103 protein-coding genes, 5 tRNA genes and 1 pseudogene (2 of these 109 running past the window's edge) are annotated in these 115,343 nt (G+C 30.8%); 61 read left to right on the top strand and 48 right to left on the bottom strand.

Going from position 1 to position 115,343, the window contains the following annotated elements; translation table 11 throughout:
- Together ACE193_RS20350 and ACE193_RS20345 are read right to left on the bottom strand one after the other, a co-directional pair.
- Window positions 1-487, bottom strand: partial view of a caspase domain-containing protein gene (locus tag ACE193_RS20350; protein ID WP_375560044.1) — the 5' end (the start) only. It extends 1,334 nt beyond the left edge of the window; the window shows 487 of its 1,821 coding nt (coding positions 1-487); it begins with the start codon at window positions 485-487; the stop codon falls past the left edge of the window.
- Window positions 488-567: 80 nt separating this feature from the next.
- A complete protein-coding gene (locus tag ACE193_RS20345) occupies window positions 568-939 on the bottom strand; it encodes a hypothetical protein (protein WP_375560043.1) in 372 nt (123 codons plus the stop codon).
- A gap of 253 nt (window positions 940-1,192) precedes the next feature.
- Here ACE193_RS20345 and ACE193_RS20340 point away from each other — a divergent pair, with 253 nt between their 5' ends.
- Complete coding sequence (locus ACE193_RS20340; RefSeq protein ID WP_375560042.1) at window positions 1,193-1,735, top strand: redoxin domain-containing protein; 543 nt, start codon at window positions 1,193-1,195, stop codon at window positions 1,733-1,735.
- 105 nt (window positions 1,736-1,840) lie between these two features.
- Window positions 1,841-2,401 (top strand): redoxin domain-containing protein, encoded by a 561-nt coding sequence (locus ACE193_RS20335; protein WP_375560041.1) that lies wholly within the window; start codon window positions 1,841-1,843, stop codon window positions 2,399-2,401.
- 87 nt (window positions 2,402-2,488) lie between these two features.
- Here ACE193_RS20335 and ACE193_RS20330 read toward each other — a convergent pair whose 3' ends face one another.
- Window positions 2,489-3,574: an aminotransferase class V-fold PLP-dependent enzyme gene (locus ACE193_RS20330; protein WP_375560040.1), complete on the bottom strand. Its 1,086-nt coding sequence runs from the start codon at window positions 3,572-3,574 to the stop codon at window positions 2,489-2,491.
- Window positions 3,575-3,924: 350 nt separating this feature from the next.
- On the opposite strand from ACE193_RS20330, the gene ychF reads away from it, so the two are divergent.
- Window positions 3,925-5,022, top strand: coding sequence for a redox-regulated ATPase YchF (gene ychF / locus ACE193_RS20325; protein ID WP_375560039.1), 1,098 nt, complete (start codon window positions 3,925-3,927; stop codon window positions 5,020-5,022).
- Window positions 5,023-5,270: 248 nt separating this feature from the next.
- Here the strand turns inward: ychF and ACE193_RS20320 are convergent, their stop codons facing one another.
- On the bottom strand, window positions 5,271-7,418 hold the full coding sequence (locus ACE193_RS20320) for a tetratricopeptide repeat protein (RefSeq protein WP_375560038.1): 2,148 nt from the start codon (window positions 7,416-7,418) through the stop codon (window positions 5,271-5,273).
- A gap of 661 nt (window positions 7,419-8,079) precedes the next feature.
- On the opposite strand from ACE193_RS20320, the gene ACE193_RS20315 reads away from it, so the two are divergent.
- From ACE193_RS20315 to ACE193_RS20300, 4 genes are all read left to right on the top strand, one after another.
- Window positions 8,080-10,488 carry a carboxypeptidase-like regulatory domain-containing protein gene (locus tag ACE193_RS20315; RefSeq protein WP_375560037.1) on the top strand — a complete coding sequence of 803 codons (2,409 nt, stop codon included), beginning with the start codon at window positions 8,080-8,082 and terminating at the stop codon, window positions 10,486-10,488.
- An 88-nt stretch (window positions 10,489-10,576) separates the two neighbouring features.
- Complete coding sequence (locus ACE193_RS20310) at window positions 10,577-11,416, top strand: DUF4249 domain-containing protein (protein ID WP_375560036.1); 840 nt, start codon at window positions 10,577-10,579, stop codon at window positions 11,414-11,416.
- Window positions 11,417-11,534: 118 nt separating this feature from the next.
- Window positions 11,535-12,188, top strand: coding sequence for a polysaccharide deacetylase family protein (locus ACE193_RS20305; protein WP_375560035.1), 654 nt, complete (start codon window positions 11,535-11,537; stop codon window positions 12,186-12,188).
- Between the two features lie 629 nt (window positions 12,189-12,817).
- A complete protein-coding gene (locus ACE193_RS20300) occupies window positions 12,818-13,831 on the top strand; it encodes an IS110 family transposase (protein ID WP_375560034.1) in 1,014 nt (337 codons plus the stop codon).
- Between the two features lie 72 nt (window positions 13,832-13,903).
- Here ACE193_RS20300 and ACE193_RS20295 read toward each other — a convergent pair whose 3' ends face one another.
- Window positions 13,904-14,452 carry a hypothetical protein gene (locus ACE193_RS20295; protein WP_375560033.1) on the bottom strand — a complete coding sequence of 183 codons (549 nt, stop codon included), beginning with the start codon at window positions 14,450-14,452 and terminating at the stop codon, window positions 13,904-13,906.
- A gap of 69 nt (window positions 14,453-14,521) precedes the next feature.
- Window positions 14,522-15,019 (bottom strand): hypothetical protein, encoded by a 498-nt coding sequence (locus ACE193_RS20290; protein WP_375560032.1) that lies wholly within the window; start codon window positions 15,017-15,019, stop codon window positions 14,522-14,524.
- Between the two features lie 97 nt (window positions 15,020-15,116).
- On the opposite strand from ACE193_RS20290, the gene ACE193_RS20285 reads away from it, so the two are divergent.
- A complete protein-coding gene (locus tag ACE193_RS20285; RefSeq protein ID WP_375558806.1) occupies window positions 15,117-15,917 on the top strand; it encodes an IS5 family transposase in 801 nt (266 codons plus the stop codon).
- 283 nt (window positions 15,918-16,200) lie between these two features.
- On the opposite strand, the gene ACE193_RS20280 is transcribed toward ACE193_RS20285, so the two are convergent.
- Together ACE193_RS20280 and ACE193_RS20275 are read right to left on the bottom strand one after the other, a co-directional pair.
- The gene (locus tag ACE193_RS20280) at window positions 16,201-17,184 is read right to left on the bottom strand and encodes an isopenicillin N synthase family dioxygenase (protein ID WP_375560031.1); all 984 of its coding nucleotides are present in this window, start codon (window positions 17,182-17,184) and stop codon (window positions 16,201-16,203) included.
- Between the two features lie 98 nt (window positions 17,185-17,282).
- Window positions 17,283-18,065: a hypothetical protein gene (locus tag ACE193_RS20275; protein WP_375560030.1), complete on the bottom strand. Its 783-nt coding sequence runs from the start codon at window positions 18,063-18,065 to the stop codon at window positions 17,283-17,285.
- Window positions 18,066-18,262: 197 nt separating this feature from the next.
- On the opposite strand from ACE193_RS20275, the gene ACE193_RS20270 reads away from it, so the two are divergent.
- Window positions 18,263-18,808: a DUF4199 domain-containing protein gene (locus ACE193_RS20270; protein ID WP_375560029.1), complete on the top strand. Its 546-nt coding sequence runs from the start codon at window positions 18,263-18,265 to the stop codon at window positions 18,806-18,808.
- 45 nt (window positions 18,809-18,853) lie between these two features.
- Here ACE193_RS20270 and ACE193_RS20265 read toward each other — a convergent pair whose 3' ends face one another.
- Window positions 18,854-19,543, bottom strand: a complete 690-nt coding sequence (locus tag ACE193_RS20265) for an ABC transporter ATP-binding protein (RefSeq protein WP_375560028.1) — start codon at window positions 19,541-19,543, stop codon at window positions 18,854-18,856.
- Between the two features lie 84 nt (window positions 19,544-19,627).
- Here ACE193_RS20265 and ACE193_RS20260 point away from each other — a divergent pair, with 84 nt between their 5' ends.
- Complete coding sequence (locus tag ACE193_RS20260) at window positions 19,628-20,695, top strand: hypothetical protein (protein WP_375560027.1); 1,068 nt, start codon at window positions 19,628-19,630, stop codon at window positions 20,693-20,695.
- Between the two features lie 39 nt (window positions 20,696-20,734).
- Window positions 20,735-21,331 carry a GNAT family N-acetyltransferase gene (locus ACE193_RS20255; protein ID WP_375560026.1) on the top strand — a complete coding sequence of 199 codons (597 nt, stop codon included), beginning with the start codon at window positions 20,735-20,737 and terminating at the stop codon, window positions 21,329-21,331.
- Window positions 21,332-21,345: 14 nt separating this feature from the next.
- Here ACE193_RS20255 and ACE193_RS20250 read toward each other — a convergent pair whose 3' ends face one another.
- The 3 genes from ACE193_RS20250 to ftcD form a co-directional block, all read right to left on the bottom strand.
- Window positions 21,346-21,804, bottom strand: coding sequence for a type II toxin-antitoxin system VapC family toxin (locus ACE193_RS20250; protein ID WP_375560025.1), 459 nt, complete (start codon window positions 21,802-21,804; stop codon window positions 21,346-21,348).
- A 5-nt stretch (window positions 21,805-21,809) separates the two neighbouring features.
- Window positions 21,810-22,397 carry a hypothetical protein gene (locus tag ACE193_RS20245; protein WP_375560024.1) on the bottom strand — a complete coding sequence of 196 codons (588 nt, stop codon included), beginning with the start codon at window positions 22,395-22,397 and terminating at the stop codon, window positions 21,810-21,812.
- A 125-nt stretch (window positions 22,398-22,522) separates the two neighbouring features.
- On the bottom strand, window positions 22,523-24,208 hold the full coding sequence (gene ftcD, locus ACE193_RS20240; protein WP_375560023.1) for a glutamate formimidoyltransferase: 1,686 nt from the start codon (window positions 24,206-24,208) through the stop codon (window positions 22,523-22,525).
- 147 nt (window positions 24,209-24,355) lie between these two features.
- On the opposite strand from ftcD, the gene ACE193_RS20235 reads away from it, so the two are divergent.
- The 3 genes from ACE193_RS20235 to ACE193_RS20225 are packed head-to-tail and all read left to right on the top strand — an operon-like array spanning window position 24,356 to window position 25,910.
- Window positions 24,356-24,883 carry a hypothetical protein gene (locus ACE193_RS20235; protein WP_375560022.1) on the top strand — a complete coding sequence of 176 codons (528 nt, stop codon included), beginning with the start codon at window positions 24,356-24,358 and terminating at the stop codon, window positions 24,881-24,883.
- The gene (locus ACE193_RS20230; RefSeq protein WP_375560021.1) at window positions 24,880-25,416 is read left to right on the top strand and encodes a hypothetical protein; all 537 of its coding nucleotides are present in this window, start codon (window positions 24,880-24,882) and stop codon (window positions 25,414-25,416) included. Before ACE193_RS20235 ends, ACE193_RS20230 begins: the two co-directional genes overlap by 4 nt.
- A complete protein-coding gene (locus ACE193_RS20225; protein ID WP_375560020.1) occupies window positions 25,413-25,910 on the top strand; it encodes a hypothetical protein in 498 nt (165 codons plus the stop codon). Before ACE193_RS20230 ends, ACE193_RS20225 begins: the two co-directional genes overlap by 4 nt.
- Window positions 25,911-25,985: 75 nt before the next feature.
- On the opposite strand, the gene ACE193_RS20220 is transcribed toward ACE193_RS20225, so the two are convergent.
- The 4 genes from ACE193_RS20220 to ACE193_RS20205 all read right to left on the bottom strand — a co-directional run bounded on the left by ACE193_RS20220 (window position 25,986) and on the right by ACE193_RS20205 (window position 29,053).
- Window positions 25,986-26,846 (bottom strand): SDR family oxidoreductase, encoded by an 861-nt coding sequence (locus tag ACE193_RS20220; protein ID WP_375560019.1) that lies wholly within the window; start codon window positions 26,844-26,846, stop codon window positions 25,986-25,988.
- A 7-nt stretch (window positions 26,847-26,853) separates the two neighbouring features.
- Window positions 26,854-27,219 carry a DoxX family protein gene (locus ACE193_RS20215; RefSeq protein ID WP_375560018.1) on the bottom strand — a complete coding sequence of 122 codons (366 nt, stop codon included), beginning with the start codon at window positions 27,217-27,219 and terminating at the stop codon, window positions 26,854-26,856.
- A 2-nt stretch (window positions 27,220-27,221) separates the two neighbouring features.
- Window positions 27,222-28,376, bottom strand: coding sequence for a serine hydrolase domain-containing protein (locus tag ACE193_RS20210; RefSeq protein ID WP_375560017.1), 1,155 nt, complete (start codon window positions 28,374-28,376; stop codon window positions 27,222-27,224).
- 104 nt (window positions 28,377-28,480) lie between these two features.
- A complete protein-coding gene (locus tag ACE193_RS20205; RefSeq protein ID WP_375560016.1) occupies window positions 28,481-29,053 on the bottom strand; it encodes a TetR/AcrR family transcriptional regulator in 573 nt (190 codons plus the stop codon).
- A gap of 251 nt (window positions 29,054-29,304) precedes the next feature.
- On the opposite strand from ACE193_RS20205, the gene ACE193_RS20200 reads away from it, so the two are divergent.
- Window positions 29,305-29,706, top strand: coding sequence for a hypothetical protein (locus tag ACE193_RS20200; protein WP_375560015.1), 402 nt, complete (start codon window positions 29,305-29,307; stop codon window positions 29,704-29,706).
- 160 nt (window positions 29,707-29,866) lie between these two features.
- On the opposite strand, the gene ACE193_RS20195 is transcribed toward ACE193_RS20200, so the two are convergent.
- The 3 genes from ACE193_RS20195 to gatB all read right to left on the bottom strand — a co-directional run bounded on the left by ACE193_RS20195 (window position 29,867) and on the right by gatB (window position 32,388).
- Window positions 29,867-30,379, bottom strand: coding sequence for an alpha-ketoglutarate-dependent dioxygenase AlkB (locus ACE193_RS20195; protein WP_375560014.1), 513 nt, complete (start codon window positions 30,377-30,379; stop codon window positions 29,867-29,869).
- A gap of 121 nt (window positions 30,380-30,500) precedes the next feature.
- On the bottom strand, window positions 30,501-30,839 hold the full coding sequence (locus tag ACE193_RS20190) for a hypothetical protein (protein ID WP_375560013.1): 339 nt from the start codon (window positions 30,837-30,839) through the stop codon (window positions 30,501-30,503).
- Between the two features lie 46 nt (window positions 30,840-30,885).
- Complete coding sequence (gatB, locus tag ACE193_RS20185) at window positions 30,886-32,388, bottom strand: Asp-tRNA(Asn)/Glu-tRNA(Gln) amidotransferase subunit GatB (protein WP_375560012.1); 1,503 nt, start codon at window positions 32,386-32,388, stop codon at window positions 30,886-30,888.
- A gap of 595 nt (window positions 32,389-32,983) precedes the next feature.
- On the opposite strand from gatB, the gene ACE193_RS20180 reads away from it, so the two are divergent.
- A tRNA-Ile gene (locus ACE193_RS20180) sits at window positions 32,984-33,057 on the top strand.
- A gap of 122 nt (window positions 33,058-33,179) precedes the next feature.
- On the opposite strand, the gene ACE193_RS20175 is transcribed toward ACE193_RS20180, so the two are convergent.
- Window positions 33,180-34,145, bottom strand: a complete 966-nt coding sequence (locus ACE193_RS20175) for a hypothetical protein (RefSeq protein ID WP_375560011.1) — start codon at window positions 34,143-34,145, stop codon at window positions 33,180-33,182.
- A 181-nt stretch (window positions 34,146-34,326) separates the two neighbouring features.
- On the opposite strand from ACE193_RS20175, the gene arsB reads away from it, so the two are divergent.
- The 8 genes from arsB to ACE193_RS20135 all read left to right on the top strand — a co-directional run bounded on the left by arsB (window position 34,327) and on the right by ACE193_RS20135 (window position 41,128).
- Window positions 34,327-35,337, top strand: coding sequence for an ACR3 family arsenite efflux transporter (arsB, locus tag ACE193_RS20170; protein ID WP_375560010.1), 1,011 nt, complete (start codon window positions 34,327-34,329; stop codon window positions 35,335-35,337).
- A gap of 97 nt (window positions 35,338-35,434) precedes the next feature.
- Window positions 35,435-35,773: an ArsR/SmtB family transcription factor gene (locus ACE193_RS20165; RefSeq protein WP_375560009.1), complete on the top strand. Its 339-nt coding sequence runs from the start codon at window positions 35,435-35,437 to the stop codon at window positions 35,771-35,773.
- A 63-nt stretch (window positions 35,774-35,836) separates the two neighbouring features.
- A complete protein-coding gene (locus ACE193_RS20160) occupies window positions 35,837-36,754 on the top strand; it encodes an arsenite methyltransferase (RefSeq protein ID WP_375560008.1) in 918 nt (305 codons plus the stop codon).
- A gap of 122 nt (window positions 36,755-36,876) precedes the next feature.
- Window positions 36,877-37,617: a protein-tyrosine-phosphatase gene (locus ACE193_RS20155; RefSeq protein ID WP_375560007.1), complete on the top strand. Its 741-nt coding sequence runs from the start codon at window positions 36,877-36,879 to the stop codon at window positions 37,615-37,617.
- Between the two features lie 147 nt (window positions 37,618-37,764).
- Window positions 37,765-38,733, top strand: a complete 969-nt coding sequence (locus ACE193_RS20150) for a hypothetical protein (RefSeq protein ID WP_375560006.1) — start codon at window positions 37,765-37,767, stop codon at window positions 38,731-38,733.
- Window positions 38,726-39,007 carry a helix-turn-helix domain-containing protein gene (locus ACE193_RS20145; RefSeq protein ID WP_375560005.1) on the top strand — a complete coding sequence of 94 codons (282 nt, stop codon included), beginning with the start codon at window positions 38,726-38,728 and terminating at the stop codon, window positions 39,005-39,007. Before ACE193_RS20150 ends, ACE193_RS20145 begins: the two co-directional genes overlap by 8 nt.
- Before the next feature lie 115 nt (window positions 39,008-39,122).
- Window positions 39,123-40,517, top strand: coding sequence for a hypothetical protein (locus ACE193_RS20140; protein ID WP_375560004.1), 1,395 nt, complete (start codon window positions 39,123-39,125; stop codon window positions 40,515-40,517).
- A 104-nt stretch (window positions 40,518-40,621) separates the two neighbouring features.
- Window positions 40,622-41,128: a GNAT family N-acetyltransferase gene (locus ACE193_RS20135; RefSeq protein ID WP_375560003.1), complete on the top strand. Its 507-nt coding sequence runs from the start codon at window positions 40,622-40,624 to the stop codon at window positions 41,126-41,128.
- Between the two features lie 13 nt (window positions 41,129-41,141).
- On the opposite strand, the gene ACE193_RS20130 is transcribed toward ACE193_RS20135, so the two are convergent.
- Together ACE193_RS20130 and aroA are read right to left on the bottom strand one after the other, a co-directional pair.
- Complete coding sequence (locus ACE193_RS20130) at window positions 41,142-41,762, bottom strand: hypothetical protein (RefSeq protein WP_375560002.1); 621 nt, start codon at window positions 41,760-41,762, stop codon at window positions 41,142-41,144.
- Between the two features lie 125 nt (window positions 41,763-41,887).
- Window positions 41,888-43,213: a 3-phosphoshikimate 1-carboxyvinyltransferase gene (gene aroA / locus ACE193_RS20125; RefSeq protein ID WP_375560001.1), complete on the bottom strand. Its 1,326-nt coding sequence runs from the start codon at window positions 43,211-43,213 to the stop codon at window positions 41,888-41,890.
- Between the two features lie 450 nt (window positions 43,214-43,663).
- Here aroA and ACE193_RS20120 point away from each other — a divergent pair, with 450 nt between their 5' ends.
- The 4 genes from ACE193_RS20120 to tyrS all read left to right on the top strand — a co-directional run bounded on the left by ACE193_RS20120 (window position 43,664) and on the right by tyrS (window position 47,493).
- Window positions 43,664-44,365, top strand: a complete 702-nt coding sequence (locus tag ACE193_RS20120; protein ID WP_375560000.1) for an OmpA family protein — start codon at window positions 43,664-43,666, stop codon at window positions 44,363-44,365.
- A 245-nt stretch (window positions 44,366-44,610) separates the two neighbouring features.
- Window positions 44,611-45,252 carry a hypothetical protein gene (locus ACE193_RS20115; protein ID WP_375559999.1) on the top strand — a complete coding sequence of 214 codons (642 nt, stop codon included), beginning with the start codon at window positions 44,611-44,613 and terminating at the stop codon, window positions 45,250-45,252.
- A gap of 150 nt (window positions 45,253-45,402) precedes the next feature.
- Window positions 45,403-46,011, top strand: coding sequence for a hypothetical protein (locus ACE193_RS20110; RefSeq protein WP_375559998.1), 609 nt, complete (start codon window positions 45,403-45,405; stop codon window positions 46,009-46,011).
- Window positions 46,012-46,155: 144 nt separating this feature from the next.
- Complete coding sequence (tyrS, locus tag ACE193_RS20105) at window positions 46,156-47,493, top strand: tyrosine--tRNA ligase (protein ID WP_375559997.1); 1,338 nt, start codon at window positions 46,156-46,158, stop codon at window positions 47,491-47,493.
- Between the two features lie 175 nt (window positions 47,494-47,668).
- Here the strand turns inward: tyrS and ACE193_RS20100 are convergent, their stop codons facing one another.
- Window positions 47,669-48,511 carry a hypothetical protein gene (locus tag ACE193_RS20100; RefSeq protein ID WP_375559996.1) on the bottom strand — a complete coding sequence of 281 codons (843 nt, stop codon included), beginning with the start codon at window positions 48,509-48,511 and terminating at the stop codon, window positions 47,669-47,671.
- A gap of 141 nt (window positions 48,512-48,652) precedes the next feature.
- Here ACE193_RS20100 and prfB point away from each other — a divergent pair.
- The 5 genes from prfB to ACE193_RS20075 all read left to right on the top strand — a co-directional run bounded on the left by prfB (window position 48,653) and on the right by ACE193_RS20075 (window position 51,792).
- A protein-coding gene (gene prfB, locus ACE193_RS20095) for a peptide chain release factor 2 (protein WP_375559995.1) occupies window positions 48,653-49,730 on the top strand; the annotation gives its coding sequence in 2 pieces (ribosomal slippage) (window positions 48,653-48,706 and window positions 48,708-49,730; 1,077 coding nt in all).
- Between the two features lie 173 nt (window positions 49,731-49,903).
- Window positions 49,904-50,194 (top strand): DUF2089 family protein, encoded by a 291-nt coding sequence (locus ACE193_RS20090; RefSeq protein WP_375559994.1) that lies wholly within the window; start codon window positions 49,904-49,906, stop codon window positions 50,192-50,194.
- A 45-nt stretch (window positions 50,195-50,239) separates the two neighbouring features.
- Entirely contained in the window at window positions 50,240-50,815 is a 576-nt protein-coding gene (locus tag ACE193_RS20085) for a hypothetical protein (RefSeq protein WP_375559993.1), read from the top strand.
- 11 nt (window positions 50,816-50,826) lie between these two features.
- The gene (locus ACE193_RS20080; RefSeq protein WP_375559992.1) at window positions 50,827-51,309 is read left to right on the top strand and encodes a hypothetical protein; all 483 of its coding nucleotides are present in this window, start codon (window positions 50,827-50,829) and stop codon (window positions 51,307-51,309) included.
- 6 nt (window positions 51,310-51,315) lie between these two features.
- Window positions 51,316-51,792: a DUF6141 family protein gene (locus ACE193_RS20075; RefSeq protein ID WP_375559991.1), complete on the top strand. Its 477-nt coding sequence runs from the start codon at window positions 51,316-51,318 to the stop codon at window positions 51,790-51,792.
- Between the two features lie 82 nt (window positions 51,793-51,874).
- Here ACE193_RS20075 and hemH read toward each other — a convergent pair whose 3' ends face one another.
- The 3 genes from hemH to ACE193_RS20060 form a co-directional block, all read right to left on the bottom strand.
- The gene (gene hemH / locus ACE193_RS20070) at window positions 51,875-52,927 is read right to left on the bottom strand and encodes a ferrochelatase (RefSeq protein WP_375559990.1); all 1,053 of its coding nucleotides are present in this window, start codon (window positions 52,925-52,927) and stop codon (window positions 51,875-51,877) included.
- Between the two features lie 241 nt (window positions 52,928-53,168).
- On the bottom strand, window positions 53,169-55,091 hold the full coding sequence (locus ACE193_RS20065; protein WP_375559989.1) for an ATP-dependent DNA helicase RecQ: 1,923 nt from the start codon (window positions 55,089-55,091) through the stop codon (window positions 53,169-53,171).
- Between the two features lie 398 nt (window positions 55,092-55,489).
- Entirely contained in the window at window positions 55,490-56,569 is a 1,080-nt protein-coding gene (locus ACE193_RS20060; protein ID WP_375559988.1) for a zinc metalloprotease, read from the bottom strand.
- Between the two features lie 596 nt (window positions 56,570-57,165).
- Between ACE193_RS20060 and ACE193_RS20055 the strand changes: the two genes are divergently transcribed.
- Both ACE193_RS20055 and ACE193_RS20050 read left to right on the top strand, forming a co-directional pair.
- Window positions 57,166-58,131, top strand: a complete 966-nt coding sequence (locus tag ACE193_RS20055; protein WP_375559987.1) for a hypothetical protein — start codon at window positions 57,166-57,168, stop codon at window positions 58,129-58,131.
- Window positions 58,132-58,232: 101 nt separating this feature from the next.
- Entirely contained in the window at window positions 58,233-58,871 is a 639-nt protein-coding gene (locus ACE193_RS20050; RefSeq protein ID WP_375559986.1) for a TetR family transcriptional regulator C-terminal domain-containing protein, read from the top strand.
- Window positions 58,872-59,039: 168 nt separating this feature from the next.
- On the opposite strand, the gene ACE193_RS20045 is transcribed toward ACE193_RS20050, so the two are convergent.
- The 5 genes from ACE193_RS20045 to ACE193_RS20025 form a co-directional block, all read right to left on the bottom strand.
- Window positions 59,040-59,876 carry a tetratricopeptide repeat protein gene (locus ACE193_RS20045; protein ID WP_375559985.1) on the bottom strand — a complete coding sequence of 279 codons (837 nt, stop codon included), beginning with the start codon at window positions 59,874-59,876 and terminating at the stop codon, window positions 59,040-59,042.
- Window positions 59,877-59,880: 4 nt separating this feature from the next.
- Entirely contained in the window at window positions 59,881-60,417 is a 537-nt protein-coding gene (locus ACE193_RS20040) for a DUF7000 family protein (protein WP_375559984.1), read from the bottom strand.
- Between the two features lie 232 nt (window positions 60,418-60,649).
- Window positions 60,650-61,180, bottom strand: a complete 531-nt coding sequence (locus ACE193_RS20035) for a hypothetical protein (protein ID WP_375559983.1) — start codon at window positions 61,178-61,180, stop codon at window positions 60,650-60,652.
- 333 nt (window positions 61,181-61,513) lie between these two features.
- Window positions 61,514-62,314: a hypothetical protein gene (locus tag ACE193_RS20030; protein ID WP_375559982.1), complete on the bottom strand. Its 801-nt coding sequence runs from the start codon at window positions 62,312-62,314 to the stop codon at window positions 61,514-61,516.
- A gap of 551 nt (window positions 62,315-62,865) precedes the next feature.
- Complete coding sequence (locus ACE193_RS20025) at window positions 62,866-63,804, bottom strand: hypothetical protein (RefSeq protein ID WP_375559981.1); 939 nt, start codon at window positions 63,802-63,804, stop codon at window positions 62,866-62,868.
- Window positions 63,805-64,147: 343 nt separating this feature from the next.
- On the opposite strand from ACE193_RS20025, the gene ACE193_RS20020 reads away from it, so the two are divergent.
- Window positions 64,148-64,948 (top strand): IS5 family transposase, encoded by an 801-nt coding sequence (locus ACE193_RS20020; protein WP_375559980.1) that lies wholly within the window; start codon window positions 64,148-64,150, stop codon window positions 64,946-64,948.
- Window positions 64,949-65,114: 166 nt separating this feature from the next.
- Here ACE193_RS20020 and ACE193_RS20015 read toward each other — a convergent pair whose 3' ends face one another.
- Both ACE193_RS20015 and ACE193_RS20010 read right to left on the bottom strand, forming a co-directional pair.
- Window positions 65,115-65,744 carry a hypothetical protein gene (locus ACE193_RS20015; RefSeq protein WP_375559979.1) on the bottom strand — a complete coding sequence of 210 codons (630 nt, stop codon included), beginning with the start codon at window positions 65,742-65,744 and terminating at the stop codon, window positions 65,115-65,117.
- A gap of 2 nt (window positions 65,745-65,746) precedes the next feature.
- Entirely contained in the window at window positions 65,747-66,742 is a 996-nt protein-coding gene (locus tag ACE193_RS20010) for a hypothetical protein (protein WP_375559978.1), read from the bottom strand.
- A gap of 435 nt (window positions 66,743-67,177) precedes the next feature.
- Between ACE193_RS20010 and ACE193_RS20005 the strand changes: the two genes are divergently transcribed.
- The 4 genes and pseudogenes from ACE193_RS20005 to ACE193_RS19990 all read left to right on the top strand — a co-directional run bounded on the left by ACE193_RS20005 (window position 67,178) and on the right by ACE193_RS19990 (window position 70,922).
- Window positions 67,178-68,113 (top strand): transposase family protein, encoded by a 936-nt coding sequence (locus tag ACE193_RS20005; RefSeq protein ID WP_375559977.1) that lies wholly within the window; start codon window positions 67,178-67,180, stop codon window positions 68,111-68,113.
- A 293-nt stretch (window positions 68,114-68,406) separates the two neighbouring features.
- A pseudogene (locus ACE193_RS20000) lies at window positions 68,407-69,393 on the top strand (ISAs1 family transposase).
- 398 nt (window positions 69,394-69,791) lie between these two features.
- Complete coding sequence (locus ACE193_RS19995) at window positions 69,792-70,208, top strand: response regulator (protein ID WP_375559976.1); 417 nt, start codon at window positions 69,792-69,794, stop codon at window positions 70,206-70,208.
- Between the two features lie 111 nt (window positions 70,209-70,319).
- Window positions 70,320-70,922, top strand: a complete 603-nt coding sequence (locus tag ACE193_RS19990; protein ID WP_375559975.1) for a GNAT family N-acetyltransferase — start codon at window positions 70,320-70,322, stop codon at window positions 70,920-70,922.
- Between the two features lie 127 nt (window positions 70,923-71,049).
- On the opposite strand, the gene ACE193_RS19985 is transcribed toward ACE193_RS19990, so the two are convergent.
- Window positions 71,050-72,420, bottom strand: coding sequence for a tetratricopeptide repeat protein (locus tag ACE193_RS19985; protein ID WP_375559974.1), 1,371 nt, complete (start codon window positions 72,418-72,420; stop codon window positions 71,050-71,052).
- Between the two features lie 717 nt (window positions 72,421-73,137).
- On the opposite strand from ACE193_RS19985, the gene ACE193_RS19980 reads away from it, so the two are divergent.
- Both ACE193_RS19980 and ACE193_RS19975 read left to right on the top strand, forming a co-directional pair.
- On the top strand, window positions 73,138-74,331 hold the full coding sequence (locus ACE193_RS19980) for a murein hydrolase activator EnvC family protein (protein WP_375559973.1): 1,194 nt from the start codon (window positions 73,138-73,140) through the stop codon (window positions 74,329-74,331).
- A 132-nt stretch (window positions 74,332-74,463) separates the two neighbouring features.
- Complete coding sequence (locus ACE193_RS19975; protein WP_375559972.1) at window positions 74,464-75,405, top strand: DUF368 domain-containing protein; 942 nt, start codon at window positions 74,464-74,466, stop codon at window positions 75,403-75,405.
- Between the two features lie 4 nt (window positions 75,406-75,409).
- Here ACE193_RS19975 and ACE193_RS19970 read toward each other — a convergent pair whose 3' ends face one another.
- Complete coding sequence (locus tag ACE193_RS19970) at window positions 75,410-76,174, bottom strand: HNH endonuclease (RefSeq protein WP_375559971.1); 765 nt, start codon at window positions 76,172-76,174, stop codon at window positions 75,410-75,412.
- Window positions 76,175-76,397: 223 nt separating this feature from the next.
- On the opposite strand from ACE193_RS19970, the gene uvrB reads away from it, so the two are divergent.
- Complete coding sequence (gene uvrB, locus ACE193_RS19965; protein WP_375559970.1) at window positions 76,398-78,428, top strand: excinuclease ABC subunit UvrB; 2,031 nt, start codon at window positions 76,398-76,400, stop codon at window positions 78,426-78,428.
- Here the strand turns inward: uvrB and ACE193_RS19960 are convergent, their stop codons facing one another.
- Window positions 78,429-79,082, bottom strand: coding sequence for a hypothetical protein (locus ACE193_RS19960; RefSeq protein ID WP_375559969.1), 654 nt, complete (start codon window positions 79,080-79,082; stop codon window positions 78,429-78,431).
- 1 nt (window position 79,083) lies between these two features.
- A complete protein-coding gene (locus ACE193_RS19955) occupies window positions 79,084-82,155 on the bottom strand; it encodes an Eco57I restriction-modification methylase domain-containing protein (protein ID WP_375559968.1) in 3,072 nt (1,023 codons plus the stop codon).
- Between the two features lie 394 nt (window positions 82,156-82,549).
- Between ACE193_RS19955 and ACE193_RS19950 the strand changes: the two genes are divergently transcribed.
- Window positions 82,550-84,916 (top strand): carboxypeptidase-like regulatory domain-containing protein, encoded by a 2,367-nt coding sequence (locus ACE193_RS19950; protein ID WP_375559967.1) that lies wholly within the window; start codon window positions 82,550-82,552, stop codon window positions 84,914-84,916.
- Between the two features lie 33 nt (window positions 84,917-84,949).
- Here the strand turns inward: ACE193_RS19950 and ACE193_RS19945 are convergent, their stop codons facing one another.
- The 8 genes from ACE193_RS19945 to ACE193_RS19910 all read right to left on the bottom strand — a co-directional run bounded on the left by ACE193_RS19945 (window position 84,950) and on the right by ACE193_RS19910 (window position 94,945).
- Entirely contained in the window at window positions 84,950-85,726 is a 777-nt protein-coding gene (locus tag ACE193_RS19945; protein WP_375559966.1) for a hypothetical protein, read from the bottom strand.
- Window positions 85,716-86,561, bottom strand: a complete 846-nt coding sequence (locus ACE193_RS19940; RefSeq protein ID WP_375559965.1) for a hypothetical protein — start codon at window positions 86,559-86,561, stop codon at window positions 85,716-85,718. Before ACE193_RS19940 ends, ACE193_RS19945 begins: the two co-directional genes overlap by 11 nt.
- 92 nt (window positions 86,562-86,653) lie before the next feature.
- A complete protein-coding gene (locus ACE193_RS19935; protein ID WP_375559964.1) occupies window positions 86,654-88,618 on the bottom strand; it encodes a PAS domain-containing protein in 1,965 nt (654 codons plus the stop codon).
- A 171-nt stretch (window positions 88,619-88,789) separates the two neighbouring features.
- Window positions 88,790-92,602 (bottom strand): SpoIIE family protein phosphatase, encoded by a 3,813-nt coding sequence (locus ACE193_RS19930; protein ID WP_375559963.1) that lies wholly within the window; start codon window positions 92,600-92,602, stop codon window positions 88,790-88,792.
- Between the two features lie 658 nt (window positions 92,603-93,260).
- Window positions 93,261-93,344: transfer RNA gene (locus tag ACE193_RS19925), tRNA-Leu, on the bottom strand.
- Window positions 93,345-93,468: 124 nt separating this feature from the next.
- Window positions 93,469-93,541 (bottom strand) — tRNA-Gly (locus ACE193_RS19920).
- Window positions 93,542-93,804: 263 nt separating this feature from the next.
- Window positions 93,805-94,374: a MerC domain-containing protein gene (locus ACE193_RS19915; protein WP_375559962.1), complete on the bottom strand. Its 570-nt coding sequence runs from the start codon at window positions 94,372-94,374 to the stop codon at window positions 93,805-93,807.
- Window positions 94,375-94,513: 139 nt separating this feature from the next.
- Window positions 94,514-94,945 (bottom strand): response regulator, encoded by a 432-nt coding sequence (locus ACE193_RS19910; RefSeq protein WP_375559961.1) that lies wholly within the window; start codon window positions 94,943-94,945, stop codon window positions 94,514-94,516.
- Window positions 94,946-95,361: 416 nt separating this feature from the next.
- Between ACE193_RS19910 and scpA the strand changes: the two genes are divergently transcribed.
- The 9 genes from scpA to ACE193_RS19865 all read left to right on the top strand — a co-directional run bounded on the left by scpA (window position 95,362) and on the right by ACE193_RS19865 (window position 105,672).
- Window positions 95,362-97,545, top strand: a complete 2,184-nt coding sequence (gene scpA / locus ACE193_RS19905; protein ID WP_375559960.1) for a methylmalonyl-CoA mutase — start codon at window positions 95,362-95,364, stop codon at window positions 97,543-97,545.
- Between the two features lie 29 nt (window positions 97,546-97,574).
- On the top strand, window positions 97,575-99,902 hold the full coding sequence (locus ACE193_RS19900) for an AAA family ATPase (protein ID WP_375559959.1): 2,328 nt from the start codon (window positions 97,575-97,577) through the stop codon (window positions 99,900-99,902).
- 5 nt (window positions 99,903-99,907) lie between these two features.
- Window positions 99,908-100,177 carry a hypothetical protein gene (locus tag ACE193_RS19895; protein WP_375559958.1) on the top strand — a complete coding sequence of 90 codons (270 nt, stop codon included), beginning with the start codon at window positions 99,908-99,910 and terminating at the stop codon, window positions 100,175-100,177.
- Window positions 100,177-100,629, top strand: a complete 453-nt coding sequence (locus ACE193_RS19890; RefSeq protein WP_375559957.1) for a PIN domain-containing protein — start codon at window positions 100,177-100,179, stop codon at window positions 100,627-100,629. Before ACE193_RS19895 ends, ACE193_RS19890 begins: the two co-directional genes overlap by 1 nt.
- A 15-nt stretch (window positions 100,630-100,644) precedes the next feature.
- Window positions 100,645-101,409, top strand: coding sequence for a DUF1835 domain-containing protein (locus tag ACE193_RS19885; protein WP_375559956.1), 765 nt, complete (start codon window positions 100,645-100,647; stop codon window positions 101,407-101,409).
- 22 nt (window positions 101,410-101,431) lie between these two features.
- On the top strand, window positions 101,432-102,763 hold the full coding sequence (locus ACE193_RS19880; protein ID WP_375559955.1) for a tetratricopeptide repeat protein: 1,332 nt from the start codon (window positions 101,432-101,434) through the stop codon (window positions 102,761-102,763).
- Window positions 102,764-102,825: 62 nt separating this feature from the next.
- A complete protein-coding gene (locus ACE193_RS19875; protein ID WP_375559954.1) occupies window positions 102,826-103,758 on the top strand; it encodes a tetratricopeptide repeat protein in 933 nt (310 codons plus the stop codon).
- 12 nt (window positions 103,759-103,770) lie between these two features.
- Window positions 103,771-104,649, top strand: a complete 879-nt coding sequence (locus ACE193_RS19870) for a hypothetical protein (protein WP_375559953.1) — start codon at window positions 103,771-103,773, stop codon at window positions 104,647-104,649.
- 243 nt (window positions 104,650-104,892) lie between these two features.
- Window positions 104,893-105,672 carry an arylamine N-acetyltransferase gene (locus ACE193_RS19865; protein ID WP_375559952.1) on the top strand — a complete coding sequence of 260 codons (780 nt, stop codon included), beginning with the start codon at window positions 104,893-104,895 and terminating at the stop codon, window positions 105,670-105,672.
- Window positions 105,673-105,758: 86 nt separating this feature from the next.
- Here the strand turns inward: ACE193_RS19865 and cutA are convergent, their stop codons facing one another.
- The gene (gene cutA / locus ACE193_RS19860) at window positions 105,759-106,067 is read right to left on the bottom strand and encodes a divalent-cation tolerance protein CutA (RefSeq protein ID WP_375559951.1); all 309 of its coding nucleotides are present in this window, start codon (window positions 106,065-106,067) and stop codon (window positions 105,759-105,761) included.
- A 241-nt stretch (window positions 106,068-106,308) separates the two neighbouring features.
- Here cutA and ACE193_RS19855 point away from each other — a divergent pair, with 241 nt between their 5' ends.
- The 3 genes from ACE193_RS19855 to bioA all read left to right on the top strand — a co-directional run bounded on the left by ACE193_RS19855 (window position 106,309) and on the right by bioA (window position 108,852).
- Window positions 106,309-106,812: a pentapeptide repeat-containing protein gene (locus ACE193_RS19855; RefSeq protein ID WP_375559950.1), complete on the top strand. Its 504-nt coding sequence runs from the start codon at window positions 106,309-106,311 to the stop codon at window positions 106,810-106,812.
- 137 nt (window positions 106,813-106,949) lie between these two features.
- Window positions 106,950-107,300: an immunity 51 family protein gene (locus ACE193_RS19850; RefSeq protein ID WP_375559949.1), complete on the top strand. Its 351-nt coding sequence runs from the start codon at window positions 106,950-106,952 to the stop codon at window positions 107,298-107,300.
- Between the two features lie 268 nt (window positions 107,301-107,568).
- Window positions 107,569-108,852, top strand: a complete 1,284-nt coding sequence (gene bioA / locus ACE193_RS19845) for an adenosylmethionine--8-amino-7-oxononanoate transaminase (protein WP_375559948.1) — start codon at window positions 107,569-107,571, stop codon at window positions 108,850-108,852.
- A gap of 242 nt (window positions 108,853-109,094) precedes the next feature.
- On the opposite strand, the gene ACE193_RS19840 is transcribed toward bioA, so the two are convergent.
- Both ACE193_RS19840 and ACE193_RS19835 read right to left on the bottom strand, forming a co-directional pair.
- Window positions 109,095-109,709 carry a hypothetical protein gene (locus tag ACE193_RS19840; protein ID WP_375559947.1) on the bottom strand — a complete coding sequence of 205 codons (615 nt, stop codon included), beginning with the start codon at window positions 109,707-109,709 and terminating at the stop codon, window positions 109,095-109,097.
- 354 nt (window positions 109,710-110,063) lie between these two features.
- Window positions 110,064-110,912 (bottom strand): hypothetical protein, encoded by an 849-nt coding sequence (locus ACE193_RS19835; protein ID WP_375559946.1) that lies wholly within the window; start codon window positions 110,910-110,912, stop codon window positions 110,064-110,066.
- 386 nt (window positions 110,913-111,298) lie between these two features.
- On the opposite strand from ACE193_RS19835, the gene nadC reads away from it, so the two are divergent.
- The 5 genes from nadC to ACE193_RS19810 all read left to right on the top strand — a co-directional run.
- Complete coding sequence (gene nadC, locus ACE193_RS19830; protein WP_375559945.1) at window positions 111,299-112,186, top strand: carboxylating nicotinate-nucleotide diphosphorylase; 888 nt, start codon at window positions 111,299-111,301, stop codon at window positions 112,184-112,186.
- A 360-nt stretch (window positions 112,187-112,546) separates the two neighbouring features.
- Window positions 112,547-112,620: transfer RNA gene (locus ACE193_RS19825), tRNA-Asp, on the top strand.
- An 87-nt stretch (window positions 112,621-112,707) separates the two neighbouring features.
- A tRNA-Asp gene (locus ACE193_RS19820) sits at window positions 112,708-112,784 on the top strand.
- A 304-nt stretch (window positions 112,785-113,088) separates the two neighbouring features.
- Window positions 113,089-113,697, top strand: coding sequence for a phosphoribosylglycinamide formyltransferase (gene purN / locus ACE193_RS19815; protein ID WP_375559944.1), 609 nt, complete (start codon window positions 113,089-113,091; stop codon window positions 113,695-113,697).
- A gap of 398 nt (window positions 113,698-114,095) precedes the next feature.
- A protein-coding gene (locus tag ACE193_RS19810) for a SpoIIE family protein phosphatase (protein ID WP_375559943.1) crosses the window boundary here: on the top strand, window positions 114,096-115,343 show its 5' portion. The gene runs 2,640 nt beyond the window's last position; 1,248 of the gene's 3,888 nt are visible here — the first part of the coding sequence; its start codon is at window positions 114,096-114,098; its stop codon lies beyond the right edge, outside the window.

Genomic DNA, 115,343 nt, shown 5'->3' with positions numbered 1-115,343 from the left:
ACGGTGTGTTTTTCTTAGAAGAAGCCAAAACATAAAAGTTTGTCTTTCGAAACTGCTCAAAGGCTTTTTCACTAAAACAAGCATCCAACACCAAAACAACTAATAATCTTTCTTTCTGAATTACTCTATTAATTGCATCTATCGAAACACCAGTAAAGAAAATATCTTCTACTTTGCTCTCACTTGTACTCAAATAAAGATTAAAATCATCATCCAAAATTCCGTGTCCAGAATAATAAATTACCAAACTTTTTTGTGCATTTTGGGCTGCTGTTTTGATTACTCGTAGTATTTCTTGTGGTTGAGCTGCATTATGAAGTGTCGTTATATTTTCTTTATTAATTCCAACTGTGGGAGAGGTCAATACCTTTTCAAGTTTGTCGACATTCGTTTTGGCAGCAACAAGGTCGTGCAGCGAATCATCAGCAGTATAACTGCTAATGCCTATCAAAACGGCTTGTGTTTTTGCTGCGTCGATTAACCTCATGTGATAAATTACGAATTAAAAATTACGGATTACGAATGGGAAAAAGTGGGGAAAAGGCACACCTTTTCCTAACATAAATATTATTTTAGAAGGGAAGAAAGTTCTCTAATAAGGTCTGCCGATTGGTCATTGAGTTGTTTTGCATTTACTTTTAGTTTTGTTCCATCTGGTTTTTCTAGTTCTACAGTTATTTCTTCTCCTCTTTTGGTTTGTCCTTTTTGTGTAAACCAAGTTTGAAGAGCTTTTACAAGCTGCACAACAGCAGGCGCACCCAAAACGACAGCTAAAGTGGCTTCCATTACTCCTCCTGCTTCGTCTTCTTTGAGTGCTGCACGTTCTTGATTTATTTTTTGATAATCTAAATCTTCGTCATTCTCTAACCAATTTTTTAGGTTTTTGGCTTCCTTGCTACTTTCTTCGTCTGCCAAAACATGTATTTTTAATGTGTTCATAAAAGTTTTTTTTAGATAAAACATAGGATAAAAGATAAAAAATGAGTTTTGTAAATCAATTTCTAATTTAGAAAAAGGATTTAAAACGCAATATATAAAAAAAATGAGTGTGGTGGTAAGCTATTTTTGATAAACTCATCTGCTTATAATTTGTTAGGATTAGAAAAAATATATTTAAACTTATACTTGTTGAGCAACCATTTTTTTCAAAATACGTTATTTTGCTGAATTATTTAATTAGAAAACCCTTATTATGCGTCTAAAAGCTGGTCAAACTGCTCCCTTATTTTCTCTAACTGATGTCTATGACAGAGAAATTGACTTATCTTCTTATAAAAATAAAAACAAAAAAATTCTCGTTTCTTTTTTCAGAAATGTCGCTTGTCCATTTTGTAATTTCAGAATTCATCAACTGACAAAGAAAAATGAAAAGTGGAAAGATAAATTAGAAATGATTTTTTTCTTAGAATCCAAAAAAGCAGTTGTTTTGCGTAGCACTTTTCATCAAGATGTTTCTCCCATTCCAATTATTAGTGACGAAGAAAAAATTATGTATCAAAAATATGGAATAGAAAAATCTACTCTTAAATTTTTTGGAACTATGCTTTCATCTAAACACCGAACTACCTACAATACAGCCAAAAAAATGGGATTGGATGTGGATTCAGGCGAAGGTTTAATCACTACTCTTCCTGCTGATTTTTTGTTAGATGAAAATCTAAATATTATCGAAGCCTATTATGGAAATAGTGCAGCCGATCATTTGCCTTTTGAAAAAATAGAAGCTGTTTTGTAGAAAAGTTAGACCAAAATTTATGATTCTTTTTAGATAAAACAATTCCCTTGATTGATTTGTATTTGTTTTTTAATTTACCCTTTTATTATTTAATAATTCCTCCTTATGTCCCAACGATTAGAAACTGGTCAGTCAGCTCCCCTATTTTCTCTGACTGATATTTATGATAGAGAAATTGATTTATCTGCTTATAAAAATAAAGGCAAAAAAATCTTGATTTCTTTTTTTAGAAATGTCGCTTGTCCCTTTTGTAATTTCCGTATTCATCAACTGACAACCAAAAATGACCAATGGAAAGATGATTTGGAAATGATTTTCTTTTTAGAAGCAAAAAAGGAAGTTGTTTTGAAGAGTTCTTTTCATCAAGGCGTTTCTCCAATTCCAATTATTGCAGATTTTGGAAGAACAACTTATCGAAAATATGGAACAGAAGTTTCTTCTGAAAAATTTAATGCTACCATCAATTCGGAAGCACAAATGGCTATTCACTCCAAATTAGTAGAAAAAGGTTATGAAATAGATTCTGGCGAAACTCAAATCCATTCTATTCCTGCCGATTTTTTATTAGATGAAAATCTCAATATCATAAAGGCACATTATGGAAAAGATATTCCAGACCATTTGCCATTTGACCAAATAGAAGAAGCTGTTTTTGGTAAAAAATAAGTTTTCTACATTTAAGAAAAAACAAAGCTATTGATTGAGTTTATCAAGTGAGTAATATGTATTTGGGATTCATGTATAAGTTACAAACTACATTAAAAATTCTTTCAAAACTTCAAACTCTTTGTAGGTATGTTGTGGAAAGTTAGCAATTCTGAATGTATTTTGTTTCCAATGTCCATAACCATTTCCCAAAACAATATTTGCTTGATTAGCTTTTTGTTTTAAAAAATTAAGTTTTGGTTCATTTAGTTCTACTGACAGAACAGTTTGTGAACGAACAGCTTTGTTGTGTATCAAAACTTCATACCCATTTTCTTCCAAAGAATCGTATAAATCAGTAGCTCTTTTTTCTATGATTTGTGAAGTAATAGAAATACTTGGAATAAATCCCATTACTTTGAAAAGCAAATATATCCCCAAAACATTGGGAGTGTAAGTAGTTTGAAAGTCTTTTGCTTTTTCTAGTAAAAATGATAATTCGTTATATTTTTTTGGTTTGTATTTATTATTGGTAGAGACAACTACAAGATTATTTTTATAATAATCAATCAAATTAGGAGATAGAGCCATAACTCCAAGCCCAGCAGGAAGCCCAAAACATTTTTGAACAGACACAAACCACGCATCAGCATCAGAAAAGCTTAGGTTTTGTCCTCCCCAAGAAGAAGTTGCATCTACGAAAATAAAATCATTTTGTCTATTCTGACGAATTTCTGAAAGTATCTTTTGAGAAATTTGAGTAGCATTTGAGGTTTCATTCTGACAAAGACAAATTACATTCGCTAAATAATCATTTTGTGGGATTTGTTGAAAAACCTCATCTTCTAACTCTTCATTTATTCCAAATTCAATCTCAAAACTTGTCTTTGGATAATTTGCTTTTCTGTATTCGAACCATTTTTTACCAAAAGCACCATTATAAAAATGATAACTATTTATTTCAGAAAAATTATCATTGAGAATGTGCCAACATTCTGTAGCCGAAGAAGTAAAAATGATTGTATAATCTTTCGGAATATTATGTTTCTCTTTCAGGTTTTTGACTATACTCTCATATAGTTGCATAAATTTTTGGCTACGATGCTGAATGCTCAAAATATCATCATCATAAGCCTCATTGAGCCAATCTTTTACTTGTGGATATACTTTTGAAGGTCCAGGGTAGAAATTCATTTTTTAATTTAGTTTTTTAAAATTCTGAAACAAATATAATTATTTCTATTCAGTTCTTTGATTAACGTGAATTTGGTATTATATCCTTGCTTTTATGCCTCTATCAGACACTTCAGAGTGTCAGTACAACTAACAGATAAATTATCTGACACCTTTGAGGTGTACTGATAATGAAGCTGTACATAAATTTATTTGTAAAGCAGCTAAAAACAAATAAAAGAGAGGTTTAAATACTGATTTCACGCTAAGATAGCAACTAAAAAACTTTTGTAGCATTCCAAACTTTCGTACCTTTGCGCTTTCAAATTCTAAAAAAAACAGGTATTTATAATAAACAAGAAAAATAGATTATGGGATTACGTTGTGGAATCGTTGGTTTGCCAAATGTAGGTAAATCTACTCTTTTTAATGCTCTATCTTCTAAAAAAGCAGAATCGGCTAATTATCCATTTTGTACGATTGAGCCAAATATAGGTATCGTAACTGTTCCAGATGAACGAATTGCATCTTTGGAAGATTTAGTAAATCCAGAACGAACTGTTCCAGCTATTATTGAGTTTGTCGATATTGCAGGTCTTGTACGTGGTGCAAGTAAAGGCGAAGGCTTAGGAAATCAGTTTTTGGCAAATATTAGAGAAGTAGATGCGATTGCTCACGTAATTCGTTGTTTTGAAGATGACAATATTATTCATGTGGATGGAAAAATAAATCCTGTTTCAGATAAAGAAACGATTGATATTGAATTACAACTTAAAGATTTGGAAACCGTAGAAAAACGTTTGGTTCGAATCGGAAAAGCTGCTCGCACAGGCGATAAAACGGCTAAAAAAGAATTTGAGGCTTTCGAAAAAGTAAGATTGCATTTAGAACAAGGAAAAAACCTTCGTTCTTTAGTTTTAGAAAAAGACGAAAAAGAAATTGTTGATGAAGCATTTTTGCTTACTCAAAAACCTGTTATTTATGTAGCCAATGTAGATGAAAAATCTATTCATACAGGAAATGCCCTTGTAGAAAAGCTCAAAGAATCTGTAAAAGATGAAAATGCAGAAGTAGTGATGGTGTGTGCTTCTATCGAATCTCAAATTGCAGAACTAGAAGACCAAGAAGAAAAAGAAATGTTTTTGGAAGAGTATGCTCTTAAAGAATCAGGACTCAACAAACTGATTCGTAGTGCATATTCTATCTTAAATCTAATTACTTATTTTACGGCTGGTGTAAAAGAAGTTAGAGCTTGGACAATCGAAAGAGGTTGGAAAGCTCCAAAAGCTGCAAGTGTTATCCATACTGATTTTGAACGTGGGTTTATTCGTGCAGAAGTAATTAAATTAGACGATTATACAAAATACAGAACAGAAGTAGCATTAAAAGAAGCAGGAAAATTAGCCGTAGAAGGAAAAGAATATGTAGTAGAAGATGGTGATGTGATGCACTTTAGATTTAATGTGTAGAAAAATCACGCTAAGTAACAGAGCAAAATAAAACATATCTAAAAAAGAATTAAAAAATGGAAATTTAAACTGTCAAGACACCTTTGAGGTGTCAGACAGATTTCATTAACCTATAAATAATTTTGCCCAGTTACTTATTTTATTCAAAATACAACGAACAGTTCGCTTAAAGTGAACTGTTCGTTTTTTTAATGGGGAGTATCTCACAAAGTGTGTCATCAAAAATAACTTACCATAATTTATTTCTTCTACAAAATCTGTATTCCCATAACGACAACATCATCTACTTGTTCGTAGTCATTTTTCCATTCTTCAAAATGAGTTTCTATGTTTTCTTTTTGCTGCTCAGTAGGCTTTGAAGCTATTTTTTGCAATAAATTCCTAAAATTCTTTACCATTAATTTTTTTCCTTTTTTTCCTCCAAACTGGTCTTGATACCCATCACTAGAAAGATAAAATTGAGTAGAAATCGTTGTATTATTTTCATCAAGAAGGGAAATAGTATGATTTTGAAAAACAGAAGAAAGAGTGTCTATATTTGTTTTTTTAGTATAAATTGTTCCTCCAATCGATTTTTTGGTTGCTTTAATGACTTTAAATTCATTGTTCTGTTGATAATACAAAGGATTCATTGCACCTGCATATTCTACTGAAACAAATCTATTTTTTTCTTTTTTGAAAGCCAGTACAATAGCATCCATTCCGTCTTGTTCGTGTGTGTCTTTTTGGTGTAATAAGCTATTTATTTGAGTATGCAAATTTTCCAAAATCAAAGCTGGTGAAACAATGTTTTGACTGGTTATTTTGTGTAAAGATTCTATTCCTAACATAGACATAAAAGCTCCAGAAACGCCATGTCCTGTACAATCAGCCACACAAACAATCGTTATATTTTCTATTTCTTTTACAAAATAAAAATCTCCACTTACAATGTCTTTAGGCTTGTACACCACAAAAAAATTGTTGCCCAAAATATTTTTCATTTCTTCCTGAGTAGGCAAAATAGCATCTTGAATACGTTTTGCATACTTAATGCTTGCCGTAATATTTTCATTTTGTTCATTTACAATATCTAATGTACTCTGAATCTCTTCATTTAATTTATTCGCATATTCTGTTTTTATTTCTATTTCTTCTTTTTGTTGTTCGATTTCTACATTTTTTTGTTTGAGCAAAATATTAGCTTTATTTTTTATTATTCGCTGGCGATTGAGTACAAAAGCCAAACCCAAAAGTAAAAAAAGAAAGAATACAGAAGCAATAATAAAATTTTTGTGCGTATTTAGAGATTGTTCCTGTAACTGATTTTGAGTAAGTAATAACTGATTTTCTTTATCTTTTTTATCTGTTTCATATTTTGTATTAAGTTCTGTAATCTGTTTTTCTGCCTGTTCTGTAAAAATACTATCATTGTATTGATATGATTTTTTCATTGCCTCAAAGGCATTTTTATAGTCTTTTTTAGCTTCATAAACTTGTGTAAGTGTAGAATAAATAGTTAAAAGTAAACGATTCGAATTTACTTCTTTTGCTATCTCTACTGCTTTTTTTACATAAAAAACAGCTAGAGTATGATTTTCTAACTTCGAATACATAAGCCCTATTTTACCATAATCATCAGCCAAAACATATTTATAATCTAATTTTTCATCAATTTCTGCAGCTTTTTTAAACTCCTCTAATGCTCTTTTATATTTCTCTTGAGATTCATAAACTTGTCCTAACCCATAATAAACTCCTGCTTCTCCTTCTTTATCTCCAATTTCTTTTTTTATAACTAATACTTCTTCAAACATCTCAATAGATTTATTAAGATTTCCTAGTTGTTGATGAATAAGTGCAATATTTCCTAAAGAATTTGAGATAGCACGCTTTTCTCCTATTTTTCTCTTAAAAACTAGAGATTGTTCATAATATTCTAATGCTTCTATTAACTTATTTCGTTCTACAAATATATTTCCTATACTATTCAGAATATTTCCTTGTAATTTTTTGTCGTTTAGTTTTTGAGCAAACTCTAACGCTTCTAAAAAATATTTAGTTGCTTTATCATATTGAGCTTTATGTCTATAAATTACGCCTATTTTTTCTAATATAATTGCTCTTTGTATTGTTTGGTTATTTGTTTTTTTAATCAGACGATATGCCTCTTTAAAATAGATAAAAGCAGAGTCATATTCTCCACGAATCTCATAAGAACTTCCCAAACTACTCAAAACAGGTATTTTAAATGAGATTTTTTTTTGTTTTTCTGCTAAAACAAGTGCCTTACGAGCATACTCTTCTGCTTTTTGGGGTTCAGAATAAAGATATTCATTTGATAAACCAGAAAGTAAGAGTATCGGAATTGTATCGTTTTGAACTCTTTCTTGAGAATAATTTTGTATTTCCTTCAACAAACTATCTATTTTATTCTGTGAAAAAACATATTGAATACCAAAACACAAGTAAAATAAAAGTGTAAGAAAAAAAACACAACAATTTTTACTTTTAGATATAAAATAGTAGTAAAAAATAATTTTCATAAAATATATTTAGTTCGCAGTAATAGGAAGAGGATATTTTTCATACAAAATACGATAAACGATATAAATTAGCAAACTATGTTGAATAGAAGTTAAAGCAAGTTAAAGATAATTTATTTCTGTAAACTAAATAGGGGAAAGTAAACTTATACCTCGTCAAGAAAACATAATGACGCAGAGTAGAAATTAATTTTTAACGTGAACTCAGTACTATATTCTTGCTTTTATGTCCCTGTCAGACACTTCAGAGTGTCAGACAGCTATGTTGGGCTAAATTGTCTGACACCTTGAAGGTGTACTGACAAGATAGTTCGCAAAGCAGCTAATAAAGAAGCATAGACTGATAAATACATAAATTATAATACCGAGTTCACGTTTTTTATTGACTTAAGTTAATAAATTAGATGGAAAAGCAACTTTTCCAAACAAAATAACGTCTTTGCACTTTGTAGAACAGCAACTTCCGAAACAAAAATAAATATACAAACTATTCGCTAAATCAATTACCTTTCTCAACTTACTATTTAATTTTATGAAACGAATGAATACGCATTTTTTATGCGTTTTGTCCACCCTACTTTTAACCTTTGTTTTTTCTGTTTTTTATCAAAATACAGTTTTTGCACAAGAAAATACCTATACACTTAGTGGAAAAATTAGAGATGCAGCCAATGGAGAAGAACTCATTGGAGCAACCGTTTTGGTAGAAAAAATGCCTGGAACTGGTGCAGTAGCTAATGAATATGGTTTTTACTCTCTTACACTTCCAGCAGCAAAATATAAAATTTTGGTTTCTTATATTGGCTTCGAAAATCAGATTTTTGAAGTAGATTTGACCAAAAATATAACACTCAATATCGAAATGAGTGAAGCTCAAAACCTAAAAGAAGTCGTCATTACTGGTGAGCGAGAAGCTGATGCCAACGTAACCGAAGTACAAATGAGTACACAGGTTTTGGAAGTCGAACAAGTCAAAAAACTACCTGCTCTTTTGGGAGAAGTAGATGTTTTGCGTACCCTTACACTTCTACCAGGGGTGCAAAGTGCAGGAGAAGGAACAGGAGGAATTTTTGTTCGTGGTGGTGCAAATGACCAAAATCTGATTCTTTTAGATGATGCACCAGTTTATAATGCATCTCATTTGCTTGGTTTCTTTTCTGTTTTCAATTCGGATGCTATCAAAAGTGTAAAACTTTACAAAGGAGGAATTCCTGCACAATATGGTGGACGTTTGTCGTCTATTATTGATATTCGAATGAAGAATGGTAATAATAAAAAATTTAATGCTTCTGGTGGAGTAGGAACAGTTTCTAGTCGCTTGACAGTTGAAGCTCCTATTAATGATAAAAGTTCGTTCATTTTGTCTGGGCGAAGAACGTATGCTGACCAATTTTTGAGATTTGCGAAAGATACAGCATTGAGAAAAAATAAGTTATATTTCTATGATTTTAATGCCAAAGCAAATTATGAAATTTCAGACAAAGACCGTATTTATTTATCGGGTTATTTTGGTAGAGATGTTTTTAAGTTTGGAGAAGGCTTTGGTTTGAACTGGGGAAACTCTACGGCTACTTTGCGTTGGAATCATATTTTTAATCAGAAATTATTTTTAAATACAACAGTGGTTTATAGTAATTTTAATTATGGATTTGAAATAAATGATGATGTACAAAACTTTAACTGGGATTCTGGAATTACAGATTATTCTGTCAAATTAGATTTTGACTATTTTATTAATCCTAAAAACACAATGACCTTCGGAACAGAAAATATTTATCATCATTTCAACCCTACTGAGATAGTTCCTCAAAACGATGAATCTATTTTTAATTCATTCAAGCTTAGTGATAAATTTGCATTCGAAAATGCTTTTTATGTAGCTAATGAACAAAAAATAAGTGATAAAATTATTCTTCAATATGGATTGCGTTTTTCTATGTTTCAAAATGTAGGCAAAACCGAAGAATATGAATACACAGAAGGAGAGCCAAAAACAGATGCAAATATTACCGATACATTGCGTTATGACAAACTTGAACCATATAGTTTTTATGCAGGTTTTGAACCTCGTTTGGCTATAAATTATAAAATCAATGATGCTTCAGCCATAAAAGCATCTTACAATCGTACTCGTCAGTATTTACAAACGGTTTCTACCAATACAGCAGCTCTTCCTTTTGATCGTTGGATTCCGACAAACAAACATATTGATCCACAGCTTTCTGACCAAGTAGCACTCGGGTATTTTCAAAACTTTGCAGACAACAAGTGGGAAGCCTCAATAGAAGGCTATTACAAATACATGCAAAACCAAATTGATGTCAGAGATGGCGAAGATTTATTATTGAATGATAATATCGAAGAAGCTCTAGCAGCAGGAAATGCATGGTCGTATGGTTTAGAGTTTTATATAAAGAAAAATTATGGCAAAACAACAGGTTGGATTAGCTATACACTTTCTACTACTCAACGTCAAATTGATGAAATAAACCTTGGAAATGCGTACAGTCCTCGTTACAATCGTCCTCATAATTTGGCTGTTGTTGTTGCTCATCAATTTTCTCCTAGAGTTACACTAGCAGGTAATTTTATTTTTACTTCTGGTGCTGCCGTTACTTTTCCTGTTGGAAGATATAGAGTAGGAAATCAAGTTGTAGATTATTATGAATCAGGAAAACGAAATAATAGCCGTCTGCCTGATTACCATAGAGCTGATATTTCACTTACTATTGATGGAAAACAGAAAAAGAATTGGAAAGGAAGTTGGAACTTTTCTATCTATAATTTCTATAATCGTAAAAATGCGTTTTCTATTTATTTTAGAGAAAAACAAGACGAAAACGAAGAAGGAACAGGTGAGTATGAAGCCGTCAAAACTACTCTTTTTGGAATCATTCCTTCTATTACTTACAATTTTAAATTTTCTTTTGATAAAAAATAGGTAATAGCTTCCAAGCTATCATTATAAAAAATACTTGTAATTTACGATAGCTTGGAAGCTATCTACTACATTAATATAAAATTATTCTATGAAAAATATATCATTTTTAAATAAAGCATTTATATTGCTTTTCATTCTAATTTCTTTTTCTTCTTGTGAAGAAGTAATTGATTTACCACTTACAGGGGCAGAGTCTCCTGCTCTAATTGTAGAAGCCGAAGTAGTGGATGTAAAAGGATACTCTTTTGTTAGATTGGGAGAAACATTAGATTATTACGAACCAACCGAAGAACCAAAAGCATCTGGAGCAATAATTTCAGTTACTGACCAAGATGGAAATAAAATGAATTTTTTGGAAAGTAGTGAAGAAGCTGGTTATTACCTACCACAAGACCCAGAATACAAAGGTATAGTAGGAAATACGTATAAATTATCTATTGAATATAAAGGAAATATATTTACTTCAGAGAGTAAAATATATCGTGTGGCTAATATAGATTCATTACAAATCCGTTTTGTTCCTGAAAGTAGTTTTCAAGATGAAGGGTATTATTTGTATTTTTATGCTAAAGAACCACAAGATACACAAGACTATTATTTTTGGAGAAATTATCAAAATGATACACTCAATTATGAAGATGCAGGCGACCTCACTTTTGCTAATGATCAAGGAATTGGAGAGGATATAGATGGATTACAATTTCCATTTATTTATAATGCTGGAGATACAGTTCGTTTAGAGCAATATTCTATGACTAAAGAGGCGTATGATTATTACAATGACCTTACAACAGTTGTATTTAATGATGGTGGTCTTTTTAGTCCTCCTCCTGTTAATCCAAGAACGAATATTAAAGGAACAAATGTATTAGGTGTTTTTATGACTTCTTCTATGGTTTCAGAAATAATTTATGTTCCTAACGAGTAAGGAATAGGAAATGAAAAAGACCTTAGTTTAGGGAAAAGGGGTGTCTTTTCCCTGCATAAAACTATAAACTGTAATTTAACTGGTTACTGATGACTGGTAACTGATAACTGATTAAAAGATGCGTTTCAAACCTTACCCTCATAAAAGTGGCAAAATTGTTCGGTGGCTTTTCCCACGTTTGTTGTGGTTTAAGCCATCTGAAAAGCCTACAATTTATTTGACTTTTGATGATGGTCCTATTCCAGAGATTACAGAAAATGTACTCACAATTTTAGAAAAATTTGATGCAAAGGCTACATTTTTTTGTATTGGAGATAATGTCGCCAAACATCCTCATATTTTTAAAAAAGTAGTAGAAGCTGGTCATTCGGTAGGCAATCACACTCAAAATCATTTGAACGGTTGGAAGAATGAGAATGAAGTTTATTTTGAAAATATCAACGAATGTAAAAAGACAATTTTGGAAGAATATTCTAAGTTAGAAATGTTCGAACAGGTTTCTTTATACCGTCCTCCGTATGGAAAACTTACCCCAGAGCAGTTTCATAGAATTTCTACGGAATATCAAGTTGTCATGTGGGACGTTCTGACAGGCGATTTTGATAAATTTCTTTCTCGTAAAACTTGCCTTCAAAAATCTATTGAGTGTACTGAATCGGGTTCGATTGTTACATTTCACGACAGCATAAAAGCTGCAAAAAACATGCTTTATACATTACCTCGTTTTTTAGAACATTTTTCAGAAAAAGGATTTGTTTTTGAAAGACTTTGATAAAAGGATATACAAACCCTGCCAACTCCTAAATTTTATAAATGGCTACACTCAAAAGGAAAATTAGGAGGACAACACAAAACACCACGCCTTTCGAATGATAGAGAATATGTCGATGCGATTTTGGAAGTGATGGAGAGGTAAAAAATAAAAACTTTGTCAGTAGTTGTTTTGGTAATCCAAAATAACTCTGACAATAGTTGTCTAAAAAACCTTATTTGGGTATATATTTTTATTGCTAATTTATTAGATTTGTGATTTTTGTTGTAGAACAGCGAAATACAAATACACGGCTGGAAGCCGAATACATATTGCTCACTCGGCAAAGCCAAGCGAGAGCCATTTTAATCTTGCGAGGAACAGCCTTTAGGTTTGTAGTAGATAAAATAGATGTAATTTCTTATCTTGTATTTAAGAATTCATCTAGTAGGAAGAGAACCTATGAAACGAGCCAGACTATAAAAATCTATCTCTCGAAACAGCCTCTTCCTACCTTTATTCAATCTCAAACTCAAATAGTTTTCGGAGTATTTTTATTGACCTAAAAATAAACTCATTAGATAAGGTTTTAAGTCCGATTGAATACGATGAATCATTTTTTAAATTAGGTAACCCTAAATTAACTTTTTATGCAGACTTACCAAAATTTTATAGGCATCGATGTGAGTAAAGAACATTTAGATATTGCTATTCTTCAAGAAGGAAAAGTAGTAAATCACGAACGAATTACAAATAATTTAAAGGCTATACAAGAGTATCTTTTTTCTTTTCAAGACCTTTATAAAATCGAAGAAAGCTTGTTTTGTATGGAACATACAGGTATGTATATCAACTGGCTTGTTATCGCTTTGATGGAATTTGATTGTACCATTTGGGTAGAAAATGCCATTCAAATTAAACGTTCTATGGGGGTCAAAAAGCTCAAAAACGACAAAGTTGATGCTGAAAATATCGCAACTTATGCCTTTCGTTTTCAAGACAAAGTGAACTTATATACTCCTCCTACTCAAGAGCTAGAAACCCTAAAAACCTTGCAGACACTACGAAAAAAGCTAGTTACTCATAGACAGGAGCTAGAAACTTATGTCAATGAACAGAGCCAATTTAGCAAAATATCTATTCAAAAACTTCTAGAGGAAAGCTCTAAAACAACCTTGGAACACTTGAGTCTTCGCATAGAAGAAATAGAAAAACAAATGCATCAAATTATCAAAGATGACCCTGAGCTTAAAGAACTCTATCGGCTCACCACTTCTGTAGTAGGTGTTGGAAAAGTGACAGCGATTCAGTTACTGGTAGCTACCGACGGGTTTACCAAATTTGATACTGCCAAACAACTAGCTTCTTATTGTGGCGTTGTGCCTTTTGAAAATTCATCTGGAAAATTTAAAGGAAGGGCAAGAGTATCAAAAATGGCGAAAAAAACCCTCAAAACAGCTTTGCACATGTGTGCTTTATCTGCTATGAAAGTAGAGGGGGAGATGAGAGATTACTACCTAAGAAAAGTAGCCGAAGGAAAGAACAAAATGAGTGTGATTAATGCCTTACGAAATAAAATTATACAACGCATTTTTGCCTGTGTAAAAAACAAAACTTTATACGATAGAAAGGGAATAAATTTTAACAATTTTTCTAAAGGTTAGACTTGGTTTTACCATAGTTTTCGAGGGCCTGTGGTTTTACTATAGTTTTCAGGTAGGAGCTGGTATTTAATATTAATTCTGTTCACAATCCAAAATTTTAGCTAGACCACAATGTCCTATATTAAATTTGAACTCTCTATAAAGAGGTAACACTCTCAGAAGTTTATTCCTTTTATCTTCAGAAATAACAGTTTTATTAATAAGCTCTTCTACATCTTTTAAACTATTTCCTCTATTTGAACAGCTGACAGCTTCAAAAAAAAATGTTTTTCCTCTTTGATCTACGTACATTAAATTACTTGTGCTGAATGCATACTCCCATGCGTAAATATGATATAAATGATTTGGTATTATTTTAAATTTTCCCCTATTATACTGTATATAGTTAGTAGTATCTAACATATCATGAATATTGAATCCATAGACCTCTTCTTCTCCACAGTTTACCAAAAAAGGTTTTAGAGCGTCCTTCTCATAATTTGGAATTGCTTTTTTAAGATGCAAAACAGTTTCTTGCAAAATATCACAAGTAGTTGCTTTATTAGAGCGTATTTTTGAGAAGTTTTTAGGGGTTGCTATAAAAAAAGATAAAAACAGCAAATATAAAAGTAGAGTTTTCATTGAATTACGAAATTTTGAGAGGAATAGTAAATTTTCTTAGTTAAACAAGGAGCAAAGTATATCTTTATATTAATACCCCCAATCAGAATCCCATTCTGCTTCTTCTATTATTATCTTTTCAATTTTCATTTTAGGGGCTTTCATATCTTTTAATATTTGTTCTGTAAGTGGATCCGTTTGTGTTTCAGTATCATAATTACTTTCTCTCCCATTTTGTAGGTCATAGGCACGTTGAATGCCTTCTTCATCCATATCATGAAATATTTCATGACCTAGCCAAGCAATATATGCTTGCTCTAGGGAAACAAGTGTTTCGTTTGCTTTGATCTCTCCAATAGCCTTAATTTGAGAATCTATTTTATCTTCATGGATAGTAATAGTAGCTCCTTTATATATCCTATTTTCATCTTCAATAAAAGCAATTTCTTCAAATGTTTTTGCTGGTTCTCCACTGCTATTGTGAGGGTGGTGTAATCCATATAGTCCAAGCTCTTCATTATTGATTTCTACACTCATTTCACTACTGACTTTCAAATGTAGTTCTGTTTTACTGGCAGTAGCATCCATAAGAGCCTGTTCGAGTTTAGTTTAAAAAAAAAGAACATCAGATTTTTTTATTAGTTAAGTAATTGATTTTCAGTTACTAATTAAAATATCAATTTCTATGTTTACTAATGAATATTTATCTGATGCTCTTTGGCAATATATGAAAAAATTTATACCTTCTTCGTATTTGAAAAGAAAACGCAAACACAGTTTGTATAATTTATTTTCTGGTCTATTCTATCTTACTCGTTCAGGTAGCAGTTGGCGTTTGCTTCCTAGTAGTTATGGTGTTCCTTGGAGTAGCTTGTATGATTATTTCAGTAAGTGGCAGCAGACAGGTTGGTATAAAAAGCTGTTAGATAAGCTTGTTAGAAGGGAACGTATAGCACAAGGTAGAAATCCAAGACCTTCTTTGGGTTGTATAGACTCTCAAAGTGTTCAGAGTGTTTATGGAGGAGAGGCGATAGGAGTGGACGGCTATAAGCTCAAAAAAGGACGGAAACGGCATATTTTAGTAGATACGCAAGGAAATTTACTAGAATTAGAGATTAGTCCAGCCAATCAAGCCGATGTAAATCAACTTGCTTATTTGTCGTATTTAGCTCAGTTTAGAGGCAGACCATTTTTCAAAATTCTTGCTGATGCAGGGTATAGAAGTGGGGCTTTGGCTACTGAAATATTTAGTCAAACAGGAGTGCAAGTGGAAATTGTCAATAGTCCAAGAAGAGAAAAAAAAGATGATAAAGCATTTGTTCCACAACCCAAAAGATGGGTTGTAGAAAGAACATTTGCGTGGCTCAATCAGAACCGAAGACTAAAAGTAGATTATGAAAAAACAAGAAAATCTGCAAAGGCATTTGTGTATTTAGCTATGATTTTGAATCTCATAAACAAAGGAGCTAAAAGAAATAAAAAATAAAAACTCGAACAGGCTCTTAGCAAAAGAAATAGTAAAAAAACAATATATAAAAACAAAGATAACATTATTTTTCATAGGCTTCGAATATTTTTTCTATAGAGTTTATTTGTGTTCAAAAGTCTGTGTCCAAACGTTAAGCTCATTTTTTCCTAAGATTACTGCCAACTGATTAATAAACGCAACTGCATTCAATTATTTTACAAATTTTCTTTTTTGACAGAGTTTATAATAAATGGCAAATGAAATTTTATGTATTTCATTTACCATTCACAATTCTAAAGAATTACGCTTTTTTCAAACCTAATTCTATCAAACGCTCATTCAAAAATTCTCCTGCTGTGATGTCTTCAAAACGTTTTGGATTTTCTGAACTAACACAATTATCCAAACACGTCAAATCCATTTCTGAACGTGGGTGCATAAAAAATGGAATCGAATAACGAGAAGTATTCATTTTGTCTTTTGGAGGATTAACCACTCTGTGAATAGTAGATTTGAGTTTGTTGTTTGTCAAACGAGAAAGCATATCGCCAACATTTACAACCACTTGCTCAGGAAGCGCAGTAATCGGAATCCATTTGTCATCACGACGCAAAACCTGCAAACCGTCAGCACTTGCACCCATCAAAAGGGTAATCAAATTGATGTCGCCATGTGCAGCAGCACGAACAGCATCAGGAGCTAATTCTTCTGGGTTAGGAATTGGGAAGTAATGGATAGCTCTCAAAATACTATTTCCATTATGAATTTTATTATCAAAATAATGTTCTTCTAAACCCAAATACAAAGCAGCAGCTTGTAAAAGTTCTTTACCCGAATTTTCTAAAGTTTGGTAAGCGTGAGTTGTATATTTTTCAAACTCAGGTGTTTCATTTGGAAAAATATTATCAGGATATTCGTTTAAAGCCGAATCAGTAGCTTTATCTTTTTCTTCAAAAATTTGTCCGACGTGATAAAATTCTTTCAAATCAGGAGTTTTGAAACCCTTTGCTGTTTCTCGTCCTTTACTGATATAACCACGCTGACCTGCAAGAGCCAAGTTTTCATATTTGCGTTTAGTATCTTCTTCTAACTGGAAAAAATCTTGTACCGAACTGTACAATTTATCTCTATTTTCATCTGCCAAACCGTGATTTTTGACGGCTACAAAACCGATATTTTCCCACGCTTTGCCCAGTTCTTGTACAAATTTTGCTTTGCGCTCGCCACCTGCTCTAAAGTCTGCCAAATCTACTGAAGGCACTTCATCATATAAAATATCGCTCATAGTATTTTCTAGTTTATTGATTTAAAAAGGAAATTTTTAGTAAAATAATGAAATCTTTGTGCATTTTCAAAGTGAGTTGAAAATATTGGTGCTAACTTCTATTTTTTTCTATAAAGATAAATATTTTTCTCTGTGAGATTAATTTTTACAATTCCACCTCTTATGCCTACAAAAATATTTTCCTCATCAAATACAGCTATTGAATTTGGGTATAAACTAGCCCAAAACATATCCTTAAATATAAGGGTTGATTTGAAGTTCTCAATAACATAAAAGTTTTGATAAGATGCTATAAATATTTTGTCATTGAAAATTGTAAATGCTTGAGGTGCATCTTCAAAATCGATTATTTTTTTATATGAAAATGTATTGTCTGTAATGTCAAGTTCGAATAACGCACCTTCATTTATTCCCATGTGAGCAAGTCCTTCAATAAAATAGACTTTACCATTAAACTCAAAAATGAATTTAATATTGCCGAATTTTATTTGAATATTTGTTTGAGTGGTGTCAGAAAAAATATCTAATAGTGGCATTTTTTCTTTTTGTTTTATTTCAACACCTGTTTTAGAGGTATCAGAAGGAACAAAGATGAGCTTTCCACCCCATTCTCCTCTATCTATTCCTACAAGTTTTCCATTTGATAATTCAAATTCCGTGTCTTCGTATCTTTTTATTTTATTGGCTTGAAGTATATTATTTTCAATTTTGACACTAAATTCTTCAATAGAATGATTCATTTTTTGCCATTTTTTACTTCCTGTTTTGGGAATTGGAACTTCTATAAAGTTTGAAGGCAAAATAATGTTTGTTTGACCACAAGCTGGAAAAGTAATTAATACAAATAGCATATATAAAAGATAACGAAGGTTGTTTTTCATTTTATGTTTTTTTATTTAAAGGTCGGAAATCAAACTCTTAGTAAAATAATGAAATCTTTGTGCATTTTCAAAATTGAAAAAGTATAAAAAACATTTCAATAAATAAGGAAACCAACTAAAGGATGCGTATTTTTGCAAATCTATTCTATTGTAGCTGATAGCTTCCAAGCTGTCAGAAATTATATTTTATATAAAAAATGAAAAATCCTTTTTGGAAATATGCTTTTATGACGGCTGCAACAATGGCTGTTGGTGTTCTTTTGCTCAATGTTACGTTTCATGCATTTGGAAAAAATCCATTTAGAGAATACGAATTTATGTTTATGCCAATTTATTTTGGACTTTTAGTGTGGGGACTTTTTAATTATAGAAGAAAAGTTTTGAAGGGCTATTTGGAAGGTTGGCGAGCGATTAGTTTTGGACTTGTGGCTAATTTTGCAGCCATTATTTTATACTGTGGATTGCTCTATGGTTTTTTGAGAACTGTTCCTGCTGCTTTAGAAAAACATCAAATTGAAGTGGATGCGTATAGTAAAGCCTTGAAAGAAGGGGCAGAAGCTCACATGGAAGAATCAGAAGAATTGAGTAGTGTTCTTTTGGAAGCGACAAAAAATAATGACAGAATAACACCTGCTGGAATGGCTGTCGATAAATTTTTTAAAATGGGAACGATTGGTTTTGTAATCGTAATGGTAGCAGGGCTTTTTATGATGAAGAGAAAACCTGAATCAATTACGGATTAAAGATTACGGATTACGACTTTTTTTTACAAAAAATGAAACAATAATTTATGAAGGAGAATTAATCACTAATTTCCCATCACCCAGTTCAATTACATTATCAATAATTGAGTGATTTTTGAGCCATTCATCGTGTGTGGTTAGGATTATGGTTTGTCCGTTTGCTTTTAGTTTTTCAAAAACCTCAAAAACTTCTATGGCATTTTTTCTGTCTAAATGTGAGGTCGGTTCATCAGCAAATAAAATGGCAGGTTTACGGATTAAAGCTCGTGCAATGGCTGTGCGTTGAAGTTCTCCACCAGAAAGAATATCTATTTTTTGATTTAATTTATGAGATATTTGAGCTAAAGTCGCAGCTTCTTTACTCATCATTTCCATTTTTTTGGAAGAATAATTTAAGGGAAGAAGAGGAAGAATAATATTTTGTTCAACAGTAAGTCCTTGAATAAGATTGAAATGTTGAAAAACAATGCCTATGTGTTCTCTTCTAAACTGTGTCAAAAATTTCTCCGACCAGTGTGAAACATTTTCTTCCAAACAAATATAACTCCCCGAAGTAGGTTTTGTAAGTCCAGCCAAAATACTAATCAGCGTTGTTTTTCCAGAACCTGATGAGCCTTTCAAAAGTGTACAACTTCCTTTTTTTATAGACAAAGAAATATCCGATAAAGCGACAAATTCATTGCTTTTTCCTTTATTGAATATTTTATTGAGATTTTGGGTTTGGAGAGTGAGCATTTTTGTTTTTATCTTGTAATGTTATAGTTCTAATTTGTATTTTTTAATTGTAAATTAGCTGCTCACAAAAATACTCTTTAATTCATGAACAAAATAATATGCTTCCTTTTTTTCTGTTTGATTTTTAGCTGTAAATCATCTTCGCCACCTCCTTTACCTCACGAAATAAAAATACCTTTATCAGTTTGGGAATTAGAAACAAAAAATCTAATTGATAATAAATTATCAGAATCTACTAGATTGATTGTACAAAAAATGACAGAATATAATATAATTACAACTTCTCATATTTCCTATGGTGCAATATCTTCTGAACAATGGAAAAACTTTGAAGAGTTGAAAAAACAAGCGAGTAATGAAGAATTAATTTTGCTTATGGATTATCCAAACTCGGCTGTTAAAGGTTATAGTTTTTTGTGTTTGTTGGAGAGAAAAGAACTTGATGTTTATCCTATCCTAAAAAAACATTATTATGATACTAATTTGGTTACTATGCAGGAGGGTTGCATAATTTATAGGGATAGAATAGGAAATTTTTTTGTGGAAAATTCTATTTCTAGTAAGCGAATTAAAGAAAATGAAGTAGATTCTCTAAAGAAAATTGCTTTATATGACAAAAAATACCAAATGAGCTATAAAAATGAATTGCTTACTCAAATAGAACCTAATGAAACAGATTATGAAAGAATAAGAGAAATTGCTGTAGTAGAAAGAAACCCTATTGCTGTTTTAGCTTTATCAAAATATAAAAAAGACCAAGATAAAGAACTTATAAAAAGTCTTATCAATAATGAACAAACAAAGTATTTTGGTATTCGTTGTGTAATACATTTTCCAGATGCTGAATTTTTTCCTCTTTTAGAATCTTATCATGATGAAGAAATAAAAAAAAGAACAGGTTTTAGTTATACTACATACAGAGTTTTATACAAAGCGATTGTTCAATATCAAAATCAAGAATCTATTTATTTATTGAAAAAAACGCTTACAAAAGCTACAAATAGTGCAAGTGAGTATCATAAAAAATACATTTGGATAGCATTAACTAAATATCCTAACTCAATTTACAATGAAATTTTCAATCAATTAGATGCTGAAATAAAACAAGATTCTTTATCTAAATTATATTTGCAAGAAATACAAATAGACTAATTTGTTCCTGTAAATCATCAATCATACAAAATTACTAAAATGAAAAAATGGCTTTCTCCTGTTACTTTAGAAGGAAATTTAGTAAAATTAATTCCTCTTTTACCTTCTCATAAAAACGAGCTTTTAGAAGCTGCATCAGATGGAGAGTTATGGAACTTGTGGTTTACTTCTGTTCCTTCTCAAGAAAAAATTGATACTTATTTAGACTTTGCTTTTTCAGAACAAGAAGCCAATAGAGCTTTGCCTTTTGCTATTATTGACAAAAAAACGGATAAAATTATCGGTTCTACTCGTTTTTGTAATGTTGTAGAATCAAATAAAAGGGTGGAAATTGGTTATACGTGGTATTCAAAAAGCTATCAACGAACAGGAATAAATACTGAATGCAAATATTTATTGTTGCAATATGCTTTTGAAAACTTAGAATGTATTGCTGTAGAATTTAGGACAAGTTGGTACAATCAAGCATCAAGAAAAGCTATTTTGAGGTTGGGAGCAAAACAAGATGGAATTTTGAGAAATCATCAAATTGATTCAAATGGAATACTTAGAGATACAGTTGTTTTTTCGATTATCAATATCGAATGGCAAGGCGTGAAAAAACTATTGGAATTTGAGATGAGTAGGAAGAGGTAGTTTTTTAGCAGTAACTAACGATAATTTTCAACATCAATTCTAATAACAGGAATAAAAACAGTATTTAAATGATCAAAATCTTTATCTGTTGTGATTAAAGTTGATGAAGTTACGGCTGCTGTTGCTGCAATCCAAAGGTCGTTCTTTCCCATATTTTTTGCTGAAAAATTTGGAGGATAAATTCTAGTTTTATCTTTTCCTTGACTGTATGCATCCATTTCTACGTATTTTTGAACTACTGATTCGTTGAGTGTCAATAAGGCAAAATTTTTCAATAACTCTTCTAGTTTTTGAATTTTATTGTTTCCCCAATCTCTTTTCTTTGCTATTGATAAAATTTCTGCTCTTGAAGTAATAGAAATTGACACTTGATGTTGAGAATTAAGAATTCCAAAATCTTGATTTATCTTAACTCCTAAATTACTATTTCTTACTAAACTAAGTAAGATATTTGTATCTAAAACGTATCGCATAATTTTTATTTAGTAAGCATTTGTAAAAGTTCTTCTAACGTTTCTTCTGTTTCTAATGACCCTATAACGCTTTTATCTTGTTCTCTTATAGGCATCTTTTCCAAATCAAACTCCTCTATTCTCATCAAATCATTAATTTCTTTATTAACTTGAATATCAAATATATCTAATTTTTCTTTTATCAAATCTGCATATTTCTCTACTTGAGAATAGATTTTATCAAAATCAGATAACATGCTTTTTACTGCCCAAGATAAATCATAGTTAGAAATTTTATCAATATGATTTTTATGATTTTCTACCATTTTACGCAAGGCTTTTTCTCTTTCTTTATAAAGATTATAATTCAGATTATTTATTTCAAAATCTTGACTTAAAGATTGATTCAAATTTTTAGAAATAGGTTTTATCGTCAAATAAGAAATTGATTTACCTGCGATATAAATTTTTATATCAGAAAGAAGAACAGGAAAAAAACTAGAAATACGTTTTTTATACGAATAAATCCACTCATTATAGGCATCTAAAAGTTGTATTGATTTTAGAAAAGAATCATTGAGCGCATCATTTTGGGAAATTAAATTATCATTCATTGCTATTTTATTTTTTTTGGTTTAAACTTATTCTTTTTTACTAAACGCAATACGAACAAAAAACGTTTTTTTTATAAATCGAACCGTTCCCCAAAAAAGGAAACGGTTCGATAAAATATATAATTTTACATTTCGCTAATAGACTTTTCAACAAGTTCTAAAACGACTTTCTCGCCTTTTTTTACTAGTTTATCATATTTCTCGGCTTTCTTTAATGTTTCTTCAATAAATGCTTTATCATCAAAAGAAGCGATATTAATTTTTACGTTTAAATAAGCACCACGCAATGCAGCACGTACACAAATTGCGCCTACACCTGTATCAGAAGCCGAATTTGGATTACCTGTTTTAGCTAATTTTTCCAACCAGTCAAACATAGAAGCACAGATTTCCATTACTCTCAACGGAACTTCAATTGCATTTTTTGTAGCATCAGAAATAGCTTGTTTTCTTGCAGTAATATCTGTTTCAGTTTCTTTTGGCAAACCAAAAGCATTCATAATGGCATTGAAAGCGTGCGTATCTTCATCAACTAAAGCCAAAAGTTGATTTTTATATTGTTGTCCTTCTTCTGCTAAATCTGAAAATTCCTTCCAACGACTGTCCCAACCTCTTTTGTGTGAAGAAAGATTGGCTACCATTGTTCCAAGTGCTGCCCCCAAACTTCCCACATAAGCCGAAATAGAACCTCCCCCTGGTGCTGGAGATTCAGAAGCTGTCTCTTCTGCAAATTCAGTTAAGTTTTTTTGGAGTAATGGCGTATTGTTAGTATCTGCAATCTTGTATTCAATAATTTTTTCTTGTGGATGAAATGGTTTCAAATCATCTAATCCCATTGATTTAATGGCAATTTTGATAAGTTCTGCATCTGAAACTCCTATCGAACGCTCTTGTTGTTCTAAGAAATATTTACCTGCCGAAGTCATCATTTTCAAAGGAAGTAAACCTACTATTTCTGTTCCTGTTACACGCATTCCACGAGATTCTGCACTTTTGCGTGTTTCTTCAAAAGCAATATGCAAAGGTGTTGCATTTACATCAGTTATGTTCATCGAAACTTGTGCAATTCCATATTCTTCGATAAACCAACCAATTCCTTTTGTTCCTTTACATTTTCCTTCTTGTCTTAATGGTTCGCCAGTTTTATCTTCTTTTATTTTTCCTGTAATCGGATTTCCTTCTCTCAAAACTCGTCCAGCTTCACGCACATCAAAGGCAACAGAGTTGGCACGTCTTGAAGAAGTCGTATTTAGATTGAAATTAACAGCGATTAAAAAATCTCTTGCACTTATAGCTGTTGCACCTGTTTTTGGACGAAATTCTGCTTTTCCGTAGTCTGGTTTTTCTGTTTTGATGCGTTCTTTTAATCCTTCATATTCTCCCATTCTTACAAAAGCTAAGTTTTTTCGCTCTTTTTTTGTAGCTGCACTTTCATACAAATAAACAGGATAATCTAATTCTGTTCCTACTCTTCTAGCTAATTTATGCGCTAGTTTTGCTGTTTCTTCCATCGAAATATTAGCAATCGGAATAAGTGGACAAACGTCTGTCGCACCAAAACGAGGATGTTCGCCTGTGTGTTTGCTCATGTCTATGAGTTCTTTTGCTTTTTTCATAGCCAAAAAAGCAGCTTCCAAAACAGGTTCTGGTTCGCCTACAAAAGTTACAACAGTTCTATTGGTTGCCTTTCCTGGATCGACATCTAAAAGTGAAACACCTTCAACACTTTCGATTTCTTTAGTAATTTGATTGATAATGTCCATATTGCGTCCTTCCGAAAAATTAGGAACGCATTCTATTAGTTGTTTCATGTGTTTGGTTTTCTGATATAAAATTGACAAATACGATTTTGATTTTAAAGGAATAAAGGTATAAAATAATGAGTAATTTTTGGTACTTATCAAAAAACGATTTATTTTTAGAAAAGAATTTTAACCAATCCTATAAATTACAAATATATGCTACTTTTGCCTTATGAAGAATTGACTTATAAAACTCATTTATCCAAAGACGAAATACTAAAAAGACTAAGTAATGAAACTGAATCAAAACAATTAATTCGTATAGGAAGTATTTTTGGAGGACACAAAGAATATGAAGGAACAATAAATGAAAATTCTTTTGAGATAAGTCGCATTATTAGCTACCGAAATTCTTTTTTACCAAGGATAAAAGGCGAAATTGAGGAGCGTAAAGAAGCAACATTTGTGCATATAAAAATGAGTTTGAGTACTTGGGTTATGATTTTCTTGCCTATTGTGGCAGTTATTCTTTTTACAATAAATTCTATTACTTCATTTCTGCGCTCCCCTTTTGCTCAAGTAGAAAGTGAATTCATTACTGGTTTGTCTTCTTATATGCCTTTTTTAATAGGAGTTCTTTTTTATGTAATTATAACCTTCTCTTTCAAACTTGAAAGTTTTGGCTCTAAAAGATTTTTTAAAGGACTCCTTGAAGCAGAAAAATTAAACGATAAAAAAATATGAAGTATCTACCCTATGAAAACCTGACTTATAAAACTCATTTATCTAAAGATGAGATAATAAAACGATTGAGTGAAGAAATACAACCTAGTCATTGGTTGCTAAAGAGGAGGTTTTCTTTCAATGGAAAATATAAATCGTATGAAGGTCTTATAAATGAAGATTCTTTCAAAATAAGCCGTGTTATTATTGATTACCAAAATTCATTTGCACCCCAAATAAAAGGAAAAATTGAAGAAGTAAATGATTCTCATAACTCTAAAAAGACACTTATTCATATCAAAATGAGGTTGTATCCTCTCATAGTTATTTTTTTTGGGGTATTTATGACATTAGGAGGGCTTATCTTTATGACAATTTTTGCACGAGAAATACAAAACCCATCTATATCAAATCTACCTTTTTTTGTATCTCCTTTGCTAATCATTATTTTTCTTGTTGCTGTTTGTAGAGCTTTTCATTCTGAAGCAAATAAGTCAAAGGAGTTTTTTGAGAAAATATTTGAAATAAAAAAAATAAACAATAAAAAAATATGAAGTATCTACCCTATGAAAAAATCAGTTATACCACACACCTTTCTAGTGAACAAATAAAAAAGCGATTAGAACAGATAACTGAACCAAAGAAAATATTCCGTTGGAAGGGAATTTTTGCGAGGAGTAATCATGCGCCTTATGAAGGGGAAATTAATTTAGATTCTTTTAAAATCAGTCGTATTTTACATCGTAAAATGGGTTTCTTGCCACTCATTGAAGGTAAAATTCAAAGTGAAAAATTTGAGGGCAAAGAAAAAACAACAGTTCACCTTACAATGCGACTAAGTAATTTTATTTTGGCTTATTTAGTTATATGGTTATTTTGGATGATAATTCTACTTCTTCCAAACTCTTTCATAAATGTAAACTTAGATAATAATTCTAGAATTTTTATTCTGATAGCAATAGTAATCTTTTATGTAATTTCGATAGTAAAATTTAATCAAGAAGTCAGTAATTCAAAAGAAGAATTAAAGAGAGTTTTGGATTTATAAATTAATCTATTTCCATGAAAAATACCATTACAGAGTTTTTAAACTTCATAATGGCATTTTAGATTTTAGAAGAGATTATAAAAAATTCTTTTTTACTTCATTTACCAATTTTAAGCCTGTTGGGTCAGCTTGCGTTTTGAGATGACAGAATTCATCTGCCCATTGAGAAGTTCTTATTCTTAATGGAGGGTTTTCATTCTTAGCAACTTCTACAATTACTTGAGCTACTTCTTTTCCTGTTTGATAGACAGGGATATTACTTTCGGAAGCTCTTTTTTGTGAACCTGCCATATATTTTTCAAAAATAGGTAAGTATTCTCCTTTTGCAAGCTCACCCTCAACTGTTGTTTTTTCAACAGCTGATTTCATAAATTCGGTTGCTATTCCTCCAGGTTCTACCAAAGAAAACTTTATATTAAAAGCATCTCCTACATAACTAGCCAAACTTTCTGTGAAACCTTCTACTGCAAATTTTGCAGCACAGTACAATTCATTAAATGGTTGTCCGACCAAACCACCTACTGAAGTTACATTGATGATATGACCAGATTTTTGTTTTCTCATAAATGGAATTACTGCTTTTGTGCAACGAACAACGCCTAAATAATTTACATCTGTTACCCAGTTGATTTCTTCTTCACTTGCTTCTTCAAGTGTTTTTGCAAAACCTGCTCCTGCATTGTTGAGCAAAATATCTATTTTACCCTCTTTTTCGATAACTGTATTAATAGCTTTATCAATCGAATCTTGATTAGCAACATCAAGTTCTAAGATTTCAATGTCCAAATTTTGTTCTAACATTTGCTTTCTCAATTCTTCTGCTTTTTTTAGATTACGCATAGTAGCATAAACTTTAAAACCATTTTGAGCAAATAGAATAGAACTTTCAAATCCTACTCCAGAAGAAGTACCTGTAATGACTATATTTTTTTTCATTTTGAAATTAATTTATAAAATTGATTTTGTGTAAATAAATATTAGAAACAATAAGTAAAATAACTAGAACTCCATTTATTAGAGTTATAATTATAGGATCTTTGTGAGCGATATGAGCAACAATAGCTGTCAAGAAAAATAATCCAATACCTGAATATGCCCATTCTTTTGCTTGCATCGGAATTTGTGGGATAAGAATTATCAAAACAGCAACTATCTTCAAAACAGCCAACTGTACTCTAAAGAAATCAGGGAAACCTAATTCTTTTACCCCTTCGATAGTAGCTTTGCTATACAGATAAGTATATGCACTCCATAGTAAGAAAAGAACTAATAGCGTAGTGCTTGTCCAATAAATCAGTTTTATTTGCATAATTATTTGATACTTTCGTAAATTGATTTAATAATACGAGGTGTTCTAGCATCTCCTACTGTGTCAGGACCCATTTGATTACAAACATACCCGACAGCAATATTATTTTCACGATCTGCATATCCAAAAGAGCCTCCCCAACCACTATGTCCAAATGCTTTTTTATTTGGTCCATAAAGATTTAAATCTAATGTATTTATAGTCATGCCATGAGCCCAATCTACAGGTGTACCTATCATGGCATCTAAACGAGAACTAACCACTGTTGTCATTTTATCAATAGTTTCTGAAGATAAATAATTTACTGTATTAGATTTACCATTTTCAGCTAGTGGGTGATAAAGTTTGGCAATACCTAAAGCAGAAGCATGACCATTTAAGGCAGGCATTTCTGCCATTTTCCATTCCTCCCTATTTGGACTTTCAGCATCTAAAATAGGGTTGCCAACAGCAGATGCCAAAAAATCTGGTAATGTAGATAGATTGGGTAATTGATGTTGTTGTTTGGGTTTGTATAATGTAGCAGCTGTATCAATCTTGTCTTTATTCATACCAATATACACATCTGCTTCTAAAGGAATTGCTATTTCATCTTGTAAAAATTGTCCTACTGTTTTTCCAGAAACACGTCTAATAATTTCTCCTGCTAGATAACCAACAGTCCAACCATGATAGGATGTAAATTCGCCAGGAGTCCAATATGGAGCTTGACGAGCAAGACGATCACAAATCAAATCCCAATTCATTAGCTCGTCTAATAATGTAAATTCACGTAAACCTGGATTACCTGATTGATGTGACATTATATGAGAAATAGTGGTATTTTCTTTTCCATTTTGTCCAAACTCAGACCAATGTTTCGAAACTAAATCAGAATAATTAATTAATCCTTTTTCTACCAAGACAGCCATACACAAACCTGTTATGCCTTTTGTAGCAGAGTACAAAGCTATAGTAGTGTCTTCCTCCCACAATTTTGTTTTTTCTTGGTTTTGATAGCCTGCCCATAAATTAACAACCTGCTCTCCTTGATGAAATACACACAAGGAAGATCCTAGTTCTTCATAAATATCTCCTCTATAAAAGTTTGATTCGTATGCCTCTTTTACCTTTTCAAAGCCCTTAACAACATGACCCGAGATTTTAATTTTGTTCATTTTTCTGTTTTTAAGTGAAAAAAAAGTCATCTTTGATTTTAAAAATTAGACTATTTATTAAAATAGCCTACTTTCTGTTTTTCTGTATTTTTTATATAATTGTCTTATTTTCTGATTCCATGCCAATAGATTTCAAAACTCTCTTCTATTAGTTTTGGAGTGTAATCCAGCTTTTTTTGAGTAATTTGAAAACCAATCTGATTAGCCATTCCTTGAAATACGCTAATCAATAATTCAATATCTAAATCTTTGATGTCTGATGAATCAATTCCCTTTTGAAAAAATGATTTTGTCTTTTTCATAAATGAATCTGAAATACTTTTATTCGAATCATCTAAGATATTAGAACTTGCACATTGACTCATAAAATGTATTTCTGTCTGATTATGAGCCAAATAATGTAAATAATTTTGCCAAACAAGCTGCATTCCTTCCTTAATAGAATACTCTTCAATATTCTCTGGAAGAAGTTCTGCACTTACCCTACTTTTGATTTTCTTGTAAAGTTGATTGATAAGTTCTTTTTTATTTTTGAAATAAATATAAAGTGTTCCGTGTGCTAAATCAGCTTCTTTTGCAATATCTGAAATACGCAAACCTGCCAATCCTACTTGTTGAGTAAGCTGCAAAACAACTTCATAAATACGCTCTTCTTTTTCTACCGATTTTATTTTCATAACTTGATTATATCACAAATATAAATGACTTTTTTGTCATTTTAAAGTTTACTCTGATCTTTTTTAGTTTTTAACCTTTAATAAGACAAATTTAGTCAAATCAACTTTCTAAAAGTTCAAATTATAATTTAGAGTAGAACAAATATTGGCTAAAATAACAATATTAAGACAAATTTGTTTCTTATCTAGTATTGGATCTAAGATCTAAATGTATTAATAATTTTCAACTCTTTTTTTTAATAACTAAAAATATGATAGTAAAACAAACCCCTTTTATAACACTCAGTTATTTTCCTGAAACAGAACTAGTAGAAGTAGAATGGTTGGCAGCAACTTCTGATATGACAGATAAAGAGTTTCAAGAGAATGTTGGTTTGCAAAATGAAGTAGTCTTAAAGCACAGACCAAAAAAGATTCTAGCTAAAACTCTTGAGATGGAATATACAATCTCACCTAAGGAGCAAGAAAAGCACAATGATGTGATGTTACCGACTTTTAAAGCTGTTGAACTTGAAAAACTAGCCATAGTAGTGAGTCATGATATATTTACTCAAGTATCAATTAGCCAATTATTAGATGATGATACTGCTGCTAGTTATCAATCAAATTATTTTGAAGATATTACTTCAGCTATGGAGTGGCTTAACAAATAATTCTTATGTAACTAAATTGATTATACTTTTTAAAAGGTTGTTTAATAAAAATTAAATAACCTTTTTCTATTCGTGTTGTGTGACTATAGAGTACAAAAAAACCGTGTTCTGTGTGTCACAGAATACGGTTTGTAGTTTTTATTCTCAATGCTTTTTTTGATTACTTTAATTTTCTAAAAGTCAAACTCATACGAGGATTTTCTGTGTTTGACTTTGGAATAGAATGCTGCCAATTATTTTGAGTTTCTTGATTCATATAAAGAAGACTTCCAGAAGGTAGTTCAAATTCCTTGAAAATAGTTTTGTCTTCTATGTTTCTAAACTTCAAAATTCTAGTTTCTCCTAAAGAAATAATTACGATTCCTGTACCTTCGGCTAAAATACCGATTTGGTCAGAATGATAACCCATTTTTGCTTTTCCATTTTCATAATAATTTATCAAACAATTATTTGGCTCAAAATTCAATTCTAGTTTTATATTCTGACAAATTTCTTCCAAAAAATCAGGAAATTTTTGAAAAGGATAGCTCATCTGAGAATAATTATAAGCCTTTCCAAAACTGGCTGTTTTGCGTGTTTTCATTCTATTGTCCCAATTTATAGAAGTATCAATCAATTCAAATAGACTTTGTGGGTTTTGTATGAAGTTTGGTTTTAGGAGAATGTCGTTCATTAGAATTTAATTTTCATAAAAAAATAATTCAGAACTGCAAGTCAGCGTAGCTAAATTACTTTGAAAATAAAGCAGTTTCTGAACTATTAAGTTCATTTTTTAAATGATAGAAAATTAGATTTTATAGGTTTGCATCTAAAATATCATCATCTTTTATGAAAGTTTTACGGTCGTCTATGTGTTTCCAAGTATTTTTTAGAATCATATAAAATCCCCAGCATGCCAAAATTCCAAAAGGAACAGCCATTAAAGTAATAGCAAAATCTGGATAATAGGTTAGTTCTATATCAAATAAAACGGCAAAAAGCCCTATGATAACTCCTCCAATGAACGTTCCTGCGTAATAAGAAACAACTCCTAAAACAGCAAAAAGCCACATTATTGATTTTGTTTTGTTAGCCTTTTGAGCAAGTTCATAGAAATACTTGCCGATAAAATACATGAATAAAAATCCTAACATATAGATTTTGAATTAAATTATGAATAACTATTAAAAAATCAGAACACTATTTCATCTTTTCTAATTCTTGTTCTATCAAAGCACTTGCAACTTTAGGGTCGGCTTTTCCTTTCGATTTTTTCATAACCTGTCCCATAAACATTCCTAAAAGACCAACTTTCCCACCGTTATATTCGGCTACTTTATCAGGAAATTGAGCCAAAACTTCTTTCACGATTGGCAAAATAGAATCTTCATCACTACTCTGAATCATATCCAATTCTTTCGCTTTTTCTTCTGGCGATTTGGTAGTGTCTTCTATTAGTGCAGGAAAAAGTTTTTGAGCAGCTAAGGCAAAACTTACTTTATTCGAATCGACAAGTTCGATAAGCTGTGCCATTTTATCTGTGTTTATTTTTGAAGCAAAATCAGAAAAAGAGATTTTATTTTCATTCAAATACGATTTTACAATATTAGTAATCCAGTTGGAAGCAGCTTTGTAATTTTTTGTTTTTTGACATAATTCATCAAAATATAAAGCAGTTTCTTTATCATCAATCAAAATATTTGTGTCATATTCTGAAAGCTCATAGTCTTTCATAAAACGTGCTTTTAGCTCACGAGGAAGCGCAGGAAGTGAGGCTTTCACTGTCTTTAAATATTCCTCTGTAACTACCAAAGGCTGCAAATCTGGCTCTGGAAAATAACGATAATCATTCAACGTTTCCTTTGCACGAAGGCTGTATGTATTGCCTGTATTTGCATCAAACATACGTGTTTCTCCATAAATTTCGCCTGTTGTAGCTGGGTCTTCATAGAAATCTACTTGACGAATTACTTCAAAATCAATCGCTCGTTGTACATTTCTAAACGAGTTCATATTTTTTACTTCTACACGAGTACGATAGGCTTTTTCGCCTTTAAGTCGTACTGAAATATTGGCATCACAACGCATCGAACCTTCTTCCATGTTTCCATCACAAATTTCTAAGTAACGCAAAAGACGACGCACTTCTTGCAAATAATAATAGGCTTCTTCACTAGAACGCAAACAAGGCTCAGAAACAATCTCAATCAAAGGAACACCTGCACGATTCAAATCAACAAGTGTATCAACTTCGGCAGCCAAGTGCATTGATTTTCCTGCATCTTCTTCCATGTGAATGCGTGTCAGTTCAAGACTTTTTTCTTCGCCACTTGGAAGCGTTATTTTGATAAAACCACCTCTACAAATTGGCGTTTTGTCTTGTGTAATTTGATAGCCTTTTGGCAAATCGGGATAAAAATAATTTTTTCTATCAAAAATATTGTATTCTGTAATATCACAACCACAAGCAACACCCATTTTGATAGCATATTCCAATACTTTTTTGTTGCATTTTGGAAGCGTACCAGGATGAGCGAGCGTAATAACACTTACATTTGTGTTTGGCAAACTGCCGTATTCATTTGGGTCGGAAGAATAGGCTTTTGTATGTGTAAGAAGTTGAGCATGGACTTCAAGACCAATTACGATTTCGTATTTTTCTAATGCTTTATCTAGCTTTTCTTGTAATTCTTGTGCTGTCATTTGTAGAGAACGTATATTTTCAATTATTTATAACTATGTTATTGGTGAGGACACCAACAACCGCAGGAGCAAAAGTAAGATGCAAAGATAGTTTTTTTCTTTGTAAAAGTTTTGGGTTTTTGGAAACTATCATTCTAAAGTGAAAAAACTCTTTTGATAATATTATTTTATTCTTCAAAACATTTTTCTTTAAAAAATGGGCTTAATGTTTTGACACAGACTTTTGAACATAAAATAAACTTTTAGAGCTTTAGGGAAGGAGCTAAAAAATCCCACTTTCGCCAAGCCACACTATTAAACTAGGGCAAACGCACGAAATTTTTCTGTGTCTATTTAAAACAAATCAAGCTAGTTTTTGACTTTGTATTTTAATATTACTCTGATAAATAAAGTCTGTTTTTGAGCTATTACAACCATATTAAAAATTTCGTGTGTTTGCCCTAGTTTATTGAAGAGGAATTAAAAAAATAATGAAAAATAAGCTATTTTGAACTATTTTTTTTGTTTTAGACTTGTAGATATACAAATTCTTTCTTAGATTTGCATTCCCTTTCAAACGAAGGGTTCTCATTTGTTGAAAAAATAAATAGAGAATGGGTCTATAGCTCAGTTGGTTAGAGCACCTGACTCATAATCAGGTGGTCCCAGGTTCGAGCCCTGGTGGACCCACAAAAGTCGTAACAGGCATACAAAAAAGCGAATTCCGAATTAATTTTCTATAAAACTAGAAGTTAATTTAGAAATCGCTTTTTTTATTTAACTTTTTTAGAATATATTTTGAAAAATACGATTTACTTGATTTTGACTTGCAAACCTCTCAATCCCATATCAACCACCTGTTCAGTTACTTGATTTCCTACATTAATATCCCATTTTCCATTTGAATTGGTGTCTTTCCATTCAAAACTATCTTGGATAGAAAAAGAAAGAACAACCGTAATATCTTCTGTTTCTTTTCCTGTAATGGTCAGCGCATTTTCGAAAGAACCTGTAATCACACAAGAACCCACAGGAACAGGCGAAGTAGCAGCCAAAGGATTGACAACCGTAGTTCCAGCCGATTGTCCCATACTTACACCAGTAGAAGTATAACCGTATTGAGGAATAGAAACCGTAGTTTCGAAAGCCCAAAAACCTTGCTTTCTGTCATCATTAATAGAAAGATTCTCATTTTTTACTGTAAAATCATTAATTCTTGTATTGTAGCCAATAAAACTAGCAAGCGTTCCTTCTTGGTTTGGTAAATCTATTGTTTCACTTCCAACAATAGGAATATTATTCAAATCATAATTGATAGACAAATTTTGATAAGCTACCGAAGCTCGCACCCACTCATATTTTCCTGCTGCAATATCCTTGATAGGAACTTCTAAAAACACTTCTCCTTCTGGACTTACAATCGCTTTCGAAAAATCAATCGCTGTGGTAAAACCATTCTTAGTAGAGCTTACTTCTTCATTTTTATATAAAATTTGTCCTTGTCCAAGCTGTGTAAGTGCAGAAGGTGCAAATTCAATATAATGAATACTCATCGAATTGAAAGTAGGAGTTTGTGCTGCATTTCCTATTGCAACTCCCACAGGTTGAGCTAAATTATTAAGACGTGGTTGATTAGGGTCAAACTTAAACTCAAAACGAACTTTTGCATTGCTTTCTGAAGGATTCAAATCATCTATTTTTTCTTCACAGGATGATAAAAAGACTGTACTTACTAAAAATAAGAAAGCAATTAATTTATTTTTTGATAGATAATTCATAAGGTTAAAATAGATTTTATAGGAATGATTAATTTACTTATCTAAATAATAATTACAAATTTCTAACCTAATTTTAGGTTAGCTTAAAATTTATTAAAAATCACAATTATTAGGAAGAAGTGAAATTTATTTATCGTAATATTGCAATGAGTCAATGATTAAAAACTAAAAACTAGATTCAATGAATAATTTTGAACGTTATCTAACACTTTGGGTAAGCATTTGTATTGTAGTAGGAGTTCTTTTGGGAATTTTTTTTGGAAGTGATATTTCTGTAATTAGTAACTTAACGATTGCTACTATTAATATTCCTGTTGCTATTTTGGTTTGGCTGATGATTTATCCAATGATGGTACAAATAGATTTTACTTCTATCAAAAATGTCAAAAAAAATCTAAATGGCTTATGGCTCACTCTCATAATTAATTGGTTAGTAAAACCTTTTACAATGGCATTTTTTGCTTGGATATTTTTTGATAATGTCTATCAAGCCTATATTACACCTCAAGAAGCAAGTGAGTATTTTGCAGGTGCAGTTCTTTTGGGTGCTGCTCCTTGTACAGCAATGGTTTTTGTTTGGTCATATCTTACTCGTGGTGATGCAAATTATACACTTGTACAGGTTTCGGTTAATGACTTGATTTTATTGGTACTTTTTATTCCGATTGTGCGTTTTTTATTAGGAATTAATAATATTGAAATTCCTTATGATGTTTTGATTACTTCTGTTATTGTTTTTGTAGTTGTGCCTTTGAGTGCTGGTTATTTGTCAAATAAATATCTAATTAAAAGCAAAGGAGTAGAATGGTTTAAAGATGTTTTTTTGGCTAAGCTAAAGCCTGTATCAGTTGTAGCTTTATTAACAACTCTAATTTTATTATTTGCTTTTCAAGGAGAAAAAATCATTGAAAATCCATTTGCTATTTTTCTGATTGCTATTCCTCTAACTATACAAACCTATTTCATATTTTTTGTGTCTTGGAATATAGGGAAATGGATAAAATTACCATACACAATTTGTGCGCCTGCTGCTATGATTGGAGCAAGTAATTTCTTTGAACTCTCAGTAGCAATAGCAATTTCTATTTTTGGGTTGGATTCTGGAGCATCTTTGGCAACTGTCGTAGGAGTATTGATAGAAGTTCCGATTATGCTATCTTTGGTAAGAATGGCTAATAAATGGAGTTATTGATAAAAAACTGATAAACTATAAAATCAGATTTGGATATGAAATTTATTTATCGTAATATTGCAATATAAAGATTAACCAAAAATCAATTTTACTCAAAATGGGACTTACCAAATCTGATATTTTTACTGAAAAACAAAACGAACTTGCAAACCTTGCAAAAGTATTGGGACATCCTGCACGAATAGCAATTTTGCAACACTTGATAAAAGTAAATGCATGTATTGGGGGAGATTTGGTAAATGAAATTGGATTGGCACAACCTACTATTTCACAACACCTCAAAGAACTCAAACGAGTAGGAATCATACAAGGAACTATTGAAGGAACAAGTATTTGTTATTGTATAAATCCTCAAAACTGGAAAACTATACAGGCTCTTTTTGATACTTTCTTTACTGACTTTACTTCAAAAATTGATTCTGATTCGTGCTGTTAGTCTATAAAATTAATCTTCTCACTTATTTTTTATATTAATTAATCGTTAAATTGCAATAAACAAATGAAAAATCAAAATTTAATTCAAACAGAAAATAAAAGCGAACAAGAAATCAAAAATATGGTTCGTGAGCGTTACGAAAAAGTCGCTTTACAAGATAAAGCTCTTAATGCTTCTTCGTGTTGTGGAACTACAGATTCTTCGACAGAGGTTTACAATATTATGTCAGAAAAATATGATACTCTAAATGGTTATAATTCTGATGCAGATTTGGGCTTAGGTTGTGGACTTCCTACACAGTTTGCTCAAATCAAAAAAGGAGATATTGTACTTGATTTGGGTTCAGGAGCAGGAAATGACTGTTTTGTAGCACGAGCAGAAACAGGCAAAACAGGAAAAGTAATTGGAGTAGATTTTTCTCCTACAATGCTCAAAAAAGCTCGTCAGAATGCTGAAAATTTAGGTTTTAATAACGTGGAGTTTAGAGAAGGAGATATAGAAAATATGCCTGTTTCGGATAATTCTGTTGGTGTAATTGTGAGTAATTGTGTTCTGAATCTTGTACCCAATAAAAAAGCTGTTTTTACAGAAATGTATCGTGTTTTGAAAGATAACGGACATTTTAGTATTTCTGATATTGTACTTTTGGGAGAACTTCCAGAGGCATTACAAAAAGATGCTGAAATGTATGCAGGTTGCGTTTCGGGAGCAATTCAGAAAGAGGATTATCTAGCTTTTATCAAAGAAGTAGGTTTTGAGAATATTACTTTACAAAAAGAAAAAGCTATTTTTATTCCTGATGATATTCTTCAAAAATACCTTTCTGAAAGCGAAATAAAAGAGTTTAGAAATGGAAGTACAGGAATTTTTAGTATTACTGTTTTTGCTCAAAAAAATCCTTCTCTTCAATCTAATATTTCTGAAAAAGCTGTTACACAAGAAGAAAAAGCAATTTGTTGTCCTGATAGTGGCTGTTGTTAATTTTATTCTTTTATTTTTATCCTAGTAGTGACAATCATGAATTGTCACTACACATATAACGTTTTTGAACAAGAAAATTTGTTTAATTATTTATTTTATCATTTTTCATTCAATATCATATAATGAAAACTTCAAATTTATTTGTGCTACTATTTTTATTCTTTTCTCTATTTTTTAGTTTTTCATCCTTCAAATCTTCTTCTGAAATGCAAAAAAATAAGCTATATCCTAAACTTCAAAGTTACTCTGAAAACTTAGCTTCTAATTTTGCAACTATTGATGAAGAACGTAAATTGAAATTACAAGAAATTGGAGACTACATAATTAAGCAAAAAGAATCGTCAAAAAAAGTAGATGTTACCATAATCTGTACACATAATTCACGTAGAAGTCATTTTGGACAAGTTTGGTTACAAATTGCTGCTTATTATTATGGAATAGAAGGAATCAATACTTTTTCAGGAGGAACAGAATCAACAGCTTTCAATCCTAGAGCTGTTGCAGCGTTAGAAAGGGTAGGTGTAAAATTAGAAAAAACAACTGCTTTTGAAGGAGATGAAAATCCTGTTTATTCTATGTCAGTAGGTAAAAAGTATTCAAAAACAGTTATGTTTTCGAAGAAATATTCACATAAACAGAATCCTCAAAAAGATTTTGCTGCTATTATGGTGTGTAGCGATGCTGACAAAAAATGTCCTTTAGTTATGGGCGCAGATGCTCGTTTTGCTATTCCATTTGAAGACCCAAAAGTTTCGGATAATACGCCTAGCGAAGAACAAACCTACGATGAAAGATGCAAACAAATAGGAACGGAGTTTTTCTTTGTGATGAATTATGTCAAGACAAAATTGAATAGAGAGTAATTTTTTAAATGAATTAGAAAGCATTTTATTTCTTCAATTAGTTAGAGATAAAATGCTTTTTTGATTAAAAAAAACGTAACTTTCGAAACTGTCCCTTCCAATAAAAACAAAACTATATTATTTCTTTCTTGTAAATTCTGATTTACGATGACTTTTCTTTGGACAGATATTATTCTTTTTCCTGCTATTTTTCAAGGATTTTTGATTGCTTTGGTTCTTATTACTATTAAAAAAGCAAATCAACAAAATAGCCAAAAAATTAACAGAACAGCCAATTATTTTTTAGCTGCTTTAATACTTTGTTGTACGGTTACACTTTTGGGCAAAATTCTTTATTCAAGAGTTTCATTTCAAGGAATGCCTCAAATAGGAATGTTATTTGATTCGCTTATTTTCCTGTTTTGTCCCTTTATTTATCTTTTTCTACGCAAACTATTTTTCTATGAAAAGCCTACAACTTGGTTTCTTCATTTTATTCCAGTCTGTATTTATTTACTTATCGTTTTTTATTTTCTGACTATCGGAACTGCTCGTTTTTATTCTTTAAGACAAACAGGAGGAATTTGGATTTTTTATTATTTTATAGAAGGTGCAGGACTTATCACAAACCTAGTTTATCTTTACAAAAGTTATAGAGTTATTCGTATTTATTCACGTCAAAGTACTACTATTCTTTCATTCAATCAAAATGTATTTTTATTCCTACGTATTGTTATTCTTGTTGCTTTTCTTTGCATGATTTGTTGGCTTGTTAGTTTTTTATCTCTTGGTATTTTACACAAACAATTAGCTTACATCAATTATGATACGATGTGGTTTTTTGTTCCATTTCTGACCTATATTGTGGGTTATTATATGCTTGCAAAACCTACTATTTTCAGAATTGACTTAAAAGAAAATCAAAATTATAGCTATTCAAAACAGGAAAATTCGTTTGAAGAAATAATTGACTCAATGGAATTACTATCAGAAAATAACGAAAAAAATAATCAAAATAAAACTAGAAAAAGATTAACTCATCAAGAAATTGAAAATCTAAAGCAGAAATTAGAAATAGAATTTAATCTAAAAACAGATTTTCTTAGAAGAGAATTTAACACTCTACGTTTTGGCTAAAAAACTAGATTCTTCTACCCATGATTTGTCATGGCTTTTGAACACTGTTTATCAAAAAACGTTTTATGATTTTGTAAACGAATTTCGTTTGAAAGAATTTTTATCAAAAATTGAGAGTCAAGAATATAAGCAAAAAACAATTTTAGCCTTAGCACTAGAAGCAGGTTTTAACTCAAAATCTACCTTTAATAAAGTTTTTAAATCTACTATGCAGACTACACCAAGTTTGTATATAAAAAATTATTCTTCCTTGAAGCTACAAACTCAATCTTAAATCAACTATAAAATTTACTTTTAGAGTAAAAATAAGTGCGATGCTATCCAAATAGTCGCTAAAGACACTTTGAACGCCTACTTTTGGTCATCTTTTCATTTAAACCCAATTAAAGATGATGACTTCAAAAAGTATATTTAATAATCAAAAAATTAAAAAAAACAGTTTAAAAATTTGGTTGAGCTTACTTATTTGCGCCCTTATTTTTATCAGTTTTACAGCTTGTAAAAAAGATTCTGACCCAGAGCCAGAGGTAATCGAAGAGCCTGACACACCTGATGTTCCTGACACACCAACAGAACCGACACCATTAGATAGTTCTACTTTCATAGCAGCTATTTCAAAGTTAGAAGACGTTTCAGATAATGGAAATGCCAGTGATATTTCTATTGCTTTTTCGATTCCAAATGCTTTAGATTCTATTGATTTATTTAGAGTGATTATTGTCAAATCTGAAAATACAAATCAAGTAACTCTTAATAGTATCAAAAATTTGAATGCAGGTTCGTATTTTGAAATTGACAATACAGGAAAAGAATATAGCTTGACTTTGCCTGCTACTCTCAAGACTTTTGGAGGACAAGTTATTGAAGAAGGGCAGAATTACAAGGCAGTTGTTCTATCAAAAGGTGCTTTCAATAATGAAGAAGTAGAATTATTATCTGATTTCTCAGAAGAATTTATACTTTCTAGTCCCCCACAAATACAAGTGACTACTTTAGTAAATAGAATCAATGCAAATGATGGTGTTTCTGTCGATGCAGAGGGAAATATTTATACTTCAAATTATGGGCAAAATGCAGGAAGAGAAGTACTAAAAATAACACCAAGTGGAGATGTAAGTACTTTTGTAGATGGTCTTCAAGGACCTTTAGGAAATGCAATGGATTCGCAGGGAAATTTTTATGTAGCTCATAAAAATACATTTGCAGAAGGAACAATCACTAAAATAGCTCCTAATGGTACTCGCACAGATGTAGCTGTGCTATCTGGTTATATTGCAGGCATAAAACTAGATGCAGATGACAATCTCTATGTTACTAATTATTTACAGGGCAGAATCGACAAAATTACACCTGAAGGAGCAGTTTCTGTATTTGTTTCAGACCCACTACTTGCTGGAGGAGTAGGAATTGATTTTGATGAAGATGGAAATATTTGGGTAGGAAATTATATCAATGGCGATATTTTGAAAGTTACGCCTGCTGGAGAAGTGACCAAAATTGCAACCATTCCAACAACAGTAAACAATAATGTAATTGGATATATTACCTATTTGAATGGTTTTGTATATGCAACAGCTTTGGGTGAAAATAGAATCTATAAAGTTAGCCCCAACGGAATGCTTGAACAGTTTGCAGGGAATGGAACCCAACAAACAAAAGATGGTGACTTGTTAGAAGCTGCTTTTGCTGCTGCCAATGGAATTGCATCAGATAAAGTAAACAATATTCTTTACATCACGCAAGCTACTACTAATAAGTTTGCTCTACGAAAAATTCAACTGTAAAAAATCTCGTTTTATTTTGAAAACATTAAAGCATTTTGTTTTTTAGAAAGCAAAATGCTTTTTTTATAGAATTATTTTTTTTCTACCAAAATCAATTTCAATCTATGCAACTTACCACAAAAAGAACAATTTTAACTCTCATCAAAAAAGAAGATTTTAAAGAAGTCATAAACTCTTTTAGAGAAGAAAACGCTGTAAAATATATAAAACACCTTCAAAATTTATCAAATAGTGAATACACAGATTTTTTAGAAAACAAAAGAATACTTTCTGACAATCAACATCTTTACTATTGGGTAGTCAGAGAAAAAGAAACTCAAAAGTATATCGGAACAATGGGAGTAATGCCTTATTTGGGTTCTGATGCTACTTTTCATATTGGTTTCCGTATTTCAAAAGAGTATCAAGGAAAAGGATTTGCTACCGAACTAGGTAAAAAAGTCATTGATTTTGTCAAAAATGAACTGAAACATCAACAAATTTTTGGATTAATAATGGAAGGAAATATCGCTTCACAAACGCTACTCAAAAAACTCGGTTTTCAGTTTGAAGGAAGCCATTTCAATACTGATTATCAAATTCAGTTAGAAACATATAGATTAAACTTTTGAGAGAGCAAAACATCTATTTCTTGATTTCAAATTCTTTTACAAGTGAAGTAAATGGAATAGCTTTTACTTTTTCACCTTCTAAAAGAAAAATTACTTGTTTTGTATTGCCTATAATAACTCCTTTTTTAATTTCATTATCAATAAATCGTAACGAAATAGGAGTTTGTTGTTTCGTTTTCTGTGAAGCTAATCTGCCATAAAAAACAGCTACAGAATGTAGAAAGAGAAAAAATATTGTTATAAATAATACATATCTATTGGAGTTGTACCATGCTTTTTTGTCCCAACCAAGAGTAATTATACTATAAAATTTTGGATGTTTTTTCATCAACCACACATCAAATCTAAAAAATAGATATATCAATACACAAGATCCAATAGTAAAAAATAAAATCATTATATCAGAAAAAGGAGCTACCAAAAACTCAAATATATCAGCATAATCAAATATATTGATTCCAAACTCAGAATATTTTTGATAATTAAAAAGCATTCCAATAGCTACAGCAAGAATATAGAAGATGGAAATAATACTTTGTGCTTCTTTTAATAAAGACTCATATTTGTCTTTAATCAAACCTTCATCTTGAGTTTGTAATTTTGAATTAGGTTTGGGATTTGATTCTGAGGGCATATAATTATTTTGATATTTTTAAATAGACTTTTATACAATGTAGAGTGTACAATGAGTATATTAAATCAACTAATTATTACACATTCCAAATAAATTATTCTAAAACGTACTATTTCTCCAACCCCTTATTTTACTCTAAAACCCATTTTTTGCATATCTTCCCAAAAGTTAGGATATGATTTTTGTACCACCTCTGGACTATCAATCGTAACTGGAAAAAGAAGAGCCAAAGGAGCAAAAGCCATTGCCATACGGTGGTCATGATAAGTTTGTAAAGGTTCGGTAGGTGCATGAAGTTCACAAACAGGAATATGAAGTGCATTATCATTGATGATTTCTACTTCTGCCCCAAATTTAGCCAATTCGATTTTTAGAGCTGTTAGTCGGTCTGTTTCTTTTATTTTCAAACTATGTAATCCTGTCATGTGTGCTTCTACGCCTAATGCTGCACACAAAACAGCCATTGTTTGTGCCAAATCTGGACAAGGTGTAAAATCATATTTAAAAGGAGAACGCCTAGAAGATGTTTTTTGCAAGCGAACCCCATCTTTTTCGTAATGTGTTCTAATTCCTAAGCCTTTCATCATCTTCACAATTCTATTATCTCCTTGCCACGATTTTTCTCTAAGTCCTTTTAAGAATAATTCTGATTTACTACAAATCGCAGCCATACTATACCAATAACTTGCAGCCGACCAATCTGATTCTATCTTATATTTATTTGCACTATATTGTTGATGAGGAATAATAATTCTGTTTTCTGTCCACGAATGCAAAATACCAAAATGTTGCATAAGTTCTAAAGTCATTTTGATATAAGGCTCAGACGAAACAGGAGGAATAATCTGTAATAAAATTCCTTTTGGTAAAAGAGGAGCAATCATCAAAACAGCCGAAATATACTGACTGCTTATATTTCCTTGAATAGAAATAGCTTGTTTTTGAGATTCAGGACTAAAACCGTGTATAAAAAGGGGAGGAAAGCCATCTTCTTTTTCGTAGGTGATTTGTGCGCCTAATTCACGAAGAGCCAAAACAAGTTCTTTTATTGGTCTTTGGTGCATTCTGTCTGTTCCCTTCAAAAGGGTAGGATGATTTTTGATAGTAGAAAAGGCTGTCAAAAATCGCATAGTTGTTCCTGCATCTTGCACATCTAAAGTCAAATCTAACGAAATATTATCAGCACTTCTTCCTTTTGAGTTACTTCGAATATACTCTTCTTGTTCTTCAATCTCTCTAAATTGAGCTAATAATCGCTGAAGAATTTTTGTATCTCTAGCTGCTGAAAGGTTCATTAAATTGCATTTTTTTTCACATAAGGCTTCTATTATCAAAGCTCGGTTGCTTTCACTTTTAGAAGAAGGTAAAAATATTTCTCCTTCAAGATTAATTTTGGGAGCAGAAATATGTAAAGAAGGCGAAACAAGAAAAGGAGAGGGAGAAACAGACATATAATTAATGATTGTTTTTATATAAGCAAGTCAATTTTTTTAGATTTATGAGATTTGATAATTAGCTTCTATTACTTATGAGTTATATTTTTTGAGAAGATATTCAAGAATTTACTTCAAAACTTAATTCTCTTTTATACGAATACTAATTATAAAATCGTTTTTAATGGTTTGGTTAGGATTGTTTTATATTGTTATACAAATAAAGTTCCTAAATTTCAGAGAAACAACAACTCTTATTTTTTTAGTGTATTTTGATAGAAAACTTCTAGCTTATTTTTGCTGGATTTATTAAAAATTGACTTCTATTTTAAATTGTTTGAAAACAACTTGGCTCGTTTTGTGTTTTATAAGAATATGATTTTACAGAAATTAAATGACTATTTTTTATCATTGTTTCAAAAATCATCACTTTTTTAAACTATTTTTTTTACCCTCATTTTTATTATCATGAAAAATATCAGAACAAAATATCAGACAAAATTTCAATCTCTTTTAATTTATACACTCATTTTAGCGATTGCTTCATTTACACTTCCTTCTTGTGCTTCTTGGAGTAATGCTGGTAAAGGTGCAGCCATTGGTGGTGCAGCAGGTGGTACAATCGGTGGTGTAGCTTCTAAGAAAAACCCAGCAGCAGGTGTAATCATTGGTGCTGTTGTGGGTGGTGCAGCAGGAGCAGCTATTGGTGCATACATGGACAAACAAGCAAAAGAAATTGATAAAGAAGTAGAAGGTGCAAAAGTAGAACGTGTGGAAGAAGGCATAGATGTTACTTTTGATTCAGGAATTTTATTTGGTTTTGATAAATCTGATTTGAATAGCAACGCAAAACAAAATATAGCCAAATTAGCTAGAATTCTGAATGAATATCCAGATACTCGTCTTACTATTCAAGGACATACAGACAGCAAAGGAGACGACAACTACAACAGACAACTTTCTGCAAAAAGAGCTGATGCAGTCAGAGATTATTTGATTGCTAATGGTGTAAAAGGAGGTAGATTAAATACAACTGCCTACGGAGAAACTGCACCTATTGCAAGCAATGATACAGAAGCAGGAAGAGCACAAAATCGTCGTGTTGAAGTGGTTATTGTAGCAAATGATGAATTGAAACGCAAAGCTGAAAAAGGAGAAATCAAAAACTAATTTCCTTTCTCTGTCTTAAAAATATAAAGCCATTCTATCAAAAATTATATTAGATAATAAATGAGTAGAATGGCTTTTTTTGTGCTTTATAGATTATTCAAGTATTATTTTATCTTAATATTTTAATTAATTATCAAAATTTTTAACAAAATTAATTCTATTTAAACTTTGATAGTTACAATAATTAGAGATTGTAAGCTACATTTGGGTTCAAATCAATTTATAATTTAACCCAACTTATTTTTATGACACGTATTAATTTAAACTTTGCCTTTTTTGTTTTTGTCTTTCTGTCAGTATTTACTTACTCATCTTCTTTTGCACAGTTGAAAGAAGGGACTTTTGTAATCAATGAGCGTTTTGATTTTTATACTGATGCTTATGAAAGTAGTCAAGATGATTATTCCTCAGAACGTAAAGTTACAAGGTATAATTTGACGACTTCATTTGGCTACTTATTTAAAGAAAATCAAGAAATAGGAATGTCAGTTTCCTTTGGCAGAGACAAACAAACTCAAACAAATGTCTTTCAAGGAGGTAGTACAAACAGTGATTACACATACAAAAATTATGGTTTTGGTATTTACTACAAAAAATATGTAAATATAGTAGAAAAGTTGTCATTTTTTGTATCTCCTCAATTATCTTATTCAAATGGCAAAGTTGATAGAGAAGTAAATCCATCTACTAAAAACCAAATAGGCGCAAATATTTATACAGGGCTTTTATATCATCCAACCAAACGATTTGGATTAAGCATGAATCTGCTTGGTGCTGGAATAAATTATTCATCTCGCAAAGAAGAAGATGTGAGTAATGTAAAACAAACTTCATTTTTTACGTCTGATTTTGGAGGTCTTAATTTAGCTCTTCAATTTATGTTATAAGACAGGATTTAAAATTAAATAGTATTTAATTATATTAATTATTTTAGATGAAAAATTAATTTTATTTAATATATTATGCTTGCAATTATCATACATATAAAGATTACATTTGCAGGCTAAATAATTTACCATCTAACTTAACTTATATTTATGACACATATTAATTTAAACTGTGCCTTTTTTGCTTTTCTATTTTTGTCGATATTTACTTACTCATCTTCTTTTGCACAACTAGAGCAAGGAACTTTTGTAATCAATGAACGCTTAGACTTTTCTACTACTACTACTGAAAATAATGGTAGTGGTTATGAGAACAAAGAAACAAGACTTTACACAACCACTTCGTTTGGTTATCTCTTAAAAGAAAATCAAGAAATAGGCATATCATTGCTTTATGGAAGAGATAAAATTTCTTCTCAAGATAATTTTGGAAATAATGATGTTACTAGACAAAATTATGGTTTTGGTATTTATTACAAACGATATGTACCTATAGTAGATAAGCTTTCATTTTTTGTGACTCCTCAGTTAGATTATTTGACTACTAGTGAAGAAAATGTTAATTCTAACCGAAATCAAATAGGAGCAAATATCTATACTGGATTATTATATCATCCAACAAAAAGATTTGGTTTGAGTATGAACTTGGTTGGAGCAGGAATTAATTATTCTTATCACAACCAAACAATGTTGAAACAGAATACTTTTTCATTTTCTAATGTTGGAGGTCTTAATTTAGCTCTTCAATTTATGTTCTAAAATTAGAGACATAAAATAGCATTTCAGAAAGCCTTTTCATTTATTTGAGAAGGCTTTTTTGATAAAAAAACATTTCAAAACTATATTTTTACATTTTCTCAAAAAAAATAGGAACTTAATTAAACGAATTTCTATTTTTGTACTATGGAAAAACAAATACCCAACCTCATAGAAGAACTTCGCTGGCGTGGAATGTTACAAGACAGTACGCCAGACACAGAAAAACATTTGCTAGAAAACAAAATTTCTGGCTACATCGGTTTTGACCCTACTGCTGATTCGTTGCATATCGGAAACCTTGCAACAATTATGCTTTTGGTCCATTTGCAGCGTGCAGGACACACACCTTATGCACTTGTCGGTGGTGCAACTGGAATGGTAGGTGACCCATCTGGAAAGTCTTCTGAAAGAAACCTTTTAGATGAAAAAACGCTTCGCCATAATGAAAAATGTATTGGCGAACAATTACAAAAATTCTTAGATTTTGAAGGAGAAAATGCAGCCGTTTTAGTTAATAATTACGATTGGTTTAAAGATTTTAGTTTTTTGGATGTTTTGAGAGATGTCGGAAAGCATTTGTCAGTCAATTATATGATGGCAAAAGATTCTGTCAAAACAAGATTAGAAACAGGAATTTCTTTTACAGAGTTTTCTTACCAATTACTCCAAGCCTACGATTTTTATCATTTATACAAAAATCATGGTGTCAAACTTCAAATGGGAGGTTCTGACCAATGGGGAAATATTACCTCTGGAACTGAACTTATTCGAAGAATTAGTAATGCAGAAAGCGAAACCAATGACGATACTCATGATCAAACAAGGGAACATGCCTTTGCTGTTACCTGTCCGTTAGTTACAAAAGCAGACGGTTCGAAGTTTGGAAAGTCTGAAAGTGGAAATGTTTGGCTAGATCCGAATCTCACTTCACCTTACAAATTTTACCAGTTTTGGCTCAATGCAGATGATGCTGTTGCACCACGCTTAATTCGTGTTTTCACGCTTTTAGATAAAGAAACGATTGAGAGCTTAGAAATCGAACACGAAAAAAATAAAGGTTTACGTACTCTTCAAAAAGCATTAGCTGAAGATGTTACAAAACGAGTGCATGGAGAAGAAGCCTATAATAATGCTGTCGAAGCCTCTGGAATTTTGTTTTCAAAAGATGTATTAAAGCAGTTGCAACAAACAGATGAAAAAACTCTTTTAGAAATCTTTGAAGATGTTCCACAAATTCATATTTCTTTAGACGAATATCATCAAGCAGGAAATGTAACTGAACTATTGACTACTTTAGCTAAAGATGAAATTTTTAGCTCAAAAAGTGAAGCCAAGAAAATGATAAAAGCAGGAGGAGTAAGTATTAATAAAGCAAAAATTGCTGACCCAGTTATGGAAGTTGATTTTGCGCTTTTACAAGATAAATATTTGTTGGTGCAACGAGGAAAGAAAAATTATTATTTGATTTGCGTGAATAAGTAATTTCTAAATCATTCATTCAACCCTAAGGGTCTTCATAGTCCCTTAGGGTTTTGTTATATAAAACTAAATTTGCTTTTCATTCTTCATTTGTATTTATCCTGCCTTTCATCATAAAACTGACAGTTCGGCGAAGCCAAATCATACGAATTACTCGTTAATCAGTTACAGTATTTTATCAAACCAACCTAAGCAAAGGATTTTCTTTCAACTGCCAAAAGAAATTATGGCTTTGATAATTTTCTGGAAAAGCAACTAATTCTACGACTGTTTCTTTATTTCGCTCTGAAATAGAAGTCAAGAATTTTTTAATTAATGTAGTTTGTAATTCTGTTTTGACTACAACTCCGTCTTTGTCTTTTATTTCAATACTTGATTTGTCTTCTGATTGATAGATAACAATTACTTTTTCTACTTGCTTATAACTAATGAAAGCCTTTTGTTTTTTTTCTGAAAAATAAATGACAAATTCACTTTCTCCCACTCCTAACATTGCTTTATCTTTATTAGAAGAATAAACTAATTTGATATAATAACGAGCCAAAAGTGCCAAAATAGGTGAACTTATCAAACCAAACATACCCACTGAAGATCCAAAATAAAACATAAAAACGATATACAAAACCATTCCTAAAAGAGGAATAAGTCCTGTACCTTCTCTTTCGTTATAGACTTGAAGATTATTTTTTATTGACTCATGTTCACTTTTCCAGTATCCATTTTTTGTTTTTTTACTAAATTTTTTGAATGAATTTGCACCTTCTAATGGAATAAAAATAGTTTCTTGTTTTGCTTTTGCAAGAATAAGACTCTGTCCGAAAACTGGTTTTTTGATTGTTTTGCTTTGGTTGCAATGTTTTTTACCCAAATACAGCCACGTATCTTTCAAAAAAGCAGATTTACAATTTGCACAGAAAACAACTTCATCGCCTTCTTCTATCAAATCTCCAGTAATTGGGTCTTGACGGTTTTCTTTCAAAAATTCTGAATGTTTGTCAATATTTATTTTATGAATGTGCATACATTTAATTTTATCAAATGGACTGTTTTTAGAGTAAACTTAATTTTGAATTATATAGTTTTGATTCTGTACAGCAATATAGTTGTCAAACTGTTGGTTAGTATTTACCTTTGTGAAAATATAAATTAATTAATTTCATTTATGACTCCAGACCAATTACGTGCCTTGCAAAATCGAACAGAAGATTTGCGAGGCTATCTTTGACTACGAAACCAAAAAATCCGAAATCGAAGAAGAACAAGCCCAAACCTTAAAACCCGATTTTTGGAATAACCCAGACGAAGCCGAAAAGCTCCTAAGAAATATTAAAGCAAAAAAAATATGGACAGATAGATTCGAAAAACTCTTTACTCAATTAGGAGATTTAGAAGTTTTGTATGAATTCTATCAAGCCGAAGAAGCTACTGAAAAAGAAATTAATAAAGAAGCTGCAAAAGTGACTAAAACTTTAGAAAACTTAGAATTTCAAAAAATGCTAAGTGGAGAAGAAGACAAACTAGATGCAATCTTAGAAATAAATTCAGGAGCAGGAGGAACAGAAAGCCAAGATTGGTCTGAAATGCTACTTCGAATGTACAGAATGTGGGCAGAAAAAAATGACTACAAATACCAACTCCTTGACCTCGTTAATGGTGATGTAGCTGGTATAAAGTCGGTTTCTATTCGTATAAGTGGTGATTTTGCGTATGGATATTTGAAATCTGAAAACGGCGTTCATCGCTTGGTGCGTATTTCTCCCTTCAATTCAGCTGGCAAACGTCAAACTTCTTTTGCTTCTATTTATGTCTATCCAGTAGTTGATGATTCTATCGAAATTGAAATTAATCCTGCTGATATTGAGCGTCAAACGTTCCGTTCGGGTGGTGCTGGTGGACAAAATGTAAATAAGGTAGAAACGGCTGTTCGCTTGAAACATATTCCGACAGGAATTGTAGCCGAATGTCAGCAAGAGCGTTCTCAACTTCAAAATGGAGAATTGGCTATGGAAATGCTAAAAGCAAAACTCTACCAAATCGAAATAGAAAAACGAAATGCTGCACGAGATGAAATAGAAAGTTCGAAGAAAAGTATTGATTTTGGTTCGCAGATTCGAAACTATGTTTTGCATCCTTACAAACTCATCAAAGATGTGCGTACAGGTTATGAAAGAACCGATATTCAAGCTGTTTTAGATGGCGATTTGACAGAATATATGAAAGCATTTTTGATGGAAAATTAGATTCTATCATTTTTGAATAAAAATAAAAAGACGTATTGCAGTTTTTGTAATACGTTTTTTTGTGAGCTAATTTTGAATTAAATAAATAAAAAAATAATTTTATTAAACTAAATTTTAATTTTATTAAACTTTTGCTAAATTTATTTCGTTAAAAATACTAAACTAATAATGTAATGCAAGAAAATTTACCTTCACTTCCTGTAAGTTGTCCTAGTTGTCAGTCTGTCTTGGTAGTCAGTCAACTTAGTTGTCCGAATTGTGAAACAGTTATTTCGGGAAAATATGGGTTGCCGATTCTGCTTCAACTCTCAAAAGAAGAACAAGAGTTTGTCATCGAATTTTTTATGAGTAGTGGAAGTCTTAAAAAAATGGCTGCACAATTAGGTATCAGTTATCCAACAATCAGAAATAAACTTGATGATACGATTGAGAAAATTGAAAAATTGACTAAAAAACAGACTTAAAACTCTGTTCAATTGAATTTTTACTAGAAAAATAATCTTAAAACAATGCTACAAAAACTAACTACACTTTTATTTAATCCTTTTAAAAAATATTCTGAAACAATTTTGCTTGCTTTTGGAATTGCGTTTACCATTTTGGGAACACTTTTAGGATTTTATTTCAATGCTCGTTTTGATGGTGTTTTGGATATGCACTTTGTCAAAAAGGCTTTTTTAGAAACAGTTGCTTTAGATAATCTGATAAATATTGCTTGTCTTTTTGTTTTTCTTTTTGGCGTAGCAAAGTTTACCAATACAAAAACTCGCTTTATTGATATTCTAAATACGATTTTGATAAGTCGGATTGCTGTTTATTTGCTTGTTTTTATTCCGACTCCTAGTGAAGAACTTATTCAAAATCTAATGCGAGGAAATATAAATCAAGTAAGTAGTTTGGACATTTTTTTATTAGCGACAGGAAGTATTTTAGCTCTTATTGGTATTGTATGGCATATTACTTTACTTTATAATGGTTTCAAAACGGCTTCAAATGCTAAGAAAATTCTACCTGTTGTTTTATTTGCTGTATCCATTTTTTTTGCCGAAATTTTATCTAAAACCTTAATTTCTTATTTCAATTAAATTATACAATTATGGAAAATCACAATGAAAAAATTGAAGAATCAATTTTTGAAGAAAAGCAATATTTATACAAAAATAAAGTGATGGCTTTTATTTGTTTTGTTGTCTTTTTAGTAACACTTGCTAGTTTGATGCAAGGAAAATTAAATACCATAAATCTAGCTACTGCTTTTTCTACTTTAGGAGTTTTGATTCTAATAACAGTTTTACTTAGCCTAAAAATCAAAGTTTTTTCAGAATCTATTCAAATTACAATGTTGCCTTTTGTGATAAATAAAACGATTAAAAAAAGTGATATTTTGAAGGCTGAAGATGTAAAATATAATCCTATTTTAGACTGGGGAGGCTGGGGAATCCGTCTGAATTTCAAAGGAATAGCTTATAATATGTACGGAAATAGAGGGGTAAAACTGACAATGAAAAGTGGTAGAATTATTCTTTTAGGCTCTCAAAAGTCTTATTTATTATATGATGCTATTTTAAGAAAAAATTAAATTATTATGGAATCAACTTTTTTATTTAAAGAACAACAATTTGGTTGGAAAAACTGGATTTTATCAGTTGTAGTGCCAATTACACTAATTCCTGTGTCTGTATATTTGGGGTTTGAAATAATTGGAAAATCAAGTTTGGAGCAAATTATTCTTTTCTGCATCTTAATTTTTAATAGTGTTCTTTGCCTATTTCTTATTTTTATTAAATTAGAGATAAAAGTAACCAAAGACGAAATATATTATCGTGTATTTCCTTTTCATTTTTCTACTCAAACGCTTTCAAAAAGTGAAGTTTTAGAAGTAGAAAGTGTAATTTATAATCCAATTGGAGAATGGGGAGGTTGGGGAATACGCAAAAATTCTAAAGGAAAAGCCTATAATATGTACGGAAATAAAGGAGTGGAAGTAACTCTGAAAAATGGAAAAATAATATTGTTTGGTTCTCAAAAACCAGATGAATTATATGATGCAATTAGAAAGTAATAGAATTACAAAACCCTAAAAATATTTGAGATTCTTAGGGTTTAATGACACAAAAATGTAAGTTTTAATCCGTAATCGAATTCTAACTTCTCTGAATAACCATATCTTCCAACGATTCAATCCAAAGTGGATGCGAGTTCAGACTATCTACCATATCCCAGCGTTCTCCACCAAGTGCCAAGAAATCTTCGTGATATGTTTCGGCAACTTCCACAGTTGTTTCCAAACAATCAGCTACAAAAGAAGGAACAAAAACGATTAATTTTCTATATCCTTTTTCATACATTTCCTTTATTACATCGTCTGTATAAGGTGGAATCCAAGGGTCAGAACCCAAACGAGATTGAAAACAAACCGTATAATCTTTTTCTGTAATCCCTAATTCTTTTGCCAAATGACGTGAAGTTTCATAACATTGCGCTCTATAACAAAGGCGATTTACTGCACCAAAATTTTCACAACAGTTTCCAATTTTACAATGTGAACTCGCTTTTTTGAGTTGGCGTTGTGGCAAACCGTGATATGAAAAAACATAATGGTCGTAGTCATGTTTTTTCAAAAGTTCTTCAGCTTGAAGTGCAAATGCTTTTATCATTTTTTCATCTGTTGGATAAGAATCAACAAAAGAAACTTCTGGAATAAGCAGCCATTTAGAAACAAGTTGCATGACACGTTCCAAAACCGAACCCGTAGAAGCCGAAGCATATTGAGGAAACATCGGAATAACAATAATTTTCTTTGGATTCATTTCCTGTAATTCCTTCAATACATCAGGAAGAGCAGGGCTTTGATAACGCATTGCCAAACGAACAATATATTTTTCTCTTTTCGTTTTATCGGTTTGCTTACTTGAATATTCATCTAAAGAATGTTGTAGTTTTTCGGCTACATCTACTCCATGATATAAAAGTGGCGAGCCTCTATCTGTCCATAATTTTTTATACTCTGCTGCTGATTTTGGAGAACGAAAAGGCGCAATAATTCCGTTTACAAGTCCGTAACGAAGAGGGGCTGGAATATCAATTACTCGTCCATCAAGCAAAAATTCACGTAAATATTTTCTAACATCAGGTGTTTTGGGAGAGTCTGGCGTTCCTAAATTGACAAGCAAAACTGCAATAGGGGCATTTTTCATAGCGTTATTTCTATATCTTTTGTTGTAATTCTGTATTTCTTTAGTTTACTAAACTCGGTACTAACTTGGTGTTAGAGAAAAGAGTTTTTAAATTATAATGCAAAAGTAAGGAAAAATTATTTTCTCTTTTGTTGCCAAAGCATAATCAGCAAACCAAAGATGATAGCTAGAGAAATATAGAAGGCTATTTTGAAATTTTTATGAAGTTATTAATTACTGTAAGGACTTTTTTTACAACTTCTTATTTCTTAACCAAGTTCCCCATTTTATCATATCCAATTATTCCAATAGCTACCATTTCTTGAACGGTTTTACCTAAAGTTTTTCCATCAATATTTTGAAAATGACTATTTAATTTATGAACAGGAATAGAATCAGAAGCTAATTTTTCTAAGATTTGAGTTTTTAAATCTTCGCTTTTTTGATTTTGATTAGAAAAATTGGAAGCCTTTTTATTTTGAATGCAGTTATCACAAACACCACAAATTTCATCTGTTTTTTCTCCAAAATAATGAAGTAAAATCTGCGTTCGGCAGCGCATATCATTACTGACATAATTAATAACTGAAAAGGCTTTTTGTAATGCCTCTTTTTTTCGTGTTTCCAAAAGCTCCAAATCTAAAGGCAAATCATTTGCATTGTGCCGAGCAGTAAGGAAAGAAAGTTGAGGAATATCTTTTTGAGGTTGGTAATCGATGATATTTTGTTGAGCTAAATAATTGAGTTGTGCTGTAACATCCATTTTTGACATATTCAAAAACTTAGCTAAATTTTGTTCTGAAATAGAAATAAACTGCTGAAAAGCTCCTCCATACGCTCTCAAAATTGCTTTTATGACTTTATCCGATTTTTCATTTGCAATTTGAAAATTATAAAGTGTGGCATTATCTACTTTTATCCAAATTTTGGAAGGCGTATAAAAACTCTCTGAAAGCTGCAAAAAACCTTGTTCTTCCAAGATTTTGATAGAATTATAGGTTTCTATATAAGGAATTGAAAAACGCCTATAAAATTCGTCCATATCAAAATCAAAACTTTCCATCGGAAAACTTCCCACAGCAATTTTGAAATAATTGGCTAAGGCTTGATAGACTTTTTTAATAACTTGTGGTTCTGGGTGTGCTTGACGAGTGCGTTTTTCTAAAGTTATCAAATCATTAGTATCAAAAAGAGCAATTCCATACGCTTTTTTTTCATCTCTTCCTGCTCTTCCTGCTTCTTGATAATAGGCTTCTAATGAGTCTGGCAAATCGGTATGAATAACTGTTCGGACATTAGGTTTATCGATTCCCATTCCAAAAGCATTTGTCGCTGCAATGACACGAATTTTATTATTTATCCAAGATTCTTGTACGTGGTTTCGCTGTGAATGTGTAAGTCCTGCATGATAAAAATCGGCAGAAATTTTTTGGCTACGCAACCAAAGCGCAATTTCTTTGCATTTTTTTCTATTTCTGACATAAATAATTCCAGTTCCTTTTACATTATTCAATATTTGTAGCATTTTTTGGTTTTTGTTTTCCTCCAAAAAAGCCGAATAAGACAGGTTTTCTCTTGAAAAACTCTTTGTGAAAACTTTAGCTCCTTCTCTAAACTCTAATTTATCTTGAATATCCTGTCGAACTTGTAAAGTAGCCGTAGCTGTAAGGGCAATACAAGGAACATTCGGAATACGTTCTCTAATGGCTGCAATTTCTAAATAAGCAGGACGAAAATTATAGCCCCATTGAGAAATACAATGTGCCTCATCAATCGCCAAAAGACAAACATTCATTCTACTTACTCGCTCTTGAAATAAATCTGTTTTGAGCCGTTCGGGAGAAAGATAAAGGAATTTTATGTTTTTATTATAGACACAATTATCTAAAGTAATATCAATTTCTCGTTTTGACATTCCCGAATAAATCGCTTTTGCCGAAATTCCACGTCTAGAAAGCTGCTCTACTTGGTCTTTCATTAGTGCAATAAGTGGCGTAACAACTACACAAACACCTTCCAAAGCCATTGCAGGAACTTGAAAACAAACTGACTTTCCCCCACCTGTTGGCAAAAGTGCAAGTGTATCATTTCCTTCCATAACAGAATTTATAATCTCTTCTTGCATCGAACGAAAAGTATCATATCCCCAATGTTTTTTTAGAATTTGTTGTGGTAGAGTGGGCATTTTTTGTGAAATTGTTTTAGTTTTTATTCTACAAAATTACCATTTTTCTACTTAAAATTCTCCTTCATATAAATCTTAGGAACAAATTTTTGTTCATCTATTGGCGTTTTAGCATAATGATTTGTTTCATCAATATCTAGAGTTTCTATTGGATTTGGTAAACCATTTTCATATTCTATTTTACAATATGAGTGATATTTTGTAGGATGAAAAAAGGAAGCAAAAAAGGTTGTATATTTAATTGGTTTAGAAATAATCTTAGACCTAATTTTAATTGATTAAACAAGACTAATTTATGCCTAACGACTTTATAAATATCACTCATTAAAGTAGTAAACACAAAAAAAGCAACAATTTCTTGTTGCTTTTTTTGATATATAGCTAAATATATGTTTTTCTTATCTCATAGATTCTCTAGATCCACCTGCTGCAAAGATAGAACGCATTCTTGATTTTTGTCCTTCAGAGAACATATACATACAATCATCATTTACATAATCCATATAGTTCATTGTCATATCAGTGCTTCTACAATTTACAGTAGGGTAACTAGGACAACCATAATTAGGACCGTCAGAAGAAGGTGTGTCAGATACAAAGTCATCTTGACGACAACGACCATCACCCCAAATATGACGTAAGTTTAAGTAATGACCAACTTCGTGAGTAAGTGTTCTTCCTCCATCAAAAGGAGCTGCAACATAACCAGTAGTTCCGAAATACTGAGGACCTACAACTACACCATCAGTAGAAGATGAACCACCAGGGAATTGAGCATAACCCAAGATTCCACCACCTATTTCACAAACCCAAATATTCAAATGTGTTGAAGGAGTAATTGGATTTACACCACCAGCACTAGCTCTTTTCATATCATCATTAGTACCCCAAGAAGTACGACTAGAAGCTTTACGAGTAACACCAGCAAGTGTGTACTGAATTTCTGAATCTGCTGCAAGACCTGCGAATTCAGAAGGAACTTGATTTATATCGTTATTATTTTTTCTAAAATCAGCATTCAAAACAGCAATTTGTGAGTTGATTTGTGCATCACTAATGTTTTCTTGATTATTGCTATAAATTACGTGAACATATACTGGAATTGTAATTGTTCCTAATCCATCATCAACTGGAGTGTCTCCTCCACCTCCTCCAGTGCCACCACCACCATTTCCACCACCATTTCCACCTTTTTTGGCTAGGATGTTTTTACGTGTGTGTAATTCTATATCAAACATTTTTTTCTCAAGACCTGGATTTTGCTTTAGTTTTTCATTCAAAACTCGCATACTATAACAAAGACGATCATCTTTTTTCGCAGTTGTTTTGTGAGAGTGATTGTCGTGGTCATCTGTATAAACATAGAAGTCGTTCATGTCTATACTTTGCTCTGTGATTGACTTAACTTCTTGAGTTTCGTTACAAGCACCAAATGCTAAGCCTATCAAGGCAAGGAGGAATAATGACTGCTTTTTCATATTTTATAAATAAAAGGGGAAATAATTGTTTATGTAATAATTATCAGTTAAGAGTATAAGTATTTAACATTAAATTAGAAATTGTAATGGATTGTTAAACTCTCTTGCTATGTTACAAAGGTAGTATAATTAGTCTCATAAATCAAAATTTAAAACTAAAAAATACAGATATTTTAATTTTTATCCTTGATTATTGGGTTTTTATCGGTTTTTTGTTCTGTTTATTGCTTATTTTTCAAAATTTTTGAAAGGTGTTTTTGCTTTGTGTTTGTGAAATTGAAATAGCTTCCATTGATGTCTATATGAATGTTTTATTAAATTATATGCGAGTAAGTTTTTTAGGCAATTAGAATAATTATAATTTATAACCTAAATAATGCAATTTTTTAGTCATGTGTAAGCCTAAAAGTTTGCACAGATGCGCCAAAAAAAATGAATTGGTGCTGATGTTAAGTATTTTTAGATTATTTAGTCAGTTTTTTATGGATAAATTATCTTTTGAGCATCTTCTAGTAAAGAGTTATTTATGTTTTGCAGCATTTTTATCTTGCTCTGCGTTATTTAAAAATAAAATTTACTCAAAGAAATTGAATAAAATGAAAATACAGATACCAAAGCCGTGTCATGAAGACTTAAATACTATGAGTCCAGTAGAAAGAGGACTTTTTTGTGGTTCTTGTCAGAAAGTAGTTATTGATTTTTCGTCTATGACAGATGCTGAGATTGTTGATTATTTCAAAAAAATAGGAAGTCAAAAAACGTGTGGTTTATTCTCTACAACACAAGTAAACCGAACATTACAACCTCAAAAAGAAAAAACAGAAACTCCAAGACGAAGATTTTTCTTTAAAGAATTGGCAGCAGCTTCAGTTGCTTTTTTTCTAACTTCTACGACTGCCAAATCACAAAATGACACAACACAAGTAGAATACAATCAAAAGATTGAAACGGATTCATTAGAAAGTATAGCTCCATCTTTTGCTATCAATGGAAAAGTAGTTAATGGAAATGAGGTTTTATCAGAAGCTATCATTTCTATAAAAGGCACAGAACATAAAACAATTTCTTTAGAAAATGGAATTTTTTCATTTCTGATTCCTCAAGATACCCTTCAACAGCAAGACAGTATTATTTTAGTAGCAGAGTATGAAGGTCTTGAAGCAAAAGAAATTGAGGTCGTTATTTCTTCAAGTAATAATCAATTTGTATTTATAGATTTTGCTGAATCTATGGAAGTAGTTGTAGAAGAGAAAGAGCTTAAGGAAGAAGCTAAAAAAGAAAATAATACAAAGACTAAAGAAGAATGGGAATTTGAAATAGATCATATTTACTGGGCTGGTAATGTTTATACAGAACCTAAACAGTTTGTAGATAAAACTAGCCATTATGTTAATTGGTTTTTAAATCCAATTAAAAAAGAGATGTTTTCAGTAAATATCAAAGAACAAGACACAAATAATCCATCAAAAGAAACAACTTTAATTCCTCATGTTTCTAAGTGGTACACGAGAGGTAGATTATATCAACGCCTTAAAGGTTTGATGAGAAGGAGACTTATTTAATTGAATAAAAAGAACAAAAAAATTATCAAAACCATTCTATGACAATGTTCGTTTAGATTACATTAGACTTAAAATTAAACCAAAAAAATAGTTTATTATAAATGGAAAATACCACCACAGCAAAAGAACAAATCAAAAACGCATTTATTCAATATATCAGACAACATGGAAAAGCTCCTGCAACACCTTACAATCTAATGGCAGAGTTGGGAGAAGATGAAAAGTTTTTTTATGATAATTATTCTAGCTTTAATAATATAGAACAAGAAATTTGGGGAGAGTATTTGACTGAAACAGTTCAGCGTTTGCGCTCTGAATCAGTTTATGCAGAATATATGGTACGTGAAAAGTTGCTTGCTTTTTATTTTACATTGATAGAAGTGTTGAAAGAAAATCGCAGTTTTGTAACTAATGAACTTAGCGCAAGAAATGGAGGGTTTAGAAGAAAAGTGTTGTCAGACTTCAAAAATGGCTTTTATGAATATATAAATGTTCTTTTAGAAGAAGGAATGGATACTGGCGAAGTAGAACAACGTATGTTTGTAGGAAGCAAATATGATAAACTTCTTTGGGCAGAAACTGAATTTTTGATTCGTTTTTGGGTAAAAGATGATAGCAAAAACTTTGAAAGAACTGACGCAGCCGTAGAAAAAACAGTCAATTTTGCAATGGATTTGATTGGTAGAAATTTAGCTGACTCGGCTTTTGATTTTGTAAAGTTTTTGTTTCAACGTAAATAAGCGAAAGAATTACGACCTGCTAAAGCAGCAAAGCTAATTACGAATTTGATTTTTATAAAAGACTAAAGGAGTTTGAGTAAAATCAAATTCCTTTTTATTTATTGAGTTATGTTCAGTTTTTCAGCAAAAAGCCTTTGCTGTGAAAAAAAAACATTGTTAGAATTGTATTTATTTCCACCTCACTTGGTAGGGATAGCGTTCATAAATGGCGTTGTCTTCATTTATAGTGTAACCTTGTTTTCCATAACTTTTTGCTTCTTCAACCAATCTTATTGCTTCATCTTTATTTCCCAATCTTCCTTCGCAATGAGCCTTGTAATACAATACTTCTGAAAACTGTGGGTATTTTTTTAATGCTCTATCAAATGCTGTTATTGCTTCTTGGTACTTACCTTGTTCATATCTTGAAATCCCTAAATAAAACAAATCAAGGTGGTGAACCGAAGCCTCTCCTTTATTTTTTAACTGTTGATTGACCTCTTGCTCTAGTAATTCTTCTGCTTGGGAAAACTCGTTCAGTTGGATTTTACTCAGTGCAATATAAAAATTATAGGTATGATCCATAACATAACTATTACCGTTTTTCTTCTTACAATCTTCAAAGTCAGTTATAGCATCTTTATAGGTTTTGGCGAAAATACATTTTATAAATGCTCTATATTCTTGCCAACGATTTTCTTTATCAAATTTTACAGCTTTATCTATATAATTCATTCCAAGCTCATATTTGCCTTGTTTGAATAATGGCATTGCCTTTTGTTGCCATAAATAAGCAATCGTGGAATCCTTTGCTAAACCTTTATCGATTTCTTCCTGCCGTTCTCTTGAATACAAACCCATTTTCTTAGCTCTAACTAAATGCTCCTTTATTATTGAGTCCTGTTGTTCTTTTGATGTAATCTGGTAATTTATTTCACTTTCTGAATCAACTCTTTTTTCTGTTTCTTTCTGTTTGCAAGAAACAGCTATTAAAACTAGGATTCCAATTTTAAAAAATATTTTCATTTTTCTAATTATTTAATGTTTTTAGATAATCCAATATTTCATCCGAAACTTCAATCATTTTGGTTTCTATTTGTTCAGACAACACGTTTAAGTTATTGAAATCAGGATTTTCAACCAAAGTAGTTTCAAGAATGGAATATTTTGGCATTTCTGTTTTGTCTTTGTTCCATTTTGTCATTTTCAATAGTTCCCAATATTTTTTTTGATTTGGTATTGTATTTCCCAAAAGCCAAATCTCAAACCTCATTTCCAAGTGATTTAAAACAAGTCCAAGTTTTAACTTTTTACTTTTCAAAAAATTGTTCGAATAGTAGAAGTATGTATAATCCATATATCCATGAAGAATTCCAGCAAAAGAATATTGGTCAGAAAAATTCTTAATGAAATCAGTTCTCAATTTCATAACAAATTTTACTAATTCGTTATAGGCTATTAATATGTCCCCTTTCTTTAGGTGTTCTTTATAAATAGAAATATATTTGTTTAAATCCTCCATTTCTGTAAAATTTTGCTTCGTACATGGTCTTTTAAGGTTAGGCATAACGGTTTGTGTAAGTTTCACTTTCTGTGTTGCACTTGTGGCAGAAAGTTAAATTTACACTTTGTTATGCAATGTTTTATCTTTTACTTTAATCAGTAAATCGTATCATCCAATATTTTGAATTTAGAACTTATAAATTCTGATTTTCATTTATATAATTTAGCTCTAATAACAATTTACATAAAAATCAGATTGATCTAAACTGTACGAAGATTTAAGTATTGTCTATAGTTTACATTTTAACATAATCATTAGGATAAAAAGTTTGACCATCATATAAGGGAGGACCTGAACCTGATAATGAATCTAAAAAATACCCAATTTTTTCCATTTTCAACCATTCTTCCTGTAAATCATAATTGATATTGAAAATGTTATAAAAAAACCAGCAAGTTGAAATTTTCAGAACTCCTAATTGATTCCAATACAATTCTGAAAACAACCAGCTTCTCCAATGATGTATATCATCACTTATTGAAAATTCTTGTGTTCCTATTTCTATCATACTATTCCACGCTTCACTATTTTTAAAAAAAATATTTGCTGGGATATTTAAAGATTCAGCGATAAGATAGTTTATACTAAGAATGTAATTTACATCAATTATTTGCTCCATTTCCTTTTTTTCTTTTCGCAAAGATTCCCAAACCCTATTCAAAACTTTACAAATATCATAAGTTGATAAATCTACAGTATTTTCTTGCATTAATAAATGATGTTCAATAACTGCGATTGGGTATAAACCAAATTTATCTTTAAACATTCTTTTTTGATTATTTTTTTTAGTGTCGCCTAACTTATTAATAAATGCAACTGCATTCAGTTTTTTATTTTTTGCAAAGATACAAAAAACAAAAAAGCAAGTTCTTGTTTTTGAACTTGCTTTGAGAAGTTTTATTTATCTGATAGGAAAAAAGACTACTTGAATAAAAAACACAAAAATCACGGCTACAAGCCGAATACATAGTAGTCACTCGGCAAAGCCAAGCGACAGCAATCTTACGAGAGACGGCAGGAGAACTTTGTTAATATATACCAACTCTGGGTTAGGCATTTAACCCTTATTATTTTTATATATTGTTGGCAGTAATTATTCTTATTCATAGCTATATTCAGCAATCTTAAATTTCTTTTCATTTATAATCCGATAAAATATCTTAATTCGACCTTTAGAATCAAGTTTGTATTCATAAAACTCATCATCGCTTCCTGAACCTCCTACATATACCGATTCTTCTTCCATTTCAGGAATTCTCTCAATTAATCTTCTTTTTAATCTGCCGTTTTCGAAATACTCATACATTTTTATTTCTGTTGAGTTTTGTTCTTTATCAAATTTCTTTATACTAATTAATAATCCATCCTTGTATTTTAAAGTATAAACAGTTTCATAAACATCGGTCTTTTGGGTCTTTGGTCTGCAATAAAAAGCTTGTTCTTGATATATTAGAAGTGTGTCTCCTCTATTTTCAATCATTTTAATTACAGTCGAATCATTCTTAGAAAGCTTACGAAATTGATATATTATCCGATTATCAGCGTATTTATATTCAAATCTGTTTGTGTCAATTCGCTCAGGATTATTAAAATCAAAAGTCTGGATGTCAAAAATCTTATTATTGTTGTCGTCGTATATAATTTTACTCCTTGACATCAGTTGCCTTTTATGATAACTCTCTTTACTAATTATTCTTCCAATTGAATCCACATATTCCAATGACCAATATCCACCACCTCCTGTTCCGTTAAAATATTTTCCTTTTATCGTTTTGGTATTTGGATATAATTCATTGGTCTCAAACAATTGAGCATTAATTGCTGATGAAGTCATCATTATTAAAAATCCAATTATAGCTAAATCCTGAAATAATCTTCTCATTTTATCTAAGTTATTCATTGGTCGCTCGGTCTGTTTTTAAATTTTTGCTAACGTGCGTAGGCTATGCGTATTTTTTTGTTTTAAGTTTTCGTAGAAAGCTTAAAGATAAAAAATTATCGCATAGCCTGTGTTGTGTGGCGTAACGAAGTGGAGTGTCCCCACACAAGTAATTAGCCTACGCACGTTGCTATGTCGTAACGGAGCGAAGCGGAGTTATGACATAGCAACGTGCGTATAAACTCAATACTACAAAAACAATATAAATTTTACAAGAAATATCCACATAACCAACCAAATCAGTAGTTATTATAGATATTTAACTGCAATTACATATATCCAGCTAAAAAGTAGTTATTATAGAGGAGGTAAAACAGTTTACTTGAAACTAAACTCTACTTTTTAACTATTTTTAGAAGAATGAGTAATTAAATATAATCAATATTTAGTTCAAAGTCATGATTTTTTCTGTTGTTGGTCATCGTAACGGCAAGCCGAATACATATAAATCACTCGTTAAAAACTAGTGATAGCCTGTGGGTTTACGAGCGACAGTAGGATTACTTCCAATTTTATTCTATTTTGTACAAAATTCCTTTTACGAATTTTTTATCTATGATAATATCTTTGCTTGGTTGATGACCTGCTCCCATTACTTCTATATTAAGATAGAGATAATTTTCATCTACTGCTGTTAATATAATATGCCTTATTTCCATAAATGAAGTTTCATTTATTCCTTTGAGATATTGGTCATTAATGTTATTAAAATTCCATTGCTCAGTAAATATGTCAACACTATCAAAAACAGCTATGGCAATAGTATCGTTTGAAAGAAGGCTCATTTTATTTATACTATACAAATCCATTGGTTTTAATGTATCTCCTATATTCTTTCTAAAATCTATTCTAACTTCTTCATTTTTAAGAAAGTCTAAAGAATCTATTAATTGTATTGGTAGATAGCTAATAGTAGGAGGATCTGAGCTGTAGAATGTAGAATCTGGATAGCCATTATTTTTATACAGTATTCCTTTTACCAACTTTTTTTCTATTATGACATCTGTATTTGACCGAAATCCTGTACCTATTACTTCCATATTAAGATAGATATTATTTTTATCTAGACCAGTTAAAGTGATACGCCTTATTTCTACAAAATGAGTTTCATTTATTCCTTTTAAATATTGTTTTTTAAAATAACCTTGATCGACGTAAAGTTCCCACTTCTCCACAAATATATTAGTACTATCAAAAATTCTTATAGAAACTGTATCATTATATGAAATAGGCATTATACTATTTCTAGAGTTTGCTATTATTTTTACTGTATCTTCTAAGTTTCTTCTAAAGTCTAATTTAATTTCTTTGCCTTTGAAAAAATTATACATAGAATCTAAATGCTGTATTGGAAAATAGTCAATATTCCAGCCACCTTGTGCTAAAGATATTTTTGGAAAAAAATAAATTGAACATAATAATAAAAAAATTAATAATAAACGTAATTTCATTTTCCTTTATTGTTATTATCCATTTCCTCCCAGATCTTAATTTCTTTCTCATTTATATTATCATGATCCCCCATATAATAAGGTATTGGAGGAGGAATTCTAGGATTGTTATATTCAAAGGATTTCTCTCTTTTATTTCTAAGATACTCTATATACTCCTTATCTAAATCGTGCTGTATTTCATGTGCAAATGCAGAAGCTATGCCTTCATCTTCCGATAAAACAATATCACTTTTTGTAAAAGCTTTAGAGCCTGTTCGAGTTTAAGAAAAAAAAGTGAACATCAGATTTTCTTTATTAGTTAAGTAATTGATTTTCAGTTACTAATTAAAACTCAATGACTATGTTTACTAATGAATACTTATCTGATGCTCTTTGGCAATATATGAAAAAATTTATACCTTCTTCTTATTTAAAAAGAAAACGTAAACACAGTTTGTATAATTTATTTTCAGGTCTATTCTATCTTACTCGTTCAGGCAGTAGTTGGCGTTTGCTTCCTAGTAGTTATGGTGTTCCTTGGAGTAGTTTGTATGATTATTTCAGTAAGTGGCAGCAGATAGGTTGGTATAAACAACTGTTAGACAAACTTGTTAGAAGGGAACGTATAGCGCAAGGTAGAAATCCAAAACCTTCTTTGGGTTGTATAGATTCTCAAAGTGTTCAGAGTGTTTATGGAGGAGAGGCGATAGGAGTAGATGGCTATAAGCTCAAAAAAGGACGAAAACGGCATATTTTAGTAGATACGCAAGGAAATTTACTAGAATTAGAGATTAGTCCAGCCAATCAAGCCGATGTAAATCAACTTGCTTATTTGTCTTATTTAGCTCAGTTTAGAGGCAGACCATTTTTCAAAATTCTTGCTGATGCAGGGTACAGAAGTGGGGCTTTGACTGCTGAAATATTTAGTCAAATAGGAGTACAAGTTGAAATTGTCAATAGTCCAAGAAGAGAAAAAAAAGATGATAAAGCGTTTGTTCCACAACCCAAAAGATGGGTCGTAGAAAGAACATTTGCGTGGCTCAATCAGAACCGAAGACTAAAAGTAGATTATGAGAAAACAAGAAAATCTGCCAAGGCATTTGTGTACTTAGCTATGATTTTAAATCTCATAAACAAAGGAGCTAAAAGAAATAAAAAATAAAAACTCGAACAGGCTCTTAAAGTATCTGCCTTCATCTAATTGACTATTTATTTTTTTTGTATATATAGTAATTGTAGCCTCTTTATAAACACCACTTTCTACATAAGCAGGTGTACCTTTATAATTCTCATTTTCCTCATCCCATTCTAAAATACTCCCATTCCTATCATGTTGCTTGATGTAAACCATACAGACCAACAATTTCGTCAGATGTTTTTACATGAATCATTGTAGAATTGTTTGCTGCTTCAAAAACTTGCTCTATAGCTGTTTCGCTACCACTTTCATTAACCAAACCTACTAGAAATCCTAAATCAGATTTAACTTTATTTCCATCTTTATCTCTGCCATTAAATCTACCATTTCTACTAATCCATAGAGTTCCATCTCGTTTTTTTCTAAATTTGACTTTTTTTCCATTTGCATCAACAAAATACCTTCCGTCTACTTCTTTATTTTCTACTGGATTATCAGCAACAAAAGCATACGGCGAAAGACTAGGATATTCAGCAGCTAAAGGATCTACGCTTAGCCAAACCATAATATTATCTCCCTCAAAACTATCTGTTTCAAGAATACTATCATTTTCATTAAGATAATAAACAAACTTTCTCTCAAAATCAAAAGCTATCTTTTTATGAATAGAGTTTGTATCTGCATTATGAACTGTAAGCAAACTAGAAATATTAGTTTCGTACTTTACTTTGGATTCATAGCCAAAAGAAGCGTAAGGATTATCTTGTGCTTTCAGTACAAAGCAAACAAAAAATATAAAGAGTGTTAGTTGTGTTTTCATGTCTAATTTTTTTGTGATTGTTTTTCTTTTTCTACAGATTCTACCCATTTGCGATACAGTTCTGGTGGCATTTCTTTATGTCCAAGAGGATTTATTTTTTCAAGCATGGCTGTTTGTAAATCGTAATAATATTTTAACTTTTTTGGATCTGGAGATGTTTTTTTCTGTTCTTTTTGTCCCAATCCTCCATAATAATTTGATTTACACATCAAAAGAGGAATACAGGTTGGAAAGTAACTCAAAGCAGTTTCTACTATTTCAAAATAAAACTCATCTTCTCCAAACTGAAAGTCATATCCACAGGCTAAGTCAAACATTGTCATGGCGATGCTTTCTTTTTGTGTAAGAGGTTTCATATATACATTATTTTTTATAGCTTCTACGGATATTGACATCTGTTGAATCATCCATTGGTCTCTAGGAAAACCTCCGTTTGTTAGTTCTATGTTTGTCCATTTTCCTTCTTCATCAATATGTTTGATGTAGATATGATTTGGAGCAAGATCCAAACTCGCTTTAGCTCCTATTTCTTCGCATAGTATTTTATAGTAATAAGGTAAAGAATGACAATTACCTCCTTTTGTATCCATAAGTTTGGTAACAAACATTTTAGTCCAATCTTTCCTTCCCATAAAATCATCAAAATCATAAGAACAAACTCTGTTATCATTCAAAGAAGAAGGTTGCATCATGTAATTAAAAACAGCATAGTTTCCTCCTGTTTTATAATTGGACAAATTCTTTTCTTTAATAAAACTCTTCAACTGATTACCTTGATTTGTAATTCTATTGCAAAAGTTAAAGTAACTCAATGTATTTTTATGGAATACATTTTCTGTAATAAAAACCGATCTTTTAAAGTCAATAGGCTTTTCACTTTTTATCATTTGAGATTGTTCTTCAAATGCTTTCTTATACATTTCTTTATGTTCATTTGCATTAGCAAAAGAAATAGTAAAAAAACAATATATAAAAACAAAGATAACATTATTTTTCATAGGCTTCGAATATTTTTTCTATAGAGTTTATTTGTGTTCAAAAGTCTGTGTCCAAACGTTATGCCCATCTTTGCTAAGCCAATGTTAGCAGTAGTGCTTTTTCTTATTTGCTTTTTAATTTGTCTATCTTCTTTAAAAGTGATTCTCTATTCTTTTTTGATATCATCCATTTAGGAAGTCAGCTACCTAAACTTTTATTAGAAAGTTCTTGTCCGTTATATTCTCTTAGTTTTGCTTCAAGATGTCTACCAAGAAAGTCAAGATATTCTAAATTGTATGCCCATAAAATTCTGTCTTTAATCATAAAGGTAGGGAAAAAAATGGGTCAGCCACACCACTAATAATATAATCTCGTCGTATAGTCATATTCTTGTTAGAAGAGTATAAAAGGCTTTAAAACGTAAATTATATTAGTGGTTATTTTATCTTTACTTTATGATTGATTTACCTAACTTACGTAAAAAAGAAAAGCCTTTTGTGGCTCTTACTAACTTGACTATCAAAGAGTTTGATGAGTTATTAGCTACTTTTTCTCCACTTTGGGAAAAACATTATATGTATTATGACCTCAAAGGAAAAGCTAGAAATAAGCCCATCTTCCGAGAACATGCAAAAGTACAACTGAAAGGTAGTGAAATGAAACTTTTTTTTATCCTTTACTACTTGAAAAATAACCCTTTACAGGAATCTTTAGCTCTTACTTTTGATGTTTCTCAAGGAAAAGTTAATCAATGGATTAACAGCCTTCTTCCCATTTTAAAAGAAAGTTTAAGAAAAATTAATGTATTGCCTGCAAGAAATGAATCGGAATGGACAATAAAACTTGCAGATCGTGTTGAAGAAGCAGGTAAAGCCTTAGAGTTATGGGTAGATGGAAGCGAACGTGAAATTCCTCGTCCCTCCGATTACAAAGCTCAAAAAGAAGTATATAGTGGAAAAAAAAAGCACACTATAAAAAATACTTTAGTTACAGATAAACATCAAGAGGTAGTCTTTTTAGGAGATACAGAAACAGGAAAAGTACACGATAAACGTTTATTAGAAGAAGATGATATTACCTTTCCTGAGGGAACTATTCTTCATCAAGATACTGGTTATCAAGGTCATAGACCTAAAGGTGTCCTTATTGAGCAACCCAAAAAAAAGCCTAGAGGAAAAGAATTATCGGAGCAGGACAAGGCTGAAAATAGTAAAAAGTCTAGTCGTAGAGTACGTGCAGAACACAGCATAGCAGGAGTAAAAAGACTTAGAATTGTCTTAGATGAAATCCGATTGTGGGGAGAAGAGGTAAGAGACCAAGTCATGGAAATTGCGTGTGGTATTCATAATTTAAGGGTAAAGAGAAGAATAACCTATCAAAACTTATCGTAATAAAGTCTAAAGAGTAACAGGGTTTGTCTATAAGTTTTTTGTTATGCCCACAAGATAAACAAATTATTTTTGCTCAACATTCCCAATTAAAAAACTGTCTGGTTTCACAATGGCTTTTTTTAAACAATTCGGACAATCTACTAAAATATCAGACTTAATAAAGTCACGAAGAAATTGCTGATAGCTATCTTTTGCCCTTAGTTTAATTTTTATTAGTTCCTGCCAATTATTAATAAACGCTAGGGCAAACGCACGAAATTTTCTTATCTTGTTTTCATTTTCTTTATTTTTTTATGAGTATTGTTGCTTATTTTGAATCTATAACTGATTTTAGGATGATTAATAAATGTTACCATAAACTATCTGATATACTTTTAATAGGACTTTTTACTTACCTAAGTAATGGACAAGATTATGAAGACATGGTTTTATTTGGAAAAACTCATATAAATTTTTTGAAAGAATTTATAGAACTACCTAACGAAATCCCCTCTCACGATACTTTTAATAGAGTTTTTACATTATTAGAGCCTTCTTTGCTTAGAGGGTTTTTAACTGATTATGGAAAAGAATTAATTGATGTATTAAGTGAACGTCAAATTTGTTTGGATGGAAAAAAACTAAAAGGAGTTTATCCCACAAAAAAAGGAAATAAAGGACTTTATATTGTCAATGCTTGGGTATGTGAAAATCGCCTTTGTATTGGTCAGAAAAAAGTAATGAATTAACAGCTATTCCTGCTTTGATAGAAGAAATTGATGTTACTAATGCACTTGTTAGTATTGATGCCATAGGTTGTCAAACACATATTGCTTCTCAAATCGTAGATAAAAAAGGACATTATTTATTAACTGTAAAGAAAAATCAAAATAACTTATTGGAAGATATAGTTTGTAGTTTTAAAGCTACTAAATCAGTAGATTTATCAGAAGAATGGAAATATGAGTGAGGACGTTTTGAAACTAGACAATGCAGTTTATTGTCTGCACAAGAAGTACTCTTGGGTGAAACTCTCCAGCAATGGAAAAACATAAAAACGCTTATACGCATAGAATCTAAGCGAATTATTGGAGATAAAGAAACCCTTCAAATACGTTATTATATTAGTGATAAAGAAGGAAATGCAGCTTATTTTAATCGTTTAGTAAGAGAAAGGTGGGGAATAGAAAATGGACTTCATTGGCATTTAGATGTTACTTTTGGTGAAGATGCTTGTCGTGTTAGAACTGGAAATGCTCCTGAAAATTTAGCTACGTTGAGGAAAATTACCTTGCAAATAATTGAACAATAAGATGATAAATTAAGTCTAAAAAAAAGACGTGTAAAAGCTGCTTATGATGTAGAATATCTTAGAAAATTAGTAGAATAAATTTTGTGCGTTTGCCCTATCAATAAACTCAAAAAAATGAATATAGATTTGGTAGAACGAAAGATTATTTTTTTCTTTGAATAAATTTATATAGATTGTATCATAATCTTTATGTTCATCGCTTTTATTTTTTATAAGGAATATTTCATCAAAGAATAAAATCCATTATAAATGAATTTACTGAGTAATTTATTACTCAATAAGTTCAATCTTTATATATCGTTATTGACAAAAAAACTATTCAATTAATTATAAGTAGCTTTGTTTGTTTAATTATTTAGCACCTTAATCAGAATTAAATTTATTCGTATGGCAGATAAAAAATATTATGCAGTAATGCTGATTGACGACAATGAAATCGACAATCTTATCAATCAGAAAATGATTCAGACAGCAGAAATTTGTGATAAAATTTATACACATTCAGGTGCAAAAAGTGCTATTGAATTTTTACGTAATGTAGAAAAAATTGCACAAGATATGCCTGATAATAAGGTTCTTCCACAAATTATTTTCTTAGATATTGACATGCCTCTAATGGATGGTTTTCAGTTCTTAGACCAGTTTAATACACTTTCAGATTTTACTCAAAATTATTGTAAAATTGTGATGCTTACTTCTTCTATTAATCCAAAAGATATGAGCAAAGCCAAAAATTATAACTTTGTACGTAAGTATATTAATAAACCTCTTACTCATGAAACCTTGCGTGAATTGGAAATATAAGTAAAATAATATTTGAAAATTATTTAATGAACTGTTCTTTAGGATTACTTTTATATAGTAGTCAGAAGAACAGTTTTTGTTATTTTGTCATCTTTATCACACCAATTTTTCATGCATATACAATTATTTACAGGTGACGCTATACAACCTTATATTCGAAATTTAGCAGGACTTAGAATTGAGGTATTTAAAGAATATCCTTATTTATATGATGGAGATTTTGACTATGAACAGGTTTATTTATATTCTTATATCCACGCCAAAAATGCAGCTGTAGTACTTGCTTTTGATGGAAAGGATGTTATTGGAGCTTCTACTTGTATTGCCTTACATGAATCAGATACATTTATTCAGTTTCCGTTTATTGCAAAAGGATATGATATAGACAAAGGGGTTTACTTTGAAGAATCTGTTCTTAAAAAAGAATATAGAAAGCAAGGAATTGGAGTTCGTTTTTTTGAAGAGAGAGAAAAATGGGCAAATAATTATTTTAAGAAAAAAAATATATCTGAAGGACAGTTCACTACTTTTTGTGGAATTAATCACACAAACAATCATCCTCTTTGTCCTAAAAATTACCAAAACTTAGAAGAATTTTGGAAACACAGAAAATATGAAAAGCAACCTAGTTTACAAACTCAAATTGCTTGGAAAGAAATTGGTAAAGAAAAAGAAGAGTTTCATAATCTAACTTTTTGGCTCAGAGAATGGTAAAGCATAACAGTAGATAAATTTACTTTCAATAAAGAACACCATATAAAACCCCCTTTCTAAATATTTAATATATTTTAGAAAGGGGGTTTTATGTATTTAAAGAAATCTAATTAAAGATGTGCAAATATTATTCTCCATCTGTATCAGCACCTTCTACAACATCTTCTAGTTTTTCTTCTTCGATGTCCTCATCATTTTTCTTGAATTTTTCTAACTCCTCATAAGCAGCATATTTATACGAGCCATATTTTGCACGAGTAAAAGCAGCAGCAGCTTGGTCAGATTGATTTAGTTTTTGATAAAACATTCCAAGAGCAAAATTATACTGTGCTTTTGTTTCAGAATCTATACCTGGGAATTGTAATAAATCTTCTAATGTTTTGATAGCATCTTGTGTACTTCCCATTTTGTGCTGTGCAATAGCTTTAATAAATACAACAGCATAATTTTTAGGTTGTGAAGCCAAACATTCGTCTGCTGATTTGATAGCATCTTCATACTTACGAGATTCTAATTGAAGCTCTGCAAGGTCAGCAAATTTTTGAGAACGTTTTACAGCATTTGGTTCTGTTTGAATAGAAGAGAGTTGGTGTTCGATAACAGCAGATTTGTCTGTTGCAGAAGCAGCAATCTTTACTAAAAGGTCATGTGCTTGAGGAAAATCTTTACGCATTTCTAATGCTTTCTCTACTAATTCTTTACTTTTATCCAAGTCATATACTTTAAAATAAGAAAGAGCAATAGCATGATAATATTGAGGTCTCAATTTTGTGATACGAGCCATAAAAGGACCAATATTAGCATTATCAAATGCTTTTTCTTTCTCCTCATACATTTTTAAGTGATGATAAGCAAAACCGAGTTCATAAAAATAACGAGCTTTTTCTTTTGGATTATCAGTAGCCAAAGCATTTGTAGCTTTTAACATAGCCTCTTTTGCTTGTTCATATTTTCCTGTTGCATTACTATATTTTGCTTCATAGTAAAGAACATTCAAATCATCTGGAGCAAGTTTTTTAAGGTCAGCAACATGTGCGCCTGCTTCTTCTAAGCGTTTTGTTCTGTCCAAAATCAAAACAATATTGAGTTTATAATCTGTTTTTCTTTTTGGATCTGTATCATACTTAAAAGCATTTTGATAAGATGCTACTGATTGGTCATATTTTCCAGTAATTTTGTAAAGACGTGCCAAACGCTCATGAGCATCTACAAAATCTTTTTTGATAGAAACTGTTTGTTCTAAAGCAGCAATAGCAGGGTCAGCTTCACGAAGCACTAAATGACAAAGTGCTTTATTGTAATGATACTTATAAATAGAAGGGTCTTTTGCTACTGCAATATCAAACTGCTCAAGAGCTGTTTTCCATTGTTTTTGCTTGCGAAAATTTTCTCCTTTTACAAAAGCATCAAGTGCCTCTCCTTCAGATTGTGCATAAGCACCATTTGTAAAAAAGAAACCTATAAATAAAATAGGAACTAAGAGTAATTTAAATTTCATATTGATACCGTTTTATGTAACGAAATAGAATAGGTAATATTTTTAATATAAAACAGCAATCTATTTGTTTGTTTTTTTATACTAAAATAAAAAACAACTCTGAATTACTGATTTCATATTTAACTAAATTTATTACCAATATAGTAAAGGACTGTAAATTAGCCAAATACAAGACCTTTTATTTGAAAATTATTTTAAAAATTATTTATTAACTTAGTGTAAGTTCTAAATCAATTTGGATAAAGAAAAACTTTAGTAAATTAAATATCTGAAATTTGATATATAACTCCATTTTTGGATTTTGCCTAATTTTTTTAGATTACACAATTAACTTTTGTTTTGCAAACCATGTGCCACGAAAGCAATTTGAATAAGAATTAAGTGTGTAATAAACTTAACCTAATTCAACTTATATGTAAAACGCTATACTCCTGTTTTTCTTATAAATAATATGTTAAACCATTAAATTCTTTTGGTTGAATATCAAACTCATCCTCTATAACTAGAAAAATATGTACATTTGCAAATGCACTACGTTTTTACAGAGTTTTTATTTCAATGCCGTAAAGTTACTAATTTTTTGTAACAAAAAACTTTATTTTGTACTAAAAAAAGGAATTATAAGATTTTAATTCTAAAAAAAATATTGAATAGTCTGAAAAACAACTTAACACATTTGTTTTTTCCAATCTGTGAAGTTATTATTTTAAAAATTTGATGAAGTTACTCAAACTACTTTTTATAGCTCTATTTTCTACATTTTTATTCTTTGCGAATACTAATGCTAGTTTTTCCCAACGTAAAAAACAACTTGAAAAAGAACGCTCTACTATTTTGAGTAGAATAACAAACACCAACCGAATACTAAAACGAACTCAAAAAGAGAAAAAAACGACAATGAGTTCGCTTTCAGCCATCAATGGACAAATAAATCAACGAAAACAGCTCGTTCAAGTAATTGGAAAGGAACTCAAATTATTGGATGAATCCATAAGAGAAAATCAGAATATTGTAGAATCATTAGAGAAAGATTTAGCAGAACTCAAACACGAATATGGCATTATGCTCTATCTTGCTTATAAAAATAATAGTCGTTATGAAAAACTTTCTCTTCTTTTAGCTTCTAGTTCTATTAATGAATTATTGGCTCGTTTGCGTTATTTTCAAAAATACAATTTACTTCGTAGAGAACAAATCAAGCAAATAGAGTACGTTAAGCAAAATCTAAGCAAACGAACTTCTCAACTTCAACAAAATAAAACAGAAAAACAATCTCTTTTGAAAGTTCAAACCAAAGAAGAAAAAGAACTTGCAGCCTTGAAAAGTAAACAAAAACAAATTCTCAAAACCTTTAAAGTAAAAGAATCAAAACTACTCGCAAACCTAAGTAAAGAAAGAAAAATATTAAAAGAAGTTGATAATCTGATTAGTAAAACGATTAATAATTCAGAATTTTCGGCAAGTCTTTCGACAAGTGAAAAAATGACTTCTACTTCTTTTGCCAAATCTAAAGGAAGAATTGTTTGGCCTGTAAAAAATGGCTTTATCTCAGCTCACTTTGGTATTCAGCCTTATTTGCCAGAAGAAGAAGGGAAGCCTGTTGTAAAAATAGAAAAACTAGGTATTGACATTCAAACGCAACCTAACGAACCTGTACGCTCTGTTTTCGCAGGAAAAGTAGTTGATGTAAGTGAAATTGCTGGGCGAGGTTATTTAGTAATCATTCAACATGGAGATTATTTTACGGTGTATTCTCGTCTAAAAACTGTCAAAATAAAAACAGGCGACAAAATAAGTGCAAAACAGCCTATCGGAACAGCAGGAAGTTATAAAGACGACACCTACGAAATTGAATTTCAAATTTGGAGGCATCAAGAAAAACTTAATCCTGAACATTGGATAAGTAAATAACATTTTAACAATTACAAGCTATTTATTTTTTTAAACACAGAGTTCACAAAGTTACAGAGGAATACAAATTTCTTTTATATAATGAAATTGAAATTCACTGGTAACTGATAACTAATTACTGATAACTGATTTATGCAAAATCCAATTTTATGGTATTTGAAAGGAATGGCAATGGGTGCAGCCGATGTAGTACCAGGGGTTTCTGGTGGAACGATTGCTTTTTTGATGGGAATTTATGAACGCCTTTTAGAAGCGATTGGAAGTTTTTCTCTTCCTGTATTACGTCTTCTTTTTAAAGGAAAATTTAAAGAGTTTGCTCAAAAAACAGATTTAATTTTCTTGATTGCTCTTTTTGCTGGAATAGCAACCAGTTTTATTACGCTTGCAAAATTATTCAAGTATTTATTAGCAAATCACGAAATTTTGACAATGTCTTTTTTCTTCGGACTTATCATAGCAACCGTTTGGGTAGTAGGCAGACGAATAAAAGAATGGAATATTTCTACTATTATTTGGTTTTTGATTGGCGCAGCTTTAGCAATCGGAATTTCTTTTAGTGGACAAGTAGAAGGTAGTTCAAATCCTTTTTATCTGTTTTTTTGTGGTTTTATTGCTATTTGTAGTATGATTTTACCTGGAGTTTCAGGTTCTTTTGTACTTTTACTTTTGGGAAATTATGCTCTTGTTATTGGTGCACTTAGTGATTTACCTTCGGCTATTCTTAGTTTGGATGTTACTGCTATTATGGCTTGTCTTTGGATTATTATTCCTTTTGCTTTAGGAGCAATTACAGGAATTTTGTCTTTTGCAAAAGTACTTTCTTGGCTTTTTCATCATTATGAAAACTCTCTTTTAGCTATTCTAACAGGTTTTGTTTTGGGTTCGCTTTCTATTATTTATCCTTGGAAAAAAGTTTTGAGAAGCGAAATTATTCATGGAAAAGTAAAAGTATTGGAAACTATGCGCTACATTCCAGAAATAGACACTCATTTTTTTATGGCTCTTGGTCTGATGCTTATTGGTGCTATTTTGGTGGCTTCTATTGAGTATTTTGGGAATAAGGAATTGAGATAAGATATTATCGATTAATATCTCTTGTATTTTTATTTTTATAAATATTTCTCAATAATTCTTTTTCTTTTTCGTCAGTTGTGCTAATTCCTCTAAGAGTTATATATGCTAACTGCTTTATTTGTGATATTTTTTTACTATCAACCTGTATTGTTTTCTGATAGTCATAGTACTTTATTCTTTTTTTCTTTAGACCAATTTGAAAAGCATAATTTTCATTTCCATATATTCTCAAGAAGTGGTGATTATATTTGGTATAAATAAAATTTGCTCCTTTTTCTGTTACACCTTTTTCCCATTCAGACGAATTAATAAATCTACTTATACTTTTATATATCTTAATTATATCTTGACTCAATTTCTGCTCTTCATCTGTTAAATATTCAACACAAGTACTACCAACAGTTAAATAACCCCAATTAGCATGGTAAATAATATTTTCATGTCTTATGCTTGTATCACAATTCCTCCGTTCACATATCCCACTCAAATCTCCTAAATCATGAGTTTCAATCAGAGTCCAATCTTCATTTGGTTCTATAATTCTGTGTTCCCTTGCATGACAACCTTTACAAAGAGTAACACAGTCATTTAACTCATATTCCCAAGGAGATTTCCCATTTACATACCTTTTATGATGTACTTGTAGAATAACATTTGGTTCAGGTCTATTGCATTTTGTACATAATAAGTTATCTCTTTCTTTAACCTGTTTAGCAAAATTGCACCATTTTACATTACGATATGATTTTCTAATAGCCTTTGTTTGCATAATATGAGTATTTTGTATTCAAACACTAAATATGTTGAAATTTGAAATTTAGTTTTTATGTCCTTTCAGATTAATTTCTCCAAAATTCAAAAAACATTTCTCTTCTAGTTAGTTATCTTTGTTTAGATTAATTCAGAAGTTTTGAATAAATCATTTCGAAGAAATGAAAAGAGATTTACTGGTACAAACACACAGTTGTGTGTTTCAAAAAAATAACTGAAATATGAATTTCCGTATAGATTCTCCCTACAAACCAACAGGCGACCAACCAAAAGCTATTGCTTCTTTAGTAAAAGGAATTGAAGAAGGCGAAGATTTTCAAGTGCTTTTGGGTGTAACAGGTTCTGGAAAGACGTTTACGATGGCAAATGTCATTGAAAAATTAAACCGTCCGACGCTAATTATTAGTCATAATAAAACCTTAGCAGCACAACTTTATGGAGAATTTAAACAGTTTTTTCCTGATAATGCTGTCGAATACTTCATTTCGTATTACGATTATTACCAGCCAGAAGCCTATATTTCGGCATCGGATACGTATATCGAAAAAGATTTAGCCATCAATCAAGATATTGAAAAGCTTCGATTGAGTACGACAGCTTCGTTACTTTCTGGGCGAAAAGATGTAGTTGTGGTAGCTTCTGTTTCGTGTATTTATGGTTTGGGAAATCCAAATGAATTTGCAGAAAATAGCCTTAAAATAAGTACAGGAGATATGATTTCTCTCAATGCTTTTTTATTAGATTTGGTAGCCATAATGTACAGCCGAAGTGAAGAAGAATTTGCACGAGGAACATTCAGAGTAAAAGGAGATACTGTCGATATTTATCCTGCATATGCTGATATTGCATATAGAATTTATTTTTGGGGAGATGAAATTGAGGCAATCCAACGCATAGATCCAATTTCAGGAAAGAAAATAAATGATGAAGATTATATGCTTTTGTTTGCTGCAAGTCTTTTTGTAACGAGCAAAGACACAATTACAAGAGCAATGGAAGAAATAGAGTTTGATATGGAAGACCGAATCCGTTTTTATGAAAATGAAGGGCGTTTTGAGGAAGCTGCACGTATAAAAGAACGCACCGAATCGGATTTAGAGATGATGAAAGAGTTAGGTTATTGTTCTGGAATTGAGAATTATTCACGTTATTTTGATAATAGAAAAGCTGGCGAACGTTCATTTTGTTTGTTAGATTATTTCCCAAAAGATTTTTTATTGATAATTGATGAGAGCCACGTAACTGTTCCACAAATTCGTGCGATGTGGGGAGGCGACCGTTCTCGTAAAATTTCGCTTGTTGATCACGGTTTCCGTTTACCTGCTGCGCTTGATAATCGTCCACTTACTTTCAATGAATTTGAATCGATGATTGACCAAGCTGTTTTTGTTACGGCTACGCCTGCTGATTATGAATTGCAAAAAAGTGAAGGCGTTATTGTAGAACAGATTATCCGACCTACTGGACTTCTTGATCCACTTATTGAGGTTCGTCCGACACGCACACAAATCGACGACCTTTTGAATGAAATTGATAAAACGATTGCCAATGGAGAACGTGCTTTGATTACCACAATTACGAAGCGAATGGCAGAGGAATTGAGTAAATATTTCGAACAGCTACAAATAAAAGTACGCTATATTCACTCTGACGTAAAGATTTTGGATAGAATAGAAATTATTCGTGAACTTCGTTTGGGAGTAATTGATGTTTTGATTGGTGTAAATATGCTGCGTGAAGGATTGGATTTACCAGAAGTTTCTTTAGTGGCTATTTTAGATGCAGATAAAGAAGGGTTTTTGAGAAATGAACGTTCGCTTATCCAAACTATCGGACGTGCTGCTCGTAACTCAAATGGTCATGTGGTTATGTATGCTGACAAAATTACGCCTTCGATGCGCCTTTCGATTGATGAAACAAACCGTCGTCGTAAAATTCAGCAAGAATATAATAAAGCCAACGGAATTACGCCAACAACTGTATTTAAGTCAAAAGAAGCCATTATGAAACAAACTTCGGTTGCTGATTCCAAGTCATTGCCAAAAGAATTTTACGAAGAATCTAAAATGACTATTGTTATTGACCCAGTTATTAAGGGAATGAATATTAAGGAACTCTCAAAAGTGATTGACCAAACTAAACGAAAAATGGAAAAAGCAGCCAAGGAACTCAATTTTATGGAAGCTGCACGCCTGCGTGATGAATGGCAAGAATTACAGAATCTGAGAGAGGAAAAAGTGAAGGCAGAGTAGTTATTTTATTTTTATCCAAAGATGATATAGAGTTATAATACTACCATCTTTTCTTGTATGATTTGAAATATGACTATCAAAATTACCTTGTTTAATACTTTGGAGTAATTCAGTATTATCCCAAGTAAGTCCAAATTCACAAATAGTTGGTGGTAGTAGAGATTGAATTTTACTATTTATTTTTTTTTGCGTTGTTTGAAAATTCTGTTTTAACTCATGATAACCTATTACAGCACTTTCTTTAACATATTTATAAGGATAATTAGGGTTTGTGTTGTTTATCCCGTGATCTAAATTTTTAAATCTTTTTATAGCTCCAGTATTTGAATAAACATAATCTGGAGCATTTGTCCATTTAGCTTCAATAAAGAAAATATAATCTCCATTTGTTCCCTTTAATTGAACAGCAATATCAGAACTACGTCTATTACCTTGTGGGGATTGTGTTTCAAAAGCAAATGATAAACCTTTATTAGAACATTCACCATCTAAATGAAATCTCAATGCAGATGTTAAATCATCTTCACCGATTCCATCATGATAACGATCTTTAAAAACTTGAGAAGTTTTAAAAGTTACTAAAGCAGCTTCTAAAGTTGTTAACAATAATTGTATTGTGGTTTGTTTTTTATGTCTTATTTTAGGTTTCGCCATATCATTTTTCAGTTTGATAATAGTCAGAAATAGTATCATCTGCATCACGTATAGCAATAGAATCTAGCCAATAACGAGTTGCAACAGGTTTTATCAAAATCAAATAATCAAAATCATCATCACTTTCGTAAAAACGCACTAACCTAGTAAATATAGCAGATTGATTTTCTTGTGAATTAAAAATAAGCTCACTGAATTTTATATCCTTAAAAGATTGATTTTTATTTATAGAAAAAGAATTATTATCAATAGGCAAACCGAAAACAAATTGATAAATAATAAAATCTCTATTTAGTGTTTGACTGACTTCTCCTATCTGCCATTTCATTCCTCTTTCTTCATGCATCGGATTTATTGTTTGACAGAATATTTCGCCATAGCTTTTTAGTTGTTCTTTAGAAACATCATTATAAAAAATCTCTCCTGCAAAACCTTTATTGATTGATTTTCCTAGATGTCTGTAATAACTAACAATATCGTTTATTACTATTTTTTCTAAGTTAGAAGGTAATAAATATTTGTTATCCTTAGGATAAGGCAAATCATCTATATCATCTTTTACAATAGATGTTTCATGATATACTAAGGCTTTAGAACTTGTAGCTAATATAAATGCACGATATAGATTAGATGTTGTTTCATTAACATGTAATCTATCATAAACTTCATAAAGTTTTTCTTTATCTTCTTCTGGTGCAGAAATACCCACAAAACTACTATTAAAGCATAAATATTTATCACTAAAAGTCATAGGTATTTTTGAATATTCAACAACTAATTTAAAAATTATATGAGGAGGAGTGTAAAGTTCTTTCTCTCTAGTTTCTACAAATGTCTTTTCCTTTTCAACTACTGTCAAAAACAGCCCTTTCTCATTAAAAGATTTAGGTTTTATTGTATGTTGATTGGTAATAAAATCAGCAGCTATCCCTTTTTTGTTTTTATGTCTAGTTATGTAACCTAAATTATAAAGCCATTTTTTATGATTTGAAATAAACTTATCTAAGTTATCTAATAAACTTAATCTCTTAATCAAATAAAACAAACGCCCACCACCTAAAAGATTTGTTTTCCAAATAAAATGTTTGCTACCATCTATGGCATCTTGAAAACGAATAAAATGACAATCATAGTAATCTATTTCAAATCTTATTTTCTTTTCAGACTTTGCAGTCTTCTTGACTACAATATGTTCTATTGATTGATTTTCAGATGGTTTATTTTGAGCTATAATAGCACAAGTTGGTACTCTTCCTTTTTTCTTTTCTTCTCCTTTTCTTACAAAAAGGCTTTCTCTCAAATGAGTAAAATCAAAAATTTTATTAACTGTAAAATCTGTAAAAATATTTTTTCTATATCCCTTTGCTACATCACTTTTATTATAAAGTAGAACACTTGAAGGAATTATTAAACAAACTCTGCTACCAAGTGTCATTGCGCCTTCAAAGAATTGTAAAGCAAAATGATTTTTTGTAACCTTTGTGTGTTTAACACCAACGTCTTTCAATACTTTTTGAGTAACTTTTACGGTCAAAGAGTGGTCATTGTTAAAAGGGGGATTTCCAATTACTAAGTCAAAATTCTTATTTTCTGTATGAGTTGACCAAGTAAAAAAATTTTCATTGTGAATATTCTCTTTTAAGTCGTCAAATTTTAGATTATTCCAAATTTCTTTAGGAGAAAGTTTGTCTAATAAAGCAATTGTAAGACTAAAAACAGTAATTAATGTAGCTGTTCCTGTTTCTTCTATATCAGTACCAAAAATATTTTTTTGTAAAATTTCTTGACAAACTTCTTTATTAGGTTGTTCTATTTTTCCTGTTTCTCTATATTTATTTATAGTCCACCATTGAAGAAGTCTTTTATATGCAGCCACTAAAAAAACGCCTGAACCACAAGATGGATCTAAAACTTTAAACTGGTTATTTTGCAAAAGTTTTGGCTTAGAAATAGGCATTACTTCATCTACCAAGAAATTAACTAAAAAAGGAGGTGTGTAAACTACAGCTTTTTGTACAGGCAAGAATTTTTCATAAATGGCACTAATAAGTTCGACAGGAATAAAATTAAAATCGTATTGTTTCCAAATTACATACTGTCCTGTTTTTATATTTACATCTGCACTTAAAAAATAAGATAAATCTTCCAGAAAGCTCTTTCTGACCTCTGTATTAACTGTTTCCAATCTATCTTCTATAGGGATTTTTTCTGAAATATCAAATATTTTTCCGTTAAATTCAGTTCCTAGCTCTTCTAATATTTCTAAAGCAACATTTCCATTTTTTAATGCTTCTTCAAAAGAAGATATATTTTTATCCTTATAAATTTCTTTTAGTGTGTGTTTGCTATTTCCATAACCTGTATCTTCTGCGATTCCTTCAAGAAATTTTACTAACAAACAAATAATAATAAATCTATCTCTGACTATCGAAGAAATGGTATTTCCAAAATTTACTTCGAATTTCTGTCTAGTTTCTAAGAGTTCATTAAGTAACTTATAAGAAGCTGAATTTTCCTCTTTTAGTTGATTATTAAAAAATGCAGGTTTTTCCTTATTAGAGAAATCATTTTGTTCCCAAAATACTCCTTTGGTAAATAAAAAAGCAGAAAAACGATAATCATCGAATTTTTTTATACTCTCACTTGCAAGACGTAAATTTGCTAAAGGGAAGTCTTTTTTACTCTTACCTTCTTCAACAGGACGATGAGCGTTAAAAATATCTATCCTTTTATTATCTAAGATTATATAAACATCAATTTCTCCAGCACTCCATATCTTAGAATGTAATTTTTTATGTTCTGGTGTATTTACAAAGTTGTCTTTCTCTATAATATAAACAGCAGGTTTTGAATCAATTATTTCTTCTTGTTGATTATAATATCTACGAAACAAGACAGCAGAAATAATATACTCTTCTTTTCCAAATAAATCTTTAGTAGTTCCAAATTTCTTAACCCTTTCTTCAATATGCAGTATTTCTCCATCGTGCTTAGTTTTCTTGATATAATTTTCATCAATGATAACTAAACCTGTTTGTTCGGAAAACCCAATATTTTTAAGATTGTCTAACATAATGAAATGATATAAACCAAAAGAGAGTTGAAAAATTGCTCTTATATTTAGCAATATTGCGAAAAAAATTGCAAACTTACAATTTTATTTTCAGAATTACGGAATAATTTTAAAAAATGTAGGGTAAACGCACGAAACTTTTTATACTACTTTAAGTGTGTTTAAACACACTTAAATTATCAGAGTATATTTAATTTACAAAGTTAAAAACTAGCTTGATTTGCTTTAAACAAGTACAATTTTTTTCATGCGTTTACCCTAAAAAAATGTATAAAGCTACCTATAAAAAAATAATTAACAAGATTTAAAGGAATCAAAACGTAGGGTAAGTACGATTTAGATGCGTCGTTTGGGTAAAGAATATTTTTCAACTCAAAAAATCTAAATCGCAACAATGAACACACAACGAAATCACACCGTTTTAAGCAAATTTATACTACTCACTATTTTTTCTTTATTTTTAATTGGTAATGCAAATAGCCAAACACTTACACAAACCATTAGTGGTAAAGTATTGGAAGAAGGAACTGGACAACCTGTACCTTTTGCTAATGTAATTATTTTGAATACTGAACCTCTAATGGGCGTTACTACGGATAGCGTAGGAAATTTCAAAATCAAAAATGTTCCTATTGGTCGTCATATTTTGCAGGTAAGTTATGTCAGTTTTCAAACTAGGCAGATGGAAGTGATTGTTAATTCGCTCAATGAAACTGTTGTCGAAATGCGTTTGAAAGATGGTGGTATTGATTTGGAAGGCGTTGTAATTACAGCTCAAGAAGAACACGGAACACCAAAAAATGTAATGGTTTTGTCAGGAGGAAGAACATTGAGTATGGAAGAAGCTCGTCGTTATGCAGGTGGTTTTGATGACCCTGCTCGTTTGGCTTCTGCTTTTGCAGGTGTCGCAACTAGCGAAATAGACAATAATGGTGTCGTTGTTCGTGGAAATAGCCCAAAGGGAATGCTTTGGCGCATAGAAGGCGTAGAAATTCCAAATCCAAATCATTTTGCTGACTTAGAAACTTTTGGAGGTGGAGGCTTGACAGCTTTGAGTAGTCATTTACTTGCCAATTCAGATTTTCTTTTGAGTGCTTTTCCTGCTGAATATGGAAATGCTCTATCAGGTGTTTTTGATATGAAAATTCGAAATGGAAAAACAGACAAACGTAGTCATGCCGTTCAGATTGGAGCTTTAGGAGTTGATTTTGCTTCAGAAGGAGCTTTCAAACAAGGAAAAGAAGCCTCTTATATTTTCAATTATAGATATTCTATGTTGGGGTTGATTTCTCCTTTATTGCCAGAAGAAGCAGGTGGAACAAGTTATCAAGATTTTACTTTTAAGATTAATTTGCCCACCAAAAAAGCAGGTACATTTTCAATTTGGGGAATTAGTGCGCTAGATAAATCAGGTCAATTAGCTCAAACAGATTCCACAGAACGTGAGTATGAAAGTGATTTTGAAGAAGCTGACAACAAACAATATATGGGTGCAGTAGGACTAAATCATCGCATTCATTTAGGAAAAATAGGGTATCTGAATACTAATTTTACAAGTTCTGGAAGTGGAATTTCTATCAAAACAAGTCGCTTAAATACAGAAAATAATAGTTTACAGCCTTCTAATCAAATCAAAAATAACCTTCTCAAACATACTTTTTCTAGTTATTTGAATGTTCAGTTAGGAAAAAAACATATCAATCGCACAGGAATTATTACAAACCTTTTGCAATATGATATAGAATTAAAGCAAAAACAAGAAACTAATAATTTGGAAACATTAGTAAAATCGAATGACCAAGCTCTTCACTTTCAAGCCTATACACAGTCTTTGATAGATGTAAGTCCTAATTTTACAATGAATATTGGAAGTCATTTTCAATATTTAGCTATTACAGAAAAATTTAGTATTGAGCCTCGTTTGTCTTTTGAATATAGATTACCCAAAAAACAAACACTGACTTTTGGATATGGACTTCATAGCCGAGTTGAGCCAATTTATATTTATTTGGTAAAAGATAGAAATACATCAGAGTATTTGAATAAAGATTTAGATTTTACAAAGGCGCATCATCTTACTTTGGGTTATCAAAAAATGCTTTCTTCTACCTTGCGCTTGAAAGTAGAAACCTATTATCAAGAACTATTTAATGTTCCTGTGATTGCAAATACTTCGTCTTCTCTAATTAATTTAACTCAAAGTTGGTTTATCAATGATGCTTTTGTTAATGAAGGAAAAGGACGAAATTATGGTTTAGATATTACAGCAGAAAAGTTTTTGGATAAAGGTTTTTTCTATCTATTTACACTTTCTTTATTCAATTCTACGTATCAAGGAGGAGATAAAATTTGGCGTGATACTCGTTTTAATCAGCAGTTTATTGCTAATGCACTCATTGGAAAAGAATGGAATGTTGGTAAAAAAGATAATAATGTACTAGGACTTAGTTTAAGATTTGCCTATCAAGGAGGACAGCGTATTATGCCTGTGGATTATGCAGCTTCAATTTCGAATCAAGAAATTATCTTTGATGAAAGTCGTGCTTTTGAAGAACAAAAACCAAATCCATTCCTTACACATTTATCATTTAATTATCAAAAAAATAAATCAAAACACCATAGTATATGGTCTTTACAAGTCTTGAATGCCCTTGCAGCAAAAGAATTTTATGGCTATCAATATAATTTCAGAACAAACACAATCGATAAAGACAAACAAACTTTAGTCATTCCAAATATTACTTATAAAATAGAATTTTGATATTTTTTTAAGGAAGGGATAGAATTTGAAAATCTATTTCATTTCTATCTCTTCGTAATCAAAAGCCCCTAACTTCTTTCCTTGCTGTGGTTTGATTTGATAGCGCTTTCTTATGGTGTCTGTTTTTGTGTACTCATTGGTTTGAAAAATGATTGGTTTTGTAGCATTTTTATCAAAAGATAGCTTCCAATAGCCATCTATCTTTATATTTTTATCAACAGATTGGATTGTAAATATAGGTTCTTTCGTGTAATTAAGAAATGGAAAACCTGTTGGCTGTAATGCTAAAGTTGTATCACTTGACTTCCTTATTAGGTTTATACTAAAGCCACACGAAATTCCACCATATATCAAATCGTAACGATTATATAAGTGCTTATAATAAAACTGATAATCTGCTAATGGATGAATCTGTTTCAAAATTTCATTTGTTCCTTTATACTTTTCTAATGGTTTTACAGAATGTTGTAATGCATATTGATTCCACTTATCTTGAAAACTTTTATACAAAAAAGGCATTATAATTTCAGTTTGTATTCCTCCATTTTCAAACATAGAATCTATTAAAATCTTTCCCATCTCTACTGTATCTTGTACTTTTCTATCTCTAGGGTTGTTTCTCATATCATTGATAGACTCTTCAGTATCGCTTAATTTCTTTTCATAATATTCCTTGTGAGTATTTAATATGATTGTTTTTGTAGTTTCAATCGCTTTGAGTTCTTTCTCTTGATTTTTCAAAGAATAAGAAACTACTAAGATTGTAAGAACTAACCACAAGAAAATTGATGTATATAATTTAGTTTTCATATTCTTCTTTGTAATGATAAGTGGTGTCTGATGTTGAGCAATTAATTCTAACTCCTATTTCGGCAGTTGAATTTCTCAATGAAGAAGGAATTATCAAATGTCCATTTTCATCAAATTGAGTAGGTACTCCCTTTGGAAAAGCTATTTTTGTATGCAGCGTATCGAAAGGCAAAGTTACATGCATATATACTTCTCCTGTCTTATCTACTATGTAAGGAGCAATATGAGGCTTACTTGTTCTTTCTTTTATTACGTTTTCAATACGGTATTTTAGTAATAGTTTAATATCATCGTGATACATTTTCGCTAACTGCATTTTGAACCTAGCCAAGTGATACATGCTTTGTACACTATCGTGAGAAAAATAAACTTGATTAAGTTCTTTATCTGAAAGTCCATTTTCTAATTCAAAATTTTCATATTTTTCTGCTAAAAGAATATCTAATTTTTTAGCTTCTTCAATATAAGCTTCAAATATGTGGCTAATATTTATTTCTTCTGAAAAATCAATACCATAAAAATTTTCTGCAACAAGTTTACTAACAAAATCGCCTAGCTTTCCTGCTTCTCCTCTTCTTCCAAATTTTATATAAGTCCCCCTCAAACAATACTCATAGTCAAACCCCCAACTTATATTCATCATTTTATCAGTATCGTTACGATATTTATAGTATAAACTTTCAATTTCTCCAATAGCAGCACCAAAATATATTTTCTCCTCCTCACTATATTTCTCTCTAAAAAAACTATCATATCCCACCCAAGCAAAAGCAATCAACAAACAAAGTGCTGGTAAAATTGGATTGAATGGATTGAATTTTCTGATTAATTTCATCGTTTTATCTTTTTGATAATTGTATCAAGATAAGAATAAAAATTTGTATTTATAAAAAAAGCCTTCCCAAATAAATGAAAAGGCTTTTTGTTTTATAATGTAAATCCCATAACTAGAATATCATCTATTTGATTATGACCACTTCGCCAATTTTCTAATGTATCAGCTAAAACTTCTTTTTGTTTTGGCATAGATAGATGCCTATTCTTACTAATCAATTCTTTTAGATTTTTTCGCATAAATTTTTGTCCATTATGCCCTCCAAACTGGTCTTGATAACCATCTGAAAAAAGATAAATCTGTGTTCCCTCTATCCAATCAAATTCATGAGCTGTAAATTCTTTCGAAAAAAGTTGCTTTCCTCCAATGCTCATTCTATCTCCTTTTATCCAATATTCTTTTCCATTTTGAATCAAAAACACTGGGTTTTTTGCTCCTGCAACATAAATTTTCCTTTGTTTTTTATTAAGTGTTACAATCGCCATATCCATTCCATCTCTGTTATTAGTAAAGTTTTGTTGCAAAAGTTGTGCAATTTGTTCTTGCATTTCTTTAAGAATATGAGCTGGATTAGTAATATTTTTTGTTTTAATGGTTTCATCTAATAGTGTACTTCCAATCATAGACATAAATGCCCCTGGTACACCATGACCTGTGCAATCTACGGCAGCTATAAACCAACAATCTGTTATTTCATTGTGATGCCACCAATAAAAATCTCCACTTACTACATCTTTTGGCTGAAAAAAGATAAAATATTCTTTTAAAGTTTTAGGTAAAAGTTCTTCTTTTGGTAAAATAGAATCTTGAATACGCTTGGCATAATTGATACTTTTCTGAATGTATCTATTTTTTGCTTCTAATTTTTCATTTTGTTGGATAGTTTCTTCATTTATTTCTTTCAATAACTCTGTTTTCTGACTTAATTCTTGGGTGCGTTCTTCTACTAATTTTTCTAATCCTTGTGTATAATTTACTATTTCAGCTTCTAATTTCTTTCTTTCTGTAATCTCAAATCGAATAGCTTGATAACGATAAGGACGATTATTTTCATTCATATAAGGAATAATCGTAGTATAAACCCAGTAAATATTTCCTTCTTTATTAATATTACAAACTTCTCCTCTCCAAACTTTTCCAGAAGAAATTACCTTCCACATATTTATAAAAAACTCGTCGGAGTGATGGTCAGATTTTAGAAGTCTATGATTTTGTCCTAACAACTCACTTCTTTCATACTTCGAAATCTCACAAAATTTATCATTAACATAAATAATATCTCCTTTTACATCTGTGGCTGCTACAATCGCCGATTCGTCAATCGCTAGTTTTTGATATTCTAATTCTACTTGTGTATATTTCATCTTAGAAATATCTCTCAAAACTACCGAAGTACATAAAAAACGTCCCTCTTCATCATATTGATTAATAGCTGAAAGTATGACAATCAATTTTGTACCATCTCCACACAAAAGCAAATACTCGGTTCGTATAGTTGGTTCTTTGATTTGTAGGGCATCACGCTGAGAAATTTTGAGATTAATTTTCAAAAACTCTCTTACATGTTCTGTAACCAACTGACTTTCATCAAATTTAGATTTTCTATAAAATTGCTGATTTGCCCATATCACTTCTCCTTGCTCATTTAGATAAAGCAACATCACAGGCATACGCTCATGAAATGCTGTAGAAATATTATCTTCCTTATAAATAGAAACCCAAACACCTACTTGAGAATTTTCTAATGGCATAGCTTGCATTTTGATAGAAAAAGGCAAGTCAGTATGTAGCATTTGATTAAGTGTCAGAGAATTGATGCTATGAGAGTTTGCAGTCTTAAAAACTAATTCATTGATATGTATTTCTATATCACTTGGAAAATAACTTAATAAACTAGAATCTATTAACTCTTCAAAAGACTTAAACTCTGACTTTGAAAATGAAGAAATTCTCCCTTCATCTGATGTTATTTGCTGGATAAGCCCACCTCTATTTATTTTAAAAAAAAGAGCATTTTTTAATTTTAGTAACTTAAAAAATTTATTGGGGTGAGGCATTATGAAAAAACTTATTACTTAAGAAAATGAAAATATCGTTGATAATTGGAGTATAGAGGGTTGCAATTACACTTTATGCTCAACAAAGGTATAAAGTAAGTAACAAAAAAAAGTTACTATAGTAATAGAATCACATCAAAGTAAGAAATGTTTTATCTTTTATACTTTTTATTAAAATCGAATACCAATAATCAAAATATCATCTACTTGGTCTTTATCGCCTTTCCATTCTGTAAGTTCTCGTTGTAAGGCTCTGCGTTGTTGGGTCATAGAAAGATGTTGATGATTTTGTAAAAACTCTCTCAAACGACGACGCAAATATTTTCTGTCTTGAAGTCCTCCAAACTGGTCTTGAAAACCATCCGTCAATAAATAGACTGTATCATTTTTTTGAATCTGAATTTGATGTGATTTGAATTCAAAATCGCCATCCATTTTTCCTCCAATAGATTGTCTGTCAGCTTCTATTTCAAGCACCCTTTCTTTGTCTTGTGTATTAAAAAGATACATTTGGTTTCTTGCAGCAGCAATTTCTAAGATATTTGTTTCTTCATTCCAAACACAAAGTGTCATATCCATTCCATCTTGTGTAAATGTTTGTTCTTGTCTAAGTCCCTTTGAAATTCCATCATGCAAAGCATCTAGTATTTTGGCAGGTTCTGTGATGTGCCTAGCCAAAATAATTTCATTCAAAAGCTCATAGCCTATCATTGACATAAATGCCCCTGGTACACCATGACCTGTACAATCAATGGCACTAATGATAGATTTTCCATTTATTTTATTAAAATAATAAAAATCACCACTTACAATATCACGAGGTAAAAACAAGACAAAACTATCTTCAAATTCTTCTTGAATTGTGTCCAATGGAGGAAGAATGGCATTTTGAATGCGCTTGGCATAATTTATACTTGAAATGAGTTGTTTGTTTTTGTCTTCAATAATATGTTTTTGCTCATTGATTTGATGATAGGAGTTTGCATTTTCAATAGCAATTCCTGTATAGACAGCCAAACTACGAAGCAAATTGAGATGATAATCATTATAAGCATTTTTCTCAAAACTTTGCACCGTAATTACACCAATTACTTTTTTCTTAATTTTTAATGGAAGATAAATAAGTGATGGTGCAGTCTTTCCAACAGTTGTTTTTGGACGCTGCGACATGTACAATTCGTAATCAACTTCACTATCATTAATAAATAAATCTTGTTCATTTAAGAAACACCAAACAGCAAAACGTCCTGTGTCATCTAACCTTTCGAAATGAAAAGGTAATTTTTCTCCATTTTCTATTGCAACAGGAAACTCTAATGTTTCATCTTCTTCATTATGAATACCAATAGCAAAAACAGAAGCATCCATTAGTTTACTGACATGTTGATAAATCATATCTGTAATCTCATCAATCGAACGGGTAGAAGTAATTTCTTGTCCTAATTTACTCAAAACACGAGTATTAAAATAGGCTTGACGCATATCTTCTGTTCGCTCTCTGACTGTGTTTTCTAAAAGATTTTTCTCTGATTTTAGTCGTTTTGTGTAAGTCTTGACACCATACTGAATCAAAAAACCTAACACCAAAACAATAAAAAGATAAAATAAAGGATGTCTAAACCAAGGCGTTTTGATAGTAAATTTGAAAGTTACTTCTTCACTTTCTACACCGTATAAATTTTTTGCCCTCAAATGAAATATATAATCTCCTTCTGAAAGATTTGTAAATTTATCTTGCGTTTCAGTACTCCAAGCTGACCAATTTTTATCACTCTCCCAAGATAACCAGTTTTTATCTAATTGCTCTAGCTTTGTTTGATAATAAACTTCACTACGCTGCTCAAAAAACGAACTTCCAAAACTAAAGCGAAGTGAATTAAGCTCATAAGGTAGTTTTACTTTTTTATCATTTGATAAATTACTCTGTTGATTAAGAATAAAATCTGTTGCAAAAAGTAATGAATCTTTTGCGCTGCTGTGTTCTATCTGTGTAATAAAAACAGAAAAGGGTTGTTTGTCAGCTATTGTATTGAGAGGGTTATATGAAATAAGTCCTTCATTTGTTCCAATCAAAACCAAGTTTTCATCAATCGGACGAACTGCCTGAACGATTTGTTTGATTTTATAAAAAGGGGCATCATAACGCTGATAAGTAGAATCTGTTTTTTTGAGTTGAACTAAAAGGGTCTGAGAACTACTAAATTTATTTTGTTCGTTTTGAGTTACTACCCATAAATTATCTTTTTTATCTTTTTCAAAAATAGTAATTGCCTTTTTTTCTATCAATTTTTCAAATGCAGGATGAGGTGCAAATGTATTTTCACTAAAATCATAAATTCCTTCTAATGTACCAAAAATAGCCTTTCCATTAAACTCAAAAACGTGATTTCCTTGATTTTTAGGAAGTCCGTTGAGCTGACCAAAAAACTCAGAATGAGTAACAGTTAGGAAATCAGAACTTAGCTTAAATCTAAAAATACCTCTATTATAATCACTTACCCAAAAATCATGGTTTTCATCTTGAATAATTTTGGTCGCTGCTCCTGCAAATCCTTTTATTTTATCTACAAAAATCCAATGATTATTTTGCCATTTCAAAAGCAGAAGTCCTTCAACAGAAGCTGCAATCAAGTGAGAAGTATCACTTTTTATTAAAGAAAAATCTTGAATAAATGGATTACTGGCAGCCAAAAGCTCTTCAACGCCTCGCTTTCCTATCCAAGCAATACCTGGATTTTGCGCTCCCAAAAGAATATTTTTATAAACACCTAATTTCCAAGTTTCTCGTTCTGAATAAGGCAAAAGGTTGAATTCTTTTATCGTTTTTGCTTTATCAGAATTTGATTTAAAAATTCCTTGAACTGTTCCGATATAAAGACTTTGATTAAAAGAAGGCGAAATACTCAAAATATTTCTATTTATGTCTGTATTTTTATCAAAATAACGAAACGATGAAGCAACATCAATGTAAGAAATTCCATTGCTGAGTGCTGCCCAAAGTTGTTTGTTCGAATCTTCATAAAGATAAGCAACCCTATCATCTTTTAGACCATTTTTTGAAGATATTTTGTAGAGAAATTGAAAATTAGCATCAAAAACTAAAACTCCTGCAAGGCGTGTACCGATAGCATAATTTCCGTCTGCAAGCTGAATTCCACAATAGACTTGACTGGATTTTAAGAGAGAATCTGACGAAGTAGAAAAAGGCAAAAAACCTGTGTTTTGATTATAAGTATAAACACCTTTTTGTTCTGTAACCACAAAATGAGAAGAAGCTGTTTGTGGCAAAATAGAATAAATCTTTTCATCTGCAAAGATTTCACTTCCTGCAATAAACTCTAAACCTTTGGAAGTAAGATGATGTAACCCTTTACCCCACTCTCTGACAAATAGTTGGCTGTTTTTATTTTCTTTTGTTTTAATCTGAAAAGCCAAATGAAAAGCTGAGTTAGGAGAAATAACTTTGAATTTGTCATTTTTATACCAAAATATTTTTTCAAATGACTGAAAAACAATTCCATCCGAAGTAGAAAATACTTTCCAAATCGTAGAGAATTTTTTGTCTTGTTCATTCATTTTATCAACTATCGAAACATAGATTTTATTTCCTATTGAATCGGTATCTAAATATCCTATTTCTGATGTTGCTCCTACATAAATTTTTCCATCTGTTCCTTTTGTGAGTGCTGTTACACCTGCCAAATTAGGTAACTCTATCAAACTCCATGTATTTCCGTCATACTCTAAAACTCCTTTTGTATTAGCTACATAAATTCTACCTATATCATCTTGGACGACAGACCAGTTTTGAGGATGAGCATGATAATCATAAATGGTATAATGTTCGGCTGTCGGAATGGCTTGTGCTTGTACCTTGTTATGAATAATAAAAGAAAACAGAATAAAAAACACACACAAAAATGCCGTAACAGAATTACGAAAATCAAGAACGAAATAATATAAAGAAGAAAGAATATAATTCATTGTGCTAAAGATGCAACTAGAACGAAATAATTTTGAAATGAAGGTACGAGTATTTTTGGTATGAAGACACCAAATTATTCGGCAAGATAGCTTTTAAAACAATCAGATAACAAAAACTAAGCGAAATAATCTATTTTTCTAAAAAAATATCAATTTATTTCAAAACTTTTTATTTCATTATTTCGTATAAGCATTTTTTGTTCAAAACAGAAATAAAAAACCACCTAAAAAATCAGTTGTTTTGATTTAACAGGTGGTTTTTAGTTTTTACAAGAGGAATAATAAGTCCTGTTTTTACACCTTTAGAAACTTTTACATTCAAAATATTTTCTACTGGATTTTGGATAAACATTTAAAGTCCTTTAGCTTCAATAGAAATAGATTTATATCTATTTGAAGTAGATAAGTTATGGAGCTTTGCAAATGTTAAAGGTTGTTCCCCAATATCCATTCTTAATCTTTTTCCATTGATAAGAGACTTTTTTTTAGACGCAATATTTATTTTGCTTCACTATTTTTTGGTTAAAACAGTTGCTTTTTTAGGTCTCAAAACTTAGCAACAAATAACCGTTTATATGTTACTAAGTTTCTAATATACCTAAAAACCCTCTTTAAAGCAAAATAGCAACATATACGAATGTATATGTTGCTATATATGTACTAGAAGTGGGAATCGAACCCACACGCCGATTAAGGCACAGGATTTTAAGTCCTGCGTGTCTACCAGTTCCACCATTCCAGCATTTGATGATTTAATCTTTACTTTTAGAGATTAAACACTCCCTCATTTTTACAGGTTTTATTTAAAGTTTAATTTTTGATTAAAACCAAAGAATTAATGCTCCATATAAAGTCCGTAAAAATTGAGCGAAAGACGAGGCTCGAACTCGCGACCTCAACCTTGGCAAGGTTGCGCTCTACCAACTGAGCTACTTTCGCTTATTATTAGTACTCGAAGATTTTTTTTTGATTATTCACTAATTTTAATTATTAGTTTTAGTAAGTAGCTTTTCTGATTACTAAATGAACAAATTATTAAACCTTCTTTCCCTTAATTGTGATGCAAAGATACTACTGTTTTTTTAATAGTCAATAGCCTAAGACACTTTTTTTTGCAAATAATTTATTATTGATTGATTTTCAATAGCTTAACACAAAAAGTTTTTTTTGAGATTTGGTATTCCTTTATCTGACTTAGTAGATTAACAAATACAACTTACTCTATTTGTCTTTTTAGATTGCGTTTCTGTTTCTAAATTAACACTATCAAAACTATTCAACTCAATATTTAGTTCATTATTTTTTGTGTTATTTTTTGTCTGTATTTTTTTACCTAAACGTTGGTTCAAAAAATGAAAAATAATCAGTAAAGCAGAGGCTAAATAAGCTAAATATTCTATTCCATTAACATACTCTTCTAATAAAATAGAAACTACAAAAAGACTTGCTGCACTCCAAAGTCCTGTCGTAATCCAAGAAAGAACACTTCTACGAGTAGCAAAAAAGACTGCTATCATCGTAATTACAATGAAAAAATAGTCTAAAGCATGCCAGTGCGAACCTTCAAAAAGACTAAAAAAATCTAAAGAAGAATGTGAATGTTCAGTATGTGAAGTAGAAGTCAGCGCACCTCCAGCATAATAAAAAGAGTGAACTCCCATCAGAATGGGTACAATAGCACAATGAATGATACATAAAAAGGCACTCATTGCTCCTATAAAGTCAGAATTGATATATTTTATTCTATTTTTCAAAGACAAGTAATTGTTCATAGCGTTGTTATTGCAGAATTTTGATATGCAAATATAGTAAATGCAACTCAGTTGCAAAAACAAAACGCTAAAAATAGATTAAAAGTTTTCTAAAAAAAAAAATTCTAAAAAAATAGTATCAAAAAATTAGTTTTGGAATTTATTTTTGCTTGAGCCAAACATCTTTAACAGCATTTAGGGCATCTTCAGTAAGAGGTTTGGTTGTAAATTTAATTACATATTCATTTCCTACAATTCTATCAATATCACGCTTATTATCAGAGCTAGAAAGAACCGAAATACGACACTTTTTGTGTACAGATTCGGGCATTTGACCAAATTCATATAAGAAAATAAAACCATCTACGATAGGCATATTTATATCTAAAAATATTAAATCTGGGAGTTTTGACTCATCATCTTTATTTTCTTTGAGATATTCTAAGGCACTTTTTCCTGAGTTTTTTGTAACTACTTCGTTTGCAAAGCCTGTTAGTTCGATGATGCGTTTACTAATAAAGTTATCAGTATCGTTGTCATCTACAAGCATAACTAAGCTGATTTTGTCTGTATTTTGAGTTGAGTTTGCCATAAGTAAGTCAATGTCTATCTTGAATGGAACTATTTGTTATGAGTAGTATTTTTATATCCAATTATCATTTTAACACAATAATACGGATTTTTCAAAGAATTTTTGAATGAAAATAGGATTATTTTTAAAATAAATTCCATATAAGGCTATAGATTTTTTAAATCGCTATTTTTTTTTCAATTTTAAGTAAAAATTAGAATAGACCAAAATAAGAAAACCTAATTTGTTAAACAAACTTTACCAATAGGAAATTACGAATTAAAAATTATCAATTACGAATATATTATTTTTATTGCTGATTAACCACCAATAAAAATTAGTAATTTATCTAAATTATTCCTTTCAATAAAGAAAAGTTTATAAGAATAAAAAAAATACTCATCAAACAACAGTTAAAAACTGCCAGCTACACATATATGGATTTTAAAAACATTACTCTTCAAGACCTAAAAAATCGTGCTGCAAAAAAAGCAGAACAATCTACTCAAGAACTTCCAAAAGAATTTCCTGTTTGGGAAACACCTGAAAAAATTGCTGTAAAACCTTTTTACACAAAAGAAGATTCTCAAAAATTACCTCATTTAGAGTATCAAGCAGGAATTCCACCTTTTTTGCGTGGTCCTTACCCAACTATGTATGCTGTTCGTCCTTGGACAGTTAGACAATATGCAGGTTTTTCGACAGCAGAAGAATCAAATGCTTTTTATCGTCGGAATTTGGCAGCAGGACAAAAAGGACTTTCAGTAGCATTTGACCTTGCAACACATAGAGGTTATGATTCTGATCATCCTCGTGTGGTGGGAGATGTAGGAAAGGCAGGTGTAGCGATTGATTCGGTGGAAGATATGAAGATTTTGTTTGATAAAATTCCTCTTGATAAAATGTCAGTTTCGATGACAATGAATGGGGCAGTTTTGCCGATTATGGCATTTTATATTGTGGCAGCAGAAGAACAAGGCGTAGCGACAGAAAAACTAAGTGGAACGATTCAGAATGATATTTTGAAAGAATTTATGGTGCGTAATACTTATATCTATCCACCAGAGCCAAGTATGCGAATTATTGCTAATATTTTTGAATATACGGCTGACAAAATGCCAAAATTTAATTCGATTAGTATTAGTGGTTATCACATGCAAGAAGCAGGTGCGACGGCTGATATTGAGCTTGCTTACACACTTGCAGACGGTTTGGAATATGTCAAAAAAGGAATTGAGGCAGGACTTGATATTGATGGATTTGCACCTCGTTTGTCATTCTTTTGGGCAATTGGAATGAATACGTTTATGGAAGTTGCCAAAATGCGTGCAGGGCGTTGGCTTTGGGCAAATATGATAAAAGAATTTAATCCGAAAAGCGAGAAATCAATGGCTCTTCGTACACATTGCCAAACTTCGGGTTGGTCTTTGACAGAACAAGACCCTTTTAATAATGTAACTCGTACAACGATTGAGGCTTTGGCTGCTGTTTTTGGTGGTACACAGTCTTTACATACCAATTCTCTTGATGAAGCGATTGCACTTCCGACCGATTTTTCGGCTCGTATTGCAAGAAATACACAATTATTTATTCAAAACAATACAGATATTACAAAGGCGATTGACCCTTTTGCAGGTTCGGATTATGTAGAAAATCTGACTTACGAATTAGCAAATCGTGCTTGGGAACTGATTGAAGAAGTGGAATCTTTAGGAGGAATGACAAAGGCGATTGAGGCAGGAATTCCGAAACTACGAATAGAAGAAGCTGCTGCACGAAAACAAGCACGCATAGATGGACAAAAAGACACTATTATAGGGGTAAATAAATATAGAGTTGATGAAAATGAAGAGGACAAAGTAGAAATTGATGTTTTGGATGTCGATAATGTGGCTGTGAGAGAATCTCAACTCAAGAGGTTGAAAGAAGTAAAAGAAAAACGCAATGACGAAAAAGTCAAAACGGCTCTTCAAAAACTGACAGATGCAGCACAAAACAAAACAGGCAATTTGTTAGAACTTGCCGTAGATGCTGCACGAGAACGAGCTACTTTAGGCGAAATTTCGCAAGCGATGGAAACTGTTTTTGGTCGTTATCAAGCACAAACCAAACTTATTGCAGGAATGTACTCTAATGAAATGGATAAAGGAAATGAAAATGGAACGAATGTAAATAGTGATTTTGCATTGGCTCAAAAACGCTCTGATGAGTTTGCAGAAATTGAAGGTCGTCGCCCACGTATTTTGATTGCCAAAATGGGGCAAGATGGACACGATAGAGGTGCGAAAGTAATTGCGACCAGTTTTGCAGATTTGGGTTTTGATGTGGATATAAGTCCACTTTTTCAAACGCCTGAAGAAGTAGCCAAACAAGCTGCCGAAAATGATGTGCATATTGTAGGTGCGTCTTCGCTTGCTGCTGGACACAAAACGCTTGTTCCTGCGCTTATTGAAGAACTCAAAAAGATTGGTAGAGAAGATATTATGGTTGTGGCTGGTGGTGTGATTCCTCCGAAAGACTATGATTTCTTGTATGAAAAAGGTGTTTCGGCTGTTTTTGGTCCAGGAACGGTCATTGCAAAGGCTGCTATGAAAATTTTGGATGAGCTTTTGGAGGAATGAGAAAAACAAATCAATTAAAAACACATATTATGCAATTTAACCACTTATATATTGACGGCATATTAGATTTCAAAAAAGCAGAGTTTGAACTTAATGATATTAATATATTTTTAGGTGCAAATAATACAGGGAAAAGTTCTGTATTTAGAGTTTTGGAACTTTTACAAAACAGTTTAAATATTTATAAACAATATGGTATCGATCTGAACTTTGAAAGAACAAAACTTTCCAATATAAAAAATGTAAATACTGATGAATTGATTACATTTAAATTACCTTTTTTATTTTTAGGAGCGAAAACATTAGAATTACAATATCAGAAACAAGGAGCATTAATGCTGCTAAACTTGAAAGATAAAGATGTTTCTATTATTAGAATGGAAGGTTCTAGTTGCATGATTAATTTTGAAAAAATTATACAATATTTAGATGATGAGTTTATTCTTAAAAAAGCTGGTGGTGCTGAAAGTCAAAATCGCTTTAATTTTATCGAATCTAATACTGAAAGAGAAAACCCAAATAGAAGTGCATCAACACTTGTAGAAAAAGATTTAAAAAGCAAGAAAGAGCTATTAGAGAAAAATTGGAAAAATAGTTTTCTTCAAATTGGAAATAAAAATAAAATCAATGATTACTTATTTTCTATCTCTAGTCATGAAACGAAACTAATGCAAAGTTTATCTACCTTTTTAGATGGAAAGGAAGATTTTAATTACCAAATTGATTCAAATAGTAGAAGATATTCTCATTCAATAGTTAATATTTTTATTTTCCTATCAGCATTAGAGGTTTTAACTGATAAAAAACAGTTATCTTATAGTTATGACGATAACGAATTTGATGAAAATGGTGAGTGGATAGACTGTGAAACTAGAACAGTTGATTTTTTGGCAGGTAACAGAGATATTCCTATTTTTTCTGAAAGGTTTCGTTATTTATTAGATGTTATTAGATTGTCTTTTGAAAAGGGATTTTTGGATTTGATTGAGTTACTTGATAATATTTCATACTTATCTGCCATTCGTTTAAATACCATTTCGCCATACATCGTCGATACAAATAATGAAATATTAAATGAATTAAGTCAATTATTTTCTAATGCTGCTAAAGAGCAAAAAGAATTTATAAATTATTGGTTACAAAAACTCCAGTTAGGAAAAATAGATATAGAAAAAGCAACATTAGTAGGTTTAGAAATTAAGGTATTAGTTTTTTATAAATTTGAGAATCATAATATAAATACTAAAAAGGCATTTACATTAAATAAGTTAAGTACTGGTACTCTACAAGTCATTATGTTATTGATGAAAATTAGTTTATCTAAAAGCCAGAGTATTATCTGTATTGAAGAACCAGAGGTAAACTTACATCCACGTCTACAAACTATAATAGCAGATATATTGCAAGATGCTAATAAGAAATTTAAAATGAAGTTTATCATCGAAACTCATAATGAATATATGCTTAGTCGTTTTCAAAATTTGATAGCAGAAGAAAAAATAAATATTGAAAAACTAAGTATACATTATTTTCAAACTTCTACTAATTTAAAGCCACAAGTTGTACATATACCTATAACAGAAGGTGGTATTATAGATTACAGCATAATATACGATGATGAATATTATCCTCAAGGTTATAATCTACACTTATCACTACTAAACAAACGCAGAGAAAGATTTTTTGAAACATTTGAAAGAACGAAAAATTTAGTAGTTAATGGAACTGAAACAGATGAGGAAATTATTTATCAAAAAATAGACGAATATTTAATAAATCAAGATTATTCAACATACGAAACCGTTTTAACTGAAAAGAACATTGATATATCAAAACTACATTCTGATATTATAAACCTTTTGACTAGTGGATTATTTTTGCAAAATAATTTAGCCAATAATCCTTCAAGTGATTTTTCTCCTGTTGTTATGCAATTAGGAAAAGCTATGGAAAATACTATTAAGTCTGCTTGTAAAGATATATTTACCACAAATAACTTTAGTCAAACGAAAATCAATAATATTAAAACAGTAGAGGGTTGGCTATTCGGAAGTTTTAGTCAGTTTAAGATTTCATCTATTAATAGTTTTCAGTCTCAACATTTATTGTATTCTTTGGCAGAACCGACCACAAGAATTGAACTCAATAATTCTTATGGCAATATTATCAATGTAATAAATTTGAATAAATTAGAAACTAATAAAAGTAAGTTTGGAGAGAATGACGTAGTAAGTAAAATAAGAGATTTACGTAACAATGCTGCTCATAAATCTGAAAAAATAAGCCTAACAGAATCATCTGAACATTTAGATAGAGTTATAGAGTTTTTCAAAATGTGGATTGAAATTAAAAAATAAAAACAATGCAAAATTTAGAACACAGAAAAGACAGACTATTTAGAGTCATAAAAGAAATCAAACAAGAGGAATTATTTAATTCTTTGGAGAAAATGATTTATGATTTGGTAGAATATTCAAATCCTGCTTTGAAATATGTAAAAACAATCAAAGAAAAATTTGATGTAAACTTATTTATCTCTGAACACCATTTTTCTATGCAAAACATAAAAAATATGCAGGGGAAATTAGCTGATGAAGATTCTTTTGAAAGCCTTTTAAATGATTTGAATTGATGAATTACGTACTAGACACCAATATATTGTTAGGTTATTTTAGAGGAGAACCAACAATTACTAAGAAATTAGAAGATTTGAACCTATTTTCAGATTCTAATTTTTTATTTATTTCTATTGTTACTTCTGCTGAACTTATGTCTTTGGCAAAACAACGTCATTGGTCTGATACAAAATTTCAGAATATGATAGATTTTTTGGATGAATTTTTAGTCATTCCAATTGATACAAAGGACATTCAATATATTTATTCAGATATAGATGCGTACAGTCAAGGAAAACTAAAAAATAAACCTTTACCTATTGGAATGGCAGCACGTAATATGGGTAAAAATGATATTTGGATTGCTGCAACAACTATTTTGACAGATTCTACTTTGCTAACAATGGATAAAGATTTTTCACATTTGGATAGTGTATTTTGTCCTGTTATTGTAATGGACAGAAATTAAAAAATTTTCAAAAAAATGAAACCTCAACAATACCATATTCTAAACGGAGATTCTTTAAAAGAGCAGTTTCCAAAAACTATAAAAGGCAAAATTATCATTGCTAGAGAGGCTTTGGTAGATGGAAATGTAGAAGGAGAGAGTTTGGAGGAGTTTTATGAAACGAGAGCTACATTTATTAGTAGCCATTACGCAGGATATAGCAAAGAAGATTATTTTGAAAAAACGGTTTCTGAATTTGAGAAAATACAGGCTCTTCCTAGTGAGGTAGCTATTAATCTATGGTTTGAAGATGATTTGTTTTGCCAAGTAAATTTTTGGTTTGTAGTGCATCTTTTGAATAAAAATGGTCAGAAAAATTCTATTTTTTTAGTTCGTCCGAAAGAACATACACAATACGGTTTTGGTGGTCTTGATGAATCTGAATTGATTTCTATTTATGAAAATCGTTTGTCTATTGGTCAGAATGAGCTACATAAAATTGCTCTACTTTGGGAACATTACAAAAATAATGACACCGAAAAATTACTACAAACAGCTAAAGAACTGGGTGAAAATTATGCTTTTATTCTTCCTGCCATAGATGCACATCTTCAACGCTTTCCAACAAATGAAGAAAAATTAGGAAGACCCAAAACGTCACTCCTTCAAATAATGAAAGATTTAGATACGAAAGAATTTGCGCCTGTTTTTAGAGAGTTTTGCAAAAGAGAATCTATTTATGGTCTTGGAGATTTGCAGGTAAAACGGCTTTTTGATGCGATAAATAAAACTTCTATATAAATAAACAACACAAAATATTTCCATGAAATTGAAAATCAATATTTTACTCGTTCTATCTTTTCTATCTTTTTCTTGTCAAGCTCAAAATTTAGAAAACAGTAGAGATAAAATTGATAAAGCAGAAAAAGAATTATCGGATTCTTTTACCACTTTTTTCTCAACATGCCTTTCAGAAACAGATTGTAAAAAGTGTGTTGATGAACTGGCTAATCAAGCGACAGATGAATACAAAATGTATTTGATTGGAACAGCTTTATACAATATTGATGAAGAAAAGTCTTTTGAATTGCACAAAAAAGCGATTGAACTCAAACCAAATGAACTTAATTTTTCGCTTGAATATGCGATGCAATTACACAGAAAAGGATTGTATAAAGAAGCTATTCCGTATTATTTGGCGTATCAAAAGCAAGCAGAAACAGATTATAGAATTGATTTGTGGTTGTCTGAATGTTATTTGAACAGTGGAGAAAAAGATAAAGCTATAAAGAGTTGGAATGCTTGTAATCATGCAAAAAATCATGTCGGAATTGATAAAGCTATTTATCTCATTCATGGCAGAACAGACCAAATCAAAAAGCGTTCTGAATTACGATTAAAAATGCAAGAAAAGAATGAAAAAAGCACTTATGATTTGATTTTCTTAGACTTAAACTGGGAAATAGATTGGTGGAATACACTTGTTCAAGAGTTTTTCTTAGAAAAAGATTTAGAATTGATAGCTCAAACGTATGGAAAGTCTAGTGAAATATATCTTGATTTGAATGCGTATAGTTCTATCAAAAAAATGTCAAAAGGATATGGAAAATCTGATTCTATAAAAACTCTTTTATCTCAATCAGAAATGATTATTGACAACAATAGATTTTTTCCAAATGGAAATATTACTTCTGATTTGCTTAATATAGCTTTTACTAATAAAATACTAGATGAAAAAACATTTTTTGATTCAAGAAAAGATGAAATAATATCTTTGGCAGATTCTACAAAAGACATTGAACTACTGAATATTTATGCCTATCTGGAAGCAACTGTAAATGGAAAAGTTTCAGAAGAAACAGATAAAAAAGGTTGGAATGAATACAAAGATGAACGATTTGCAATGAGTTATTTTATGGGATTGGCAGAAAAAAATACTTATGACAATCCAGATTTAGAGAAAGCATTGTCAGATTTCCCAAATTCTGCTCTTATGCAATTTGTAAAAATGAATTGTGCTTATATTGAAGATAGAGAGTTTGAAGAGGATTTGATAGAGCTTATAAAGAAGGAATTTAGAACACTAGCGACAGACCCAACTAGATATTCTTATAGGTTGAAAGGTTATTTTCATTTGTTAGAAAATGGAAAGTAAAATTAAAATAGTATTTTTGTTTTTTACAAAAAACTAAAGCCTATAAAATTCTATTTCATAAAATGAAAAAATATAATTTCGTTATTTACATATTGCTACTGTTCGTCTGTTTATTTGCTTTTTCGGCTAAAGCACAACAGGCAAGTAAAACTATGCAGGAAGGACAAAACTACTTTGCCAATAAAGAATATGATAAAGCATTAAAGAAGTTTCAGAAAGAATACAAAAAAAATCCTTCCATACAAGTAAAATTTTGGATGGCTCATGCTTATGCAGAGATGAAGGAAGTGTTAGAAGCAAAACCACTTTTTTTAGAAATTGTAAAGACAGATGCACCAGAACTAGGTATGGCATTGGTAAACCTTGCTAATTGTTATGCTTCATTAAGACAAGCTGATAGTGCTCATTTCTATTACGACAGAGTAATTAAAGAGTTTCCTAAAATGGCAAGTGGTTATTTCAATAAGGGACAACTTCTTTATTCTCAAAGCAAGTTTGAAGAAGCTAAAAATAATTTTGATAAAGCTATCGAAAACGAAACTAATAACTGGTGGTATTACCAAAAAAGACTTGAGGTGTGTTTTGCATCACAAAATTTTGAATGTGCTTTGCAAGATTTGATAAAAGTTAAAGAGTTAAATCCAAAAGCTCCGAATGAAATGAATTTGGCTTATTGCTATTCTATGTTAAAAAGATATGAAGAAGCCGATTCAGTTTTTCAATCGATTTATGATGATAAAGACGCTTTATTTCTAAATAATTATGGATTAAATAAACATAATATGGGTAAAAGTGAAGAAGCAAAAAAGATTATTAATAAATCCTTAGCTATCAAACCTACTAACTCCTACGCATATCGTAATCTTGCCATAATTGCCATTGATGAAAAAAATATGGAGAAGGTATGTGAATATTTGAATAAAGCCAAATCATTAAATTTTGAGAAAAACTATGGAAAAGAAGTAAATCAATTATTAATCAAATACTGCAATTAAATTTAAAGAAAAATGAAAAGTATTTTATCAGTTTTATTTGTTTTTATTACCATTACAACGTTTGCTCAAGACAAAGAAAGTGTCGATTTGAGATGGAAAATTCAAGAAAATGAAGACCTCAATTATATGACAGCTATGAAAGAAATTGATAGCTCTTATATGGAAATGGATCTTGGAAGTCTTTTCAATGCTCTTTCTACTAATAAGAAAGAAGGATTGTCAGAATCACAAAAATTCTTTAATCAATTAAATAAAGTTGTATATGACATGGATTATATCACAACTTTACACAAAAAAGAGGACGGAGTTGTAGATATTCAGATGAAAATGTATGATGGAGAATCTGATTCAGAAATGGAAAATGATACTATCAGAGGAACTAAGACTATTCTTAGAATGATGAGTGCGATGAATGAAGGCATTGTATTGCGTGGTTCTGTACTTGAAACAGGAGAAGTTCATAGTTTTTGGCTTCAAAGCAGACAAAAGAATTTAATCTCAGTTTTTTTTGAATTACCAAATAAACCTGTAAGTATAGGAGATACATGGGAATTGGATGTAAATTTTATTACTAACGACCAAAATTTTGAATGTGATAGTTCTTATAAGATAAACGAAGTTACTTTAGTAGATATAAAAGTAATAGATGGGGAAAGAATTGCAGTGCTAAAATATAACTTAGATGAATATGTACATGGAACTTTTAACTCTCCTGCTCTTTTTGAAACTGGAGGAAAAAAAGACTCAATGATGAGATTTAGCCATCAAGCGATTGCTGAATTTTCGATAGATAAAGGAAGATGGATTTCGTATAATGGAATTATGTCTTTAGAAGCAAAAGGAGTTATGAATGCCAACAAAAAAACAAAATTTACATTACTCCCTAAGTAAAAAGCAGATATTTAAAAAAATAACTGAGACGACCCAAGAAACACCAAAATTCTTAGGTCGTTTTTTATTTCCTTAAAGTAAGTTATAACATTGAAACTACTATCTATAATTTTACTACTTTTACAATAGCTATTTGTAGTAACATTCTAAGAAAAAAAAATGCTACTTAATTCTAGTTTGTTGAAAATGAATAAACTAGCAAGAATAGTAAAAATAACCAATAAACACACAAATAATTAAGAAATGAAATTAGACAACTATTTACGTCGAATAGATTATCGGCAAACACCAAAAAACAACCTACAAACGCTCAACGAATTACACAAAAAACATGTCTTTGCTATTCCTTTTGAAGATTTAGATATTCATCTAAAAAAACCTTTGAAAATTGATTTAGATTCACTGTATGAAAAAATTATTGTAGAAAAACGAGGAGGATTTTGCTACGAACTCAACTTTCTATTTTATAACCTTCTCAAAGAAATTGGATTTGACTGTCATATTGTATCTGCAAGCATGTATGACAAAAGAGAAAATTTGGCTGGACAATTTGACCATTTAGCAATCATCGTAAAACTAGAAGAAAACTGGCTTGTCGATGTAGGTTATGGCAACCTTTTTACAGAACCTATGAAAATCCCCTCCAAAATTGATAATTATGTTTATAAAGATAGAGATGCAATTTATAAAATAATTCAAGTGAATAAATCAAATTACATTTTATCTGAATCAAGAAAAGGCTATAAATTCAAAAAAATATATACTTTTGAAACCATTTCTAGAAAAATAGAAGAGTTTTACGAGCAAATCAACTTCAAACAGTATTCAGAAGACTCTTATTTTGTAAAAAATAGAATCTGTACACTTCCAACAGAAGAAGGCAGAATTACATTATTCAATAATAAGTTTATCAAAACAATAGGAGAAGAAAAACAAGAACGCACTATCCAAAATGATGAAGAGTTTTATCAAATTGTTAGAGAAGAATTTGGTATGAATATCTTAGAGGAAAATCTTTGTTAAGAATTAAAAAAATACAATAACTCAACTTGATAAATCAAGCTGCTACATAATTTTGAGGTCGTAATTTGATTTATCAAGTTGTATTTTTAGAGTTGATTTTTTGCCCATTCAAAATATCCTTCATTTACTTCTATTTCCCAAAAAGCAATACAAGGTGTATCATAAGAATGACTTTGTTCTAAAAAATGAGTAACACTCTTGGCTTTTTCAGGTAATGTCTTAACAATCAAAGCTTGTTCGGTATCATTTTCAATTTTCCCCTGCCAAAAATAACAACTTTTTATAGGCATAGAATTAGTACAGGCTACTAATTTTTCATCTAAAAGCAGCTTCGATAAATGCAAAGTTTCATCTTCGTCTTTACAGGGAATATAAAAAAAAGTAAGTTTAGGCAAAATAGAAAATAGGGATTAAGAGTTAGAAAATTACTAAAAAGATACTTTTTATTATCTGTATTTATTTCTACAATATGAGTAATATTTAAGAAACGTTTATAAGATAATAAGGCATTAATTAAGCTAGTCTTCATTTTAACATCAAAAGCAAAGTAGAGGTTTTGAGTTTTTTAAATTTGATGGAATATTTATTAAAAAAATAATTTATTTTCACAAAGACAAATTAAAAACAACAATTAAAATGTATTTCAATAAAAAAGAAAATTTTGAAACGTATTTAGTAGAAAAAAAAGAATTACAAGTTGTTGATTTATTTTTAGAGAATCTCAAATTGACAAACTTGGATTTATACGGAGTTTCAACTAAGACAATTATCAAAAATTGTGAATTTACAAACTGTGACTTACAAGGTTTAGAGATTAGTGATTCTATAATTTCCTCATCTAAGTTTTTAAATTGCAACTTTTATAAGGTAATTTTTTCAAGTTCTACTATAAATAAAACTGTTTTTGATAACTGTGATTTAACTAGAGCATGCTTTACAAACTCTATTTTGAATACATGTATCATTTCAAATTGTACTTTACGATCTACAGAATTTCCAGAAATAGTCTTGAAAAATGTAAATTTTGATAAAAATAAAGAAGTCAAAATATACAAACCCAATTGGGTAATAAAAGATTGCTTCATAAACTCACAAAATCTTGTTGATAATTTCCCAACAGATGAATGGTATTTGTCCTAAAACTGATAACTTATAATTTTCCTACCGTTTTTGATATCCTCATCAACGACAAGAAAAAATCTATTATATAGTGAGTAAAATCTATAAGTTGATTAAATTTGAATGTTTTAAAACAACTCTTACCAAAAAATAAAAACATGAACAATCAAGATTTTGAAAACCAAATCAAACCTTTCTTTTGGACAGACCACGAAAAAAGTGCTTCTGTTTGTTTATCAGCTATAGAATATAAAGCTGAGATTTTTGAAGCACGAGCAGAAGAAGGATTTGAAGGAAATGGTTACGACTGGGCTTCATTAGCACGAGTATTTTTAGAAGAAAAACAACCTCAACTAACTGAGGTAATAAATTTTGATCCTGAAGGAAGTATGTATTGTGCCTATTCCTCTGATAAAGAAGCATTGAAAGAATTTAGTATCAAATTTAAAGAAGCCTGTGAAAATGAAACATTAATCAATGATTTGTTTTCACGAGCAGAATTAGATTAAAAAAAAATATTGTAACTTTTTATACAGTGAAGCTGTTTAAGAATGTTATTTTTCCATAGAATTGGGTTTGCAAACCCAATTCTATGGAAAAATAACATTGCCTTTTTGTTGGTGTTTTAGCATAGCGACACCAACAAAAAATACGTACAAAACTCATTCTTAAACAACCTCATCAATAAGCTACAGCATTTCAAATTCGTAAAATTCATAAAATCTGTGTTCTACAATCAGTAATTCAGTACTTTTACAAAAAAACAGAAATTAACTGATGACTAAAAAACTGATAACTGAACAAAACATTTGGCATCCCTTCACACCTCTTGCCGAAGGCTACGACCCTTTAGAAATTGTAAAAGCAGATGGAATTTATATTTACACAAAAGATGAGCGCAAAATCCTTGATGCTGTTTCTTCGTGGTGGGTAAATATTCACGGACACGCCAACAAAAAAATTGCAGGTGCTATTTCAGAGCAAGCACATAGTTTGGAACACGTTATTTTTGCAGGTTTTACACACCAGCCAGCCGAAAAATTAGCTAAAAGTTTGATTCAGCTTTTGCCTTCCATGAACAAAGTATTTTTTTCAGATGATGGCTCAACGGCTATTGAAGTGGCTTTAAAGATTTGTTTGCAGCATTTTCACAACAGAAATAAAGACGCAAACAGAACAAAAATAATTGCCATAGAAGGAGCTTATCACGGAGATACTTTTGGAGCAATGGCAGTTTGCGACAGAACGCCATTCAATGCCCCTTTCAATCCTTTACTTTTTGAGGTAGAATTTATTCCAAGACCAACAAAAAAAAATTGGCAAAATGTAAAAGAAAAATTTACACAGATTTTGGAAAGTGAAGAAGTAGCAGCTTTTATTTTTGAACCCATCATTCAAGGAGCAGGAGGAATGCAAACCTATTCTCCCATACATTTGGACGAACTTATAAAACTAGCTCACAACAAAAATACATTTTGTATTGCTGATGAAATAATGACAGGTTTTGGCAGAACTGACCATCTTTTTGCATCTGAATATTTAGAAGAAAAACCAGATTTAATTTGCCTTTCAAAAGGAATAACTGGAGGTTTTTTGCCTTTAGCTGTTACGCTCTGTACAAAAGAAGTAGTACAACCATTTTACGATAATGATATTTTAAAAACTTTTTTTCACGGACATTCTTATACAGGAAACCCAATTGCATGTGCTGCTGCAAATGCTAGTCTGGAAATTTTATTAAGTGATGAATGTTTTCAAAATAGAAAAAGAATTGCAGAAAAACATCTTCACTTTGCAAAACAAATAAATTTTAATAAAAAATTAGAATGCAAAATTTTAGAAGTCAGAACTTGTGGGACAATTTTCGCTTTAGAACTCAAAACAGAAGAACAAACGTCCTACTTTAATGAATGGCGAAAAAATATTTATAATTACTTTTTGGATAGAAATATCCTGCTTCGTCCTTTGGGAAATGTAATCTATATGATTCCTCCCTATCTTATTACTGATAAAGAATTAGATTTGGTTTATGATGAAATTTTGAGATTCTTGGAAGTGTAAAGTTTTGTAAAATACAAAAAAAACATCGGTAAAAAATTACCGATGTTTTTGAATCACCAAATTTACCTATCACTAACTTAAAAATAAGCAGTATCTTAAGTATTTATAAAAATACTTTTTGTTACTCTTTTAGTTAGTAGGTATGCAAAATTAAGTATTTTTCAACTCAAATATGCACTACTACTACTATTTAGTAACTGTTTTTGTTTAAATATTGCTAAATTATTAACAATTCTAAGTATTTAATTCTTTTCAACTTGTTTGCGTAGTGCCTGCAATTCTTTCATTTTCGCTTGCATCAATTTTTCTTCTTGTGCTTCTATCCAAGCTGTCTTTGAGTATTTTCCATCTGGATGTGCTTCTTTATAAGAAACATATTTTAAACCTTGCTCTTCGAAAGACTCCAAATATAAATCTTCCAAAAGGGCAAAATTTGCATCTACATTCTGACGCATTTCTTGTATTTCCGAACCTGTACTCATCACTACGTCTTCCAAATTTTGCCAATCTCCTACCTGCATATCTCTCAAAATATCTTCATCATCAGCATCTGTATCAGCTTTCGAAGTAATAATCACATCTGCATGTTCAGACTGCAAAACCATTAATTGTTCTTGCCAAGTGGCTACTTTATCATTATCTTCATCTGTAAAATCTTGTATCTTTTTACCTAAATAACTTTCCCATAGAGTTTGGTCATTTGGATTATGCTTGAGTTTTTCCCATACATCTGGCTTATTCATTGGGTCTTTTGTATCTTGGGCATACACTGTTCCTGCCAACAACAATACAAATGCAAAAGAAAATATAAACTTTGAAAAAAAATTCAACTCAAAAGTAAATTTAGATATAGGCATAATAGTAAAAGTAAAAAGTAATAAATTTAGGATAGATTAATTTGTTTATATAGACAAACACAGAATATTTGTCTATACAATTATAAAAGTACAGAATGTTTTTGACAAAACAATAAAGAGGAGAAAAAGGCTCATGTGAGAAAATAGAGGGAAAAGTCGGACAAATAGATAATTCGATAGCAAATTCTGTTTTGCTACTCTATTTTACACATTTGCATTATTTACATGTAATAATCAACAAAAAACCTAAATTACTATAAAACAACACATTAACTCTATTTTCAGGCTGTAAATTATTTCAAAAATCACTTATTTCAATAAAAAATTGCATTATTTTTGTCAGTTTGGTGTAGTCTAATTGATTTGTCGTTCTAAGAAAGCCTGCTTCATTTCTTCGAGTTTTTGAGTTTTGAGTTTTCTTAATTCTTGCTCCTTTTCCATCATCCAACGAGATTCGCTATAATTTCCCTTGGGATATTTTTTCTTATAAAAAACATACTCAGCTCCCAAAACTTCAAACTCGTCTGCCAATACAGCTTCCAAAATAAAGAAATTTTCATACAAATTTTCTTTTAATTCTTCCATCTCTGTAGATTCTGCCAAAAATGACTCTTCCAAATCTTTTAAAAAGCTTTTTACCTCAGGTTTGGCAAGTAACTCATTTATCTTTTGAGATTTATTCAATGATTTTGTAGAAGTTACTATTTCTTTTACCTCATCTTTAGAAGTTATTGTGGTAGTTAGAGTTTTATCTTTCACTTTTTCATCTTTTTTTGCAACAACTGTATTATCAGTCTTCGTAACTTGAGTTGTAGTTGTATTCTCTATTTTTTCACTTTTAACCTTTTCATTTTTTTCGTCTTTTTTTACCGTTGTACTTGCTAACTGTTCAGTATTTCCATTCAGTTGATTAAGCCACATTTCTTGAATCCATAACTTTACTTGCAAACGCTCCTTCAAAGGCATTTCTGTCCATTGTTTATGAGTATATTTTTGCCACAATAAAGAATCCAATGGTTTTTGTTGAAGCTGCGCCCAAATAGCAGGATTATTATAAGGGTCGTAAGGAAGTTTTACATGTAGATTATTTTGAGCAAATACAGAATTTCCTCCTACACCCAAAAACACACAACAGGCAAGTGTACCTATAATTTTTTTTGGTGTTTTAGTTTTAAAAAAAGAAGAAAATGGAAATGTTTTCATAGACGTAAAAATTAAATGCTATAAATAATCTAACTGTTCAAAATCACACAAAAATACAAAACGAACAACATTAGTAGGTTGAAATACTAATTTGATAGTCAATAAAAATACTACTTGATTTTTTATGAAATTGTATTTATATAAACGTATAAAATCCCTAAATGATTTGATTTTTACCATTTTTTTATTTGTCATGACTATACTTGACACAAATAAACACAAAAAAAATGAGTCCTTAACTCAATCAAAAAACTGATTATCAACAAATTAATTCGTTTTCAAAATTAATTATTGCTTATTTCAATAAATATGCTTTTATTTGTGTAAAAAATACACGAAGCTGCTTTTTTTACACTATTTTTTTCATCAAAAACCTTAATTATAAAGTGTACAATTACCTCACAACCGAATCTTTAGACCACTTCATAACACTTGCACTCAAAGAAGATATTGCAGATGGCGACCATTCTACACTCTCTTCTGTTCCTGCAACAGCACAAAAAAAGGCACATTTGCTTATTAAAGGTAATGGAGTTTTGGCAGGAATAGAACTCGCAAAACTTATTTTTGCTAAGGTGGATAAAAATCTAAAATTAAATATTTTCTTAAATGACGGTGATAAAATAAAACATGGAGACATTGCTTTTATTGTAGAAGGAAATGCACAATCGATTCTAACAGCCGAGCGTTTAGTTTTGAATTGTATGCAAAGAATGAGTGGAATAGCAACACTTACAAATCAATTTGTAGAAGCTGTAAAGGGTACAGAAACCAAAATTTTAGACACTCGCAAAACTACTCCTAATGCTAGAATTACAGAAAAATGGGCAGTCAAAATTGGAGGTGGAACAAATCATCGTTACGGACTTTTTGATATGATAATGCTCAAAGACAACCATGTGGATTATGCAGGTGGAATCGAAAAAGCAATAAAATCAGCACAAAATTACTGTAAAACCAATAATAAAGATTTAAAAATAGAAGTTGAAACCAGAAACTTAGAAGAAGTAAAACAGGTTTTAGAAGTCAGTCAAAAAGGAGAACCAATAGACTTTTTGATGTTAGATAATATGACCAATGAAATGATGCAAGAAGCCGTTTCATTAATTAAAGATTTTAATCTTGCCTCTTCTAAAAAAATAATGAGTGAAGCTTCTGGTGGAATAACTTTAGAAACAGTAGGCAATATTTCGAAAACAGGTGTAAATTCTATTTCTGTTGGTGCACTTACACATTCTTACCAAAGTTTGGATATGAGTTTAAAAGCAATTTAATAGCTACCTCATAGTTTATTCTTATAGAGTGAAAAAAAATAAAAAAATATCACCTCATAAATTACTGATTGTCAAATATTTAATAAAAACCCATCTTAACTCATCAAAAAAAACACCTTTTTTTATAGTAATCACTTGTAAAATCAAAAATACTGTCTTACCTTTGCATCGCACTTCTGAAAAAGACAGAGGTGTTTTTGACAACTTTTGAAAGAAAATCACTAAAGATTTAAAAAAAATATTTTTAATTTAATTTCAAAACGAACTTTTTTTTTCAAAATCAAGTTTGTATCTTTGAACTCTCAATTAAAACTTAAATTGAAAATCAGTTTTAAAACATTCTGAAAAGCAAACACAAACGGTTTGGTAGTTCAGTTGGTTAGAATACATGCCTGTCACGCATGGGGTCGCGGGTTCGAGTCCCGTCCAGACCGCTAATTCAGAATAGTTTTATAGCAATAGTTTTTATTTTCTTTAAATACTTCAAATTAGTTAAATCAGAAAGTAAAGTCAAAAAAAATGGTTTGGTAGTTCAGTTGGTTAGAATACATGCCTGTCACGCATGGGGTCGCGGGTTCGAGTCCCGTCCAGACCGCCATTTATAAAAAAAGTCTTGTGGAGTTTTCTACAAGACTTTTTTTTTGTCATTTTCTCAATATCTTCTCAATTATTTTATAGATAAGCTATTTGAGTAAATAACATTCCTTAAATCTCAGTTTTTTTTATAGTTTTGTGCTTTCAAAAACAAACAAAAAATAATTCTATCCGTAACCATTAGAATATAAGTGATTGCACTTTTGCACCAGTATTCATTTGCTCATTTTAGTTCATCAACTCAAAACGACTTAATTAAATAACTTCGTATTGTTTATACTTTACACTCGTTTGTACTTCTATTTTTTATGATTCAAATTGCTATTTTTGCTTCAGGTAATGGCTCAAATGCTGCAAAAATTATCGAACATTTTAAATTACAAAAAGATGTTTCTTTTGTAGTTTTGTCTAATAATGCAAATGCTTTTGTTATCGAAAGAGCCAAACGATTAGGAGTAGAAGTAGCTATTTTTGAAAAAAATGAACTCTATAAAACAAAAAATGTTCTTCAGTTTTTAGAATACAAAGAAATTGATTTAATTGTCTTGGCAGGTTTTATGTGGCTTATTCCCTCTAACTTTGTAACTACTTTTCCTAATAAAATAGTCAATATTCATCCTGCGCTTTTGCCAAAATATGGAGGAAAGGGAATGTATGGAGATAATGTACATAAAGCAGTTATAGAAAATAAAGAAACTCAATCAGGGATTACAATTCATTTTGTCAATGAAAAATATGATGAAGGACAAATTATCTTTCAAGAAAAAGTAAACATAGAACCCAAAGACACAGCCGAAATACTTGCTCACAAAATCCACGCCTTAGAGCATTTGTACTATCCTCTCATTATAGAAGAACTTGTCGATGATATTCGTCAGAAAAAGACACAGAAGGAAGAAATAACAGAAGAAGAATAAAAATAAAATAAGACGTTAGATTTATGAAATCAGAATAGGTTAATCGCATCTAATTTAGGCATTTTGTAGGGAAAAGACATGTCTTTTCCTATCCAGCAAGAAATTTTATGATGTGAAATCAACGACCATCTTAGGAAAAGGCGTGCCTTTTAGCTTTGCTTACTCGCTGACTTCCAGTTCCCTACTAATTTCAAAACTTCGTTTTTAGGTGTAATTAACCTAAAATCAGACTCAAATAAAAGTAGTTAGAAATTGTATAGTTAAATTGATTTTTTAGTTAGTTAAGCAAAATAATTATCCTAAATACTTCTTTAATTATCCGAAATTTCGTATTATTGGAAAATTACTCTTATTTTAATTTTCTCTAATTAACTCCTCATTTTTCTACTTTATTTATAATGAGATACTTATTTTTTTCTATACTTTTATTTTCTTATTTCTCTCTATCTGCTTTTGCTCAAAATCAAGAAGTGCAAGATATTGGCAACCCTTTTTTGACTTCTTTTTCTCCTAAATCCTATGATGGACATCCTCAAATATGGGCTGTGGAACAAGATAATAATGGAGTAATGTATTTTTCTGGTGGTAGAGTTTACACCTATGATGGAGTAAGCTGGGGAAATATTTCGATTCCTGAAGCAATAGTTATCCGTTCTTTAGGCAAAGATGAAAAAGGTAGAATATATGCAGGAACAAAAGGAAACTTTGGATATTTAAAAGCTGATTCTTTGGGAGAAATGAAATTTGTGAGCCTAGCAAAAAATTTATTTGATTCTTTAAAAAAAATAGAAGAGTGGAAAGATATAAATGATTTGGGAGATACTTGGGGAATTTACCCTGATAAAAATTTTATTTATTTTCACACCTCTGTTGGAGTGTTTAGATATGATTGGAATACAAAAAAGTTTGCGAGTTGGAAAATAACAAATACACAAATACGAGCTATAATAAATGATGGATATTTTTACTTTGTCAAACAAAAACAGGGTTTGATGAAACTCAAAGAAGAAGGAAAACAACCTGAATCTATAAATGGAACAGAAGCCTTGAAAGCAAATGCTATAGTAGGAACAGCTCATCTAGATGAGAATACCATCTTGCTAATTACTCAAAAAAGCGATTTATTTACTTTCACTATTTCCACTCAAACACTTCAACCTTTTCAGACCAATAGCCAAATAGCCACCGAAATCAAAACAGGTACAACTACCTTACCCTATCATCTCACAACACTAAAAGATGGAACTTTTTTTCTTTCTACCATTTTCAAAGGTGGTTATTTATTCTCTAAGGAAGGAAAAATAATTAAGCATATTGATAAGACTAAAGGACTTTCTACCTCTACTGTTCCATTTTCTTTTCAAGATAAAGATGAAAATATTTGGCTGGCTACCGACAACGGAATTGTAAAGGTAGAATTTCAAACTCCTTTTAGATTTTGGTCAAATAAAGAATTAGAAGGAAGCATTTTGTCGTTGCAAGAATATAAAGATAGATTATATGTTGGAACAGCAAAAGGACTTTATACAAAGAATAAAAATGAAGATAATTTTACTTTAGTAAAAGGTTTTGAAGGATTTTGTTGGGACATAAAACCTATAACTATATCAGAAAAAATTGGTTTGTATGCTGTTTCTCAAAATAAA

It is taken from the genome of Bernardetia aquimarina (assembly GCF_042180575.1).
Classification (GTDB): Bacteria; Bacteroidota; Bacteroidia; order Cytophagales; family Bernardetiaceae; genus Bernardetia.
The sequence above is the reverse complement of the archived record's forward strand: the minus strand, read 5'-3'. Positions and strand labels throughout refer to the sequence as shown.

What these genes read in the sequence shown, in the direction of transcription:
- ACE193_RS20340 (WP_375560042.1), top strand. Translation starts at nt 1,193, where the DNA reads ATGCGTCTAAAAGCTGGTCAAACTGCTCCCTTATTTTCTCTAACTGAT.
- ACE193_RS20285 (WP_375558806.1), top strand. Translation starts at nt 15,117, where the DNA reads ATGTTTACTAATGAATATTTATCTGATGCTCTTTGGCAATATATGAAA.
- ACE193_RS19835 (WP_375559946.1), bottom strand. Translation starts at nt 110,912, where the DNA reads ATGAAAACATTTCCATTTTCTTCTTTTTTTAAAACTAAAACACCAAAA.
- ACE193_RS20005 (WP_375559977.1), top strand. Translation starts at nt 67,178, where the DNA reads ATGATTGATTTACCTAACTTACGTAAAAAAGAAAAGCCTTTTGTGGCT.
- purN (WP_375559944.1), top strand. Translation starts at nt 113,089, where the DNA reads ATGATTCAAATTGCTATTTTTGCTTCAGGTAATGGCTCAAATGCTGCA.
- ACE193_RS20040 (WP_375559984.1), bottom strand. Translation starts at nt 60,417, where the DNA reads ATGCCTAACCTTAAAAGACCATGTACGAAGCAAAATTTTACAGAAATG.
- ACE193_RS19960 (WP_375559969.1), bottom strand. Translation starts at nt 79,082, where the DNA reads ATGGCGAAACCTAAAATAAGACATAAAAAACAAACCACAATACAATTA.
- ACE193_RS20075 (WP_375559991.1), top strand. Translation starts at nt 51,316, where the DNA reads ATGGAATCAACTTTTTTATTTAAAGAACAACAATTTGGTTGGAAAAAC.
- ACE193_RS19910 (WP_375559961.1), bottom strand. Translation starts at nt 94,945, where the DNA reads ATGGCAAACTCAACTCAAAATACAGACAAAATCAGCTTAGTTATGCTT.
- ACE193_RS20090 (WP_375559994.1), top strand. Translation starts at nt 49,904, where the DNA reads ATGCAAGAAAATTTACCTTCACTTCCTGTAAGTTGTCCTAGTTGTCAG.
- ACE193_RS19890 (WP_375559957.1), top strand. Translation starts at nt 100,177, where the DNA reads ATGAATTACGTACTAGACACCAATATATTGTTAGGTTATTTTAGAGGA.
- ACE193_RS20295 (WP_375560033.1), bottom strand. Translation starts at nt 14,452, where the DNA reads ATGAAAACTCTACTTTTATATTTGCTGTTTTTATCTTTTTTTATAGCA.
- ACE193_RS20165 (WP_375560009.1), top strand. Translation starts at nt 35,435, where the DNA reads ATGGGACTTACCAAATCTGATATTTTTACTGAAAAACAAAACGAACTT.
- ACE193_RS20045 (WP_375559985.1), bottom strand. Translation starts at nt 59,876, where the DNA reads ATGAAAATATTTTTTAAAATTGGAATCCTAGTTTTAATAGCTGTTTCT.
- ACE193_RS20030 (WP_375559982.1), bottom strand. Translation starts at nt 62,314, where the DNA reads ATGAATAACTTAGATAAAATGAGAAGATTATTTCAGGATTTAGCTATA.
- ACE193_RS20115 (WP_375559999.1), top strand. Translation starts at nt 44,611, where the DNA reads ATGACACGTATTAATTTAAACTTTGCCTTTTTTGTTTTTGTCTTTCTG.
- ACE193_RS20020 (WP_375559980.1), top strand. Translation starts at nt 64,148, where the DNA reads ATGTTTACTAATGAATACTTATCTGATGCTCTTTGGCAATATATGAAA.
- ACE193_RS20150 (WP_375560006.1), top strand. Translation starts at nt 37,765, where the DNA reads ATGACTTTTCTTTGGACAGATATTATTCTTTTTCCTGCTATTTTTCAA.
- ACE193_RS19950 (WP_375559967.1), top strand. Translation starts at nt 82,550, where the DNA reads ATGAACACACAACGAAATCACACCGTTTTAAGCAAATTTATACTACTC.
- ACE193_RS20220 (WP_375560019.1), bottom strand. Translation starts at nt 26,846, where the DNA reads ATGAAAAAAAATATAGTCATTACAGGTACTTCTTCTGGAGTAGGATTT.
- ACE193_RS20305 (WP_375560035.1), top strand. Translation starts at nt 11,535, where the DNA reads ATGCGTTTCAAACCTTACCCTCATAAAAGTGGCAAAATTGTTCGGTGG.
- hemH (WP_375559990.1), bottom strand. Translation starts at nt 52,927, where the DNA reads ATGAAAAATGCCCCTATTGCAGTTTTGCTTGTCAATTTAGGAACGCCA.
- ACE193_RS20050 (WP_375559986.1), top strand. Translation starts at nt 58,233, where the DNA reads ATGGAAAATACCACCACAGCAAAAGAACAAATCAAAAACGCATTTATT.
- ACE193_RS19875 (WP_375559954.1), top strand. Translation starts at nt 102,826, where the DNA reads ATGAAAAAATATAATTTCGTTATTTACATATTGCTACTGTTCGTCTGT.
- ACE193_RS20315 (WP_375560037.1), top strand. Translation starts at nt 8,080, where the DNA reads ATGAAACGAATGAATACGCATTTTTTATGCGTTTTGTCCACCCTACTT.
- ACE193_RS19970 (WP_375559971.1), bottom strand. Translation starts at nt 76,174, where the DNA reads ATGCAAACAAAGGCTATTAGAAAATCATATCGTAATGTAAAATGGTGC.
- ACE193_RS20080 (WP_375559992.1), top strand. Translation starts at nt 50,827, where the DNA reads ATGGAAAATCACAATGAAAAAATTGAAGAATCAATTTTTGAAGAAAAG.
- ACE193_RS19895 (WP_375559958.1), top strand. Translation starts at nt 99,908, where the DNA reads ATGCAAAATTTAGAACACAGAAAAGACAGACTATTTAGAGTCATAAAA.
- uvrB (WP_375559970.1), top strand. Translation starts at nt 76,398, where the DNA reads ATGAATTTCCGTATAGATTCTCCCTACAAACCAACAGGCGACCAACCA.
- ACE193_RS20280 (WP_375560031.1), bottom strand. Translation starts at nt 17,184, where the DNA reads ATGAGCGATATTTTATATGATGAAGTGCCTTCAGTAGATTTGGCAGAC.
- ACE193_RS20260 (WP_375560027.1), top strand. Translation starts at nt 19,628, where the DNA reads ATGAACAAAATAATATGCTTCCTTTTTTTCTGTTTGATTTTTAGCTGT.
- ACE193_RS20310 (WP_375560036.1), top strand. Translation starts at nt 10,577, where the DNA reads ATGAAAAATATATCATTTTTAAATAAAGCATTTATATTGCTTTTCATT.
- ACE193_RS20035 (WP_375559983.1), bottom strand. Translation starts at nt 61,180, where the DNA reads ATGTTTAAAGATAAATTTGGTTTATACCCAATCGCAGTTATTGAACAT.
- ACE193_RS20200 (WP_375560015.1), top strand. Translation starts at nt 29,305, where the DNA reads ATGATAGTAAAACAAACCCCTTTTATAACACTCAGTTATTTTCCTGAA.
- ACE193_RS20265 (WP_375560028.1), bottom strand. Translation starts at nt 19,543, where the DNA reads ATGCTCACTCTCCAAACCCAAAATCTCAATAAAATATTCAATAAAGGA.
- ACE193_RS20175 (WP_375560011.1), bottom strand. Translation starts at nt 34,145, where the DNA reads ATGAATTATCTATCAAAAAATAAATTAATTGCTTTCTTATTTTTAGTA.
- ACE193_RS20275 (WP_375560030.1), bottom strand. Translation starts at nt 18,065, where the DNA reads ATGAAAAACAACCTTCGTTATCTTTTATATATGCTATTTGTATTAATT.
- ACE193_RS20210 (WP_375560017.1), bottom strand. Translation starts at nt 28,376, where the DNA reads ATGAACAAAATTAAAATCTCGGGTCATGTTGTTAAGGGCTTTGAAAAG.
- ACE193_RS19995 (WP_375559976.1), top strand. Translation starts at nt 69,792, where the DNA reads ATGGCAGATAAAAAATATTATGCAGTAATGCTGATTGACGACAATGAA.
- ACE193_RS20195 (WP_375560014.1), bottom strand. Translation starts at nt 30,379, where the DNA reads ATGAACGACATTCTCCTAAAACCAAACTTCATACAAAACCCACAAAGT.
- gatB (WP_375560012.1), bottom strand. Translation starts at nt 32,388, where the DNA reads ATGACAGCACAAGAATTACAAGAAAAGCTAGATAAAGCATTAGAAAAA.
- ACE193_RS20190 (WP_375560013.1), bottom strand. Translation starts at nt 30,839, where the DNA reads ATGTTAGGATTTTTATTCATGTATTTTATCGGCAAGTATTTCTATGAA.
- ACE193_RS20290 (WP_375560032.1), bottom strand. Translation starts at nt 15,019, where the DNA reads ATGGATGCTACTGCCAGTAAAACAGAACTACATTTGAAAGTCAGTAGT.
- ACE193_RS20120 (WP_375560000.1), top strand. Translation starts at nt 43,664, where the DNA reads ATGAAAAATATCAGAACAAAATATCAGACAAAATTTCAATCTCTTTTA.
- ACE193_RS20230 (WP_375560021.1), top strand. Translation starts at nt 24,880, where the DNA reads ATGAAGTATCTACCCTATGAAAACCTGACTTATAAAACTCATTTATCT.
- ACE193_RS20010 (WP_375559978.1), bottom strand. Translation starts at nt 66,742, where the DNA reads ATGAAAAATAATGTTATCTTTGTTTTTATATATTGTTTTTTTACTATT.
- ACE193_RS20215 (WP_375560018.1), bottom strand. Translation starts at nt 27,219, where the DNA reads ATGCAAATAAAACTGATTTATTGGACAAGCACTACGCTATTAGTTCTT.
- ACE193_RS20235 (WP_375560022.1), top strand. Translation starts at nt 24,356, where the DNA reads ATGCTACTTTTGCCTTATGAAGAATTGACTTATAAAACTCATTTATCC.
- tyrS (WP_375559997.1), top strand. Translation starts at nt 46,156, where the DNA reads ATGGAAAAACAAATACCCAACCTCATAGAAGAACTTCGCTGGCGTGGA.
- ACE193_RS19955 (WP_375559968.1), bottom strand. Translation starts at nt 82,155, where the DNA reads ATGTTAGACAATCTTAAAAATATTGGGTTTTCCGAACAAACAGGTTTA.
- ACE193_RS19990 (WP_375559975.1), top strand. Translation starts at nt 70,320, where the DNA reads ATGCATATACAATTATTTACAGGTGACGCTATACAACCTTATATTCGA.
- ACE193_RS20130 (WP_375560002.1), bottom strand. Translation starts at nt 41,762, where the DNA reads ATGCCCTCAGAATCAAATCCCAAACCTAATTCAAAATTACAAACTCAA.
- aroA (WP_375560001.1), bottom strand. Translation starts at nt 43,213, where the DNA reads ATGTCTGTTTCTCCCTCTCCTTTTCTTGTTTCGCCTTCTTTACATATT.
- ACE193_RS20135 (WP_375560003.1), top strand. Translation starts at nt 40,622, where the DNA reads ATGCAACTTACCACAAAAAGAACAATTTTAACTCTCATCAAAAAAGAA.
- ACE193_RS19840 (WP_375559947.1), bottom strand. Translation starts at nt 109,709, where the DNA reads ATGCCTATATCTAAATTTACTTTTGAGTTGAATTTTTTTTCAAAGTTT.
- ACE193_RS20330 (WP_375560040.1), bottom strand. Translation starts at nt 3,574, where the DNA reads ATGAATTTCTACCCTGGACCTTCAAAAGTATATCCACAAGTAAAAGAT.
- ACE193_RS19870 (WP_375559953.1), top strand. Translation starts at nt 103,771, where the DNA reads ATGAAAAGTATTTTATCAGTTTTATTTGTTTTTATTACCATTACAACG.
- ACE193_RS19850 (WP_375559949.1), top strand. Translation starts at nt 106,950, where the DNA reads ATGAACAATCAAGATTTTGAAAACCAAATCAAACCTTTCTTTTGGACA.
- ACE193_RS20345 (WP_375560043.1), bottom strand. Translation starts at nt 939, where the DNA reads ATGAACACATTAAAAATACATGTTTTGGCAGACGAAGAAAGTAGCAAG.
- ACE193_RS20060 (WP_375559988.1), bottom strand. Translation starts at nt 56,569, where the DNA reads ATGAAAAAGCAGTCATTATTCCTCCTTGCCTTGATAGGCTTAGCATTT.
- ACE193_RS20255 (WP_375560026.1), top strand. Translation starts at nt 20,735, where the DNA reads ATGAAAAAATGGCTTTCTCCTGTTACTTTAGAAGGAAATTTAGTAAAA.
- ACE193_RS20250 (WP_375560025.1), bottom strand. Translation starts at nt 21,804, where the DNA reads ATGCGATACGTTTTAGATACAAATATCTTACTTAGTTTAGTAAGAAAT.
- arsB (WP_375560010.1), top strand. Translation starts at nt 34,327, where the DNA reads ATGAATAATTTTGAACGTTATCTAACACTTTGGGTAAGCATTTGTATT.
- bioA (WP_375559948.1), top strand. Translation starts at nt 107,569, where the DNA reads ATGACTAAAAAACTGATAACTGAACAAAACATTTGGCATCCCTTCACA.
- ACE193_RS20155 (WP_375560007.1), top strand. Translation starts at nt 36,877, where the DNA reads ATGAAAACTTCAAATTTATTTGTGCTACTATTTTTATTCTTTTCTCTA.
- ACE193_RS20225 (WP_375560020.1), top strand. Translation starts at nt 25,413, where the DNA reads ATGAAGTATCTACCCTATGAAAAAATCAGTTATACCACACACCTTTCT.
- ACE193_RS20110 (WP_375559998.1), top strand. Translation starts at nt 45,403, where the DNA reads ATGACACATATTAATTTAAACTGTGCCTTTTTTGCTTTTCTATTTTTG.
- ACE193_RS19855 (WP_375559950.1), top strand. Translation starts at nt 106,309, where the DNA reads ATGTATTTCAATAAAAAAGAAAATTTTGAAACGTATTTAGTAGAAAAA.
- ACE193_RS19865 (WP_375559952.1), top strand. Translation starts at nt 104,893, where the DNA reads ATGAAATTAGACAACTATTTACGTCGAATAGATTATCGGCAAACACCA.
- ACE193_RS19915 (WP_375559962.1), bottom strand. Translation starts at nt 94,374, where the DNA reads ATGAACAATTACTTGTCTTTGAAAAATAGAATAAAATATATCAATTCT.
- ACE193_RS19975 (WP_375559972.1), top strand. Translation starts at nt 74,464, where the DNA reads ATGCAAAATCCAATTTTATGGTATTTGAAAGGAATGGCAATGGGTGCA.
- ACE193_RS20205 (WP_375560016.1), bottom strand. Translation starts at nt 29,053, where the DNA reads ATGAAAATAAAATCGGTAGAAAAAGAAGAGCGTATTTATGAAGTTGTT.
- ACE193_RS20270 (WP_375560029.1), top strand. Translation starts at nt 18,263, where the DNA reads ATGAAAAATCCTTTTTGGAAATATGCTTTTATGACGGCTGCAACAATG.
- ACE193_RS19880 (WP_375559955.1), top strand. Translation starts at nt 101,432, where the DNA reads ATGAAATTGAAAATCAATATTTTACTCGTTCTATCTTTTCTATCTTTT.
- ACE193_RS20100 (WP_375559996.1), bottom strand. Translation starts at nt 48,511, where the DNA reads ATGCACATTCATAAAATAAATATTGACAAACATTCAGAATTTTTGAAA.
- ACE193_RS20025 (WP_375559981.1), bottom strand. Translation starts at nt 63,804, where the DNA reads ATGAAATTACGTTTATTATTAATTTTTTTATTATTATGTTCAATTTAT.
- ACE193_RS19935 (WP_375559964.1), bottom strand. Translation starts at nt 88,618, where the DNA reads ATGCCTCACCCCAATAAATTTTTTAAGTTACTAAAATTAAAAAATGCT.
- ACE193_RS19885 (WP_375559956.1), top strand. Translation starts at nt 100,645, where the DNA reads ATGAAACCTCAACAATACCATATTCTAAACGGAGATTCTTTAAAAGAG.
- ACE193_RS19980 (WP_375559973.1), top strand. Translation starts at nt 73,138, where the DNA reads ATGAAGTTACTCAAACTACTTTTTATAGCTCTATTTTCTACATTTTTA.
- ACE193_RS20085 (WP_375559993.1), top strand. Translation starts at nt 50,240, where the DNA reads ATGCTACAAAAACTAACTACACTTTTATTTAATCCTTTTAAAAAATAT.
- ACE193_RS20140 (WP_375560004.1), top strand. Translation starts at nt 39,123, where the DNA reads ATGATGACTTCAAAAAGTATATTTAATAATCAAAAAATTAAAAAAAAC.
- ACE193_RS20245 (WP_375560024.1), bottom strand. Translation starts at nt 22,397, where the DNA reads ATGAATGATAATTTAATTTCCCAAAATGATGCGCTCAATGATTCTTTT.
- ACE193_RS19985 (WP_375559974.1), bottom strand. Translation starts at nt 72,420, where the DNA reads ATGAAATTTAAATTACTCTTAGTTCCTATTTTATTTATAGGTTTCTTT.
- ACE193_RS19900 (WP_375559959.1), top strand. Translation starts at nt 97,575, where the DNA reads ATGCAATTTAACCACTTATATATTGACGGCATATTAGATTTCAAAAAA.
- ACE193_RS19945 (WP_375559966.1), bottom strand. Translation starts at nt 85,726, where the DNA reads ATGAAAACTAAATTATATACATCAATTTTCTTGTGGTTAGTTCTTACA.
- ACE193_RS20055 (WP_375559987.1), top strand. Translation starts at nt 57,166, where the DNA reads ATGAAAATACAGATACCAAAGCCGTGTCATGAAGACTTAAATACTATG.
- ACE193_RS20335 (WP_375560041.1), top strand. Translation starts at nt 1,841, where the DNA reads ATGTCCCAACGATTAGAAACTGGTCAGTCAGCTCCCCTATTTTCTCTG.
- ftcD (WP_375560023.1), bottom strand. Translation starts at nt 24,208, where the DNA reads ATGAAACAACTAATAGAATGCGTTCCTAATTTTTCGGAAGGACGCAAT.
- ACE193_RS19930 (WP_375559963.1), bottom strand. Translation starts at nt 92,602, where the DNA reads ATGAATTATATTCTTTCTTCTTTATATTATTTCGTTCTTGATTTTCGT.
- ychF (WP_375560039.1), top strand. Translation starts at nt 3,925, where the DNA reads ATGGGATTACGTTGTGGAATCGTTGGTTTGCCAAATGTAGGTAAATCT.
- ACE193_RS20015 (WP_375559979.1), bottom strand. Translation starts at nt 65,744, where the DNA reads ATGAAAACACAACTAACACTCTTTATATTTTTTGTTTGCTTTGTACTG.
- ACE193_RS20300 (WP_375560034.1), top strand. Translation starts at nt 12,818, where the DNA reads ATGCAGACTTACCAAAATTTTATAGGCATCGATGTGAGTAAAGAACAT.
- ACE193_RS20160 (WP_375560008.1), top strand. Translation starts at nt 35,837, where the DNA reads ATGAAAAATCAAAATTTAATTCAAACAGAAAATAAAAGCGAACAAGAA.
- scpA (WP_375559960.1), top strand. Translation starts at nt 95,362, where the DNA reads ATGGATTTTAAAAACATTACTCTTCAAGACCTAAAAAATCGTGCTGCA.
- ACE193_RS19940 (WP_375559965.1), bottom strand. Translation starts at nt 86,561, where the DNA reads ATGAAATTAATCAGAAAATTCAATCCATTCAATCCAATTTTACCAGCA.
- ACE193_RS20065 (WP_375559989.1), bottom strand. Translation starts at nt 55,091, where the DNA reads ATGCCCACTCTACCACAACAAATTCTAAAAAAACATTGGGGATATGAT.